General features: G+C 65.5%; 107 protein-coding genes, 2 tRNA genes and 1 other RNA gene (1 of these 110 only partly in view). 53 read left to right on the top strand and 57 right to left on the bottom strand.

Annotated elements, in window-relative coordinates; genetic code table 11:
• A protein-coding gene (locus A6F65_RS10445; protein ID WP_067788484.1) for an aldehyde dehydrogenase family protein crosses the window boundary here: on the top strand, positions 1–1,140 show its 3' portion. It extends 264 nt beyond the left edge of the window; 1,140 of the gene's 1,404 nt are visible here — the last part of the coding sequence; the start codon falls outside the window, past its left edge; it ends in the stop codon at positions 1,138–1,140.
• Between the two features lie 21 nt (positions 1,141–1,161).
• Here A6F65_RS10445 and A6F65_RS10440 read toward each other — a convergent pair whose 3' ends face one another.
• Entirely contained in the window at positions 1,162–2,385 is a 1,224-nt protein-coding gene (locus tag A6F65_RS10440) for a spinster family MFS transporter (RefSeq protein ID WP_067788480.1), read from the bottom strand.
• 79 nt (positions 2,386–2,464) lie between these two features.
• Positions 2,465–3,136: a queuosine precursor transporter gene (locus A6F65_RS10435; protein WP_067790527.1), complete on the bottom strand. Its 672-nt coding sequence runs from the start codon at positions 3,134–3,136 to the stop codon at positions 2,465–2,467.
• A gap of 147 nt (positions 3,137–3,283) precedes the next feature.
• Here A6F65_RS10435 and A6F65_RS10430 point away from each other — a divergent pair, with 147 nt between their 5' ends.
• The 4 genes from A6F65_RS10430 to A6F65_RS10415 all read left to right on the top strand — a co-directional run bounded on the left by A6F65_RS10430 (position 3,284) and on the right by A6F65_RS10415 (position 9,538).
• The gene (locus A6F65_RS10430) at positions 3,284–4,612 is read left to right on the top strand and encodes a NupC/NupG family nucleoside CNT transporter (RefSeq protein ID WP_067788477.1); all 1,329 of its coding nucleotides are present in this window, start codon (positions 3,284–3,286) and stop codon (positions 4,610–4,612) included.
• A gap of 9 nt (positions 4,613–4,621) precedes the next feature.
• Positions 4,622–5,551, top strand: coding sequence for an isopenicillin N synthase family dioxygenase (locus A6F65_RS10425; protein ID WP_067788475.1), 930 nt, complete (start codon positions 4,622–4,624; stop codon positions 5,549–5,551).
• Positions 5,552–5,811: 260 nt separating this feature from the next.
• Entirely contained in the window at positions 5,812–8,349 is a 2,538-nt protein-coding gene (locus A6F65_RS10420) for a TonB-dependent receptor (protein WP_067788473.1), read from the top strand.
• A 4-nt stretch (positions 8,350–8,353) separates the two neighbouring features.
• Positions 8,354–9,538, top strand: a complete 1,185-nt coding sequence (locus A6F65_RS10415; protein ID WP_067788471.1) for an alkaline phosphatase D family protein — start codon at positions 8,354–8,356, stop codon at positions 9,536–9,538.
• Between the two features lie 4 nt (positions 9,539–9,542).
• On the opposite strand, the gene A6F65_RS10410 is transcribed toward A6F65_RS10415, so the two are convergent.
• The 5 genes from A6F65_RS10410 to A6F65_RS10390 are packed head-to-tail and all read right to left on the bottom strand — an operon-like array spanning position 9,543 to position 12,841.
• Entirely contained in the window at positions 9,543–10,103 is a 561-nt protein-coding gene (locus A6F65_RS10410) for an NUDIX hydrolase (protein ID WP_067788468.1), read from the bottom strand.
• Positions 10,100–10,774, bottom strand: a complete 675-nt coding sequence (locus A6F65_RS10405; RefSeq protein ID WP_067788466.1) for a TPM domain-containing protein — start codon at positions 10,772–10,774, stop codon at positions 10,100–10,102. Before A6F65_RS10405 ends, A6F65_RS10410 begins: the two co-directional genes overlap by 4 nt.
• Positions 10,774–11,598 (bottom strand): TPM domain-containing protein, encoded by an 825-nt coding sequence (locus A6F65_RS10400; protein WP_067788464.1) that lies wholly within the window; start codon positions 11,596–11,598, stop codon positions 10,774–10,776. The genes A6F65_RS10405 and A6F65_RS10400 overlap by 1 nt, the downstream gene beginning before the upstream one ends.
• A complete protein-coding gene (locus tag A6F65_RS10395; protein ID WP_067788462.1) occupies positions 11,595–12,152 on the bottom strand; it encodes a TPM domain-containing protein in 558 nt (185 codons plus the stop codon). The genes A6F65_RS10400 and A6F65_RS10395 overlap by 4 nt, the downstream gene beginning before the upstream one ends.
• A gap of 11 nt (positions 12,153–12,163) precedes the next feature.
• A complete protein-coding gene (locus A6F65_RS10390; protein WP_067788460.1) occupies positions 12,164–12,841 on the bottom strand; it encodes a LemA family protein in 678 nt (225 codons plus the stop codon).
• A gap of 140 nt (positions 12,842–12,981) precedes the next feature.
• Between A6F65_RS10390 and mscL the strand changes: the two genes are divergently transcribed.
• Both mscL and ssrA read left to right on the top strand, forming a co-directional pair.
• Positions 12,982–13,419: a large conductance mechanosensitive channel protein MscL gene (gene mscL, locus A6F65_RS10385; RefSeq protein ID WP_067788458.1), complete on the top strand. Its 438-nt coding sequence runs from the start codon at positions 12,982–12,984 to the stop codon at positions 13,417–13,419.
• An 8-nt stretch (positions 13,420–13,427) separates the two neighbouring features.
• Positions 13,428–13,773, top strand: a transfer-messenger RNA (tmRNA) gene (ssrA, locus tag A6F65_RS10380).
• A 45-nt stretch (positions 13,774–13,818) separates the two neighbouring features.
• On the opposite strand, the gene A6F65_RS12940 is transcribed toward ssrA, so the two are convergent.
• The 9 genes from A6F65_RS12940 to A6F65_RS10340 all read right to left on the bottom strand — a co-directional run bounded on the left by A6F65_RS12940 (position 13,819) and on the right by A6F65_RS10340 (position 23,667).
• Complete coding sequence (locus A6F65_RS12940) at positions 13,819–14,052, bottom strand: hypothetical protein (RefSeq protein ID WP_157093117.1); 234 nt, start codon at positions 14,050–14,052, stop codon at positions 13,819–13,821.
• Entirely contained in the window at positions 14,049–14,297 is a 249-nt protein-coding gene (locus tag A6F65_RS10375) for a hypothetical protein (RefSeq protein WP_067788456.1), read from the bottom strand. Before A6F65_RS10375 ends, A6F65_RS12940 begins: the two co-directional genes overlap by 4 nt.
• A 123-nt stretch (positions 14,298–14,420) precedes the next feature.
• Positions 14,421–15,671, bottom strand: coding sequence for an N-succinylarginine dihydrolase (locus A6F65_RS10370; RefSeq protein WP_067790524.1), 1,251 nt, complete (start codon positions 15,669–15,671; stop codon positions 14,421–14,423).
• The gene (locus tag A6F65_RS10365; protein WP_067788454.1) at positions 15,668–16,684 is read right to left on the bottom strand and encodes an arginine N-succinyltransferase; all 1,017 of its coding nucleotides are present in this window, start codon (positions 16,682–16,684) and stop codon (positions 15,668–15,670) included. Before A6F65_RS10365 ends, A6F65_RS10370 begins: the two co-directional genes overlap by 4 nt.
• Positions 16,681–17,889: a hydrolase gene (locus A6F65_RS10360; protein ID WP_067788452.1), complete on the bottom strand. Its 1,209-nt coding sequence runs from the start codon at positions 17,887–17,889 to the stop codon at positions 16,681–16,683. The genes A6F65_RS10365 and A6F65_RS10360 overlap by 4 nt, the downstream gene beginning before the upstream one ends.
• Before the next feature lie 33 nt (positions 17,890–17,922).
• Positions 17,923–18,756 carry a 16S rRNA (adenine(1518)-N(6)/adenine(1519)-N(6))-dimethyltransferase RsmA gene (gene rsmA / locus A6F65_RS10355; protein WP_067788449.1) on the bottom strand — a complete coding sequence of 278 codons (834 nt, stop codon included), beginning with the start codon at positions 18,754–18,756 and terminating at the stop codon, positions 17,923–17,925.
• Positions 18,749–19,747 (bottom strand): 4-hydroxythreonine-4-phosphate dehydrogenase PdxA, encoded by a 999-nt coding sequence (gene pdxA, locus A6F65_RS10350; RefSeq protein WP_237164816.1) that lies wholly within the window; start codon positions 19,745–19,747, stop codon positions 18,749–18,751. The genes rsmA and pdxA overlap by 8 nt, the downstream gene beginning before the upstream one ends.
• Positions 19,748–19,755: 8 nt before the next feature.
• Positions 19,756–21,072 (bottom strand): peptidylprolyl isomerase, encoded by a 1,317-nt coding sequence (locus tag A6F65_RS10345; RefSeq protein ID WP_237164815.1) that lies wholly within the window; start codon positions 21,070–21,072, stop codon positions 19,756–19,758.
• A 207-nt stretch (positions 21,073–21,279) separates the two neighbouring features.
• Positions 21,280–23,667 carry an LPS-assembly protein LptD gene (locus A6F65_RS10340; protein WP_237164814.1) on the bottom strand — a complete coding sequence of 796 codons (2,388 nt, stop codon included), beginning with the start codon at positions 23,665–23,667 and terminating at the stop codon, positions 21,280–21,282.
• Positions 23,668–23,762: 95 nt separating this feature from the next.
• Between A6F65_RS10340 and A6F65_RS10335 the strand changes: the two genes are divergently transcribed.
• The 5 genes from A6F65_RS10335 (at position 23,763) to A6F65_RS10315 (ending at position 26,918) form a co-directional block, all read left to right on the top strand.
• Complete coding sequence (locus A6F65_RS10335) at positions 23,763–25,223, top strand: leucyl aminopeptidase (protein ID WP_067788445.1); 1,461 nt, start codon at positions 23,763–23,765, stop codon at positions 25,221–25,223.
• Positions 25,224–25,247: 24 nt separating this feature from the next.
• Positions 25,248–25,418: a DUF2256 domain-containing protein gene (locus A6F65_RS10330; protein ID WP_067788443.1), complete on the top strand. Its 171-nt coding sequence runs from the start codon at positions 25,248–25,250 to the stop codon at positions 25,416–25,418.
• Positions 25,415–25,858, top strand: coding sequence for a DNA polymerase III subunit chi (locus A6F65_RS10325; protein ID WP_067788441.1), 444 nt, complete (start codon positions 25,415–25,417; stop codon positions 25,856–25,858). The genes A6F65_RS10330 and A6F65_RS10325 overlap by 4 nt, the downstream gene beginning before the upstream one ends.
• A 91-nt stretch (positions 25,859–25,949) precedes the next feature.
• Positions 25,950–26,372, top strand: coding sequence for a nucleoside-diphosphate kinase (gene ndk, locus A6F65_RS10320; RefSeq protein WP_067788438.1), 423 nt, complete (start codon positions 25,950–25,952; stop codon positions 26,370–26,372).
• Positions 26,373–26,498: 126 nt separating this feature from the next.
• A complete protein-coding gene (locus A6F65_RS10315; RefSeq protein WP_067788436.1) occupies positions 26,499–26,918 on the top strand; it encodes a nuclear transport factor 2 family protein in 420 nt (139 codons plus the stop codon).
• Here A6F65_RS10315 and purN read toward each other — a convergent pair.
• Positions 26,915–27,883, bottom strand: coding sequence for a phosphoribosylglycinamide formyltransferase (purN, locus tag A6F65_RS10310; RefSeq protein ID WP_067790515.1), 969 nt, complete (start codon positions 27,881–27,883; stop codon positions 26,915–26,917). The genes A6F65_RS10315 and purN overlap by 4 nt on opposite strands.
• A complete protein-coding gene (gene purM / locus A6F65_RS10305) occupies positions 27,876–28,973 on the bottom strand; it encodes a phosphoribosylformylglycinamidine cyclo-ligase (protein WP_067788432.1) in 1,098 nt (365 codons plus the stop codon). The genes purN and purM overlap by 8 nt, the downstream gene beginning before the upstream one ends.
• Positions 28,974–29,043: 70 nt before the next feature.
• On the opposite strand from purM, the gene A6F65_RS10300 reads away from it, so the two are divergent.
• The 4 genes from A6F65_RS10300 to A6F65_RS10285 are packed head-to-tail and all read left to right on the top strand — an operon-like array spanning position 29,044 to position 32,052.
• Positions 29,044–30,315 (top strand): hypothetical protein, encoded by a 1,272-nt coding sequence (locus tag A6F65_RS10300; RefSeq protein WP_067788430.1) that lies wholly within the window; start codon positions 29,044–29,046, stop codon positions 30,313–30,315.
• A gap of 8 nt (positions 30,316–30,323) precedes the next feature.
• A complete protein-coding gene (locus A6F65_RS10295; protein ID WP_067788428.1) occupies positions 30,324–30,935 on the top strand; it encodes an HdaA/DnaA family protein in 612 nt (203 codons plus the stop codon).
• Between the two features lie 27 nt (positions 30,936–30,962).
• Positions 30,963–31,679 carry a serine O-acetyltransferase EpsC gene (gene epsC, locus A6F65_RS10290; RefSeq protein ID WP_067788426.1) on the top strand — a complete coding sequence of 239 codons (717 nt, stop codon included), beginning with the start codon at positions 30,963–30,965 and terminating at the stop codon, positions 31,677–31,679.
• Between the two features lie 13 nt (positions 31,680–31,692).
• Positions 31,693–32,052 carry a DUF2794 domain-containing protein gene (locus tag A6F65_RS10285; protein ID WP_067788424.1) on the top strand — a complete coding sequence of 120 codons (360 nt, stop codon included), beginning with the start codon at positions 31,693–31,695 and terminating at the stop codon, positions 32,050–32,052.
• Positions 32,053–32,072: 20 nt separating this feature from the next.
• Here the strand turns inward: A6F65_RS10285 and A6F65_RS10280 are convergent, their stop codons facing one another.
• Positions 32,073–32,732, bottom strand: a complete 660-nt coding sequence (locus A6F65_RS10280) for a DUF4328 domain-containing protein (RefSeq protein ID WP_067788422.1) — start codon at positions 32,730–32,732, stop codon at positions 32,073–32,075.
• Positions 32,733–32,862: 130 nt separating this feature from the next.
• On the opposite strand from A6F65_RS10280, the gene glmU reads away from it, so the two are divergent.
• The 4 genes from glmU (at position 32,863) to A6F65_RS10260 (ending at position 38,824) form a co-directional block, all read left to right on the top strand.
• Positions 32,863–34,224 (top strand): bifunctional UDP-N-acetylglucosamine diphosphorylase/glucosamine-1-phosphate N-acetyltransferase GlmU, encoded by a 1,362-nt coding sequence (gene glmU / locus A6F65_RS10275; RefSeq protein WP_067788420.1) that lies wholly within the window; start codon positions 32,863–32,865, stop codon positions 34,222–34,224.
• A complete protein-coding gene (locus tag A6F65_RS10270; protein WP_067788417.1) occupies positions 34,221–34,532 on the top strand; it encodes a hypothetical protein in 312 nt (103 codons plus the stop codon). Before glmU ends, A6F65_RS10270 begins: the two co-directional genes overlap by 4 nt.
• 24 nt (positions 34,533–34,556) lie before the next feature.
• Entirely contained in the window at positions 34,557–36,380 is a 1,824-nt protein-coding gene (gene glmS, locus A6F65_RS10265) for a glutamine--fructose-6-phosphate transaminase (isomerizing) (protein WP_067788415.1), read from the top strand.
• Between the two features lie 80 nt (positions 36,381–36,460).
• Positions 36,461–38,824, top strand: coding sequence for a putative bifunctional diguanylate cyclase/phosphodiesterase (locus A6F65_RS10260; protein WP_067788413.1), 2,364 nt, complete (start codon positions 36,461–36,463; stop codon positions 38,822–38,824).
• A 328-nt stretch (positions 38,825–39,152) separates the two neighbouring features.
• On the opposite strand, the gene purQ is transcribed toward A6F65_RS10260, so the two are convergent.
• Both purQ and purS read right to left on the bottom strand, forming a co-directional pair.
• Positions 39,153–39,833, bottom strand: a complete 681-nt coding sequence (gene purQ, locus A6F65_RS10255) for a phosphoribosylformylglycinamidine synthase subunit PurQ (protein WP_067788411.1) — start codon at positions 39,831–39,833, stop codon at positions 39,153–39,155.
• Positions 39,834–39,836: 3 nt separating this feature from the next.
• Positions 39,837–40,073: a phosphoribosylformylglycinamidine synthase subunit PurS gene (gene purS, locus A6F65_RS10250; RefSeq protein WP_067788409.1), complete on the bottom strand. Its 237-nt coding sequence runs from the start codon at positions 40,071–40,073 to the stop codon at positions 39,837–39,839.
• Positions 40,074–40,239: 166 nt separating this feature from the next.
• On the opposite strand from purS, the gene A6F65_RS10245 reads away from it, so the two are divergent.
• Positions 40,240–41,406 carry a bifunctional alpha/beta hydrolase/OsmC family protein gene (locus A6F65_RS10245; RefSeq protein ID WP_237164813.1) on the top strand — a complete coding sequence of 389 codons (1,167 nt, stop codon included), beginning with the start codon at positions 40,240–40,242 and terminating at the stop codon, positions 41,404–41,406.
• Positions 41,407–41,409: 3 nt separating this feature from the next.
• Here the strand turns inward: A6F65_RS10245 and A6F65_RS10240 are convergent, their stop codons facing one another.
• The 3 genes from A6F65_RS10240 to A6F65_RS10230 all read right to left on the bottom strand — a co-directional run bounded on the left by A6F65_RS10240 (position 41,410) and on the right by A6F65_RS10230 (position 45,610).
• Positions 41,410–44,328, bottom strand: coding sequence for a M16 family metallopeptidase (locus A6F65_RS10240; protein WP_083989443.1), 2,919 nt, complete (start codon positions 44,326–44,328; stop codon positions 41,410–41,412).
• A gap of 62 nt (positions 44,329–44,390) precedes the next feature.
• Complete coding sequence (purC, locus tag A6F65_RS10235; RefSeq protein ID WP_067790509.1) at positions 44,391–45,194, bottom strand: phosphoribosylaminoimidazolesuccinocarboxamide synthase; 804 nt, start codon at positions 45,192–45,194, stop codon at positions 44,391–44,393.
• Positions 45,195–45,322: 128 nt separating this feature from the next.
• A complete protein-coding gene (locus tag A6F65_RS10230) occupies positions 45,323–45,610 on the bottom strand; it encodes a hypothetical protein (RefSeq protein WP_067788407.1) in 288 nt (95 codons plus the stop codon).
• Between the two features lie 121 nt (positions 45,611–45,731).
• On the opposite strand from A6F65_RS10230, the gene A6F65_RS10225 reads away from it, so the two are divergent.
• Positions 45,732–48,041: a TonB-dependent receptor gene (locus A6F65_RS10225; protein ID WP_067788405.1), complete on the top strand. Its 2,310-nt coding sequence runs from the start codon at positions 45,732–45,734 to the stop codon at positions 48,039–48,041.
• A gap of 149 nt (positions 48,042–48,190) precedes the next feature.
• On the opposite strand, the gene A6F65_RS10220 is transcribed toward A6F65_RS10225, so the two are convergent.
• On the bottom strand, positions 48,191–49,075 hold the full coding sequence (locus tag A6F65_RS10220) for a metal-dependent hydrolase (RefSeq protein WP_067788403.1): 885 nt from the start codon (positions 49,073–49,075) through the stop codon (positions 48,191–48,193).
• Between the two features lie 50 nt (positions 49,076–49,125).
• On the opposite strand from A6F65_RS10220, the gene A6F65_RS10215 reads away from it, so the two are divergent.
• A complete protein-coding gene (locus A6F65_RS10215; protein WP_067788401.1) occupies positions 49,126–49,728 on the top strand; it encodes a TetR/AcrR family transcriptional regulator in 603 nt (200 codons plus the stop codon).
• Positions 49,729–49,731: 3 nt separating this feature from the next.
• On the opposite strand, the gene ygfZ is transcribed toward A6F65_RS10215, so the two are convergent.
• Positions 49,732–50,466, bottom strand: a complete 735-nt coding sequence (gene ygfZ, locus A6F65_RS10210; RefSeq protein ID WP_067788399.1) for a CAF17-like 4Fe-4S cluster assembly/insertion protein YgfZ — start codon at positions 50,464–50,466, stop codon at positions 49,732–49,734.
• A gap of 37 nt (positions 50,467–50,503) precedes the next feature.
• Between ygfZ and A6F65_RS10205 the strand changes: the two genes are divergently transcribed.
• Both A6F65_RS10205 and pyrC read left to right on the top strand, forming a co-directional pair.
• Positions 50,504–51,337, top strand: coding sequence for a patatin-like phospholipase family protein (locus A6F65_RS10205; RefSeq protein ID WP_067788397.1), 834 nt, complete (start codon positions 50,504–50,506; stop codon positions 51,335–51,337).
• A gap of 11 nt (positions 51,338–51,348) precedes the next feature.
• Positions 51,349–52,386: a dihydroorotase gene (pyrC, locus tag A6F65_RS10200; protein WP_067788395.1), complete on the top strand. Its 1,038-nt coding sequence runs from the start codon at positions 51,349–51,351 to the stop codon at positions 52,384–52,386.
• On the opposite strand, the gene rarD is transcribed toward pyrC, so the two are convergent.
• Positions 52,383–53,303 carry an EamA family transporter RarD gene (rarD, locus tag A6F65_RS10195; RefSeq protein ID WP_083989441.1) on the bottom strand — a complete coding sequence of 307 codons (921 nt, stop codon included), beginning with the start codon at positions 53,301–53,303 and terminating at the stop codon, positions 52,383–52,385. The two genes, pyrC and rarD, sit on opposite strands and share 4 nt — an antisense overlap.
• A gap of 166 nt (positions 53,304–53,469) precedes the next feature.
• On the opposite strand from rarD, the gene A6F65_RS10190 reads away from it, so the two are divergent.
• Together A6F65_RS10190 and A6F65_RS10185 are read left to right on the top strand one after the other, a co-directional pair.
• Positions 53,470–53,952 (top strand): glycine zipper 2TM domain-containing protein, encoded by a 483-nt coding sequence (locus A6F65_RS10190; RefSeq protein ID WP_157093116.1) that lies wholly within the window; start codon positions 53,470–53,472, stop codon positions 53,950–53,952.
• Between the two features lie 275 nt (positions 53,953–54,227).
• On the top strand, positions 54,228–54,905 hold the full coding sequence (locus A6F65_RS10185) for a hypothetical protein (RefSeq protein WP_237164812.1): 678 nt from the start codon (positions 54,228–54,230) through the stop codon (positions 54,903–54,905).
• Here the strand turns inward: A6F65_RS10185 and astD are convergent, their stop codons facing one another.
• Together astD and A6F65_RS10175 are read right to left on the bottom strand one after the other, a co-directional pair.
• Positions 54,906–56,366: a succinylglutamate-semialdehyde dehydrogenase gene (gene astD, locus A6F65_RS10180; RefSeq protein ID WP_083989668.1), complete on the bottom strand. Its 1,461-nt coding sequence runs from the start codon at positions 56,364–56,366 to the stop codon at positions 54,906–54,908.
• Positions 56,367–56,423: 57 nt separating this feature from the next.
• Complete coding sequence (locus tag A6F65_RS10175; protein WP_067788387.1) at positions 56,424–57,836, bottom strand: protein adenylyltransferase SelO family protein; 1,413 nt, start codon at positions 57,834–57,836, stop codon at positions 56,424–56,426.
• Between the two features lie 9 nt (positions 57,837–57,845).
• Here A6F65_RS10175 and A6F65_RS10170 point away from each other — a divergent pair, with 9 nt between their 5' ends.
• From A6F65_RS10170 to A6F65_RS10150, 5 genes are all read left to right on the top strand, one after another.
• A complete protein-coding gene (locus tag A6F65_RS10170) occupies positions 57,846–58,775 on the top strand; it encodes an alpha/beta fold hydrolase (RefSeq protein WP_237164811.1) in 930 nt (309 codons plus the stop codon).
• A gap of 13 nt (positions 58,776–58,788) precedes the next feature.
• A complete protein-coding gene (locus A6F65_RS10165; RefSeq protein ID WP_067788384.1) occupies positions 58,789–59,925 on the top strand; it encodes a glycosyltransferase in 1,137 nt (378 codons plus the stop codon).
• A gap of 163 nt (positions 59,926–60,088) precedes the next feature.
• Entirely contained in the window at positions 60,089–60,862 is a 774-nt protein-coding gene (locus A6F65_RS10160) for a tetratricopeptide repeat protein (RefSeq protein WP_067790500.1), read from the top strand.
• Positions 60,863–60,888: 26 nt separating this feature from the next.
• Entirely contained in the window at positions 60,889–62,265 is a 1,377-nt protein-coding gene (locus A6F65_RS10155; protein WP_067788382.1) for an outer membrane protein assembly factor BamB family protein, read from the top strand.
• Between the two features lie 114 nt (positions 62,266–62,379).
• Positions 62,380–63,759: a methyltransferase family protein gene (locus A6F65_RS10150; protein WP_067790496.1), complete on the top strand. Its 1,380-nt coding sequence runs from the start codon at positions 62,380–62,382 to the stop codon at positions 63,757–63,759.
• A gap of 3 nt (positions 63,760–63,762) precedes the next feature.
• Here the strand turns inward: A6F65_RS10150 and A6F65_RS10145 are convergent, their stop codons facing one another.
• Positions 63,763–65,133, bottom strand: a complete 1,371-nt coding sequence (locus A6F65_RS10145; RefSeq protein WP_067788380.1) for a glutamate--cysteine ligase — start codon at positions 65,131–65,133, stop codon at positions 63,763–63,765.
• 49 nt (positions 65,134–65,182) lie between these two features.
• A complete protein-coding gene (locus tag A6F65_RS10140) occupies positions 65,183–65,932 on the bottom strand; it encodes a 16S rRNA (uracil(1498)-N(3))-methyltransferase (RefSeq protein ID WP_067788378.1) in 750 nt (249 codons plus the stop codon).
• 35 nt (positions 65,933–65,967) lie between these two features.
• Between A6F65_RS10140 and ubiA the strand changes: the two genes are divergently transcribed.
• Positions 65,968–66,876, top strand: coding sequence for a 4-hydroxybenzoate octaprenyltransferase (gene ubiA / locus A6F65_RS10135; RefSeq protein ID WP_067788375.1), 909 nt, complete (start codon positions 65,968–65,970; stop codon positions 66,874–66,876).
• 3 nt (positions 66,877–66,879) lie between these two features.
• On the opposite strand, the gene A6F65_RS10130 is transcribed toward ubiA, so the two are convergent.
• Entirely contained in the window at positions 66,880–68,451 is a 1,572-nt protein-coding gene (locus A6F65_RS10130) for a cryptochrome/photolyase family protein (protein ID WP_067788373.1), read from the bottom strand.
• Positions 68,452–68,513: 62 nt separating this feature from the next.
• Complete coding sequence (locus A6F65_RS10125; RefSeq protein ID WP_067788371.1) at positions 68,514–69,110, bottom strand: FMN-dependent NADH-azoreductase; 597 nt, start codon at positions 69,108–69,110, stop codon at positions 68,514–68,516.
• 107 nt (positions 69,111–69,217) lie between these two features.
• Between A6F65_RS10125 and A6F65_RS10120 the strand changes: the two genes are divergently transcribed.
• A complete protein-coding gene (locus tag A6F65_RS10120) occupies positions 69,218–69,583 on the top strand; it encodes a winged helix-turn-helix transcriptional regulator (RefSeq protein ID WP_067790491.1) in 366 nt (121 codons plus the stop codon).
• 11 nt (positions 69,584–69,594) lie between these two features.
• Here the strand turns inward: A6F65_RS10120 and metH are convergent, their stop codons facing one another.
• From metH to A6F65_RS10095, 5 genes are read right to left on the bottom strand one after another with little or no spacing between them, the layout of a single operon-like run.
• Positions 69,595–72,222, bottom strand: a complete 2,628-nt coding sequence (gene metH / locus A6F65_RS10115; protein WP_067788369.1) for a methionine synthase — start codon at positions 72,220–72,222, stop codon at positions 69,595–69,597.
• Positions 72,223–72,246: 24 nt separating this feature from the next.
• Positions 72,247–73,293 carry a homocysteine S-methyltransferase family protein gene (locus tag A6F65_RS10110; protein WP_067788366.1) on the bottom strand — a complete coding sequence of 349 codons (1,047 nt, stop codon included), beginning with the start codon at positions 73,291–73,293 and terminating at the stop codon, positions 72,247–72,249.
• Positions 73,290–74,240 (bottom strand): methylenetetrahydrofolate reductase [NAD(P)H], encoded by a 951-nt coding sequence (metF, locus tag A6F65_RS10105; RefSeq protein ID WP_067788363.1) that lies wholly within the window; start codon positions 74,238–74,240, stop codon positions 73,290–73,292. The genes A6F65_RS10110 and metF overlap by 4 nt, the downstream gene beginning before the upstream one ends.
• On the bottom strand, positions 74,240–75,232 hold the full coding sequence (locus A6F65_RS10100; RefSeq protein WP_067790488.1) for an ArsR/SmtB family transcription factor: 993 nt from the start codon (positions 75,230–75,232) through the stop codon (positions 74,240–74,242). Before A6F65_RS10100 ends, metF begins: the two co-directional genes overlap by 1 nt.
• Positions 75,233–75,276: 44 nt before the next feature.
• Positions 75,277–77,442, bottom strand: coding sequence for a primosomal protein N' (locus A6F65_RS10095; RefSeq protein WP_067788361.1), 2,166 nt, complete (start codon positions 77,440–77,442; stop codon positions 75,277–75,279).
• Positions 77,443–77,510: 68 nt separating this feature from the next.
• On the opposite strand from A6F65_RS10095, the gene A6F65_RS10090 reads away from it, so the two are divergent.
• The 8 genes from A6F65_RS10090 (at position 77,511) to A6F65_RS10060 (ending at position 84,158) form a co-directional block, all read left to right on the top strand.
• The gene (locus A6F65_RS10090; RefSeq protein WP_067788359.1) at positions 77,511–78,221 is read left to right on the top strand and encodes a DUF4197 family protein; all 711 of its coding nucleotides are present in this window, start codon (positions 77,511–77,513) and stop codon (positions 78,219–78,221) included.
• 4 nt (positions 78,222–78,225) lie between these two features.
• On the top strand, positions 78,226–78,726 hold the full coding sequence (locus A6F65_RS10085) for a hypothetical protein (RefSeq protein WP_067788356.1): 501 nt from the start codon (positions 78,226–78,228) through the stop codon (positions 78,724–78,726).
• A gap of 93 nt (positions 78,727–78,819) precedes the next feature.
• A complete protein-coding gene (locus A6F65_RS10080; RefSeq protein ID WP_067788354.1) occupies positions 78,820–79,482 on the top strand; it encodes a hypothetical protein in 663 nt (220 codons plus the stop codon).
• A 51-nt stretch (positions 79,483–79,533) separates the two neighbouring features.
• The gene (cobT, locus tag A6F65_RS10075; protein ID WP_067788351.1) at positions 79,534–81,354 is read left to right on the top strand and encodes a cobaltochelatase subunit CobT; all 1,821 of its coding nucleotides are present in this window, start codon (positions 79,534–79,536) and stop codon (positions 81,352–81,354) included.
• Positions 81,354–81,665 carry a hypothetical protein gene (locus A6F65_RS12935; RefSeq protein ID WP_157093114.1) on the top strand — a complete coding sequence of 104 codons (312 nt, stop codon included), beginning with the start codon at positions 81,354–81,356 and terminating at the stop codon, positions 81,663–81,665. Before cobT ends, A6F65_RS12935 begins: the two co-directional genes overlap by 1 nt.
• A gap of 118 nt (positions 81,666–81,783) precedes the next feature.
• Complete coding sequence (locus tag A6F65_RS10070) at positions 81,784–82,179, top strand: VOC family protein (protein WP_067788349.1); 396 nt, start codon at positions 81,784–81,786, stop codon at positions 82,177–82,179.
• A 151-nt stretch (positions 82,180–82,330) separates the two neighbouring features.
• Positions 82,331–83,773, top strand: coding sequence for a cysteine--tRNA ligase (cysS, locus tag A6F65_RS10065; protein ID WP_067788347.1), 1,443 nt, complete (start codon positions 82,331–82,333; stop codon positions 83,771–83,773).
• Between the two features lie 28 nt (positions 83,774–83,801).
• Complete coding sequence (locus A6F65_RS10060; RefSeq protein WP_067788346.1) at positions 83,802–84,158, top strand: hypothetical protein; 357 nt, start codon at positions 83,802–83,804, stop codon at positions 84,156–84,158.
• Positions 84,159–84,313: 155 nt separating this feature from the next.
• Here A6F65_RS10060 and A6F65_RS10055 read toward each other — a convergent pair whose 3' ends face one another.
• Both A6F65_RS10055 and A6F65_RS10050 read right to left on the bottom strand, forming a co-directional pair.
• Positions 84,314–84,676 carry a hypothetical protein gene (locus A6F65_RS10055; RefSeq protein ID WP_067788344.1) on the bottom strand — a complete coding sequence of 121 codons (363 nt, stop codon included), beginning with the start codon at positions 84,674–84,676 and terminating at the stop codon, positions 84,314–84,316.
• Positions 84,666–84,854, bottom strand: a complete 189-nt coding sequence (locus tag A6F65_RS10050) for a hypothetical protein (RefSeq protein WP_067788342.1) — start codon at positions 84,852–84,854, stop codon at positions 84,666–84,668. The genes A6F65_RS10055 and A6F65_RS10050 overlap by 11 nt, the downstream gene beginning before the upstream one ends.
• Before the next feature lie 133 nt (positions 84,855–84,987).
• Between A6F65_RS10050 and A6F65_RS10045 the strand changes: the two genes are divergently transcribed.
• Complete coding sequence (locus tag A6F65_RS10045; RefSeq protein ID WP_067788340.1) at positions 84,988–85,656, top strand: S24 family peptidase; 669 nt, start codon at positions 84,988–84,990, stop codon at positions 85,654–85,656.
• On the opposite strand, the gene A6F65_RS10040 is transcribed toward A6F65_RS10045, so the two are convergent.
• The gene (locus tag A6F65_RS10040; protein WP_335645320.1) at positions 85,653–86,270 is read right to left on the bottom strand and encodes an O-acetyl-ADP-ribose deacetylase; all 618 of its coding nucleotides are present in this window, start codon (positions 86,268–86,270) and stop codon (positions 85,653–85,655) included. The genes A6F65_RS10045 and A6F65_RS10040 overlap by 4 nt on opposite strands.
• Here A6F65_RS10040 and A6F65_RS10035 point away from each other — a divergent pair.
• Positions 86,269–86,934: an MBL fold metallo-hydrolase gene (locus tag A6F65_RS10035; protein ID WP_269465809.1), complete on the top strand. Its 666-nt coding sequence runs from the start codon at positions 86,269–86,271 to the stop codon at positions 86,932–86,934. The genes A6F65_RS10040 and A6F65_RS10035 overlap by 2 nt on opposite strands.
• A gap of 3 nt (positions 86,935–86,937) precedes the next feature.
• Here A6F65_RS10035 and A6F65_RS10030 read toward each other — a convergent pair whose 3' ends face one another.
• Complete coding sequence (locus A6F65_RS10030) at positions 86,938–87,393, bottom strand: MAPEG family protein (protein ID WP_067788338.1); 456 nt, start codon at positions 87,391–87,393, stop codon at positions 86,938–86,940.
• Positions 87,394–87,582: 189 nt separating this feature from the next.
• Here A6F65_RS10030 and rpmF point away from each other — a divergent pair, with 189 nt between their 5' ends.
• From rpmF to A6F65_RS10010, 5 genes are read left to right on the top strand one after another with little or no spacing between them, the layout of a single operon-like run.
• Positions 87,583–87,765: a 50S ribosomal protein L32 gene (gene rpmF / locus A6F65_RS12730; protein WP_083989435.1), complete on the top strand. Its 183-nt coding sequence runs from the start codon at positions 87,583–87,585 to the stop codon at positions 87,763–87,765.
• 28 nt (positions 87,766–87,793) lie between these two features.
• Positions 87,794–88,858, top strand: a complete 1,065-nt coding sequence (plsX, locus tag A6F65_RS10025) for a phosphate acyltransferase PlsX (protein WP_067788336.1) — start codon at positions 87,794–87,796, stop codon at positions 88,856–88,858.
• Positions 88,855–89,820, top strand: a complete 966-nt coding sequence (locus A6F65_RS10020) for a beta-ketoacyl-ACP synthase III (protein WP_067788334.1) — start codon at positions 88,855–88,857, stop codon at positions 89,818–89,820. Before plsX ends, A6F65_RS10020 begins: the two co-directional genes overlap by 4 nt.
• A gap of 42 nt (positions 89,821–89,862) precedes the next feature.
• Positions 89,863–90,225 (top strand): integration host factor subunit alpha, encoded by a 363-nt coding sequence (locus A6F65_RS10015; protein WP_257784271.1) that lies wholly within the window; start codon positions 89,863–89,865, stop codon positions 90,223–90,225.
• Positions 90,222–90,623: a MerR family transcriptional regulator gene (locus tag A6F65_RS10010; protein ID WP_067788330.1), complete on the top strand. Its 402-nt coding sequence runs from the start codon at positions 90,222–90,224 to the stop codon at positions 90,621–90,623. Before A6F65_RS10015 ends, A6F65_RS10010 begins: the two co-directional genes overlap by 4 nt.
• A 7-nt stretch (positions 90,624–90,630) precedes the next feature.
• Here A6F65_RS10010 and A6F65_RS10005 read toward each other — a convergent pair whose 3' ends face one another.
• The 3 genes from A6F65_RS10005 to A6F65_RS09995 form a co-directional block, all read right to left on the bottom strand.
• Complete coding sequence (locus A6F65_RS10005) at positions 90,631–91,164, bottom strand: SixA phosphatase family protein (protein ID WP_067788328.1); 534 nt, start codon at positions 91,162–91,164, stop codon at positions 90,631–90,633.
• Entirely contained in the window at positions 91,161–93,887 is a 2,727-nt protein-coding gene (locus A6F65_RS10000) for an ATP-dependent DNA helicase (protein WP_067788326.1), read from the bottom strand. Before A6F65_RS10000 ends, A6F65_RS10005 begins: the two co-directional genes overlap by 4 nt.
• Positions 93,888–93,976: 89 nt before the next feature.
• Positions 93,977–94,864 carry a mechanosensitive ion channel family protein gene (locus A6F65_RS09995; protein WP_067788324.1) on the bottom strand — a complete coding sequence of 296 codons (888 nt, stop codon included), beginning with the start codon at positions 94,862–94,864 and terminating at the stop codon, positions 93,977–93,979.
• A gap of 107 nt (positions 94,865–94,971) precedes the next feature.
• On the opposite strand from A6F65_RS09995, the gene A6F65_RS09990 reads away from it, so the two are divergent.
• A complete protein-coding gene (locus tag A6F65_RS09990) occupies positions 94,972–96,645 on the top strand; it encodes a lysine--tRNA ligase (protein ID WP_067788322.1) in 1,674 nt (557 codons plus the stop codon).
• 21 nt (positions 96,646–96,666) lie between these two features.
• Here the strand turns inward: A6F65_RS09990 and A6F65_RS09985 are convergent, their stop codons facing one another.
• Both A6F65_RS09985 and A6F65_RS09980 read right to left on the bottom strand, forming a co-directional pair.
• Positions 96,667–97,350 carry a prolyl hydroxylase family protein gene (locus A6F65_RS09985; RefSeq protein WP_067788319.1) on the bottom strand — a complete coding sequence of 228 codons (684 nt, stop codon included), beginning with the start codon at positions 97,348–97,350 and terminating at the stop codon, positions 96,667–96,669.
• 135 nt (positions 97,351–97,485) lie between these two features.
• Complete coding sequence (locus A6F65_RS09980; protein ID WP_067788317.1) at positions 97,486–98,352, bottom strand: RcnB family protein; 867 nt, start codon at positions 98,350–98,352, stop codon at positions 97,486–97,488.
• Positions 98,353–98,522: 170 nt separating this feature from the next.
• On the opposite strand from A6F65_RS09980, the gene A6F65_RS09975 reads away from it, so the two are divergent.
• The gene (locus tag A6F65_RS09975; RefSeq protein WP_237164810.1) at positions 98,523–99,125 is read left to right on the top strand and encodes a pyridoxamine 5'-phosphate oxidase family protein; all 603 of its coding nucleotides are present in this window, start codon (positions 98,523–98,525) and stop codon (positions 99,123–99,125) included.
• Positions 99,126–99,161: 36 nt separating this feature from the next.
• Here the strand turns inward: A6F65_RS09975 and A6F65_RS09970 are convergent, their stop codons facing one another.
• The 3 genes from A6F65_RS09970 to ettA all read right to left on the bottom strand — a co-directional run bounded on the left by A6F65_RS09970 (position 99,162) and on the right by ettA (position 102,273).
• Entirely contained in the window at positions 99,162–99,881 is a 720-nt protein-coding gene (locus A6F65_RS09970) for a DUF3108 domain-containing protein (protein ID WP_067788314.1), read from the bottom strand.
• A gap of 109 nt (positions 99,882–99,990) precedes the next feature.
• Positions 99,991–100,419 carry a ribose-phosphate pyrophosphokinase gene (locus tag A6F65_RS09965; RefSeq protein ID WP_067788312.1) on the bottom strand — a complete coding sequence of 143 codons (429 nt, stop codon included), beginning with the start codon at positions 100,417–100,419 and terminating at the stop codon, positions 99,991–99,993.
• A gap of 174 nt (positions 100,420–100,593) precedes the next feature.
• Positions 100,594–102,273 (bottom strand): energy-dependent translational throttle protein EttA, encoded by a 1,680-nt coding sequence (ettA, locus tag A6F65_RS09960; RefSeq protein WP_067788310.1) that lies wholly within the window; start codon positions 102,271–102,273, stop codon positions 100,594–100,596.
• A 157-nt stretch (positions 102,274–102,430) separates the two neighbouring features.
• On the opposite strand from ettA, the gene A6F65_RS09955 reads away from it, so the two are divergent.
• Together A6F65_RS09955 and A6F65_RS09950 are read left to right on the top strand one after the other, a co-directional pair.
• Positions 102,431–104,119, top strand: coding sequence for a sulfatase-like hydrolase/transferase (locus tag A6F65_RS09955; protein WP_067790476.1), 1,689 nt, complete (start codon positions 102,431–102,433; stop codon positions 104,117–104,119).
• 58 nt (positions 104,120–104,177) lie between these two features.
• The gene (locus A6F65_RS09950) at positions 104,178–105,569 is read left to right on the top strand and encodes a M28 family peptidase (protein WP_067788308.1); all 1,392 of its coding nucleotides are present in this window, start codon (positions 104,178–104,180) and stop codon (positions 105,567–105,569) included.
• A 2-nt stretch (positions 105,570–105,571) separates the two neighbouring features.
• Here the strand turns inward: A6F65_RS09950 and A6F65_RS09945 are convergent, their stop codons facing one another.
• The 7 genes from A6F65_RS09945 to A6F65_RS09915 form a co-directional block, all read right to left on the bottom strand.
• Positions 105,572–106,723, bottom strand: a complete 1,152-nt coding sequence (locus A6F65_RS09945) for a DUF1501 domain-containing protein (RefSeq protein WP_067788306.1) — start codon at positions 106,721–106,723, stop codon at positions 105,572–105,574.
• A gap of 2 nt (positions 106,724–106,725) precedes the next feature.
• Positions 106,726–108,105, bottom strand: coding sequence for a DUF1800 domain-containing protein (locus A6F65_RS09940; protein WP_067790473.1), 1,380 nt, complete (start codon positions 108,103–108,105; stop codon positions 106,726–106,728).
• A 64-nt stretch (positions 108,106–108,169) separates the two neighbouring features.
• Positions 108,170–109,504 carry an MATE family efflux transporter gene (locus A6F65_RS09935; RefSeq protein ID WP_083989431.1) on the bottom strand — a complete coding sequence of 445 codons (1,335 nt, stop codon included), beginning with the start codon at positions 109,502–109,504 and terminating at the stop codon, positions 108,170–108,172.
• 40 nt (positions 109,505–109,544) lie between these two features.
• Positions 109,545–109,621 (bottom strand) — tRNA-Pro (locus A6F65_RS09930).
• Positions 109,622–109,669: 48 nt separating this feature from the next.
• A tRNA-Ile gene (locus A6F65_RS09925) sits at positions 109,670–109,746 on the bottom strand.
• Positions 109,747–109,811: 65 nt separating this feature from the next.
• Complete coding sequence (locus A6F65_RS09920) at positions 109,812–110,807, bottom strand: polysaccharide deacetylase family protein (RefSeq protein ID WP_067788304.1); 996 nt, start codon at positions 110,805–110,807, stop codon at positions 109,812–109,814.
• A 34-nt stretch (positions 110,808–110,841) separates the two neighbouring features.
• On the bottom strand, positions 110,842–112,533 hold the full coding sequence (locus A6F65_RS09915; RefSeq protein ID WP_067788301.1) for a sensor histidine kinase: 1,692 nt from the start codon (positions 112,531–112,533) through the stop codon (positions 110,842–110,844).
• Positions 112,534–112,540 lie beyond the last annotated feature (7 nt).

Raw genomic sequence — 112,540 nt, 5'->3', positions numbered from 1 at the left:
GGCAAGCCGCTGAACCAGGCGAAGGGCGAAATTGCCGCCGGCATCCAGGAAATGCGCCATGTTGCCGGCCAGCGGATCGAACCGGTCGTGCTGCGCGAGGACGCCCGCACCCGCATCATCGAACATCGCACGCCGCTGGGCGTGGTCGCGGCAATCACGCCGTGGAACTTCCCGTTCCTGATGGTGACGCAGAAGATCGGCCCGGCGCTGATGGCGGGCAACACGGTGGTCGCAAAGCCGGCGCCCACCACGCCGATGATCGCACTGGCAATCGCTGCCGTTGCAGCGGATGTGCTGCCTGCTGGCGTGCTGAACGTGATCGTCGATGACAATGATCTTGGCGCGAAGCTTTCAGGTCACCGCGACGTGGCGAAGGTGACTTTCACCGGTTCCACCGTGACGGGACGAAAGGTCGGTGCGGCTGGTGCCGACACGCTGAAGCGCATCACGCTGGAGCTGGGCGGCAATGATGCGGCCATCGTGCTGGACGATGTGCGCGTGGCAGATGTCGCGCCGTCCATCTTCCGCGCTGCGACCATGAACGCCGGGCAGGTCTGCCTCGCCACGAAGCGCGTCTATGCGCCCGCGCCGCTGTATGATGAATTGTGCGATGCACTCGCGAAGCTGGCCAGCGAGGCGGTGGTCGATGATGGCGACAAGCAGGGCACGCAGATCGGCCCGATCCAGAACCGCATGCAGTACGAGAAGTTGCTGGGTTACCTGGATGACGCGAAGGCGAACGGCACTGTGATCGCAGGCGGCCATCCGCTTGAGCGGGAAGGCTATTTCATCGCACCCACGATCGTGCGCGACATTCCCGATGATGCGGCCCTGGTGCGCGAAGAGCAATTCGGGCCGGTACTGCCGGTGCTGAAATACGATGATATCGACGATGCCATCGCCCGCGCGAATGACAGCGAATATGGCCTTGGTGGCATCGTCTGGGCCGGGGATACGCAGCGCGGCGTGGAGGTGGCGATGAAGATCAACACCGGCACCGTGTGGGTCAACAAGGGCGTGGAGATCCCATCCGATATCCCGTTCGGGGGTGCGAAGCAGTCCGGCATTGGCCGCAAGGGCGGTGACGAAGGGCTGGAGGCATTCACCCAGCCGCATATCGTCAACGTCGCGCTCGGCTGAGAAGGCAGCCGGCCCGGCGGCTCAGCCTGCCTCGTCGACCCATCCCTTGCGCAGGGCCGGGCCTGCCGCAGCCAGCAGCGCGGCGGCGAGCAGGTACAGGGCGAGCCCGAACAGCATCGAATACCGCAGCGCCTCGTCGCCATAGGCGGGCTTCAGCGCGTCGGAGAATGCGCCCAGCGCGTAGATACCGCCGGCAAGGCCAATGAGGTTGTTGATCAGCAGGAACAGCGCCGATGCCGTGGCGCGCAGGCGCGGTTCCACCAAATGCTGCACAGCGGACAGGATCGGGCCCAGCCAGAAATAGACCAGCGCCTGCGGGATGATAAAGATGAAAAAGGCGAGCGTTGGGTTTTCGCTCAGGATTCCGGCGGCGAAGAGCGGCACGGCGAGCACGAAGGCGACGGCGGGAAGCCTCGTGTAAAAAGCACGATCTTTTTTCCCAATTTTGTCAGCGAGTATACCGCTGGCTAGGATGCCTGCCACACCCCCACTTAAAAGCAATCCAGCTACAAATCTCGAAGCTTCTTGCAGGTCAAATTCGAAGCTACGCATTAAGAATGCTGGGAACCAGAAGGCGAGTCCGTACCCAATCATGGATGCCGACGCTGCACCTAGTGCCATCAGCCAAAACGCTTTTTTGCGGCGCACAATGGCCCAAGTCTCCCCGATCGTATCCCAGAATGCCGAGGGCGTGTTGGCGGGTGCGACGGGTTCCGGTACGTCCTTCACAATCCATAGGAACAGCGGGGCGATCAATATGCCCGCAAGACCAACGGTTATAAAGGCCGCTCGCCAATCCACATTGGCAGCGATATAGCCGCCAGCGAGCAAACCAAACGCGCTGCCCAGCGGGATCCCGAGTGAATAGACGGATATGGCGCGGGCGCGATGAGTGCTGGGGAAATAATCGGCGATAAGCGCGTAGGATGGCGCCACGCCCCCCGCCTCTCCGACACCCACGCCCATGCGCGCCAGGAACATCTGCCAATAGGCGTGTGTAAGGCCGAACAGGGCGGTGAATCCACTCCATACGACCAAGGCGGCGGCGATCACTTTACTTCGGCTCGTCCGGTCGGCCAGCGCGCTAAATGGTATGGCCATCGTGGAATAGAGGATAGCAAAGGGCAAGCCGCCGAGCAGGCCCATTTGTGTGTCGCTGAATCCTGTTTCGTCTTTAATCGGTTCAACGAGGATGGACAGGATCTGCCGGTCGAGGAAGTTGAAGATATAGACCAGCAGCAGCATGCCGAGCACGACATTGGGCTGCGACGTGCGCGCGGGTTGGGTGGCCGGCTGGCTCAACGGACTGGGGCTGCGTAGCTGATCAGGCCGCGTCCGAGCGGCGCGCCAGCTTCACCGCAAGCGCGATCAGCGGCGGCACAAAGACGAAGCTCAGCACCACCTTGGCGATCACTTGCCCGATCAGCAGGTTCGTGATGTCGAACTCACCATAGAAGGCCAGCGTGATGAAGATGACGCTGTCCACCGCTTGCGACAGGGCGGAAGCGATCCCGCCGCGCAGCATCAGGCCGAATGTGTTGGCGTCGCCGCTCCCGTCCCCGCGCAGCCGGTCGAAGATCCACACGTTCAGCAGCAGGGAAACGATATAGGCCGCAGGGCCGGCCAGCATCACGCGCCACAGCTGGTTATGCACCCGCTCGAAAGCAGCGAGGTCCTCGCCTCGGAAGTCCACCATCTCGGTCGATGCGGGCAATTGCAGGACCAGCGTCATCAGCGCGGCGGAGAGCAGGAGCGGCAGGAACCCCCACCAGACCAGCCTGTTGGCCATCGCGCGGCCGTAAAGCTGCGCAACCGTGCTGGAGATCACCACCAGCAGCAGGAAGGCGAAGATGCCCGCCTCCACCGCCAGATCTGTGGGCCACAGCTGCACCTGCTTGTAAGCCAGCACGCCGGCAATCACGGTCATGCCGCCGTAGATAAGGGCCATGATGAACATGGGGCGGGCGATGGGTGCGTCGTTCTTGGTCGTGTCCATGCGCGGCATCCTTATTGCGGTGCCAGCGCATTGCAAAGCGCCCCCGCCATTCCATCCGCAACTTATGGACAAGCTGTCTTTGGCCTTTGACGGGCAGGGCGCTTTAGGCGAAAGGGCGAGTCCCCACACAGGTTACTCGGGAAACCAATGGCCGCGCAGCTTCTGCCTCTCGCCGGGATCGCAGCGATCCTCTTCATCGCCTTCCTGCTTTCGACAGGAAAAAGGCGAATCCGGCTTCGTGTCGTCGGCGCGGCCTTTGCGCTGCAGGCCGTGATGGCGCTGCTGGTCCTGCGCACGCCATGGGGCGTGTCGGCGATCCAGTTCCTGTCCGACGGCGTGATTGCGCTGCTCGATTATTCAAAGGTCGGGATCGAGGCGATCTTCGGATCGATGGATGCCAATCCCTTCACCAACACCTTCGTGATTGCCGCGCTGCCGGTGATCATCTTCTTCGCGGCGATCGTCTCCATTCTCTATCACTGGGGCATCATGCAGCGGCTGGTTCGCTGGGTGGGCGGCGCGATCGGCTGGATCACCGGCATCAGCAAGGTCGAGGCGCTGGGCAGCGCGGCCAATATCTTCGTCGGCCAGTCGGAAAGCCCGCTGGTCGTGCGCCCCTATCTCGCCAGCCTTTCGCCCAGCCGCCTGTTCACGCTGATGAGCGTGGGCATGGCCGGTGTGGCAGGCACGATCCTGGCGGCTTACGCCAGCTTCATCGGCAGCGAAGCCGTACCCTTCCTGCTGGCGGCCGCCTTCATGTCCGCACCGGGCGGCATCCTGATGGCCAAGATCATTATGCCGGACGACGAGAGCGATCTTGCACGCGATGCGGCGGAACTGGCCGAGATCGAGCTTCCCGAAGCGCGCATCAGCGCGGAAGGCCCTGCGGCCCTGACCGAAGGCGGCAAGCCGCACGAAGTCCAGATGGCCGAGACCTTCGAGGAAGGGCACAAGCCCGCCAACGTGATCGAGGCCGCCGCACAAGGCACGCAGACCGGCGTGAAGCTGGCCGTGGCCGTGGGCGCCATGGTCATGGTGTTCGTGGCGCTGGTGGCGCTGGCCAACGGCATCCTCGGCGGCGTGGGCGGCTGGTTCGGCTATCCCGACATCAGCTTCCAGCAATTGCTCGGCTTCGTCTTCGCGCCCGTCATGGTCCTGCTGGGTATCCCCTGGCAGGAAGCGCAGGTTGCAGGCGGCCTGTTCGGCACCAAGATCGTGCTCAACGAATTCGTCGCCTTCATCGAGCTGGGCGCCATGGAGGCCGGCGTGCTGAGCGAGCGGACCACCGCCATCGTGACATTCGCGCTGTGCGGCTTTGCCAATTTCAGCTCCATCGCCATCCAGATGGCGGTCACCGGCGGGCTCGCGCCCAACCAGCGGCCCGTCATCGCGAAGCTGGGCCTGCGCGCCCTGGCCGCTGGCTCGCTCGCCAATTTGATGTCCGCTGCTCTGGCGGGCCTGTTCCTGTCAGTCTAAGATAGCCAGATGTCCGATATCGCATCCGTTTCGATCGCCCGCCCGCTGGAAGAAGTCTCCGCGGAACTGGGCCGTAGCTTCGAGGAATACGGTTTCGCCGTCATCCGCGACCATGGCATCCCGCAGGAGTTGATCGACCGCGCCGAGGAACTCTCCAAGCAGTTCTTTGCGCTGCCGGACGATGTGAAGCGGGCCTACAAGATCGAAGGCGGCGGCGGCGCGCGCGGCTACACGCCCTTCGGCACGGAGAAGGCCAAGGACGCCAAGGTCCACGACCTGAAGGAATTCTGGCACGTCGGGCGCGACCTGCCGGCCGACCATCCGCTGGCCGAATACATGGCCCCCAATGTCTGGCCATCCGAAGTCGACGGCTTCCGCGAGACTTTCGAGGCGCTTTATGCAGCCTTCGAGGAAGCGGGCCTGCGCGTATTGGAAGCCATCGCCCTGCACCTGGGGCTGGACCGGCACTGGTTCGCACCCACCGTGAAGGACGGCAATTCCGTCATGCGCCTGCTGCGCTACCCCCCGCTTGAGGGCAAGGAAGCCGAAGGCGCAATCCGGGCGGCGGCGCATGGCGATATCAACACCATTACCCTGCTGCTGGGTGCGGAAGAAGCGGGCCTGGAGCTGCTGACCGCAGACGGCGAGTGGAAGGCCGTGGACGTGCCGGAGGGCGCGCTGGTCATCAACATCGGCGACATGCTGGACCGGCTGACCAATTCGAAGCTGGTTTCCACCAAGCACCGCGTTGTGAACCCGCATGGCGAGGCCGCGTACCGGGCACGCTATTCCATGCCGTTCTTCCTGCACTTCCGGCCGGACTTCACGATCGAGACGCTGCCCGGCTGCATCGACCCGGATAATCCGGACGATCACCCCGATTCGATTTCCAGCCACGAATTCCTGCTGCAGCGCCTGCGCGAGATCAATCTGGCCTGAGGCGCAGCCTCGGTCCGTCGCATCCACGCAATATGTCACACCATGTTGCATTGCAGCAACAGGGGGCGGAATCTGCAAGAAATGCAGGGGTTTGCGGACCACCCCAAGTGGTTACTGCGGGCAACCTTTCCACAGTCACAAAACTGTCATGGATTCAACGCACTTGTGTCACGCACCGTGGGTAGCGAAAGCGCCGAGCCAGTGGGTCCCGGCCTGCGCCTCTCCTCTCTGATCATTCATCACAAGGGATCGTACCTCAGATGAAACTTAAGCAAATTCTCGTCACCAGCGCTTCCGGCATTGCCGCCGTCGCGCTCATGCCCAGCACGGCTGCCGCGCAGTCCACGGGTTCCATCGAATTCGAAACCGAGAACGAGATCATCGTTACCGGCACGATCAACCGCGCAGTCGGCGGCGTCGAAATTCCCGACACGCCCAAGGCCAAGCAGGTCCTGAACGAAGAGATCATCCGTCGCCAGCGCCCTGGCCAGACGGTGAACGACATCGTGAACCTGGTTCCCGGCGTCAGCTTCCAGAACAACGACCCCTGGGGTTCGTCGGGCGGCAGCTTCACCATCCGCGGCTTCAGCTCCGACCGTATCTCGCAGACGCTGGACGGCCTGCCGCTGAACGACTCGGGCAACTATGCGCTTTACACCAACCAGCAGGTCGACCCCGAAGTGCTAGAGCAGGTCAACGTCAACCTCGGCGTGACCGACATCGACAGCCCGACCGCATCGGCAGTCGGCGGCACGATCAACATCCGTACCCGTGAGCCGGGCGATGAAATCGGCGTGGTCGCCACCGCGACTTACGGCGACATCCTCGCTCGCGATAAGCCGAACTCGCGCGCCTATACGCGTGGCTTCGTGATGTTCGACACGGGCGACCTGACCGGCAACGGCCTGAAGGCCTTCGTCAGCGCCAGCCTGCTTCGTTATGACAACCCGTTCAACAACTACGGCAAGGTCACGAAGCAGCAGTACAACGCGCGTGTCTGGCAGGACCTTGGCGACAATGGCGACTTCATCGCCATCTCCGGCCACTACAACCAGAACCGCAACAACTTCTTCGGTTCGGATCGCATATCCAGCCTCCCGACCGACAGTGCCGGCCGCTTCTACAACATCAACTTCCCCTGCACGGTGGACAGCCGCGTTCTTGGCGGTCCGGACCAGGCTGGCGGTTCGCCGGGCGCATCGGTGGATTATGACGACCGCAATGGTTGCGGCGCAGAATTCGACCGTCGGTACAATCCGTCCAATACGGGCAACATTCGTATCGCCAGCCGTTTCACGCTGTCCGACCAGCTGACGCTGACGGTCGATCCGAGCTATCAGTACGTGAAGGCCAATGGCGGCGGCGTGGACGATCTGCGCGAGACGTTCTTCACGGCTAACGGCAATCAGATCACCGGTTTCATCAACGGTGGCTACTACTACGGCCGCGACCTGAACGGTGACGGCGATCTCGACGATGAAATCGCAGGTATCGATCCGAGCCAGACGCGTACGCACCGTTTCGGTGTCATCGCAAACCTGATCTTCGAACTGAACCCGGACAACATCTTCCGTCTTGCTTACACGCATGACAATGCAGATCACCGCCAGACGGGTACGACGGGTTACCTCCTGTCCAACGGTGAACCGGCTGACGTGTTCGCGATCAACGACCCGATCCTGTCTTCCACCGGCTATGCCGTTGGCAAGCGCGATCGTCAGTCCTACGCGATCCTGAACCAGATCTCGGGCGAATATCGTGGTCGTTTCGGTGGCCTGACCGTTTTCGTCGGTGGCCGTGTGCCGTTCTTCGAGCGTGAACTTGACCAGCGTTGCTTCACCACGGAATTCCGCGGTGAAACCAGCGTCAGCTGTGTCGCACCCGCTGGCCAGGCAGACTTCGCAGCTGCCAACCCGTACACCTTCAACCCGGCGAACAACGATGTGACCGGTGCGGCCCCGCCGCAGCAGCGTACGTACAAGTACAGCAAGTTCCTGCCTAACGTCGGTCTGACCTATGAGTTTGGCGACTTCTCCGTGTTCGGCAACTACGCCCAGGGCCTCTCGGTCCCGGGTACGGAATCGCTGTATGACTCGCTGTACTTCCCCGTGGAAGCAAATGCGCAGCCGGACTCTGAAACAACCGACAGCTTCGACGCTGGTGTTCGTTTCCAGACCGGTGCCATCCAGGCGCAGGTCGCACTGTGGTACACGAAGTACGAAAACCGCCGTGCTTTTGCTTACGATCCGGTCCTCGACCTGACCGTTGAGCGCAACCTTGGCCCGGTCGACAAGTACGGCATCGATGCCTCCATCGCATGGCGTCCGACACCTGATGCGCTGATCTATGTTTTCGGTTCGCTCAATGAATCCGAAATCAAGAACGACCTTCAGGCAGATGGCACGGTGTTCCAGACGGCTGGCAAGCGCGAAGCCGGTGCACCCACCAACAGCTTCGGTGGTCGCCTGCAGTATCGCTTCGGTCCGGTGGAAGCCGGCATCCAGGCGAAGCACACGGGCAAGCGTTACGTGAACGACCAGAACCTCCCGGTCCTGTTCCGCGGTAACCAGGTCTATGGCGCGACTGCTCCGTCCTACACGCTGGTCGACATCGACGTTCGCGTGAACCTGGGTGAAAGCCCGCTGGGCGGCGACTTCGCGGTGCAGCTGAACATGACCAACGTCTTCGACGAGGTTTATGTCGGCGGCTTCGGCGGCAACCTGGACAACGAGCAGACGCCGTTCGCACAGCGCGGCGCTCCGCGTGCCGGCAGCATCTCGCTGATCATGGGCTTCTAAGCGCATGAGCATCCGGATCGCGAAAGTGATCACAATGGCGGCGGCCCTCTCCATGGGGGCCGCCGCTTGCGTTTCGGTCACGGACAATTCGACCACGGTGCAGCAGGCGGCAGGGCTGCCGACCACGTCGGAAGCGGCGCTGCGCCCGTATTACCAATATCTCCGCGCGGAGCTGGACCTGCCGCAGGCCGGGCCGAGCCGCGCGCTGCCGATGGAGCAGGCCATCACCCGCTTCGGCTTTGGCAGCTGCAACACGCAGGATGGCCCGCAGGACATCTGGTCCGTCGTGGGCGCGGCCAACCCGCAATTCTTCATGCCCATCGGCGACAATGTCTATGGCGACCGTGGCTGGGACGGCCGGCCGGACCTCGCCAGCTTCATTGCCGCTTATCGCAAGCAGGCGGGGCACCAGCAGTTCGCCGCCTTCCGTGCGACCACGCCGATGATGGCGACGTGGGACGATCACGATTACGGCCCGAACGACAGCGGCGGCGAATTCTACGCCCGCGAGTTTTCGGAAACCCTGTTCGAGACGTTCTGGAACGCCCCGGCAGAGGTTCGCGGGCGCCCCGGTGTCTATCAGTCGGTGACGATGGGGCCAGCGGGCCAGCGGGTGCAGGTCATCATGCTGGACACGCGTTTCTTCCGCACGAATCTGGTGCGGCTGCCCCGCAGCGAGGAGCGCCGACCGCTCGGCAATTATGCGCCCAACACAGATCCTGCGGCGAACATGCTGGGCGATGTCCAATGGGCATGGCTGGCGGACGAGCTGGCAGAGCCTGCGGACCTGCGTATCGTGGTCTCCAGCATCCAGGTTCTGACCGAGGCGCACCAGTTCGAAAGCTGGGCCAACATGCCGCTGCAGCGCGCACGTTTGCTGCAGATGCTGGGCGCGCGGGCCGGTGGCGGCCTGCTGATGCTGTCGGGCGACCGGCACTCGGCCGGCATGTACAGCGCGGTGCTGCCCGGCAGCGACGAGACGGCGTGGGAGTTCACCTCTTCCTCCATGAACCTGCCCTTCGCGGAAGGGGACATCGGCGAACGCGAGCCGGACCCGCTGCGCCGCACGCCCATGATTGCGGACGCCAATTTCGGGCTGGTCGATATCGACTGGGCCGGGCGGACCTACACCATGCGTCTGATGGGCGAGGACGGGGCGGAGATCCTGTCCCAGCCGGTCAGTTTCTGATTGCTCAGGCGGGTCCGGCGTCCGCGTCGGTCCCGCCCAGCATCCCGCTGCCCAGCAGCAGGAGCAGCTTTACATCGATGGCCAGCCCCGCCTCGCGGAAGCGCGCGATCTCCGCATGGATGTCGGCCAGCTTCACGCGGTGGACGGTAATGTCCTCACCCTCCACGCCGCCGCCGGGGCCGACTTGTTCGAGTTCGGTCGCGCGCAAAAGCGTGAAGCTTTCGCTGACCATGCCGGGGCTGGAATAGAACTCGCCCAGATCCTGCCACTGCGCCGCGCGGTAGCCGGTTTCCTCCTCGAGCTCGCGCTTCGCTGCCGCCATCGGATCGTCGGTCTCGCCGCCGTCATGGTCGCCGATCAGGCCGGCGGGCAGCTCCAGGCAGCGGCGGCCCAGCGGCACGCGGTATTGCTCCACCAACACCACTTCGCCCGCATCCACCGGCAGGATGACTGCGGCGCGAATGCCGTTCGCGCGGCTGACATATTCCCAGCGCCCGCGAGTCTTGGCGGTGATGAATTTGCCCTGCCATTCCACGCACTCGGGCGCGTCGCGGTCCGCCGTCACAATTCGATCAGCCGGTCGGGAAGCTCGTTCTGGTCGTCCTCCTCGCGCGGGAAATGCTCGGCCAGCACGGCGCCTACATGCTCCACGGCGGCGACCATGCCTTCCGCGATGCGCCCGGCCTTCAGCTCAGCCAGCATGGCGGCCATCGCCTCGCCCCAGACTTCGGGCGCGACCTTGCTGGTGATGGCTTCGTCCGCGACGATTTCCGCGCGGTGCTCCTGCATGGAGAGGTAGATCAGGATGCCGGTCCGGCCATGCGTGCGCCGTTCGGCAGCCGTCTTGAACAAGTCTATCGACCGGTCCAGCGCGCGCTCCGTCTTCACCCGTCCGGGCACTAGGGCAAAGCGCACCGCATCGGGCAGCTGGATCGCCCATGCGAGCAGGAAGACGGTGATGCCCACGCCCGCCGCAATGGCGAAATGTGCGGCTGGCGTGATGGACGTACCCCAGCCGCCGCTCAGCCTGTCATAAGCCGCCAGTGCCTGGTCAGGGAACAGCGCCAGCAGCGTGATGGAGGCAAAGGAGGCGAGCGCGGCCCACGCCAGCGCGATGTCGCTATACCCGTCGGAACGGTCGGCGATGACGGTGACGATCTCGCCCGCGGTCTGCATTTCGGCGGTCGCGACCGCTTCGGTGACCGTGCGATGACCTGCTTCACCCAGATAGCCCATTACCAGCCCCCGCTCGCACCGCCGCCGCCGGACATGCCGCCGCCGAAGCCGCCGAAACCGCCGCCTCCACCGCCGCCACCGGACCAGCCGCCGCCTCCACCGCCGCCGCCACTGTTCGCGGCTGCGTTAATCGCGCTCCAAAGGATAACCTCGCCCACAGCGCTAGCCACACCGCCGCGGCGATAACGCCGCCCACGGCCGCCACCGCCAAAGATGGCGATGAAGAAGATGATCAGGACGATCCAGAAGATGACCCCGCCGATGGATCCGCCATCATTGCGCGTCCGCTCGGCGAGTTCGGCTGCCTGGGCCTGCGCCACGGCGTCTTCCGGGGCGAGGCTGACCTGCTGCGCCAGCGCGTCCACGCCGGCCACGATGCCGCCCTGCAAATCGCCCTGCTTGAAGCGTGGGGTGATGACATCGCGGATCGTGCGGGCCGACCAGATATCCGTCACCACCGGGTGCAGGCCATAGCCTACCTCGATCCGCACCTTGCGCTCATTCGGCGCGACCAGCAGCAGCACGCCGGTATCGCGCTCGTCATTCCCGATGCCCCAGGTCTCGAACAGCTTGGTGGCGTAGCGTTCCACACTGTCGCCGCCCAGGCTCTCCACCGTGGCGACCACGATCGTGTTGCCCGTCTGGACCGGCAGGTCGTTCAGCTGCGCCGTGAGCTGCGCCTCAGTCTGCTCGTCCAGCAGATCCGCCCCGTCATAGACCGGCCCCTCCGGCCGCGGCGGCAGGTCCGCCTGCGCCGCAGCGGGCGCAGACAACGCCAGCAGGGCAAGCGCAGCGATAGCGAGAAGGCGGGAAACGATAGTCATGCCGCTTTGGCCTCCTTGCAGATCGGGGACGAAGGTATCCCCGCCAGCGAAATGCGCGCGTCGGTCGTCGCTGTGAGGGCTTTCACGCCGCCAAGCGTACCCGCCGCAAGGTCACCCTTGCGCATATGGGGCAGGATGTCGTCCGCGATGATGGCGGCGGCGATGTCATTGGTGATGACTTTCTCGAAACCACAGCCGACTTCGATCCTGACCATCCGCTCATTCGGCGCGATTAGTAGGAGTAATCCGCGATCGGTTTCCGAATCTCCGATCCCCCACGTGTTGAACGTGTCGAATGCAAACTTTTCGATGCTTCGGTTCTCCAGAGAGGTCACACTGACGACGACCAGGGCATTGTCGGTCTCATCGAACCAAGCGCGGAGCCGATCATCAAGCTGCGCCTCGACCTCGGGCGGCAGGATGTCCGCCGCATCCAGCACCGGCCCGTCCGGACGCGCCGGCACGTATTCGGTGGACGTACCTCTGGCCCCCTCCGCCTGCGGCTGACCGCAGGCAAGGGCGAGGGGGATCGCAAGCAGAACCGACCAGCGCAATGCAGCGCGCCTCAATTGGTGGCGGCGGCGGGCTGGTTGGAAGCGCTGTTGTCGTTGCTGGCAGGCGCGCTGGCGGAGCCTTGTGCGCCGCCGGTGATGGCGTCGAAATTGGCTTCCACCGGCTGGTCCGCGCCTTCGGCCGCTTCGAAATACTGCATCGGGTCGCTGCCGTAGATCACATTGGCGGCGATGGTGCTGGGGAAGGTGCGGATCTCGGTGTTATAGTCCTGCGCCTTCTCGTTATAGCGCATGCGCTCCGTGCTGATCTGGTTTTCGACGCCTTCCATGGCGGACATCAGGTCGCGGAACTGCGGGATGCTCTGCAGCTGCGGGTAATTCTCCACCACGGTGCGGAACTGGCCCAGCGCCTGCGTCAGCTCGTTCTGGCTTTCGTTGAAGGCCTGGAAGGTTTCAGGGTTGGAAAGATCGTCCGTCGTGACATTGATGCTCATCGCGCGGGAGCGGGCATCAGTCACGCGCTGCAGGATGTCGCGTTCCGCAATGGCTGCGGCTTCCACCGTGCGGATCAGGTTGGGGATCAGGTCGGCCCGCTTCTGCAGCGCGCTTTCCACATTGCCCCACTGCGCCTTGGCGGCTTCTTCCTTGGTGGGAACGGAATTGATGCCGCATGCGGTCAGGCCGATGGCGGCAAGGGCGACGATGGCGATACGGGTCACGCGCTCGAACATGAAAATCCTCCGGGTCAGGTGTATTGTGAATGTAGCACGCAGCCCGGCCTGCGCAAGCGTGCAGCCCGGCGAAGCGCGCTCTTGCACCGACAAGCGTCGCATGGCAGCATTAACCAAGATCAATACCGAGGGGACGGGTTATGCTATCGGAATTCAAGGAATTCATTGCCAAGGGCAATGTCATGGAACTGGCCGTCGCGGTCATCATCGCCGGGGCGTTTGCCACGATCGTGGGATCGCTGACCGATGACCTGATCATGCCGCTGGTCGGATATTTGTTCGGCGGTGCGGATTTCTCCAACTATTTCATCCTGCTGAGCACGCCCGAAGGCTATACGGGCGATCCGACGGATTACGCCGCGCTCAAGGAAGCGGGCGCCGCGATGATTGGGTATGGCGCGTTCATCACCGCCATCGTCAACTTCGTGATCCTGGCCTTCATCATCTTCCTGCTGGTGCGTTATGCCAAGAAGGTGACGGCGCAGTTCGAAGAGGAGAAGAAGGAAGAGGAAGCAGCTGGCCCGAGCGAGATCGACCTTCTCAAGGAAATCCGGGACGAGCTGAAAAAGCGCCCGTAAAAACCAATACACTTCACATTAAGCGGGCGGGGCCTATATAGGTCCTGCCCGTTTTTTGCGGGCTATGGCGATAAAGTGTGGTGTGCAATAGGCACAGCGGACCCGGGGGCAGTACCCGGCGGCTCCACCACCAAGGGCGATTTTCGCGCCGTTGATGATGGGGTCGAACTAGGATCGACGTGTGTTGAAAAGCACCATTTTCGCCCGGGATGAGATCCCCCGTAAAACGCTCACAACACACAAGTGCCAACGATAACGAAGCACTCGCTCTCGCTGCGTAATTTGATGGGCTAACGCCCTGACTTTACAAAGCCAAAGCGCGGTTGGACCCACCGGGCAACAGAAGCGGATTCCGGGGGCTCGGGGGAGCCTAGCAACAGAATCCCCCACTTTTTCATTTCAGCTGTGACGCTTGGCAAACAAGACAAAGCGGATGATGACCAGCACGAATAAGACCCACGACGCTACAGACGGCCAGGGACTTTGCAGCCATCTTGACAGTAGCTCACCGATAAAGACGATGAGCATTGCGACCGCGATAAAAGCCAGCATTACAAAGCAGCCGTCTCGGCCAGCGGGCATGTAATTGCCCGGCATGGTTTGGTGAAACAGTTTTCGCTGCGGCTTCGTCACAATTTGTCAGCAAGTGCCTGCGCCTCGCGCTCTGCGCGTTCGTATTTCAGGCAGTCCAGGATCTTTGCACCCGCCAGGAACACCGCGCCGGTGCAGGCCAGGAACAGCAGGTTTCCGCCCCAGCCGGGGTATTCCTGGAGGTAGGACGCGCCGCGGGCCGTGGCGCCCAGCGCCAACGCGTAGATGATCAGGAAGGCTTCAAACCGCGTCTTGATGACGAACAGCCGGCCGATCTTCTTCAGCATTCGCAAGGACCCTTTCGTTAACGCCTATCTACGCAAGCAATGTGCCAGTGCCGGTTTCGTGCCGGGAATGGTAGTTAACGGGCCGCGCGATTGTAAGCTGTCCCGACACGGGTCAGGATCGGCTCAGGCGAGTTGGGAGAGATCCAGCGCATCCAGCAGCGCAGCGCGCGCGTTTACGACCTTCTCCGCAAGTGCGGCATCGCCGACCTGATCGGGCGCGATATCTTCCGGCCAGTATTCGGCAATGACCTGTTCCAGCAGGTCCGCTTTTGCATCGTCCAGCATGAAGCGCGGGTCGACCGTGGCCGGGTCCGCCGCGACGCGCAGGCGCAGGCAGGCGGGGCCGCCGCCATTGGCCATGGACTGGCGCACATCGACCGGGATGACGCGTCGGATGGGGCCATTGCTGGCGAGCATCTTTTCGCACCAGCTCCACACTGCGCTGCTTTCGCGGCATTCTTCCGGCACGACCAGCGCCATCTCCCCGGTAGGGAGCGAGAGCAGCTGCGCGTTGAAGAGGTATGTGCGGATCGCCTCCTCCAGGCTGACCTCCGCGGCGGGCACTTCCACCACTTCCAGCGCGGGGAAGGCGGCGCGGATCGCATCGTAAGCCGCGTCCTTGTCGGCAAAGGCCTGCTCATGCGCGAACAGCACGCGCTGGTTGGCGACGCTGACCACATCGTTGTGGAAGGCGCCGGCCTCGATGGCGGCGGGGTTCTGCTCGATGAAGACGCAGGCGTCCGGGTCCAGCCCATGCAGCCGGGCCACCGCGCGGCTGGCCTGTTCGTGCTGTCGCGCGGGGAAGCGGCCACCCGGGCGGCCATAGACGAACACCTCAACGCCCGGCGCATCATGCGCCTCGCAGAAGCGCATGTGGTTGGCGGCGCCCTCGTCACCGAAGCTGGCGGGCACGGCATCGTGCAGCGCGAAATGTGTTTGGTCCGCAAAGGCCACGGCGAGCTGTGCCTTTGTGTCCTGCCATTCCTGCCCGCGGTGTAGCATGGTGACCAAATTGGCCGGCGTCAGGTGGCATCGCCCGTCGGCCGTATCGGGCGCAGGGCTGACCGTGGCAGCATTGGCAGTCCACATGCTGCTTGCCGACCATGCTGCGGCGAGCAGTGCGCGGTCCGTGCCTTCTCCATAACCGACCCGTTCCAGCAGTGAAGCATTGGGGCGGGGGAGCGGCAGCAGGAAGCCCTGCGGCAGTCCGAGCGCCATGTTGCTGCGCATTTTGGCTACGCCCTGCAGCGCCGCAGCGCGCGGATGTGACGTGTCGCCCTTATGGGCGGTCGCGGCGAGATTGCCGAGGCTGAGCCCGGCATAATTGTGCGAGGGGCCGACGATGCCGTCGAAATTGATTTCAGCGAGGGTCAACGCGCCACGCTCCACACCGTATCGCCTTCGCCAACGCCGAGTAGCTCTGCGGCCTGTGCGTCCAGCGCCATGCTGCCATCCTCGTGCAGCTCACGCTTGCCGTAACTGGCGCGGAAGCCGGCGAGCTTGCCCGTCGCGAGCAGTGCCTTTTCCCCGCCTTCCAGCGATGTGCTGGCCACGCGGCATTCGCGGGCTTCGGCAATGCTTTTCACATTGTCCGTGCGTGCGGTCATGGTCGGCCCGCCGTCGAAGATGTCGACATAGCCTTCCGCCTCGAAATTCTCGTTCTCCAGCATCCGCATGGCCGCGCGGCCGCTGGGGTGCGGCACGCCGATGGCCTCGCGCGCGCTCTTGCCCAGCATCGCCACATAGACCGGGTGCTTGGGCATCAGGTCCGCGATGAACTGGTTGCCATTGATGGCGTTGAAATAGTCGGCTTCCTGGAAGGTCATGCCGAAAAAGCGTCCTGCGACCCCGTCCCAGAAGGGCGAACCGCCGCGTTCGTCGATGATGCCGCGCAGTTCGGCCAGGATCCGGTCCGCAAAGCGCGCGCGGTGCATGGCCACGAAGAGGTAGCGGCTGCGCGCCAGTAGCAGGCCGAGCCCGCCCGCGCGCTCATTGGGATGCAGGAACAGGCCGCCCACTTCGCTGCTGCCTTCCAGGTCTGTCACCAGGCTGAGCAGTTCCGCGCGCACCGTGCGGTCCAGTTCCTTGCTGTGCTGCGTCAGCGTGTTCAGGCGATAGGAATAAAAGGGCCACTGCTCGCCCACCTTGCTCATCAGCTGGCAGGTGCCGCGCACGGCGCCAGTCTCGGCATTTTCCAGCACCAGGACGAACTGTTCGTCCTCCACACTGTCTTCCTGGCGCGCGAAGGCGCTTTCGGCGCGGCCAAGCTTGGCAGTCAGGGCCTTGCGATCGGCCGGCAGGTTGGTGAACCCGCCGCCGGTCAGCTTTGCCATTTCGTAGAGGTGTTCAAGGTCGTCGGCGCGTGCGGCGCGAAGGCGGAAACTCAAAGATGCTCTCCCGAAGCAAGACGGTGGAGGACCACGGCAGACAGCGCGGCGCGCTCGCTCAGGCTTTCCACGATGAGGTATTCGTCGGCCGAATGGATGGCCCCGCCGCGCACGCCCATCGTGTCGACGACGGGCACCATCTTGGCAGCGATATTGTTGCCATCGCACACGCCGCCAGTGGGGCGCGTGCCGATGGGGCGGCCCATGTCGGCGCTGGTACTGCAGACAAGGTCGAACAGCTTCTGCGCGCGGGCGTCCACCGGCTTGGGCGGGCGCGTGACGCCGCCATGCAGGTGGATCGCGACTTCATGCTGCACTTCCATGCTGCGCAGCAAAGTTTTGAGATTGCTTTCGAATGTCTCGGCAGCCTGCGTCGTCTTCGGGCGGATATTGAAGCGCAGCACGGCGTGGTCCGGCACGACATTGTTGGCAGCGCCGCCTTCGATCTTGGCCGGGTTCACAGACATGTCCGCATGGCCCATGGCCTTAAGCCGCACCGCTATATCGGCCGCCGCGACGATGGCGTTGCGGCCTTCGTCCGGGTTGCGCCCTGCATGGGCGGACCGGCCTGTGATGACGACCGAATAATTACCGCTGCCTCCGCGGGCATGGGCCAGCGTGCCGTCGGGCAGGGTGGAGGGTTCGTAAGTCAGCGCAGCATATTTGCCTTCCGCCAGGCTGGCGATCAGCGCGGCGGAGGAGAGGGATCCCGTCTCCTCATCCGCATTGATCATTACGTCATAGCCGATGCGGCTGGCGTGCTCGCTGCGTTCGAAGGCGGTCAGCGCATGGGCGATGACACCGACACCGCCCTTCATGTCCGTCACGCCGGGGCCGTTGACCGTCTCATCGTCAAGCCACTCGGGCGTCTGGAAGCTGCTGTCTTCCGGGAACACGGTGTCCATGTGACCGGTCAGCAGCAGGCGCCGCTCCGCATCGGGGCGTACGGACAGGACGAGGTGCTTGCCATGCGGCAATTCCACTTCGACCCCGTCTGCGCCCATCGCGGTGACGGGGGTGGGATCGCATAGGGTCACCTCGCCCGGCAAGCCAGCGAACAGGTCCGCAAAGGCCTGCCCCTGCCGCGCCACCCCATCGAGGTTCCGCGTGCCCGAATTGATCGCGCTCCAGGCGAGCGTCTGGTCCAGCATGCGCTGCTGGTCGATCCCTTCGATCAGGGCCTGTTCTTCGCGGGAAAGTTGCATCGGAAACCGGCCTAGCGCCGACCGCGCCTTACCTCAACAAGAGAGCGCGCGGGCTAGCGAGACAAACTCGTCCACCGACAGCGTTTCGGCTCGTCGCTGCGGATCGATGCCGAGAGTATCCAGCGCGTCCACCGCGCCGGGCATACCCTTCAAAGACTGGCGCAGCATCTTGCGGCGCTGGCCGAAGGCGGCCTCCGTCACCCGCTCCAGAACGCGCGCTGACACGCCGCCAGGCATATCGGCTGGCGTGACGTGGACGATGGCGCTCATCACCTTGGGCGGCGGGGTAAAGGCGCTGCGATGCACCTTCATCGCCAGCTTGGCCGCACCGCGCCACTGGGCCAGCACGGCCAGGCGGCCGTATGCGGAGCTGCCCGGAGAGGCCACGATACGCTGCGCCACCTCCTGCTGGAACATCAGCGTCAGGCTGGTCCATTCAGGCGGCCATGCCTCTCCGCCCAGCCAGCGCACGAACAGCGCCGTACCGACATTGTAGGGGAGGTTGGAGAGGACGGCGAAGGGCTCGCCCATCAGCTCCGCATGGTTCATTTTCAGCGCATCGCCCTGCATGACGCGCAATTGGCCGGGATAGGCCTCGCCCAGTTCGGCGAGCGCGGGCAGGCAGCGGCTGTCCATCTCGATGGCGGTAACGCGCGCACCGGCGCGCAGAAGGGCGCGGGTCAGGCCGCCGGGGCCGGGCCCGATCTCCAGCACAGCGCGGTCCTGCAGATCGCCCGGAATGGCGGCGATGCGGTCCAGCAATTGTTCGTCGAACAGGAAGTTCTGCCCCAGCGCCTTGCTGGCGGACAGGCCGTGGCGGGCGATGACTTCGCGCAAAGGCGGCAGGTCCGGCGCGGGATCAGCCATGGAAGCGCCGCGCCGCCATCTCGCCAGCCATGCGGATTGCGGCGATGGTCGCGCCGGGGCGTGCCGTGCCGGTCCCGGCAATCGGGAAGGCCGTGCCGTGGTCCGCACTGGTGCGGATGAAGGGCAGGCCCAGCGTGACATTGACCCCGCTGTCGAAGTCGAGCGCCTTCAGGGGGACCAGCGCCTGATCGTGATACATTGCGATGGCCGCGTCGTAGCTGCCGCGCTGGTGCGGCGCGAACATGGCGTCCGCCGGGTGCGGGCCGGTGACATCCAGCCCTTCGCGGCGGAGGCGTTCAATGACCGGGATGATTGTGTCGCGCTCTTCCGTGCCCATGCGCCCATCCTCCCCCGCATGCGGGTTGAGTGCGGCGATGGCGATGCGCGGGCGGGCAATGCCGAAATCGCGCCCAAGCGCCGCGTGGACCACATGGGCCCGCTTGCGGATCAGCTCTGCTGTGACGAGGCGCGGCACATCGGCCAGCGCGCAGTGAACCGTCAATGGCACGGCGCGAAGACTCGGCCCGGCGAGCATCATCACGGCATCTTCGGCTGCCACGCCGCCAGCTGCCGCGCAGAATTCCGTCTGGCCGGGATAGTCGAAGCCCACCTCTGCCAGCCGCGACTTGGCGACAGGGCCAGTGGTGACCGCCCCGGCATCGCCCGATGCGGCAAGCGCAACGGCTCGCTCCAGCGAGGCGAGGGCGAAGCGGGCGCCGTCCTGCGTTGGCTCGGCAGGTGTGTAACTGGTGTCCTCTTCGCCAAGGACGGGCAGAGCGCGCGTGAAGACGTCCGCGGCTTCGGCAACCGAGCCAACGGGCTGGACCGCAATGTCGAGGCCGCGCGCGCGCGCCGCCGTAGCCAGCAGGCCGGCGCCGCCTATCGCGACGAAAGGCGGCAGGCCTTCGCTGTCACGCCGCGCCCATGCCTCTGCGACCAGTTCCGGGCCGATTCCGGCCGGATCGCCGATCGACAGGGCAATGGGCAGCACGCGCTGCGTCAGTTGTATTCGATCACGGCGTCGCGGCGCAGGTCGCGCATGTAACGTTGCGCGCGCTTGCCGATACGGTCATCCATGAGCTGGCCCATCAGCTGGTCGCGCGTAGGCCCGCCCTGCTGTTCCGGATCGGTCCGGCCGCACAGCATGAGGACGCGCACGCCTTCATCCAGCGAGCCGAACACCGGGGTGACCTGGCCAACCTGCATCTGCAGGACGGCGCCCTGCAGCGCTTCGGGCAGGGCGCGGGCGGTAATGGCATCGTTGCCGACAACCGTGGCGCCCAGCTGCGTGGCCTGTTCCTGGGCCGCGCCGCATCCGGGGATGGCCTGCACCTGCTGGCCGAACTGCTGCGCGCGGGCGGCGCGCTGATCTTCCGGCATGCCAGCCGGGAAATCGAGCGAGATCTGCAGCAGGCTGAGCTGCGCATCGCGCGGATCAGCCATGCCGACCTGGCGGCGGTCGATCATGTAAAGGATGGAGAAGCCGCCCGGAATTTCGATCGGGCCGACGAGCTGGCCGGGCTGCATGTCGCGGGCCACGGTCTCCAGCGTCGGGTTCTGCAGCTGTTCGATGCGGATCCAGCCCAGGTCGCCGCCAACGGCTGCGGTGGAGGCTTCCGAGAACTGGCGCGCATAAGCGACGAAGCTGCCGCCCTGGCGCATCTGGTCCACGATGCGCTGGCCATTCTGGAACACGGCGTTGCGCGTTTCGGGCGTAGCCGACAGGTAAATCTCGCCAACCCGGTATTCCACCGTGCCGCGCGATTCTTCCATGCGAGTGTAAAGCTCGTCCACCTCGTCCTGCGAGACAGTGACATAGGGTTCCACATTGCGCTGCAGAAGGCGCGACCAGGCGAGTTCGCCCTGGATCTGGCGCTTGAGCGAAGCGGGGCTGGAACCGACCGAGTAAAGATAGGCGTCCAGCTCTTCCGGCGAGCGGCCGAAACGCTGCGTGGCGAGGCGGTTGTACGTGTTGTCCACGTCCGCTTCGGTGACGGCCATTTCCTGCGCTTCGGCTTCCTTGATCTGGATCGTCTCGTCGATGAGGTTGCGCAGCACCTGCATCCGCAGCGCGCGCATTTCCTCGTCCGCGATCGGCGTGCCGTCGTTTGCGGCGAGGATCAAAGCCACGCGGTGGTCCACGTCCGTGCCGGTGATGATGTCGCCGTTCACCTTCACGGTGGCGCTGCGCTGTGCGGTCTGGGCCGGGCCCAGGATCTCGATGTCGGCAGGGATGGCGATGACATCCATGGCGCCCGGCGCGGTCTGCGCGTGCAGGCTGCCGGACATGGCCCCGAGGCCGAGCGCGGCAAGCAAGCCAGCGCGACGCAGGAAGCGAAGGGAATTAGACAATTTTCTCACCTGTTTCTGCCGGGCCGCATTGTAATCGCGTGCCCCGATATGGATCCCGGATGCCGCCATCCTGCTGAACACAGGCTTAGCAAGACATGTTGCCCCGCGCTGATAGCGCCAATCGCGCCCGCTGCCAATTGCCCGCCCCGCAATTTCCGCTGGCGCTGCGCCCTAGCGGAAGCCGAGGTTGCTGATGCTGAAATACACGCGGAAGGAATTGCCTTCCTCCGCATCGGCGACGGAGATGTAATCGCGCCGCCAGCTGATGCCGAATTCGAGGCAATCGTCCGCATATCCGATGCCAAGCCGCGTACGCAGCGGCTCGAAGCCGTCGGCCGTAAAGCTGGGATCCTCATCCCGGTCGGTCAGGTTGATGACGGCCGACCCGAAGACCGACCAGTAATTGGCAAAGGCAACACGCCCGCCGAAGCGCACTTCCTCGCGGTCCTGAAGGTCCTCGAAACTGCGATCGATATTGCGGTTAAGCCGCAGATAGCCAACCGTCAGATAAGTGCTGTCGCTGCCGATGGTGGCATTGAATTCGTTGCGGCGGACCTGCAGCGAATCCTTGTCCAGGCGGAAGGAGTGGGTGACGGACAGGAAATCGCGGTAACGCACGTTCGTGCGGCCCACGAAGTCGCTGAACTGGTCGGTCAGGCCGGTGCCGTCCGGGAACAACGTCGGTTCCTCTGTCAGGCGGTATGACTGGCCAAGCGTGGTCTCGATCCGCAGGCCGGGCAGGTTGATCTGCCAGTCGAAGCCGTAAGTGAGGCGTACGCCGTCCTCCACCCGGTCATATCCGGGGAAGCGGTTCAGCGCGAAGAGGTTGGAATCCTCCAGGTCGATGGCGCGCGCATCTTCGTTGGGGATGGCAAGGTTGCGGATCGGCGGGCTGGCGACCAGCTGCACGCGCGGGGTGATGACCTGCGTGCCGCCAAATGCCTCGCCCAAAAAGGGCCAGCGCACATCCACGGCTGCGATGGCCACGGCGCGTGTTTGCCAGCCCGGCTCCCCGCGATAGGCCGCCGTCTGCGTGCTGAAGACATCGTCCGTATGATAGACATCGCCGCGGGCCAGCGCGGTGAAGGTGACTTCCTGTCCAAGCGGCGTGATGCGGCTGATGTCGAACTTTGCGCGGGCGAAGGCGCGCTGCGTATCCTGCCCGTCGGCCCGCCAGATGCCCAGCGTATTGGCCTGCAGTTCCAGCCGTGAACCCGGAAGCGGCCCGGGCATGCGGCGGCGGTAATCGATCACCGGCAGCGCCAGCGGCACCTGCCCCTGCGCGCTGGGAACCAGCAGCAGCTGCGTGGCCCAGCCTTCCATCACGAAGTAGCTGCTGTCGTCGATCCGCTCCACCGCGACATGCGAGCGCAGGCGGTCGTCGCGGCTGATGTCGTAACGGCGCAGGAAGGTGCGGTCACTGGCCAGGCGGACGGAGGCGGTCACGCTCCATTGAGGGTCCAGCTGCCATTTGCCATTGGCGAAGATGTAGCCGCGAAAATTGCTCTCTTCCTGCGCGGTGGCGGAACCGAGCGGGATGCGCGAGCCGTAAGTGGCATAGGCTGTGACCTGATAGGCCCCGCGCTCCGTCAGCTCGCGGTATTGCGCGCTCACCATGGGCGCGGCCTGGGTGAAGACATAGGCTGACAGCAGCAGGTCGCGGTTTTCGGCCAGCCGCTTGTAATAGGATCCCGACAGTTCGAAGCCGTTGGACGCGCTGTATCCGATGTCCGGGATCAGGAAGCCGGATTCCGCCTGCCCGTCTGCGCGCAGGCTAAGCCCGGCGAGCGGCAGGATGCGCCGGCCGAAAAGCTCGAACCATGCGCCCGAGAAGGTGATGCGCTTGGTTTCCGGGTCGTAAGTCACCCGCTCAGCCGTGATCCGCCAACTGGGGCGCTTGGGGCAGCCCTCGGAATCCTCCACTGCGCAGCCGGAATAGACCGCGCGGTCCAGTTCTATCGCGCCATCGTCCAGCCGGCGCGCCTCGACCGCCGCCAGCCGGCCGCCTTCGCGGAAGGCCAGCAGCAGGTTTTCCATCGCCCCGGCGCGCAGTTCGTCGGTCAGCTCCAGCCGCTCGGTGAAGATCTGGTTGCCGTCCTGGTCCACGAAGCGGACATTCCCGGTGGCGACGATCACGCCGCTGGCACGCTCCCAGGTCACCGCATCCGCACGCACCGACTGGTCGCCGCTCTGCAGCAGAACGTCACCGGTGGCCGACACGGTGTCGGAGTTGTCATCATAGGCAAGCTCGTTCGCCTCAAAGGCGATCAGCCGTTCGCCCGCGGCGTTGAATTCCGGCGGGGGAGGGTCCTGCACGGGCGCATCTTGTGCGCTGTCCTGCCCGGCGATTTCGGCCGCTTCAGGAGACAGGGGATCGTCCTGCACCTGTTCCTGCGCGGTCTCTATGCCCGGCGCTTCGCCGCCATCCTGCGCAGCTGCCAGCGTGGGCAGGGCAAGGGAGGCTGCGGCCATCGCCCATGCGCTGACCACCGCGCGATCGCGCAGCGACAGGAAGCGGCTGGCCGGGGTAGGCAATACGGACTGCGGCGCAGGGAGCATGGCTTGCCTATCGCACCGCCCGCGCCTAACTGCAACGCAGCAAATACGCGCCGTGCCGACGCGCTGCGGCCCGCACCATATCATCCGGAGAACCCATGCAGATTACCTTCGCCGATACGCTCGACCAGTCCATTCGCCTGCACGCCGCGCCGGTTGCCAAGGACGCGATGCCGGGCGATGCGCCCGCCGCAGTGCGCGAAGGCGCCAAGGCTGCGCGCTTCAGCGGCAAGACCGGCCAGGTGTTCGAAAGCTTTGCAGAGGCTGGTGATCAGGTGAAGCGTCATGCGCTGGTGGGCATCGGCGATGCGGACAAGGACAATCGCGAGAGCGCGCTTGAAAAAGCGGGCGCGGCGCTGGTCGGCAAATACCTGCGCAGCGGCGAGGAAGCTGTCGGTGTGGACCTTTCCGGCAGCGGCCTGTCCGCAGACGAGGCAGCCGCCTTCCTGCTGGGCATGCAGCTGCGGTCTTGGGGGCATGATGCCTACCGCACGAAACTGAAGGACGAGCAGAAGATATCCCTTGAGCGGGCGGTCGTGACCGGCGCGCCCGAAGGCACGCAGGCTGCATGGGAAAAGGAAGAGGGCCTCGCCACCGGCATCGCTTTCACGAAGGAGCTGGTCACCGAACCGGCCAACATCATCTATCCGGAAAGCTTCGTGGAGCGCTGCCAGCAGCGTTTCGAGGGGACGGGCGCGGAAATCAGCTTCCTGACCGAAGACGAGATGCGCGAAATGGGCATGGGCGCACTGTGCGGTGTGTCGCAGGGCTCCGTGCGCGATGCGCGCCTGCTGGTCATCAAATGGATGGGCGGCAAGGAGGGCGAGAAGCCCACCATCTTCGTCGGAAAGGGTGTCACCTTCGACACCGGCGGTATCTCGCTGAAGCCGCCGCAGGGCATGGAAGACATGAAGTGGGACATGGGCGGCGCAGGCGCCGTGGCAGGTGCCATGCTCGGCCTCGCCACGCGCAAGGCCGGTGCCAATGTCATCGGCATCTGCGGGCTGGTCGAAAACATGCCCGATGCCAATGCGCAGCGTCCCGGTGACGTGGTCACCACGCTGTCCGGCCAGACGGTGGAAGTCATCAACACCGATGCCGAAGGCCGCCTGGTGCTGTGCGACGCGCTGACCTGGGCGCAGCGCGAATTCAAGCCCGCTGCCATCGTCGATTTCGCCACGCTGACGGGCGCGATCATCATCTCGCTCGGCAATGAGTATGGCGGGCTGTTCTCGAACGACGATGGGCTGGCCGGAAAGCTGCTGGAAGCGGGCAAGTCGACCGGCGACAAGATGTGGCGCTTCCCGTTGTCGCCCGCTTACGATAAGCTGATCGACAGCCCGATCGCCGACATGAAGAATGTCGGCCCGCGCGGCGCAGGCTCCATCACGGCGGCGCAGTACCTCCAGCGTTTCATCGAGGATGACACGCCGTGGGCGCATTGTGACATTGCCGGCATGGTTTTTGCCGACAAGGCCGGGGCGACCTGGGACAAGGGCGCAACCGGTTTCGGCGTGCGCCTGATGGACCGTTACGTCCGCGACAATCTGGAAGCCTGAGGCAACGGGCGCGGGAGGACTGGCATGGCCCGCATGCGGCGCAAGGGCGACCTGCCCGAAAAGACCTGCATGACATGCGGCCTGCCGTTCGCCTGGCGCAAGAAATGGGCGAAGGACTGGGACGAGGTGAAATACTGTTCCGAAAAATGCCGCCGCAACAAGGGTGCGGCCAAGGCTGACGGAGCAGCCTCGTGAAGCGCGTCGATTTCTACCAGCTCAGCCGCGATCCGGCGGAGCGCGTCGTCCCGCTGATCGCGCGTGCCACGAAGAATGCGGGCGAGCGGGCGCTGGTGGTGTCCGGCGATGCCGAGCAGATCGATCGCATCGACAAGGCGCTGTGGGAAATGCTGCCCGATGCCTTCCTGGCCCATGGCCGCGCCGGCGAGCCGCATGCCGCGCGCCAGCCGCTGCTGCTGTCCATGTCCTGCGAGGCGGAAAACGAGGCACGCTTCATCCTGCTGGCCGATGGAGCCTGGCGCGACGAGGCCTTTGCTTTCGAGCGCGCCTTCCTGATCTTTGGCGAAAGTGCACTGGACGGGGCGCGGGCCTGCTGGCGCATGCTGGGGGAGCGGGAAGACACGCCGGACCGCCATTTCTGGCTGCAGGACGGCAGCAAATGGCGCGAGGGGCCCTGAGTCCGGTAACCGTCACCGCACTTGCCCATCTCGCGGCGCGGCGCTAGGGGCGCGCGCAATCTGTTTACCCCTACATCCGAAGGAATTCCCCATGGCGGTTACCCGCACTTTCTCGATCATCAAGCCCGATGCCACGCGCCGCAACCTGACCGGCGCCGTCACCAAGATGCTGGAAGACGCCGGCCTGCGCGTCGTCGCTTCCAAGCGCATCCACATGACGGAAGACCAGGCTGGCGGCTTCTACGAAGTCCACAAGGAACGCCCGTTCTACGGCGAACTGGTCGAATTCATGACCAGCGGCCCGGTGGTGGTGCAGGTGCTGGAAGGCGAAGACGCCGTGAAGCGCAACCGCGACGTGATGGGTGCGACCAACCCGGCCGACGCCGAAGAAGGCACGATCCGCAAGACCTACGCCGAATCGATTGAGGCCAACACGGTCCACGGTTCCGATTCGGACGAGAACGCGAAGATCGAAATCGACTTCTTCTTCAACGAAGATGAAATCGTCGGCTGACCGATTCTTTCATCTTTGAATCACGAAAGGGCTGCCCTGCTTTCTGCACGGCAGCCCTTTTGATGTTTGTTGTGTAGCAAAGCGCCAAGTTTTTGAAGTGTCATCATTTCATGCGATAAGCGGCGCATGGATCTGTTGGGGGGAATCTTCGGCTTTAATCGCCTTTCGCCGCTGGAGCTGGCGCATGAAGTCATTCGTGCGACCAACGCCCGCGATTACGAGGCGCTGGGCACGCTGTGCGGCAAGCGCTTCGTATTCGTCGATGGCGAGGGCAGCCGGGTCGAAGGCTGCGATGAATTTGTCACCGCAGTGAAAGCGCTGGTCGCCGCCGCGCCGGACTTCACGCTGGACATCGACCGGTACGACGTGACCGGCGAAAATGTCGTGATGCACGGGCAGACAAGCTCCTCTAACCCCGATTTCACGTCCGAGGCGCTGTGGCGCATGGTCGTGCGGCGCGGGCGCGTGCAGTTCCTTGAGAATTACGTCGCCAGCGCGAAGCAGCGGCTGGTCAATTTCGTGCCCCAGCAGGCAGCTGCCGGCTAGAACTGCTCCGCTGCGCGCTGCAGGCCCGCCAGCCGTTTCGGCGCGACGCCTGCCCAGCTGCGGTGCATCCACTCCGCCACATGCTCCCAGTCCGTATCTGCGCGGTTGAGGATCAATCCGGCCCAGCCGCTCGCCCCGTAATAGGCTGGCTTGAACCACGTCTTCGGGAACTGCTCCACCAGCGTTGCCAGCTCGTCCTGGCCGGACACTTTCACCAATACGGCGATGTGCTCGCTGCCATGATGCGTTTCGCTGAAATGGGCGAAGAACTTGCCGCTCTTGCCGCCGGTGTGGAAAGCGGGCGCGCCGTGGCTCTCGCGCTCTTCGGCCTCGGGCAGGGCGAGCGCGATTGCGCGCACCCGCTCCAGCAGCCAGTCCGCCCGGTAAGGGCGCGAAACGAGTTCTTCCAGGCAATGCGGGTATAGCTGGTATTCCGCCATCTGCACGCGGCGGCGCAGGCTGGCCTCGTCCTCGCCCGGCAGGATGGGCACGGCCAGCTGGCCCAGTACCGGCCCATCATCCAGCTCCCCGGTCACGATATGCACGCTGCACCCGCCGTGGCTGTCGCCCGCGTCGATGGCGCGCTGGTGCGTGTCGAGGCCCTTGTATTTGGGCAGCAGGCTGGGGTGGGTGTTGACCATGCGTCCGGCCCATTGGTCGACGAAGCCGGGCGTCAGGATGCGCATGTAACCGCACAGCGCCACGTAATCGGGCGCGTGCTCGTGCAGGGAGGCCTGCATCAGCGCCTCATGGTCCTCGCGCGCCATGCCGGAATGGGGGTGGGCAAAGGTTGCGATCCCCTCGGCCGCGGCGACCTTCAGGCCGAATGCGGTTGGATCGTTGCTGCCGACCGCCACGATTTCATAGGGGCATTGCGGCAGGCGGGACTGGAACAGCAGCGCGGACATCGTGGTGCCGGTGCCGGACAGCAGCACGGCGATCCGGGCCCGCGGGGTCTCAGCCATCGTGCTGCGCGCTCCAGGCGGCATCGGCGCCCCAGGTGCCTGCCGAGCCGGAGACGCTGCAACCCTTCTCGCCTGCCTCGATATGGCCGATCCGGACCACCTCTTCGCGAGCTTCGGTCAGCCGCTCCGTCACCGCGGCGACGTTCGCCTCATCAACTGCCAGCACCATGCCGACGCCGCAATTGAAGGTGCGGGCCATTTCCGCCGGGTCGATATTGCCCTGCTGCTGCAGGAACCGCATCAGGCCGGGCTGCTGCCATGCATCGGCATCCACCATCGCACGGGCCCCATCGGGCAGCACGCGGGGGAGGTTTTCCAGCAGGCCGCCGCCGGTGATGTGTGCCAATGCTGCCACCAATCCGTCGCGGATTACAGGCAGCAGGCTCTTCACGTAAATGCGTGTCGGCTCGGCCAGCGTATCGAGCAGCGAGCGCTCGCCATCGAAGGGGGCAGGGGCAGTCATGTCCCACGCCTTGTCCTCCGCCAGCCGCCGCACCAGCGAGAAGCCATTGGAATGCACGCCGGAGGATGCGAGGCCCAGCAGGACCTGGCCTGCCTTCACGCCGTCGCCGGTCAGTTGCTCGCCGCGCTCCACCGCGCCGACGCAGAAGCCTGCAAGGTCGTAATCGCCCGGCGCATACATGCCCGGCATTTCCGCCGTCTCTCCGCCGATCAGCGCGCAGCCCGCTTCCTTGCAGCCATCCGCAATGCCCGCGATCACGCGCTCTGCAACGCCGTTCTCCAGCTTTCCGGTGGCGAAATAGTCCAGGAAGAACAGCGGCTCCGCACCCTGCACGATCAAATCGTTCACGCACATGGCGACGAGGTCGATACCGACGGTGTCGTGCCGGTCATGGTCGATGGCCAGCTTGAGCTTCGTGCCGACGCCGTCATTCCCGGCAACCAGCAGCGGATCCTTGTATCCTGCAGCCTTGGGATCGAAGAAGCCGCCGAAGCCGCCGATATCGCCATCCGCACCGCTGCGGCGCGTGGCCTTCACCAGCGGCCCGATGGCACGCACCAGCGCATTGCCGGCATCGATCGACACGCCCGCCTTGGCGTAGGTGTATTTTTCACTGTCCCCTGACATGTCCGCAGCCTTGGCGCATTCGCACTTGGATTTCCATGGGGGTTTGGGCAAAAGGCTGGCGATTTCCCCGATGACAAGAACCGCTCGCCTCCTTCGCCACAGCAACCCTGCCCGCATTGCCGGGCTGGCGGTGCTGTTTGCGCTGGCGCTGGCGGCTACCGCCTTGTGGGCGCAGGTGTCCGGAGACCGTGGTATTCCCCCCGTTGCCAGCAGCACCGATATTGATGTCCAGGGCATCGAGGTGGATGTGACCGGCGACAGTCCGGAAGACGCGCGCAACAAGGGCTGGCAGGAAGCGCAGCGGCTGGCGTGGAAGCAGCTGGGCGGTCCTGCCATTCCCGATTCGCGACTGAACGGTATGGTTTCTGCCATCGTGATCGAGCGCGAACAGCTCGGCCCGCGCCGCTATGTTGCGACGCTCGGCGTCATTTTCGACCGGCAGCGTGCGGGCGGCCTATTGGGCTCCGCCACGGGTCGCCGTTCGCGCAGCGCGCCGATGTTGACGCTGCCCGTGCTGATCGAAGGCGGTACGGCGACCATGTTCGAACGGCGTAACGGTTGGCAGCGCGCCTGGGCGCAGTTCCAGACCGGAAGCAGCTCGATCGACTATGTCCGCCCCTCCGGGATGGGGGGTGAGAGCCTGCTGCTGACTTACGGCCAGACCGGCCGCCGCAGTCGCACCTGGTGGAATACGATCCTGGACCAGTTCAGCGCCGCCGATGTGCTGATCCCGGTGGTGCAGCTGCGCCGGTCCTGGCCCGGTGGCCCGGTCACCGGCACCTTCACCGCGCGCTATGGCCCGGACAATACCTTCCTCGACGAATTCGAGCTTACGGCCAAGAACGAAGCGGCGATCCCGGCCATGTATGCGCAGGCGCTGAAGCGGTTCGACACCATATTCACCCGCGCGCTGCAGGACGGCACGCTGCGGCCCGATCCCTCACTGCTCAGCCAGAAGGTCTCCATCAGCCCCGAAGTGCAGGCTCTGCTCGAAGCATCGCGGCGCGAGGAAGCCGCGCGGCGCGAGGCCGAACGGCCCAAGCCTGCTGCAACGCCCGATGCGCCGGTCGCCTCCGAAGCGCCCGATCCGGATCAGCCGGTGGAAGTCGTCTCTTACGTCGTGCAATTCGCATCGCCGGATTCCGACACTTTTGCCGCGACGCTGGCGGCTGTGCGCAGCACGCCCAATGTCCGCGCGGCTGCAGTCAGCTCCATGGCCGTGGGCGGCACCTCGATCATGCGCGTATCCTACCAGGGCAGCCTGTCCGGCCTTGCCGCCGCCCTCCGCGGGCGCGGCTTTACGGTGGAGCAGGGCAGCAACGCGCTGCGCATCAGCCGCTGACGCGCGGCATGGGCCAGATTGCGCTTCCCCTTCGCAGCGGGGCCCGGGGAGGCCCGCCGCGCATCGTCATCGGCAATGCCAATGCCCATGTCGCCGATGCGCTGACTCAGCCTGAAAGCTGGCCCTTTCGCACCGCCGTGCTTACCGGACCGCCGCGATCGGGCAAGTCGCTGCTGGCGCGCTGGTTTGCGGCCAGCGGAAACGGCGCGGCCGTGGACGATGCGCAGGCGCTGGACGAGACTGAGCTGTTCCACCGCTGGAACCGCGCGCAGGCGGACGGCACGCCGCTGCTGGTGATCGGCGGCGAACCGCCTTGGGACATCACCCTGCCGGACCTGCGCAGCCGCATGGGCGGATCGTTGCAGCTGGAAATCGGCCAGCCGGATGACGCGATGGCGGGCGACCTGCTGCTGTCGCTGGCGGAGGAGCGCGGCCTGCCGCTGGAGCCGGATGCCGTACATTATCTGCTGCCGCGGGCGGAAAGGTCTGCCGCCGCGCTGGAGCGGCTGGTGGCCGAAATTGACCGGCTGAGCCTGGAACGCAAGAGCGCGCCGCGGCTTGCCATCTGGCGTGCGGCGCTGGAATGCCTACATGGCCCGGACGAGCCGCGCTTGCTTTAGCGCGCAGTTGGTGGGAGAATCGGCCACATGTTCGGCAGACTGGCAGCTTATCTCGACAGTATCCGTGCGCGCGACCCTGCGCCGCGTTCGCGGGCGGAGATCATGCTCTACCCCGGAGTCTGGGCGCTGGGCATGCACCGGCTGGCCCACTGGCTGTTCAACGGCGGCATGTTCTTCTTCGCCCGTTTCGTGAACCACACGGCGCGCTTCCTGACCGGGATAGACATTCATCCCGGCGCGAAGATCGGCCGCAATTTCTTCATCGACCACGGCTTCACCGTCATCGGGGAAACGGCGGAAATCGGCGACAATGTGACCATCTACCAATGCGTCACGCTGGGCGGCACCAACCCCACCAACGGCGAGGGCGGCAAGCGCCACCCGACGCTGCGGGATAATGTCATCATCGGCTCCGGCGCGCAGATCATCGGGCCCATCGTGGTGGGCGCGCGTGCGCGCGTGGGCGCCAATGCCGTGGTGACGGACGATGTGCCGGAAGGCGCCACAATGATCGGCCTGAAAGCCCGCTCCACGCTGGTCCCGGCCGAAACCTGGCTGCGCGAATTCATCCCCTATGGCACGCCGTGCGACGATCCGTGCGAGCCCGACATGACCCGCATCGACGAGCTGGAAGGCCGCATGCGCGCGCTGCAGGACGAGATCGAGATGCTGCGCGCTGAGCGTGAACGCGCCGAAGCTGCCAGCGATGATAAGCCCGCCCGCAAGAGCGGTTCCGCCACCTGATGGCCAGGTCCCGATGAGCGGCCCCAACGGCAGCGCCGCCGATATCCTGCAATTCCCCCATGCGCGCCCCAACCAGGTCGGTTTCGACCGGGACGAGCTGACGCGTATCCTGGGCCTCTATGGCCGCATGGTCGCCGCTGGGGAATGGCGCGATTACGCGATGGATTTCACGAAGGACTGCGCCACCTTCGCCGCCTTCCGCCGCACGGCCGACCAGCCGCAGATGCGCCTTGAGAAGCGCCCCGCGCTTCGGAACAGGCAGGGCATGTGGGCCCTGTTCGGCGAACACGGCCAGGTCCTGAAACGCGGCCACGACCTCTCCGGCGTCCTCGCCCCGGTAGAACGCCGCTTCTTCAAGCTGGTGGAAGACTGAGGCGGAGCGGGCTGCGCCGCTCAGGCAAACACATCCGCATGGCCCAGGTGCCGGCGCGCGATCTGTGCGCGCGTGATCTTGCGTATGGCGAGTGCCAGGCAAAGGGCCGAGGCCCCGAGGAACCCCGTCGCCAGCACCATCAGCAGCACCAGGGCCTCATCCGGCATCGTTACGAAGAATGGCGTGAGAAACTCCAGCAGGGCTATCACGGCAATTACCCCTGCGACGATCAGCCCGGCTATATGCGCGGCCCACCATCCCGACAGGATCGGTACCTCCATGTCGGATTGGTATTGGTCTTCCCCTTCGCTGCGAATGGCCAGCTCGCGCGCCACGCGCAGCGGTACGATCAGGTTCAGGAACGGGATGAAGAATCCGCCGGCCGCCCAGCCGGGCGTATAGCGCAGGCCGGAAACGCCCGCTTCTTTCAGATTGCGATGGGCCTGCCAGAACCACCAGGCCACCAGCGGAATGCAAAGCAGGCTGGCACCGATGAAGATAATCAGAGCAATGGCCACCGTTCCATAAAAGTAAACGGCACTTTCGTTCATCGGCACGAAGTAGCTTCCCAGCAAGCCAAGCGTCGCCAGCGCGCCGGAAACTCCCGCCAGTGCGAGTAGGATGCCCGTGACGATGCCAAGCGTCCTGATATGGCCGATCCCGGCCGGATGCGCGTCCATACGATTTGCCCCCTCTTTATTCCCCGCTCTTGCCTAACCCCGCCGAATTTCGCGCGCAATGCCCCGGGCGGCGAGTCTGCAGCCAGCAAGCGTATGGAAACCGCAACCATTTGCTGGCAAGGGGCAGGGCATGAGCAACAGACCCGTCGCCGCCATCGTCCTTGCCGCGGGCAAGGGGACACGGATGAAGAGCAGCCTGCACAAGGTGCTGCATCCGGTCGCCGGCCGCCCGATGATCGAACACCTGCTGGCCTCGCTGGACGGCCTTTCGCCGAGCCGCGTGGTGGCCGTGGTGGGCGACAGCCGCGAGCAGCTGCAGGACCGTCTTGGCGAGCGTGTGGCCTATGCCGTGCAGGATCCGCAGCTGGGCACCGGCCACGCCGTGCAGCAGGCGCAGGACGCGCTGGCGGGCTTTGAGGGCGATGTGCTGGTGCTGTATGGCGATGTGCCCTTCGTGCGCGCGGTCACCATGCAGGCCATGCTGGACCGGCTGGACGAGGATGACGGCCCGGCCGCCGTGGTGCTGGGTTTCGAGCCGGAGGATCCGCTGTCCTATGGCCGCGTGGTTGCGGACGGGGCAGGCCGCATCGCCAAGATGGTCGAATACAAGGATGCGAGTGAGGAAGAGCGCGCCTGCCGCCTGTGCAATTCCGGCCTGCTCGCTGCAAAATCTTCCGACCTGTTTGCCCTGCTGGACCGTGTGAAGAACGAGAATGCGCAGGGCGAATATTATCTGCCCGATATCGTCAACATCGCCATCGCGGACGGCCGCACCTGCGCTGCCGTGACCACGGACGATCCGGCCGAAGTGGGCGGCATCAACAGCCGCGCGGAACTCGCCGCGGCAGAGGCGCAGTGGCAGGAATACCGCCGCGAGGAAGCCATGGCGGACGGCGTGACCTTGCGCGCCCCAGACACGGTGTTCTTCAGCTACGACACGCAGATCGGCCGCGATGTGACGGTGGAGCCGCATGTTGTCTTCGGCCCCGGCGTCAGCGTGGCGGACGGGGCGACGATCCGCGCCTTCAGCCACCTTGAAGGTGCCAGCGTGGGCGAGGGCTGCGAAGTCGGCCCCTATGCCCGCCTGCGCCCCGGCGCGGAGATGCGCGCGGGCAGCAAGGTCGGCAATTTCGTGGAAATGAAGAAGGCCGTGCTGGGTGAAGGCGCGAAGGCGAACCACCTCACCTATATCGGCGATGCCACGGTGGGCGCGGGCGCCAATATCGGCGCCGGGACCATCACTTGCAATTACGATGGCTATTTCAAGCACCAGACGGTGATCGGCGAACGTGCCTTCATCGGGTCGAACAGCGCGCTGGTCGCGCCCGTCTCCATCGGCGCGGACGCCATTGTGGCGGCGGGCAGCACGGTCAGCCGCGATGTGGCCGACGGTGAACTGCGCATGGTGCGGGCAGAGCAGCTGGTCAAACCCGGCTGGGCCGACCGCTTCCATGACGCGATGAAGAAAAAGAAGAAGGCGGACAGCAAGTGAGCGAGCGATACCAAGGCAAGCCGTTCCTGGAGCTGGTCGACAGCTATGTCCTCGATTCCATCGGGCATCTGAACCCGGAGCAGGACAAGGCACTGACCGCGCGCGAGGCCGAGTTCCGCGACCTCTTCGGCGAGGAAGGCAACTGGCGCCAGATTACCGAGCGCCGCATGCGCTTTCCCGACGGGATGAGCCAGGCGATCTGCGAGGTCTGGACCAGCGGACGTGCGCGCTTTGTCGAGGCGAACGGGACGGAGCCTGACCCGCTGGAATTTACCCGCCACTTCGTGGACACGAAATTTCCGCACTGATGCGTGCGATGAAGGACTGAATCTATGTGCGGAATTATCGGTATCGTCGGCAACCAGCCGGTCGCCCAGCGCCTGCTGGATGGGCTGAGGCGGATGGAATATCGCGGCTATGACAGCGCAGGCATCTGCACGCTGCACGGCGGCGAACTGGTCCGGCGCCGCGCTGAGGGCAAGCTGGCGAACCTGGCAGAGGTGCTGGATGGGATAGAGACGCCGGGCGAAACGGGCATCGCACACACCCGCTGGGCCACCCACGGCGCGCCCACCACCTCCAATGCGCACCCCCACGCCACCGAAGAGCTGGCGCTGGTGCACAACGGCATCATCGAGAATTTCCGCCCGCTGCGCGAGGAAATGCAGGCCCGTGGCCGCACGTTCGAAAGCGAGACCGACACCGAAGTCGTCGCGCATTTGGTGTCCGAACAGGTCGAGGCCGGCATGTCCCCACGCGATGCGGTGAAGGACGTGCTGCCGCGCCTTCGCGGGGCATTCGCGCTGGCCATCGCCTTCCGCGAGCATCCGGACATGCTGATTGGCGCGCGGCTCGGCTCTCCGCTGGTCGTGGGCTATGGCGACGGGGAGACGTATCTGGGGTCGGACGCGCTGGCGCTGGCTCCGCTCACGCAGCGCATCTCCTACCTCGAAGAAGGTGACTGGGTTGTCGTGACACGCGACGGCGCGGAGATTTTCGACAGCGAAAACAATCCGGTGGAACGCGAAGTCACGACGTCCGGCGCATCTGCCTCCGCCATCGAGAAGGGCAATTACCGCCACTTCATGCAGAAGGAGATCTTCGAGCAGCCGACCGTGGTGGCTCAGACGCTGCAGAGCTATCTCCGGCCCGTGGAGCAGCGCGTCGCCCTGCCGCAGATCGATTTCGATATCACGGCCATCGACCGCGTCACCATCGTGGCCTGCGGCACGTCCTACTATGCCGGGATGGTGGCGAAATACTGGTTCGAACAGTTCGCCCGCGTGCCCGTCGACATCGATTTCGCGTCCGAATTCCGTTACCGCGAGCCGGTGCTGCAGCCCGGCGGACTGGCGCTGTTCATCAGCCAGAGCGGGGAGACGGCAGACACGCTGGCCGCGCTTCGCCATTGCAAGCAGGAAGGCCAGACCATTGCCGTGGTGGTCAACGTGCCCACCAGTTCCATGGCGCGCGAGGCAGACCTGCTGCTGCCGACCCATGCCGGGCCGGAAATTGGCGTCGCTTCCACCAAGGCCTTCACCTGCCAGCTGGCCGTGCTGGCCGCGCTGGCGGCGCATTTTGCGGTCAAGAAGGGCAAGCTCAACCGCGAGGAAGAGGCGGACATCGTCGCCCACCTGCTGGAAGCGCCGGCCTGCCTGAACGCCGCGCTGGACCATGACGAGGACATCGCGGCCATGGCGCATCTGATCGCCCCGGCGCGCGATGTGCTGTATCTGGGCCGTGGCCCGGACTTTCCGCTGGCGCTGGAAGGCGCGCTGAAACTGAAGGAAATCAGCTACATCCACGCCGAAGGATACGCCTCTGGCGAGATGAAGCATGGTCCCATCGCGCTGATCGACGAGGACGTGCCCGTCATTTGCCTGGCGCCCAGCGGCCCGCTGTTCGAGAAGACCGTCTCCAACATGGAAGAGGTCCGCGCGCGCGGCGGCAAGGTGGTGCTGATTTCGGACGCGGAGGGACTGGCCGAGGCGGGCGAGGGCTGCATGGCGACCATCGAAATGCCCAAGGTCCACCCGCTGATTGCGCCGCTGGTCTATGCCGTTCCGGTGCAGCTGCTGGCCTATCATGTCGCGGTGGCCAAGGGCACGGATGTGGACCAGCCGCGCAACCTGGCGAAATCGGTGACCGTGGAATAGGCGAACCGCCTGAAAACTTATCCGTATTTCCACGGCGGCCTTTACCCCGTTTTCACTATTCCCCGCTTAGGGCTGCTGGCGTGTCACAGGCGCCCGAAAACACCTATCCGCCACTGCCGCTGCAGTTGAATGCGCTGGAGCTTGCCGGTCTGCGCAAGCCGAAGGATGGCGAGTGGCCGGGCCTGCGCGCGCTGCAATATTCCAACCTGGCACCCACCGCACGGATGCGCGCCTTCGGGCACATTGTGGCCATGTGCCTGGCACTGTCCACTTATGCGCAGCAGGCGCCCATCCTGCACCTCGTGGCCTGGACAGTGGCGATTGTCGCGACCGTCTGGAACCGCCACCGTGTCGAGCGCAGCCTGGCCTTTGCCAGCGCCCGCACCATCGTGCGCAAGGGGGCGAAGCGGCATATCTGGTCCGTGGTGGCGCTGTCGCTGGCCTGGATCTGCGCGCCGCTGTTCATCGCGCCCTTCGGCACCGAAACGGAGCTGCTGGTGCTGGCCATCCTTGCAGCCATGCTGATCGCGGGATCGGCCCTGACATCGGTTGCGCCGCTCAACACCATCATCCTGTCCGTAATCGTCGGCATCACCATGACCGGCACGCTGCTGTTCTACGGCATGTGGCAGGTGGCCTTCGCCATGGCCTGTTTCTATTCGCTGCTGCAGTTCGGCGCACTGACGAGTGTGAAAACCTTCCTGACCGCGCGCATCGCGGAAGCGGGCGTGGCTGAGAAGTCCGAGACCGTGTCCCTGCTGCTGCGTGAATATGAAGAGAACGAGGCGGACTGGCTGTGGCAGGTCGATACGCATCGCCGCGTGCGCGCACCAAGCCCCCGTTTCGCCTTTGCGCTGGGCCAGGACCCGGCGAAGATCGAGGACGAGAGCTTCATCAAGCTCATCTCCGGCCCTTCGTGGGACAATGGCCAGTTTGCATCCTCCCTGCGAGACCTGGCGGAGCGGCTGAAGCGGCGGGAGAATTTCTCCAACCTGATCGTGCAGGTCGAAGTCGGCTCCGGCCGCCGCTGGTGGGAGCTTTCCGGCACGCCGATGCACGATGAGGAAGGTAACTACACCGGTTTCCGCGGCGTCGGCTCCGACGTGACCGAACAGCGCGAGAGCGACGAGAAGATCGCTTATCTCGCGCGTTACGACACGCTGACCGGCCTGCCGAACCGCCTGATGCTGACCGAGGCGCTGGGCGAGGCCATGCGCTATGCCAAGCAGTGGAGCACGCGCTGCGCCTTCCTGATGATCGACCTCGACCGCTTCAAGCAGGTGAACGATTCGCTGGGCCACCAGACCGGCGACAAGATGCTGGCGCAGGTGTCAGAGCGGCTGGGCGAAGTGATCTCGGAAAATGAGCTGGTCGGCCGCCTGGGCGGCGACGAGTTTGCCATCGTCATTCGAGACGCCTCCGACCGCGGCGCCGTGGCGCGGGTGGCAAAGAAGGTCATCACCGCGCTCTCGCAGCCATATGAGGTGGACAAGAACAAGCTGTTCATCGGCGCCAGCGTCGGCTCTGCCATCGGCCCGCGCGACGGGGACAGCGTGGAAGCGCTGATGCGCAGCGCCGACCTGGCGCTTTACCGCGCCAAGGACGAGGGCGGCGGCGAGCACTGCGTCTTCGAGCCCGAACTCCACGCCATGGCGGAAGAGCGCCGCCAGCTGGAAACCTCGCTGCGCCACGCGCTGGAGCGCGAAGAATTCAAGATCAACCTCCAGCCGGTGGTTGATGCCAACAGCGAAGCCGTCGTCAGCTTCGAGGCGCTGCTGCGCTGGCACAGCCCGGAACACGGCTTCGTCTCGCCAGCCAAGTTCATCCCGCTGGCCGAGGATACCGGGCTTGTCGTGCCGATCGGTGCGTGGGTGCTGGAAGAGGCCTGCCGCCAGGCCGCCACATGGCCGGTCGACGCGAAGGTCGCCGTCAATGTCTCGGCCGAGCAGCTGATGGAAAGCGACTTTGCTGAAACGGTCGTGCGCGCGCTCGATCTCAGCAAGCTGCCGCCGCGCAGGCTGGAAGTGGAAGTGACCGAAAGCGTCTTCGTGCGTGACGGGCATATCGCCAAGGCAACGCTGGAAGAGATCCTGGCGCTGGGCTGCTCCATCGCGCTCGATGATTTCGGCACGGGCTATTCCTCGCTCGGATACCTGCGCGAGCTGCCCTTCAGCACCATCAAGGTCGACCGCAGCTTCGTGCAGGGCGCCTCGCAGGGCAGCCGCGAGAGCCTGGCCATCATCAACGCCGTGGTCGCCATGGCCAGCAGCCTGGAAATGTCGACGACCGCAGAGGGTGTGGAGACACCAGCAGAAGCCAAGATGATCCGCGACCTCGGCTGCACCAAGATCCAGGGCTATTACTACGGGCGCCCCATGCCGGTGGACGAGGCCCGCGCGCTACTCGCCAATCCACGCTCCCTCGCGAAGCGCGACGCGGCCTGATTTTTCTCATGAAGCCGCCTCCGCGGCTTCGTCCTCCCGGCTGTTCCCTTCGCTGCGCTCCGGGGCCGGTCCGGGCGGGCGCTTGCCCTTGCGGTCCGCTGGGCGCGGACCGAACTCAAGCAATTCTACTGGCTTGGTCCGCTGATTCGGCAGGAGGGTAATGATTGCTACAGTCCGGTTCGCCGCAGGACGAACCGCAAGCGCGACTGCGCGCCAGCCGGTTAGGCCGTAGCCAAGGCGCACGGACGTGCGCCGCCCGGCGCTTGAGGGCCCAAACAAAAGGAAGCGGAGCCACAGCCTGCCAGAGCGACCGCGAGGTCGCGCCAGGTCAAACCTTTTCCAGCACGCTTTCGATGACGCCTTCGAACAACGCGCGGCCGTCGCTGCCGCCGTGGTCGGCCTCGATGGCGCGTTCGGGGTGCGGCATCATGCCCAGCACATTGCCGGCATCGTTCAGCACGCCCGCAATATCGCGCTGAGAGCCGTTGTAATTCTCGGCGTAGCGGAAGGCCACGCGGCCTTCGCCTTCCAGCCGGTCCAGCGTGGCTTCGTCGGCAAAATAATTGCCGTCGTGATGCGCCACGGGGATGGTGATGGCCTGCCCGGCCTCATACTTGCCGGTGAACAGGCTTTGCGCGTTTTCTACCTTCAACACCGCGTCGCGGCAGATGAAGTGTTGTTTAGCATTGCGCATCAGCGCGCCGGGCAGCAGGCCGGCCTCGGCCAGCACCTGGAAGCCGTTGCACACGCCCAGCACCGGAACGCCGCGACCGGCCGCATCCACCACGGCGCGCATGATGGGGCTGTTGGCCGCCATCGCGCCGGAGCGCAGGTAATCGCCATAGGAGAAGCCGCCGGGCAGGGCGATGAAATCAAGCCGGTCCGGCAGGTCCGCATCGCCGTGCCACACGCGGATCGCATCCGTGCCTGACACCTGCGAAACGGCAACCGCCATGTCGCGGTCGCAATTGGAGCCGGGGAATGTGATCACCGCGCCGCGAAAGGCCATGGCTCAGCCCTCCAACTTTTCGATGCGGTAATTCTCGATCACCGTGTTGGCGAGCAGCTTCTCGCACATCTCTTCCAGCGCGGCATCGCTGGTGTCGTCGGCGACTTCCAGCGTCACCGTGCGGCCGATGCGGACATCATCCACCCCGGCAAATCCCAGCCCTTCCAGCGCGTGATGGACGGCGCGGCCTTGCGGGTCGAGCACGCCGGGCTTCAGGCTGACGAGGATACGGACTTTCATGGGCCACCTTTTCACGTCTGGCGATATGCCGGATTCTGCCGCCGCCTATGCCTTGCGCCGCTGGCAGGTGCAAGCGCGCCCCATATCGTGCATTGGGGAGGAAATTGGATGGAGCGATACGATGATCCGTACGGAGCGGTTTGCCTTCGAGGGCGCGTAGGGACAGGTGCTGGACGGCCGGATCGATCGCCCGCGCATCGGCACGCCCGTTGCCGCGGTGCTTTTCGCCCATTGCTTCACCTGCACGAAGCAATCCATCGCCGCCACGCGCATATCGGAAGCGCTGGCCATGCGCGGGATTGCGGTGCTGCGCTTCGACTTCACAGGGCTGGGCGGCAGCGGGGGCGAGTTCGCCAATGCCGGCTTTGCCTCCAATGTGGAGGATCTGGTGGCCGCCGCGCGGGCGCTGGAGGCGCTGGGCATGCCGCCTGCCGTGCTGGTCGGCCACTCGCTGGGCGGGGCGGCGGTGATCGCTGCGGCAGAGCATATCGCCTCCGCGCAGGCCGTGGTGACTTTGGGTGCGCCATTCGAAGTCGACCATTCCTTCCAGCATTTCGGCGATGCCATCGCGACGATCGAGCAGGAAGGAGTAGCCGAGGTCGAGATTGCCTCGCGCACCTTCCGCATATCGAAGGATTTCCTGGAGCAGGGCCGCATGCAGCCGCAGGCGCAGCGGCTGGCGGCACTGGGCAAGGCGCTGCTGGTGCTGCACGCCCCGACGGATGAGCTGGTGGGGATCGAAAATGCGCGGCAGATTTACGAGGCGGCGCTGCATCCCAAGAGCTTCATCGCGCTGGACGGGGCGGACCACCTGCTGACGGGCGAGGGCGATGCGGCTTATGCCGCTGCGCTGATCGCGTCATGGGCTGCGGCGTACCTGCCGCCCGCGCCCACCGAAACGCGCGACTTGCCGGGCACGGTGCAGGTGGAGACGGCGGGCGGCAAGTTCACGCAGTTCGTGCGCACCCCGTCGCATGAATTCCTTGCGGATGAGCCCGCCAGCTACGGCGGCGACAACCTTGGGCCGACACCTTACGACATGCTGCTCGCTGCGCTGGGAACCTGCACCAGCATGACCATGCAGATGTATGCGGAGCGCAAGAAGTGGCCGCTGGAGCGGGTGATCGTGGATTTGGAACATACACGCGACCATCACAAGGACTGCACGGATTGTGAGGACGGCGAGGCAATCCAGGCCATCGACCGCGCGCTGACCATCATCGGAGAGCTGGACGACGAGCAGCGCGCCCGGCTGGTGGAGATTGCCGACAAATGTCCCGTCCACCGCACGCTGGAAGGCGAGCTGCGGATTTACACGACGCGCGTCGACTAGGCCCTATTCGGCAGCGCCTTCGGGCTCCACCACGCTGCGCGGCAGGACGGTGATTTCCAGCCGCTCACCCGGCTGGAGGTATTTCGCGGCGGCGGCCTGCAAGTCTGCCGGCGTCACGGCCATCACTACTTCGCGGGCGCGGGCGAAGCGGGCGATGCGCTCCGGTTCCGTCTGCGCGCGGTCGACCAGCGCCATCCAGCCGGCATTGCTGGACAGCAGGTTGCGATAGGTTTCCAGCAGCGGTGCGCGGGCGCGTTCCAGCAGGTCCATGGCGGGCGGACGGGCGATGAAGTCGCTCACGGTGGCCAGCATGGCCTCGCGCGCCGGGTCCACCTGGGCCACATCCACAGAAGCCGCGATGTTGAAGGTGCCGTAGCCGGTGTAAGTGCGGCTGAGGCTGACATTGACGCCGGGTGAGTAAGTCTGGCCCAGCTCCTCGCGCAGCACGTCTGTCAGGCGCAGGCGCATGACCCGCCCCAGCATTTCCAGCGTCAGGGCTTCCTCCAGGTCGCTGTCATCGGTGGCGGGCCAGCTCATGCGCAGGATCGCTTGGTCGGCCGGGCCCTCGTGCAGCACGGTGCGCGCGCTGCGGTCGGCAGTGAAGCCGCGGTCCCGCCGCCCGGCATATTCGCCGAAGCTGGCTTCGCGCTGCGGCAGTGCGCCGAAGGTGCGCGCGATGTAATCGATAGCCAGCGCCTCATCCACGTCGCCCACGATGGCGATCTCGATCGCGCCGTTCTGGAACCGCTCCGACATGTCGCTGCGCAATTTCGCGAAGTCGAGTGCGAGGTAATCGTCCATCGGCTGCACGGTGAAGCGCGGATCATCGTCCGAGATGATGCCGCCAAGGCTGTTGCCCAGCGCCGCGTTGGGCGTGGCATTGCGCGCCGCGAAGAAGTCGCGGATCTGCCGCTCGTAAACTATCTCGCCCTCGCGCCGGTAACCGGGGTCGGTCAGCGCGGCAGTCAGGACCTGCAATTGCAGCTGCAGGTCGCGCGGCGTGGTCGTGGCGGAAAAGCGGAACGTCTCCTCCTGCGCGCTGAAGTTCAGGCCCACGCTTCGCCCGGCAAGGACGGATTGCAGCTCGTCGATGGGATGCTGGCCGAGGCCGCCCAGCGGCAGCACGCGGACCATGGCCGTGGCCAGCGGGTTCTCACGCGTATTCAGCATCTGCCCGCCATCGATATTGACCTGCACCATGACGCGGTCTTCCTGCAGATCGGTGCGCTTGATATTCAGCATCACGCCGTTTTCGAAGCGGATCATGCGGATGCCGAGCGCCTCGTCCGTGCGATCTTCCACAACCGTGCCCGGGGTGCCGAAATCGGTGTAAGCAAACTCGGTCGCGCCGGTATTTTCCAGTGGGGCCAGTTCCACCTGCATGCCCGCATCCCAGCTTTCGCGCAGCGCGGCTTCGCCGCCTTTCGGGCCGGTGCGGCCTTCGAAACGGATCTGCGGATCGCCGAGCGCGATAGCATCGGCGCGCAGGGCCTCTAGCACGGCCTCAGGGGTGATCGTGTCCACCATCGCTTCGAAGCGGGCGAGGTTGCTTTCCGGCGTTGTCGGGATGGAGCCGCGCCGCACGAGGGCCAGCCCCTGCTGCACGTGATAGCCATTGCCGAAAGTCTGCGCGCCGGCAGCCGCGTTTTCCAACCCAGTGCGGATATTGGCGAGCTGTTCCGCAACCTCGGCCTCGGTAAAGCCGAATTGCAGGGCCCGCCGGTATTCAGCCTGCGCCGCCGCCAGCCCGCGCTGCCAGCCGCCCACGGCAGTATCGACGATGAGGTTGGTGGTGCGCGCTTCCTCGAAAACGTCAGAGGTTCCGAAGCCGGCATCGGCGAAAGGCGGGTCCTCACTGCGCGACAGGCTTTGCAGGCGGCGATTGACGATGCCGTATCCGATACGCTGGAGCAGGCCGATGCGCCGGTTCTCGGCAGTGTCGGGCCGATCAATCCACGGGCCGGTGCGCGCGATGGTCACACGCTCCGACAGCGCCGGATCGACATAGACCTGCGTCTCTCCGGGACGGTCGAAATCGAACGGTCCGGGGGAGGGCGGCGTGACGTCGCCCGCCGCCTGCCAGTCATCGAACTGGTCCGCGATCTTCGATTCCACCATGTCCGGGTCGAAGTCGCCGACCACCACCAGCACGGTGTTGGTGGGGCGATAGAGCCGCTGCCACATGGCGCGCAGCCCGTCCGCCGTGGCACCCTCGATTGTCGCAATCGTGCCGATGGGCAGGCGCTGCGCGAAGTGCGATGCGGGGTAGAAAAATTGCAGCCGGTTCTCGATATTACGCAGCTGGTACGTGTTGCGGGCGCGGCGTTCGGACAGCAGGACGCCCTTTTCGCGCTCCACCGCTTCCGGATCGAACAGCAGCTCGCTCGCCGTCTCGCGCATCAGGAACAGGGCGGTGTCCAGCAGTTCCTCCTCCGCGCGCGGCAGGTCCAGCTTGTAGATGGTGGCGTCGAAGCCGGTGCTGGCATTGGTGTCCGCCCCGAAGGCCAGGCCTTCGCGCTCCAGCAGCTTGATCATCTCGCCTTCGGGAACATTGGAGCTGCCGTTGAAGGCCATGTGCTCGATGAAATGCGCAAGGCCGCGCTCCTGCTCACTCTCCGCCAGCGATCCGGAGCCGATGTACATCTGCACCATCGCCTGGCCGGGAGGGGTCGCATTGCGGCGGATGAGGTAGCGCATGCCATTGGGCAGCGTGCCGTATCGCCATGCCGCGTCCAGTTTCAGGTCGCTGCCCTCGAAAGCCCATCGCGCGGCCTCTGCTGCCGTTTCCGGCCCTGCTGCATGGCCAGATTCAGGCGCGGAGGCCTCCGCCGGGACAGGCGGCGCGTCGGCGGCAGGCGGTATCGTGGCGCAGGCCGCCAGCGAGAAGAAACCCAGGGCGGCAGTCAGGACCTTTGCAATCATGCGCCCGCCCTTAAGGGCAGGTCACCGCCCATGCCAAGGGCGCGTCCCCAGCCTTGCGGGGATTACTTCTTCTTTGGCGGGGGGCTGGCGCGCAGCTTGCGATGGGCGGACAGGTCCAGCACTTCGCCCGGGCCACCATCGTCGTTCTGCAGCACGCCGAGCCGACGAGCGACTTCCTGGTACGCCTCCTCCTCGCCGCCCAGGTCACGGCGGAAGCGGTCCTTGTCCAGCTTCTCGTTCGTGTCCATGTCCCACAGGCGGCAGCCATCGGGGCTGATCTCGTCGGCCAGGATCACGCGGCTGAAATCGCCATCGTAGATGCGGCCGAATTCCAGCTTGAAATCGATCAGGCGGATGTTGGCATTGGCAAACATGCCGCACAGGAAATCGTTCACGCGGATCGCCATGGCGGCGATGTCCTGCATCTCCTCGTTACTGGCCCAGCCGAAACAGGCGATGTGTTCTTCCGCGATCAGCGGATCGCCCAGCGCATCGTCCTTGTAGTAATATTCCAGCAGCGTGTGGGGCAGCGGCTCGCCTTCTTCCAGGCCCAGCCGCTTGCAGATGGAGCCAGCGGCGACATTGCGCACCACGACTTCGATCGGGATGATCTCCGCCTGCCGGACCAGCTGTTCGCGCATATTCAGGCGGCGGATGAAATGCGTGGGGATGCCGATATGGGCGAGGCGGGTGAAGACATACTCGCTCACGCGGTTGTTGATCACGCCCTTGCCGTTGATCGTGCCCTTCTTCTCCGCATTGAAGGCGGTGGCATCGTCCTTGAAATACTGGATAAGCGTGCCCGGTTCGGGGCCCTCGTACAGGATCTTGGCCTTGCCTTCGTAGATCTGGCGGCGACGGGACATGGGCATGGCCTTTTCGAGAAGCTTGTAAACGCGAAGCGCCCCGGCTGGCACGGCGTGTGCCGCGTGCGGGCCGGGGCGATACGCGCGTTATACGAGCGCGCGCGGCGCAGCGCAATCCGCTGGCAGGCTTACTGCGCCTTCTGCTCGTCCATCCGCTTGATATAGCCGCCCTTGTACATGATGCAGTAGCGCAGCAGGTCGTTGTAATCGGCGGCATCGGTCCAGCCGCGCTTGGCCAGCTCCTTGCGATAGAACGCCAGCTCCGCATCCGTATCCCCGCCGGCGAGAATCAAATCCGTGCCCGCCGAGCAGATGGTCATGATGTCCTTTGTGGTTTCCACGTCTTCCGGGATGGCGGCCTGCGCGGGCGCCGTGGCCATGGCTGCAAGCGTGGCGACAAGGATCAGCTTCTTCATGATGGGTCCCCCTTGGTATCCGTGTCCCGATTAAACGCCCACGCCGGCCTAATTTCAAGCTGTTGCATACAGGCCAGTGCGCCGTTAGGCGGCGCGCAAAGTTTCCCGAGGGGTTGCAGTGATGAATATGCGTTTCCTGGCCGCTTGCGGCGTATCGCTGGCGGTGCTGGCCGCCATCCCGGCTTCGGCGAAGGATGAGGCAACGCATGCGAAGCCCCGTCCAGATTCGCCGGAACCAATCCTTACCTGGCACCCGACGAAGCAGGAAATCGTCGTAACGGCGTCGCGCGAAGGGCTGGAAACGCTGGAAAACTACACCGGCGGGATTTCGGTTTTCACCGATGAGGAACTGGAGGCGCGCGCCTTCACGGATCTCTCAAGCCTCAGCTATTCCGCGCCCAATGTCTCGCTCGATCCCATCGGCACCTTCCGCGGGGTGAGCAACTTCGCCATTCGCGGGCTCGGCGTGAACAGCTCCATCCCCACCGTGGAGCCGACCGTCGGCGTGTTCGTGGACGGGGTCTATATCGGCGTGAATGCCGGGACGGTGTTCGATGCGCTGGACGTTGAGCGGGTGGAAATCCTGCGCGGGCCGCAGGGCACGAGCTTTGGCCGCAACACCACGGGCGGCGCGGTATTGGTGCAGACTGCTGATCCGTCTACGAGCTGGGAAGGCCATGCCCGCGCCACGCTGGAAGGCCCCGTCGATGGCGGACGCGGACGCTGGGCAGCCACGGGCCGCGCTGTTCTGTCCGGACCCATCAGCGACACGGTAAGCTTCCGGCTTGGCGCGCTGCATTCCAGCGATCCGGGATACTTCCGCAACTCCGTGGACGGGCAGGCTTTTGGTGAGATGCGCACCACAGTGCTGCGCGGCGGGCTGGCTTTCAACACCACCGACGTATCGGTGGTCGGCAAGCTGGAATGGACCGGCAGCCACGGCGACGGTGCGGCGACGCATAACAATGGGCTGTTCGCGCGCGACACGTTCGAAATCGCCGTGAACCAGCGCGGCTTCTATCGCAGCGACAGCGTGCTGGGCACGGTGAAGGCCGAGGTAGAGCTGGGCGAGGGCACGCTCACCGATACGTTCGGCTATCGCGATTACAGCCTGGAAACGCGCAACGACATCGATTCCACGCCGGTCCCGATCTTCGAATCCGATACCGCCACCGCGCATCGCCAGTGGTCCAACGAGCTTACCTATCGGTTTAGCGGAGATGGCTGGACGGGCATCGCCGGCATCTACCTGCTGGACCAGGAGATCGGTTACGACGAATCGCGCGATCTCAGCTTCTTCGGCGCCGCGCCGCAATTCGGCGGGGGCGTGCAGGATCACACCTCCCTCGGCCTGTTCGCGCAGGGCACGTTATACCTGACGCAAGGGCTTGCCGTTCAGGCAGGCCTGCGCTGGTCGCGCGAGACGAAGCGCGGCGAGATAACCTATGTGCGCCCGCGTGCAGCCTGTTCCTCAATCGACGGGACCTGCCCCGTTACCGGTACGCGCGTCGCGGGTGAGAACAATGGCTTCAAGGACGAGCGGACGTGGGAGGCGCTGTCCCCCAGCATCACCCTGCAATACGAGCCGAACTCGAACGCGCTGCTCTACGCCAGTTGGGCGCGGGGCCACCGCAGCGGCGGATATAACCCGCGTATCACGCAGCCTGCGCAGTTCGAGGATGTCAGCGCCCGCCTCGGCTCCTTCGCTTTCGACCAGGAGCGGGTGGACACATTCGAGCTGGGCGGAAACTGGCAGCCATCGCGGGACTTCTCCGTGCGCGGCGCAATCTTCCGCACTTACGTTGACGATTTGCAGCGCGAACTCAGCGTGCCCAGCTTGAATGCGGGCGGGCTTGCGCAATCGATCTACAACACCGCCGATGCGCGGATCGACGGGCTGGAGCTGGAAGTGACGGCACGCCCGGCAATCGGCCTGCAACTGGGCGCGCATCTGGGCCTGCTGGATGCGGATTATACGGAAGTACGATTCGACCTGACGGGCGACGGCGTGATCGACGGTGCGGATTTGGCGCTGGAACTGCCGCGCGCGCCGAAGCTGAGCTTGGGCGGATCCGTAGGCTACGAAACCAGCGTCGGTGATAGCGACGTCCTGTCGTTCTACGCCAGCTTCCAGCACCGCGGCCGCTACGCCTATACGGACAACAATTGGGGCTGGAACGACGCGTCGAACCGGCTCGATGCCTCGATCAGCTATCTTCTCGGCGGCAGCGAAGCGGATGTGACGCTGCGCATCTTCGGGCGCAATTTGCTGGATGAGGTGCAATTCGGCGGGGACACGCAGCTGCCCTTCGGCGGCGGGCCGTTTTCCAACGGCGTGGCAGCGCCTTTCGACCCGCGCCCTGCAGCGGGGACATTCTCCCCGCTGCTGGATGGCCGCACGATCGGCGTGGAAGTGGGCGTGGCCTTCTAAAGCCAATAGTTTCCGTCATTGCGAGGAGCCGAAGGCGACGCGGCAATCCAGCTTCGACCGTCGACGCTATGAGCGAGCATGGGAGATGGATTGCTTCGCTTTGCTCGCAATGACGAAACAAAACGAAAGGATGGGCGGCAAGGCCCGCCTCAGAGGTTCGCCGCTTCGAATTCGCTGTCGTATTTCGCGATCAGGTCGCGGTCGTCATGCTGCCACGGGTGGAAGCCGGGCAGGAAATAGGACACCCAAGGCCCTGCCATGCGGCGCAGGATGCCGGGCTTTACCAGCAGGTATTTCCACAGCCGCCAGCGCGCCCGCAGGCCGGTGATGCCGTCCTGTTCCAGCAGGTCCAGCGCATCGACGGTGCGGTTGCGCACAAACATGAAGGTGACGATGGCCATGACCCGCGCCTTGACGGACCAGCGTTTGAACCGGCTCCAGTCACGCGTGGCGTGCAGCCATGTGTCGTATGCGACGCCCTTGTGCTCGATCTCTTCGGCGGCGTGCCATTTCCACAGCTCCGCCTGCTCGACATCGGCATTGGTGAAATGGCGCGGGTGGCGCAGGAATTCATGCGCGAACATGGCGGTAAAATGTTCCAGCGCGATGGTCGTGGCCAGCCAAGCGATGGGCGGGCGCGATTTTGACAAGCCGATCTGGTGCTCCACGCGCGCTTCGATGCGGCTGGTGTCGTAACCTGCATCCGTAGCGGCGCGGTTGAAGGCAACGTGTTCGCGCGTGTGGTTCACCTCCTGCTTGATGAAGGCGCGGATTTCAGCCTCCAGCTTGGGCGGCGTGCCTTCGCGGAAATGGCGCACGGCGTCGATGAACAGGCCCTCGCCGCGCGGGAAGCAAGCGGACAGGCTGTTGAACCAAGCGGTTGCGATGGGATCGCCGTTCAGCCACCAGCGCGCCTGTTCGCTGCCCCGCCCGAAACGGCGGTCGCGCACATTGAGCGTCAGGTCGGCTGGCGTGGGCGCAGCCTTGCCGCGCGATTCGCCGCGCTTTACAGGTTGGGGGAAGGGGGCGTTCATGTGACTTGGATGCATCCTGCAAAATAGATTGTCAATGGATACTTACATCTATGTCAGTAAAGAAACGCCTAACTCCCGAGGAAAGCCGCGCTCAGGCGCTGGCGGCCGCGCGGGAGCTGCTGCTGGAAGCCGGGCCGCAGGCTGTGACGCTGAAAGCGGTGTCGGGCCGGGTGGGGCGCACGCATGCGAACCTGCTCCATCACTTCGGCAGCGCGGCGGGGTTGCAGAAAGCGCTGGCAGGGCACCTGGCCAAGGCGGTGTGCGAGACGATCGGCGATGCCGTGCGGGCCGCACGCGCCGGGATAGGCTCCCCGCGCGAGGTGGTGGACCTGACCTTCGATGTCTTCGACAAGGAAGGCGGCGGCGCGCTCGCCAGCTGGATGCTGGCAAGCGGAAACGAGGACGCGCTCGATCCAATCGTGGAGACGATCCACCAGCTGGTCGATGACCTGAACCCGGAAGAGACGCTGCCCGGCACCCAGCCGGTGCTGCATGAAAACACGCTGACGCTGGTGCTGCTGGCACTAGGCGACGCGCTGATGGGCGAGCGGCTTGCCGGTTCGCTCGGCGTGCGGCGCGAAGTGGCGCGCGAACAGGCCGAAGCCATGCTAATCGCCGGCTTCATGAAGGCCGGTGTGGAGGGCGTGGACTAGCCGCTATTCCCCGGCGTGCAGCCGCATCCATTCGGGTGCATGTTCGGCAGGGACGTCTGCCACGCGCAGGTGGTCGACTGCCAGGCCGAGCTCGGGATAGGCCGCCTTGCGCCGCTTTTCCTCGCTCGCATCCAGTGGGACCACCACCAACCGCCGGTTGACCTTCTGCCGCCAGTTCATGCGCGCGGTGTTTTCCTGCCCGATATAACATCCCTTGTCGAAGGCGACGCCGTTCAGCTCTACCGCATTGGTTTCCAGCCACAGCGTGTCACCCATTTCGCCGCGCCCTTCCGGCACGCCGAGCGAAAGGCGGTGCGCGCGGTAGGCATCGTCGGCGGTGTCATCCGCCACATCTGCTGCCGCCAGCCAGCGCCGTCCCATGGCGGGCAGGCGCGGATCGGGCGTGCCTTCGCCGTTCTGGCCTGCCTGCCAGTGCACGGCCAGCGCCGGGTCCACCGCGATGTCCAGTTTGCGGCGCAGGCGGTAGAGAGAGAGCCGCTTGGCCAGATCCTCCGCCGCATCCGATTCGCAGTCCAGCAGCACACCGTTGTCGCCGTCCGCCCAGACCAGGAAATCGAACATCGTCTTGCCCTGCGGTGTCAGCAGCGCGGCATAGACCGGCAGCGCGCCTCTCACATCGTTCGTCACCAGCCCCTGCAGGAAAGCACGCGGATCCTCGCCTGCATCGGTGGCGGAAACGCGCACCACGGCGCGGGCGGTCAATCGGGTGGCGGTCATGGGTTACACATAGGGGGCGGGCCGCCTAAGGGAAGGGATGGCATTCGATCCCTCACAATTCGCCCAGGTCGTTTTCAGCGGCGGCGGCATCCGCTGCTTCTGGCATGGCGGCTTCCTGTCCGAGCTCGGCGATATCGAGGCCTTCGCGCCCCAGCGCATCTCGGGTGTATCCGGCGGCGCTCTGTCGGGCGCCGCGTGGATCGGCGGCGTGGAGACGGACCTGCGCGCCGTGATGGACGAGGCATTCCGCCACACGCAGAGCAACATCGCGGCAGGCAAGAGCAATTATACGCCGCACGAGGAAGTGTACCGCGCGGTGGTGGAAACCGCGCTGGATGCGCGCGCGATCGAGCGGATCTGCGACGGGCCTTCCTTCCAGATTTTCCTTTCCGCCCCGCCGCGCTGGATGCCGGCCAAGCTGATGGCGGCGCTGATGCTGGTGGCATACAAGGCGGACCAGAACGTGCGCTCCACCCCGCACCTGGAATGGCCGCGCGCGCTGGGCCTGCAGAACCTGTGCGTCGATGCGCGGGCCGCGGCGCGGCAGGGCACGCTGGTGGACCTGATCGTCGCCGCTGCCACCATCCCGCCCGTGTTCGACGTGCCCGTGTGGGAAGGGCGCCGCGTGCTGGATGGCGGCATGCATGACAAGGCGCCCATGCCCCAGCCCGATGAGGGGCGCACATTCGTCCTGATGACCAGCCGGTATGACAATTGCCCCGATGTGCCGGGCCGCACCTATGTGATGCCGAGCGAGGCGGTGGCGGCGGATAAGATCGACTTCACGCAGCCGGATAAGGTGCAGCAGACGTGGGACCAGGGCGTGCGTGACGCCAAAAGCTGGCTGGCAAGCGGGGACACGGCAGACTAGGGAAGGGCGCGATGACCGACACGCTGACAATCCGCCGCCCAGACGACTGGCACGTTCACCTTCGCGATGGCGATATCCTGCGCGGCGTCGCGCCTTATACCGCGCGCCAGTTCGCCCGTGCGATCGTGATGCCCAATCTCTCGCCCCCGGTCACCGACCGCCACCGCGCCGCCGATTACCGTGCGCGTATCATGGCAGCCGTGCCCGAAAGCATGGCCTTCACGCCGCTGATGACCTGTTACCTGACCGACGACACCGATCCGGCGGACGTGGCCGAAGGCTTCGCGAACGGCGTCTTCACCGCCGCCAAGCTGTACCCTGCCAATGCCACGACGAACTCCGCGCACGGCGTGACGGATGTGGCGAATATCATGCCGGTGCTGGAGCGGATGGCCGAGATCGGCATGGTCCTGTGCGTGCATGGCGAGGTGACCGATGCGCATGTCGACGTGTTCGACCGCGAGAAGGAATTCATCGACCGCACGCTCGCCCTGCTGGTGGAGCGCCTGCCGCAGCTGAAGGTGGTGTTCGAACACATCACCACTTCGGACGCGGTCGATTTCGTGGATGCGAGCGGCCCGCAGGTCGCCGCCACGGTCACGCCGCAGCATCTCTGGATCAATCGCAACGCCATGCTGGTGGGCGGCATCCGCCCGCATGCCTACTGCCTGCCGGTGGCCAAGCGCGAGGAGCACCGCCTTGCCCTGCGCCGCGCGGTCACGAGCGGTTCGGCCAAGTATTTCCTCGGCACGGACAGCGCCCCGCATGACCGCGCGGCCAAGGAAAGCGCCTGTGGCTGCGCGGGCATTTTCAACGCGCCGCATGCGCTGGAAAGCTATGCGACCGTCTTCGACCAGGAAGGCGCGCTCGAACATTTCGAGGCTTTTGCCAGCGAGAACGGCCCGCGCTTCTACGGCCTGCCGCTGAACGAAGGCACGGTGACGCTGGAGCGGGCCGAGGTGCAGGTGGTCGACACTATAGATGCGGCCGGTACGCCTGTCGTGCCGTTCCACGCAGGCGAGACGATTGGCTGGCGCTTCGTGGGCTAGGCCCTCTGCGGCGTTGCCTTGGCCGACCGCCTGCCGCGCAGGATCGAGACGATGAATAGCCCCACCGCGCACCAGATGGCGACGAAGGCCAGCAGCCGCGCCGGGTCCAGCTCTTCGCCGAAGACCGTCAGGCCCAGGATGAACACGATGGTGGGCGCGGTGAACTGCACGAAGCCGGTCAGCGTATAGGGCAGGCGCCGCGCGCCCGATGCGAAGAGGAACAGCGGGATCGCCGTCATCGCCCCGCCAAAGGCCACGGCCAGCGCGACGTCCCATCCCTGAAGCAGGGCGGAACCCGCAGGCTGGAAGGCGTAATATAGGACGGTGGCCAGCGCCGCCGGAACCAGCAGTAGCGTCTCCAGCGTCAGCCCGGCCAGCGCACCAGCCTTCACCGTCTTGCGGACGAAGCCGTAAGTAGCGAAGCTGAAGGCGAGCACGATGCTGACCCACAGCGTTGTCGGCGCGCCCACGGCCAGCACACCCACGCCCAGCGCCGCCAGCGCCACGGCCAGCCATTGCACCGTGCCCAGCCGCTCGCGCAGCAGGACCAGGCCCAGCAGCATCATGACAAAGGGCGTGATGTAATAGCCAAGGCTGGCAGCCAGGACGTGCCCTTCGTGGATTGCCCAGACATAGACGACCCAATTGACCGCAATCAGCACCGCGCTCGCCAGCAGGCGCAGCATCGTCGCGCCGTCGCGAATGGCCACGCGCACCTCGCCAACCCCGGATGTGAAGCGCAGCATCAGCAGGCACAGTGGAAGGCTGAAGAGGATACGCCAGGCGACGAACTCCACGTCCGGCACGCTCTGCACCAGGATCAGGTACAGCGGCATCGCACCCCAGAACATGTGCGCGCCGAGGGCCTGCAACAGGCCGCGCTTCAACTCGCGCTGCTGATCGGGGGAGGTGTCCACGCGCCGCCGCTAGGCCTGCGCGGTGCGGCACGCAACAGCAATTCGTCGCCGGAAGATTTCGCTTCGTCGCAAGAGCCCGAACCTGACAGCGGAGTTGCCCAGCGTTCAGGAAAGCAGGCGTAATTATGAACTCCTTCGAGACGCAGACTCGATGAGGAGACACCTGATGACGAAACTTCTTCCCGCCGCCGGCCTTGCGCTGGCCGCTTCCGCCCTGACGCTTCCCGCAGCCCCGGCCATGGCGGCCGAGCTGCCTGCCGCGCCTGCTGCCATCACCCATGTGCTGGACCAGCATGCGCCCGGCTTGGAAATTGCCGAGCATGGCCGCCACCGTAAGTGGAAGAGGGGCCATCGCCACGGCGGTTACGAGCGGTATGACGACCGCTACGACGATCGCTACGACCGCCGGGGCCAGCGCTATTATGACGAGCCGGTCTATCGCAACACGCGCGTCTGGCGCGGGAATGACGGGCGCGTCTATTGCCGCAAGAGCGACGGGACGACCGGGCTGATCATCGGTGCCGCAGCGGGCGCGCTGCTGGGCCGCGAGATCGACAAGAACGGTGACCGCACCATCGGGACCGTGCTGGGCGCAGCTGCCGGTGCCATCATCGGCAAGAACCTGGACGACGGCGTTCGTTGCCGCTGATCGGGCTGCCGATCGGACCCCGCCAAGGGTCTTGATTACAACAAGTTAGCGGGCCGGCCTTCCCCTGTTGGGCCGGTCCGTTTGCGCGGCTCCTACGGGTCGTATTGTGGGGGGTCGCGCCAAGGCGCTCGTCTTTCTTCGGAGGGGCGGGCGCCTTGATTTTTTGGGGCCACACGCGCCCTTAACCCCTGCCGCGCTATGGCATTGCCTCAACCGATGGAAGCAAAGCCGTGGCCCGATTTGCCAATCTTGTAATACCTGTCGCCCTGCTGGCCTTGTCTGCCTGCGGTGGCGGTGATGAGCCGGTGAAGCCGCAGCCTGACAGCGATCCGCTGCTGGACGGCGCGCTTGCCGAACAGATCATGGTCGATCCCGACCTCGTCGGACAGAACCAGGCGGCGAACGTCGCTTCGGTCTCCGCGCCCGATGGCTCAATCCCGGCGCTGGACATGGACGTCGATACCATCTCCGCCGCGCGGCAGGAGGCCATAGAGCTGGTCGGCGGCACGGGCGCTATGCGCAAGGCGCCGGAACCGAAAGAGGTGAGCGGGGCCCTGCCGGAATCCGCTGCCCTGACCGCCGCCGCACGCGCTGCGGCTGCTCCGGGAGGCAACAGGAATTGCGCCGAAGACGTGAATTACACCGCGAAATGGGCGGCGCGCCTTCCCGCTGCTTTCCCCGTCTATCCGCGCAGCGCCGTGCAGGAAGCCGCCGGGACGGACGGCAATGGCTGTGCCCTTCGCGTGGTAAACTTCCAGACGCCCGTCGACATCGATGACGTGACCAGCTTCTACTACACGCGCGCCACGGCCGCCGGTTACAGCGCGCAGCATGTGAGGGAAGGCGGCGACAATGTGCTGGGCGGCGTGAAGGGCCGCGCGTCCTACGTGATCTATGCCCGCACGCTGCCCACAGGCGCGACGGAAGTGGACATGGTGGTCAGCGGCGGCTGATCAGCTTTCCTTGAACCCCACGCCCACACTGGCTCGCGGCTGTTCCATTTCCGTGCTGGTGACCGGATAGGCGCAGTAATCCGCAGCATAGAAGGCCGCCGGGCGATGGTTGCCCGACAGGCCCACACCGCCGAACGGCGCGGCAGAAGATGCCCCGTTGGTCGGGCGGTTCCAGTTGACGATACCGGCGCGGATATTGGCCCAGAAGCGGCTGTATTCGGCCGGACTGCCGCCGATCAGGCTGGCGGACAGGCCGAAGCGCGTGTTGTTCGCCTCGGCAATCGCCTCGTCGAATTCGTCCACCTTGATGATCTGCAGCAGCGGGCCGAACAGTTCCACGTCGGGCCGGTCTGCCATGGCGGTGGTGTCGATGATGCCCGGGGTCACGAAGGGCAGGCCCTCGCGTGGGCGGCGCATGTGGCTGATCGCCTTGCCGCCGTGGGACATCAGGTAAAGGAAGCTCTCGGTCAGCTGGTCTGCCGCCTCGTTATCGATCACCGGGCCCATGAATGGGGCGGGATCGTCGAAGGGCGCGCCGATGATGATGCGCGAGGCAAGCGTCTTCACCGCGCCCACGACCTCGTCATAGATGCTGGCTTTGACGATCATGCGGCGTGCCGCCGTGCAGCGCTGCCCGGCAGAGGTGAAGGCGGACTGGATGACCAGCGCCGCCGCGTCGGAAACCTTGGGAGTGTCCCACATCACGATGGGGTTGTTGCCGCCCATTTCCAGCGCCAGGATCTTGCCAGGGTTGGTTGCCAGCTTCTTGTTGATGGCAATGCCCGCCGTGGCGCTGCCCGTGAAGAGGACGCCGTCCACACCGGGATGCGCGACCAGTTCCTTGCCCTCGTTCGGGCCGCCCACGATCATCTGCACTACGGCGGCGCTGATGCCCGCCTTGTGGAAGCACTTGATCAGCAGCTCGCCCACGGCCGGCGTCTTCTCGCTGGGCTTGAAGACGATGGTGTTGCCGGCGATCAATGCTGGCACGATGTGTCCGTTGGGCAGGTGAGCGGGAAAGTTGTACGGCCCCAGCACAGCCATCACGCCGTGCGGCTTGTGACGCAGGGCTGCCGTGCCCTGCAGCGCGCTGTCGAGTTTGCGCTGCCCCGTACGGTCGGCATAGGCGCGCACGGAAATCTCGACCTTGCCGATCACCGCTTCCACTTCGGTGCGGGCTTCCCACAGGGGCTTGCCCGTCTCGCGCGCGATCAGTTCGGCGAGCTCTTCCTGCACCTTGCGCACTTCATTGGCGAAGCGGCGCACGAGTTCGATGCGCTTTGCCAGCGGCTGCGCGGCCCATGCAGGCCAGGCGCGGCGCGCGCGGTCGACGCATTCCTCGACATTCCCCACACGGCTGCGCCAGATTTCCTCACCCGTTGCGGGTTCGGTCGAAACAATTTCCTGAAGGCTCACCCGGACATTCCCCCAACGCCAGCAGCCATTGCGCGGCGCGCTAATCTCTGAGGCCGGGCGAAGACCCGGCAAATTCGTGAGGCGCCATCTAGGGCCAAAAACCTATTTCCGCAATCGGTTGGCATGGCCGGACGGCTCCGGCGCAGGGCCAAGCGCGTTGCCCAGCGCGCGGATGGCGGAAACCTTGCGATCCAGCACGTCCCAGTCGTCGCGCAGGCAGCAGGCATCGAGGACGTCGTTCACCTCGCCGATCTCCAGTCCTTCCGGCTCGGCCGCCTGCCAATATTCGCTCTGCGGACCCACGGATTCGCGGCCTTCCAGCGCCTCTGCCAGCTCGCCCTCGGCATGCGCGCCGAAGCGGTGGCGGTGGAAAAGTTCATGCGGGGCAAGCGCGCCCGCCTTTATCGCCCGCTCGCAGGCGGAGACGAGGGCGGCATCCTGCGCCGCGCCGCGGCTTTCCACGCCCAGCCGCCAGCACCAGCGCCGGGCCAGCGCCGCGCCGTAGAGCGCTGGAAACCGCTCGATCGCGGCCACCAAAGGCGGGGCCTCCACCAGCGGGCGCAGTGCGATGGCCAATTGCGCGCAATTCCAGTGGATCGCTTCCGGTTGGCGGCCGAATGCATAAAGGCCCGAATGGTCGAAATAGGCGGCCGTAAAGCCGGGATCCCATTGCGGCAGGAAGCGCCACGGGCCGTAATCGAAGCTTTCGCCCGTGATGTTCATATTGTCGGTGTTGAGCACGCCGTGAACGAAGCCGGCGGCCATGTAGGATGCGGCAAGATCGGCCAGCCGTTCCACCACCTGGTGCAGCAACTTTACGGCAGGGACATCACCCTCCGGCGCATCGGCGGGCGCTTCGGGGCCGGGATAATGCTCCAGGCAATAATTAACCAGGGCGGCCAGGTTCTCCCGCTCGCCAAGGTCAGCGAGCCGCTGGAAACTGCCGATGCGGATGTGGCCGTGGCTCAGCCGTGTCATCACGGCGGAGCGGACCGGCGGCGGCTCGTCATGCCGCTCCAGCACCTCGCCCGTCTCGATCACGGCAAAGGTCTTGGAGGTATTTGCCCCCAGCGCCTCGAGCATCTCCGTCGCCAGGATTTCGCGAATCGCGCCGCGCAGCGTCAGGCGTCCGTCGGCCGTGCGGCTGTAGGGCGTGGTGCCGCTGCCCTTGGTCCCAAGGTCCAGCAGGCGGCCTCCCGCATCGCGCAACTGCGCAAACAGGAAGCCGCGCCCGTCGCCAATATCGGGATTGTACACGCGGAACTGGTGGCCGTGATAGCGCAGGGCCAGCGGGCGCGGCAGGTTGCCCTCCAGCGGTTCGAACCGCGCGAAGTGGGCAAGCCACGCCGCCTCGTCCAACCCGTCCAGCCCCACCGTCTTGTCATGCCGGGAATTGCGGAAGCGCGGGATGGCCTGCGGGAAATCCGCCGCCTCCACGGGATCGGCCAGCCAGTCGGCGATTGCCTGTATCGGCGTGTCAGGCCGGTAATCGGCAGCTTGCGGTTCGGGGCGCATCTGGCATTAGTGGCCCCGCATGCCCGCCGTAACAAGGCATGTGCGGATTCGAGCAGGGGACAGGCCATCGCCGGCAGCGACGAAATCTACACTATCGGTACGTGGGAAACGGCCGATGGTCTGACGCTGAGCTTTCGCGATTATGCCGGGCGCGCGGACCGCCCGGCACTGCTGTGCCTGCACGGCCTGACCCGCAATGCGCGCGATTTCGGCCCCCTGGCCGATGCCTTTGCGGGCGAGTGGCGGCTGATAGTGCCTGAGATGCGCGGGCGGGGGATGAGCGATTACGCGCGCGACCCGGAAACCTATCGCATTCCCAATTATCTTGCCGATGTCGATGCGCTGCTGGGGCACCTCTCGCTCGAAGAATATGTCGGTGTGGGCACGTCCATGGGCGGGCTGATGCTGGCGCTGATGGCGGCGCGCGACGGCAGCCGGATGAAGGGCGTGGTGCTGAACGATATCGGCCCGGTCGTGGAGAAGGCAGGGCTGGAGCGGATCGGCGAATATGTCGGCCTCGGCCGCAGCTTCCCCACATGGATGCACGCCGCGCGGGCGCTGCGCGAACAGGCGCGGGCGGACCACCCTGGCTTCGACATTGCTGCCTGGCTGCAGCACGCCAAGCGCATGATGGTGGTGGGCAACAATGGCCGCATCGCCTTCGATTACGACATGAAGATCGCAGAGCCCTTCGTGCGCGATGGCGAGAAGGAGACGGCCGATCTGTGGCCCGCTTTCAAGGCGCTGGGCGGCAGGCCCGGCCTGTTGCTACACGGCGAATTGTCCGACCTGCTGAGCGCCGAGACTGCCGCGCACATGGCCGCCGATATCGATGGCATGGACGTGGCGCTGATACCGCAGACCGGCCATGCTTCCACGCTGGAGGAGCCGGAGGCGCAGGCCGCCATCGCCAGCCTCCTGGCACGGGTCGCCACATGAAGACGAGCCGCAAATGAAACCCAACCAACGCCCGCGTATGCTGCATGTCCATTCCGGCTTCGATCCCGGCGGCAAGGAACTGCGCTGCGTCCAGTTGGTGCGCGCCTTCCCGAAGGCGGACCATGTCATCGTCAGCGGCGATCCGGAGCGGATGGGCGCGGCGCGCTTGTTGCAGGGGCTGGGCAATGTCACCTTCCCGAAGGACTTCCCGGCGCTGACGGGCAAGCCATGGCCGGGCCGCCTGAAGAAGATCGCCGCCGCCATGGCCGGTTTCGACCTGATCCTGACTTACAATTGGGGCGCGATGGATGCGGCGATGGCGCACACGCTATTCGCCGATGTCTACCGCCTGCCGCCGCTGGTCCATCACGAGGATGGCTTCAACGAGGATGAGGCCAAGCGCCTGAAGAAGCGCCGCAATTTCTTCCGCCGCATCGCGCTGGGGCGCTGCGCCGCGCTGGTCGTGCCGAGTGAGACGCTGGAACGCGTGGCGCTGGAGACCTGGGAATTGCCGCGCACCAAGGTCCGCCGCATCCCCAATGGCATCGACGTGGGTGCCTTCTCCCGCGCGCCGAAAGCGGACGCCCTGCCATCGCTGATCAAGCGCAAGGGCGAAAAGTGGGTAGGCACGCTGGCCGGGCTCCGTGCGGTGAAGAACCTGCCCGCCATGGTCCGCGCCTTTGCCGCCCTTCCGGAAGAATGGAATTTGGTTATCGCCGGTGAGGGGCCAGAACGCGCCGCGATCGAGGCGGAGGCGGACCGGCTGGGCGTGGAGCACCGCGTCCACCTGCCGGGCTTTGTCGATGATCCCGCGCGGATCGTGGGGCTATTCGATATTTTTGCGCTCTCCAGCGAATCCGAACAGCAGCCCATCTCCGTGATCGAGGCGATGGCTGCGGGCGTGCCCGTTGCGGCGCCCGATGTGGGCGATGTCGCGGGCATGGTGGCGGAGGAGCAGGCCGAATTCATCGTCGCCCCGCCGGTTGGCGAGAACCTCGCCCCGGCGCTGGCCGCGCTGGCAGGTGATGATGCCCTGCGCGAGCGGCTGGGCAAGGCCAACAAGCGCAAGGCCCGCGCCGAATATGACGCGAAGACGATGATCGAACGCTACCGCGCGCTGTATTGGGGGATAATGGGCCGCAACCCCTGAAATTGCGGGCAGGGCACGCGCCTTGGCGGTGACTGCAGCCATGACGCCGCTTTCATCCGCCATTCACGCTGCGGGGGAGACAGTGCCTCGCAAAGATTGAATTGCGTGGGCCATGCGCTAAACAGCGCGGCGAAACGCCATATTGCCGAGGATGAACGCCCCCGTGGCCCTGACCCCCAAGACACCCAAGACGACCGAGGAAAAGAAAGCCAAGGCCACCGATGCGGAGCAGGACATGCTGCTGCGCGAAGTGGACGATGCGGTTCGTCAGGACGATGCGGCGCAGTTCGCCCAGAAATACGGCAAGATCGTTATCGGTGTGCTGGTTGCGGGCCTGCTGGCCTTTGCCGGTTTCCTGTACTGGCAGGGTCAGAACGAAGGCGCGATGGAAGGTAATTCCGAAGCGCTGATCGGCGCGCTGGACGAGCTGGAGGCGGGCAATCTCGCCACTGCCAAGAGCGAACTGGCCGCCCTTGCCGACGGCGCGCCCGGCCCGGCCGCTGCGGCTGCCATGCTGCAGGCAGGCATTGCCGCACAGGACGGCCAGCCTGCGCAGGCCGCAGAGATGTTCGCCGCCGTGGCCGCCGATCCCGAAACACCCAAGCCGCTGGCCGACCTCGCGCTGATCCGCTCCGTCGCGGCGAATTACGATGCGATGGACAAGGCCGAAGTGGTGACCAAGCTGAAGCCGCTGGCCGTGCCGGGCAACGCCTATTTCGGATCCGCCGGGGAACTGGTGGCCATGGCTTACCTGGAACAGGGCAAGGAAGACCTTGCCGGACCGCTTTTCGCGCAGATTGCGCAGGATGAAACCGTGCCCGCCAGCCTGCGGGCCCGCGCGCGCCAGATGGCTGGCGTGCTGGGCTACGACGCTGTCGAGGATGTAGACAGCACGCTGGAAGAATTCGGCGGCGAGACGGCCGGCACCGCCGGCTGACGCCCGACCAAGGAAATGCCAAAGAGATGAATGTGAAAAACAGCAGCGGCCCGTTCGGCCTTTCCATCGCACCGCGCAGCCTGATGCGCGCTGTCCTTGCCACCGGGCTTGCCTTCGCGGCCAGCGCATGCGGCCTGTTCGGCGGTTCCGACGATGGCGACAAGACGCCGACCGTCGGCAACCGCACGCCGATCCTGTCGCGCATCGCATCGGCCGTGGAAGCGGACCCGTCGCTGGCGGGTACGGCAGTGGTGCTGCCGCCCGCGCGTGAGAACGCGGAGTGGTCGCAGGCCGGTGGCAATGCCGCGAAGAACCCGGGCCATGTCGCCCTGTCCAACGCGCCGGGCCGCGCCTGGACGGCCAGCATTGCCGGTTCGTCCAAGAAGGTGAAGCTGGCGGCAGCCCCCGTCATCGGAGGCGGGATGCTGTATGCCGTGGGCACCGATGGCCGCGTGCACGCCATGGATGCAGGGACCGGCGCTTCGGTCTGGACTTACCAGTTCGAAGTTTCCGATGACCTGCAGCGCAGCCGTTTCGGCGGCGGTGCGGCCTATTTCGACGGCCGTGTCTTTGCCACCAGCGGTGCGGGCGACGTTGCCGCACTGGATGCGCGCACCGGCCAGCAGCTGTGGCGCGTGAAGCCCGCCGGTCCGCTGCGCGGTTCGCCCACCATCGCCTACAATTCCGCTTACGTGATGAGCCAGAACAGCGAGATCTTTGCGCTTTCGCTGACCGATGGCAGCGTGGTGTGGCAGGATACGGCATCTGGCGGCCAGTCCGGCGTGTTCGGCGTCGCCGCGCCCGCTTCGGGCCAGAGCACGGTCATCGCAGGCTATTCCAGCGGCGAGCTTGTGGCCTATCGTTACGAGAACGGCCGCGTGCTGTGGTCCGACGCGCTTGCGCGCACCTCCATCAGCACCTCCGTCAGCACGCTGACCGACGTGGATGCCGACCCCATCATCGACCAGGGCCGCGTTTACGCGCTGGGCCAGGGTGGCCGCATGGCCGCTTACGAGCTCGTGACCGGCCAGCGCCTGTGGGAACTCAACCTCGCTGGGATCTCCACCCCCACTGTGGCTGGTGAATGGGTCTTCACCCTGACCGACGATGCCCGGCTGCTGGCCATCCAGCGCACTACGGGCCGCGTCCGCTGGATGACGCAGCTTGACCGCTGGCGCGATGCCGAAGACCGCGAAGGCCCGATCTTCTGGCAGGGCCCCGTGCTCGCCAGCAATCGCCTGTGGATCGCCAGCTCGCGCGGCAAGCTGCTGTCCGCCGACGTGACGACGGGTGAAGTCAGCGAAGCCTATGAGTTCAAGGCTCCGGTCAGCCTGCCTCCGGTCGTCGCCATGCAGACGCTGTATGTGCTGGACGATGACGGGACGATCACCGCTTTCCGCTAAGCGAAAGCCACGTTAATTTTCCTGCGGCCCGCCGTCCTTTTCCGGGACTGCGGGCCGCAGCCTTATCGGGCCATTAAGCCTTTTCGCTTATGGGCAGGCGCGATGACCGCGCACATGCCAATCGCCAGTTCGCCGCCTGCAAGGCGCAGGGGTGCGCCCGCGCGCCCGATCCCGGCCAGCGACGTGTCGACCAGTGTCGGCCTCGTCGGCCTGGCGACGCTGCTGGCGTGGATCGCCTTCTGCCGCGCCTGGCCGCAGATCGCGCCGGTGTTCGGGGCCGATCCGGCATCAGGCGTGCTGAGCGGTCCGCTGGCCGCGCTCGCAGCCATGGCGCTGACCGGCCTTGCCATGGGTATTTGGTCGGTGGTGGTGGACAAGGTGCACCTGCGCCCCTCCACCGGGATCGACTGGTCCAATCCGCGCCCGATCGACCAGGCGATGGAAACCGCCAGCACCAAGATTGCTGCCCTGTGGGTGACATACGGCGTGCTGGCCGGCCTCTTCTGCCTCGGCCGCTGGTACTGGGACGGGCAATACCTCTTTTCCATGCAGGTGCTGGGCTGGGCGGCAATCCCGCTTTTCGTGCTGTGCGTGCCCTATGTGATCTGGCTGGACCGCTACATGATCAGGCCGCGCGACCATGCCTGGCATTTCGGCGCCATGCTGCTGCGGCGCGAGGCGTGGGACCCGCATGAGGTGAAGAAGCACTGGCGGGCCTGGATCATCAAGGGCTTCTTCAGCGCCTTCATGATCTCCATCCTGCCCTTCGGTTTCCGCGCCGTGGTGGAGGCGGATTTCGGTGCCGTACTGGGCAATCCGGTGATGCTGGGTGTGCTGCTGTTCGAGCTCCTGTTCGTGATCGACGTGCAGATCGGCACGGTGGGCTATTTGCTGACGCTGCGCCCGCTGGACGCCCATATCCGCAGCGGCAATCCCTTCTTGGCCGGCTGGGTTGCGGCACTGCTGTGCTACCCGCCCTTCGTCTTCGCCTTCATGGGCAATGGCGGGGTGATCCAGTACGAAAACAACACCGCAGGCTGGGGCCACTGGTTTGCAGGTAACGAGCCATTGCTGTGGGCCTGGGCCGCCATACTGGTCGCGCTGACGGCCATCTATGCCTGGGCCACCGTGGCCTTTGGCATCCGCTTTTCCAACCTCACCTATCGCGGTGTGCTGACGCATGGGCCATATCGCTTCACGCGCCACCCGGCCTATCTGTCGAAGAACCTGTTCTGGTGGCTGAGCGTGATGCCATTCATCACCGTCAGCGGTTCCACGGTGGACGTGATCCGCAACACGATCTTCCTGGGCGTGGTGTCCGGCATCTATTACTGGCGCGCGAAGACCGAAGAGGCGCACCTGCTGGGCGAGGACGAGAAATACCGCGATTACTTCGAGTGGATGAACCGCCACGGCATCGTCACTGCCCCGCTGCATCGCCTGCTCGAAAAGCTGAAGCCGAAAGGCGCGATCGCGCCGCAGCCTGCGGAATAGCGCTTAGAAAGCGTATTTGTAGACGCGGCTGACGTCGCCGTTCCATTCGCCGTGATACATGTCCAGCAGGCGCTGGGCGGGCACCTTGCCGCTCTCGACGATCTCATCGAGCGTCTCGAGGAAGCCCGTCTCGTTATCGCCGCCGGTATTCAGCTGCGCGCGGGCGGCAAGGCCCTGCCGCGAGATGGCCATCACGTCTTTTGCAAGGTCGCGCAGGCTGCCGCCGCCGGGGATCGGCGCGTCCAGCGCCTGCTTGGGCACGGCATTGCGCAGCGCCTCGCGCTCTTCCATCGACCAGTCCTTCACCAGCGCCCATGCGGCATCCAGCGCGCCCTGGTCGTACAGCAGGCCCACCCAGAAGGCGGGCAGCGCACAGATCCGGCTCCACGGCCCGCCATCTGCGCCGCGCATCTCCAGGAAACTCTTCAGTCGTACTTCGGGGAAAGCGGTGGAAAGGTGGTCCCACCAGTCGCTTTCGGTCGGCAATTCGCCGGGCAGGGCGGGGAGCTCGCCTTTCAGGAAATCGCGGAAGCTCTGGCCTGCGGCGTCGATATACTTGCCGTCACGGAAGACGAAATACATCGGCACATCCAGCATGTATTCCGCCCAGCGGTCATATCCGAAGCCGTCCTCGAACACGAAGGGCAGCATGCCGGTGCGATGCGGATCGGTGTCCGACCAGATATGGCTGCGATAGCTAAGGTAACCGTTGGGCTTGCCCTCGGTGAAGGGGCTGTTGGCGAAGAGCGCAGTGGCGAGCGGCTGCAGCGCGAGGCTGGTGCGGAATTTGGCCGCCATGTCCGCCTCGCTCGAATAATCGAGGTTTACCTGAATGGTGCAGGTGCGCAGCATCATGTCGAGGCCCAAGCTGCCCACGGTGGGCATGTGCCGCTTCATGATGTCGTAGCGCCCCTTGGGCATCATCGGCAGCTCTTCGCGGGTCTTGTCCGGCCACATGCCCAGACCAAGGAAACCCACACCGCATTTCGCGCCGACTTCCTTTACCTGCGCCAGGTGGCGCCCGGTTTCGTTGCAGGTTTCGTGCAGCGTCTGCAGCGGCGCGCCGGACAGTTCCAGCTGGCCTGCCGGTTCGAGGCTGACCGTGCCATCGTCGCCGGCCATGGCGATGACCTTGCCCGCTTCTTCAACCGGCTCCCAGTTGAAGTCTTTCAGGCTTAGCAGGATGTCGCGGATGCCGCCGGGCTCGTCATAGCTGGGCGCGTGCTTCGTCTCGGTCTTGAAGACCAGCTTCTCGTGCTCCGTGCCGATGCGCCAGTCTGCCTTCGGCTTCTCGCCAGCGATCATGGGGGCGACCAGCTGGTCGCGGCTTTCGATGCGCGGTTCGTCCGCCGCCGATGCCTTGCGCGTGCTCATGGGCGCAGGCGATAGGGAAGCGGGCGGCGGCGCGCCAGACTATTTCGCGTCACGCTCCCCAATCGCCGCACACGCCCATCCACAGCGCGGTCGCGGCAATCGCGGCCGTTTCACCGCGCAGGATGCGGGGGCCAAGGGTGATGGCGCGGGCCTGCGGCAGGGCGCGGATGGCCTCGCGCTCCGCATCGTCGAACCCGCCTTCCGGGCCGGTGAGCAGCGCGCCGGGGCCCGATTGCGCGGTGAAAGCCTCTGCCGCGGGCGCGCCGCCCAGTTCGTCCGCGAAGAACAGCGCGCGGTCTTCCGGCCAATCGCGCAGCAGGGAATCCAGCTTCGTGACCTCGCCCAGCTGCGGCAGGGCGGTGCGCGCGCATTGCTCGGCGGCTTCAGTGATTTGCGCGCGAGCGCGGTCCCCATTCAGCTTGTCCGCCACGCAGCGCCGCGTCAGCACCGGCACGATACGCGCCGTGCCAAGCTCGGTGGCTTTTTCCAGCACCAGGTCGAACCGGTCCTTCTTGAGCAGCGCCGGGCAGAGCCAGAAATCGGGTACCTCCTCGCGCGGCTTCAGGTGAGTGACGGGCATGAGCACGAGGTCACGCTTGCCCACGCTTCCCACCTCGCACGCCCATTCCCCGGTGATGTCGTCGCACAGCGCCACCGCGCTGCCCACCTGCACACGCATGACGCGCAGCAGGTAATGCGCCTGCGGCCCGTCCAGCGGCACGGGCACGCCGGCTTCGATCTGCCGGTCGACAAACAGGCGCGGCGCGCTGCGCGGGGGCCATGCGGGTAGGGCGGGCATTGCGCAGGCCTAGCCGATATGGTGAAGCAGGCACAATGTCCGATCCCGCCACCATCACGCCCGACAGCGAGCATAAGGGCCTAGTCGCCCTGCTGCCGGCTCGACTGCGCGATTATGCGCTGCTGGCCCGCTTCGACCGGCCTATCGGCTGGTGGCTGCTGTTCTGGCCCTGCGCATGGGGCATGTGGCTGGCGGGGCGCGGCGTGCAATGGCAGCTGCTGGGCTGGTTCCTGCTGGGCGCCATCGCCATGCGCAGCGCGGGCTGCGTCTATAACGATATCGTGGACCGCAAGCTGGACGCCAGCGTAGCGCGCACGGCCAGCCGTCCGCTGGCGAGCGGGCGGGTGAGCGTGAAAGCGGCTTGGGTGTGGCTCGTGTCGCTGTGCATTGTCGGCCTCGTGGTGCTGCTGCAACTCAGGTGGCAGGCGCAGCTGGTGGCGCTGGGCAGCCTTGCGCTGGTGGCCGCCTATCCCTTCATGAAGCGCATCACATGGTGGCCGCAGGCCTGGCTCGGCCTCGTCTTCACATGGGGCGCGTTGGTCGGCTGGGTGGCGATCCGCGGAGACCATCTGGACGTGATGGCTGCGCTCTACGCCGGGGCATTTTTCTGGTGCATGGGCTACGACACGATCTACGCCGTGCAGGATATCGAGGATGACGCACTTGTCGGCATCAAGTCCAGCGCGCGGCGGCTGGGACAGAACGTGCGCGGAGGCGTCGCCGGGTTTTACGCCGCGGCGATTGCCTGCTGGGCGCTCAGCTTCTGGCTGCTGCGGGAAGACTGGCTGGCGCTGCTCGCCCTGCTGCCCGCAGCGCTGCACCTGCTCTGGCAAACGTCCACGCTGGACGGGACGGACGGCGCGAACGCGCTCCACCGCTTCCGCTCCAACCGCTGGACCGGCGCGCTGGTGGCGCTGGCATGCCTTGTGGTGGGCAACGCCTGACGGCTAATTGCGCGCCCAATCCTTGCTGGCAGGCTGCAGCGACCCGAGGAATTTCTCCGCCGTATCGAGGTATTCCTGCCGCTTGGCCTTATTCATCCGGTCCCATGTGGAATAGACGCGGCCCACGCGGGCGTTACTTTCCAGCCGGTCCCGATTCTGGTCCATGAAACGCCAGTAGAGCGAGTTGAAGGGGCATGAGCCTTCGCCCACTTTCTTGCTGACCGAATAGGCGCATTCACCGCAGTAATCGGACATCTTGTTGATGTAGTTCCCGCTGGCGGCATAGGGCTTGGACGCCAGCTTCCCGCCGTCGGCATAGAGGATCATGGCCGCCACGTTCGGCAGCTCCACCCACTCATAGGCGTCGGCATAGACGACGAGGTACCAGTCCTGCACCTCGCGCGGGTCCAGCCCGGCGATCAGCGCGAAGTTCCCGAGCACCATCAGGCGCTGGATGTGGTGGGCATGGGCATTCTCGCGGGTGGTGCGCACGCAATCGGCCATGCAGCGCATCTCCGTCTCGCCGGTCCAGTAGAATTCAGGCAGCCGCCGCTGCGCATTCAACATGTTCGCTTCGGCCAGATGCGGCATGTGCAGCCAGTAAAAGCCGCGGACATATTCGCGCCAGCCGATGATCTGGCGGATGAAGCCTTCCACCGAGTTTATCGGCGCCTCGCCATCGGCATAGGCCTTTGCGGCGCGCTGGCACAGCTCCAGCGGGTCCAGCAGGCCAAGGTTGATGCTGGTGGACAGCATGGAGTGATAGAGGTCGTCCTGCCCGTGGACCATCGCGTCCTGATAGGGCCCGAAACATTTGATGCGCTCGTTGAAGAAGGCGTCGGCCGCCTCTTCCGCTTCCTCGCGCGTGACGGGCCAGCCGAAGATCTCGAGCGAGCCGAAGTGGCTGCCGAACCTGTCCTCGACCAGTTCGATTACCTCCTGTGTGATGGCGTCGGGTTCGAAGATGGGCCGCTCGGGCGGGTCCATTTCCTCTTCGGGGCTCTCGCGGTTCTCACTGTCGTAATTCCACTCACCACCGGTCGGCCTGAGATTCCCTTGGCCGTCCTCATTCATCAGCAGGCCGGTCTTCTTGCGCATCTCGCGGTAGAAATGTTCCATCCGCAGGGTCTTGCGGTCCTCGGCCCAGTCGCGGAATTCGGCCAGGCTGCACACGAAGCGATCATCGTCGAGGATCTCGACCTCGCAATCGAACTTGTCCGGCCACTGATCCATGTCCTGCTGCACGCGCCATTCGCCGGAATGGACGACATGGACGGCGCGCGGATCGTGGCGCTCGATGGCTCGGGCGACTTCGCCGGTGAAGCTGCCGGAATTGTCCTCGTCCGTCAGTTTCACGTAATCCACCGTCCAGCCGGCATCGCGCAGCTCTGCGGCGAAGTGGCGCATGGCGGAAAAGATCAGGACGATCTTCTGCTTGTGGTGTTTGACGTAAGTCGCCTCGTCCCAGACCTCCATCATCAGGATGACGGTATCGTCCTTGGTCCGCCCCCGGATGCTGGCGAGGTTGCGGGTCAGCTGGTCGCCGAGAATGGGAACGAGGACGGGATTTGCCATGCTGGGCCAACGCACATTGCCTGCGATGGTGCCGGTCGCATCCCGTCCGCCGTTTCCGGGAGTTACAGCTTGGCGATCTGTTCGCGCGCGGCCGCAACGCCTTCCTCGATGGCTTCGGGGCCGTAGCCGATCTTTTCGACGCGGATGATTTCGACATTATCGATGCCGAGGAAACCCATGAAGGTCTTCAGCAGGCTTTCCTGGTGATCCATCGGATTGTCCTCGCCATATTCGCCCCCGCGCGTGGAGGCGACGATGATCCGGCGATTGCCGGCCAGCCCTTCAGGCCCGCTTTCGCTGAAGCGGAAGGTGGTGCCGGGTACGGCCAATCGGTCCATCCAGGCCTTGAGGTTGGAAGGGACGGAGAAATTGTACATGGGCGCCCCGATCACGACGGTGTCCGCTGCCAGGAACTCGTCGAGCACGGCTTTCTCTTCGGGATAGGCGCGCTCCACCGCCTCTTCATGCGTGTCGGGCGCGGTGCGATTGGCGGTGGTGGTCACCGGGTCGAGATGCGGCACGGGATTGCTGGAAAGATCGCGGCTGGTCACGTCCGCGCCGGGGTTCTTGGCCGTCAGGTGATCGAGAATAAGGCCGGTCAGCCGGCGGGAAACCGACTGCTCGCCGGTGGTGGCGCTGTCGATCCTGAGAATTTGCATCGGGAAGTCTCCGTGGTTACTATTGGTTACTAGGAGGCCATATGGAGACCACCATGCCAGGGGCGCAAGACGGCACATCCGCGCGCGATAGGAACAGCGCTGTGACCATGCCGGTTCCTGACCAGCCTTCGTGCGAGGCGGTGAACGACCTGCTTTCGCGGGTGGGCGACAAGTGGACGGTGCGCGTGGTGATGTCGCTGACCGGCGGCGCGCTGCGGTTCAGCGAGCTGAAGCGCGGCATCGGTTCCATTTCGCAGCGCATGCTGACGCGCACATTGCGCGCGCTGGAACGGGACGGGATTGTCAGCCGCACGGTGACGCCGAGCGTGCCGGTACGGGTCGATTACGCGCTCACCCCGCTGGGCGAGAGTGTAGCCAAGCCGATTGCGCATCTCGGAAACTGGGCCATTGCCAACCAGGCGGAGACCCTCCGCGCCCGCGCCGCCTATGACAGGGCACAGGACGTGGGTTAGTTAGGCAGGCCTCAGTCGAGGTTGGGCCGCAGCCACCGCTCCACCTCGGCCAGTTCCATGCCGCGCCGCGCTGCGTAATCTTCCAGCTGGTCGCGCCCGATACGCGCCACGCCGAAATAGCTCGATTCCGGATGGCCGAAATAGAAGCCGCTGACTGCACTGGTGGGCAGCATGGCCTGGCTTTCGGTCAGCACCAGCCCGGCGTTTGCCTCCGCGTCGAGCAGGTCGAACAGGATTGGCTTCAGCGAATGGTCCGGGCAGGCCGGATAGCCGGGAGCAGGGCGGATACCGCGATACTGCTCCTTGATCAGCGCCTCATTGGTCAGCTGCTCTCCCGGCGCATAGCCCCACAGGTCGGTGCGGACATGCTGGTGCAGGCGTTCGGCAAACGCCTCCGCGAAACGGTCCGCCAGGGCTTTCAAAAGGATGTCGGAGTAATCGTCCTTGTCTTCCAGGAAGCGCTTGGAATGCTGCTCGATACCGTGGATGCCGACGCCGAAGCCGCCGATCCAGTCGCCATTGGGATCGATGAAATCGGCGAGGCAGTAATTCGCTCGTTCGCGCGATTTCTTCACTTGCTGGCGCAAGAAGGGGAGCAGGACATGCTCCTCGCTATCGGGCAGGTGGACGGTCACATCGTCGCCGTCGCGTGCGCAGGGCCACAGGCCTGCAACGCCGCGTGCGGTGAGCCATTTTTCGCCTACGATGAGGTCCAGCATGGCATCGGCATCGGCCTTCAGCTGGGTGGCGGTTTCACCCACCACCTTGTCGGTCAGGATGCCGGGATAGGTGCCGTGCAATTCCCACGCGCGGAAAAAGGGGGTCCAGTCGATGACCTCGCGCAGGTCCGCCAGGTCCCAGTCCTCGAACACATGCAGGCCGGGCTTGGCCGGAGGGGCGGGCTTGTCGCTGTAATAGCAGTCGTAGAAGTTCGCCCGCGCTTCCTCGATGGTCAGCAGGACGGACTTTGACTTGCCTTCGCGCGCGGCGCGCACCTTCTCGTATTCGCCCGCCGTGGTTTCGACGAATTCGGTCTTCTGCGTGTCGGACAGCAACCGGCTGGCAACACCCACCGCGCGGCTGGCGTCGAGCACGTGGATCACGGGCCCGTCATAGGCCGGATCGATCTTCAGCGCGGTGTGCACCTTGCTGGTGGTGGCTCCGCCGATCAGCAGCGGCAGGTCCATTTCGGCGCGCTGCATTTCCTCGGCCACGGTCACCATCTCGTCCAGCGAGGGGGTGATGAGGCCGGACAAGCCGATGATGTCTGCTTTCTCGTCGCGCGCGACTTCCAGAATCTTCGACCACGGGACCATCACGCCAAGGTCCACCACGTCATAGCCATTGCACTGCAGGACCACGCCGACGATGTTCTTGCCGATATCGTGCACGTCGCCCTTTACGGTCGCCATCACGATCTTGCCCTTCGCCTTGCGCTCGGCTTCTGGCAGCAGGTCCTTTTCCGCCTCGATGAAGGGGATGAGGTGGGCGACGGCTTTCTTCATGACGCGGGCGGATTTCACCACCTGCGGCAGGAACATCTTGCCGCTGCCGAACAGGTCGCCGACCACGTTCATGCCGTCCATCAGCGGGCCTTCGATCACCTCGATGGGGCGGCCGCCGCGATCGCTCGCCTCCTGCCGCGCCTCTTCGGTATCGGCCACGATATGCGCGTCGATGCCCTTGACCAGCGCATGCTCCAGCCGCTTGGTCACGGGCAGGCTGCGCCATTCGGCCTCGGCCTTCTCGTCCACCGCAGACTTGCCGCGATAGCTTTCGGCCAGGTCCACCAGCCGCTCCGTCGCGTCCGGGCGGCGCATCAGGATCACGTCCTCGCATGCCTCGCGAAGTTGCGGATCGATGGAATCGTACAGGTCCAGCTGGCCCGCATTGACGATGGCCATGTCCAGCCCTGCGGGGATGGCGTGGTAAAGGAAGATGGAGTGCATCGCGCGGCGCACAGGCTCATTGCCGCGGAAGCTGAAGCTGAGGTTGGAGAGGCCGCCGCTGGTGTGCACGTGGGGGCAGGCCGCCTTGATCTCGCGCACTGCCTCGATGAAGTCGAGGCCGTAGCGGTCATGCTCCTCGATCCCGGTCGCCACGGCGAAGATGTTGGGATCGAAGATGATGTCCTCAGGCGGAAAGCCGTTTTCCGTCAGCAGCTTGTAGGCGCGCGTACAAATTTCGACCTTGCGCTCCTTCGTGTCGGCCTGGCCTTCCTCGTCGAAAGCCATGACCACCACTGCGGCACCGTAATCGCGGCATTTCGCGGCGTGTTCCAGGAACTGCGCCTCGCCTTCCTTCATGCTGATGGAATTGACGATTGGCTTGCCGGATACGCACTTCAGGCCCGCCTCGATCACGTCCCACTTGGAGCTGTCGATCATCACCGGGACGCGCGCGATATCTGGTTCCGCAGCGATCAGCTTCAGGAAGGTGGTCATGGCGTTTTCGGCGTCGAGCAGGCCTTCGTCCATGTTGACGTCGATGATCTGCGCGCCGTTTTCCACCTGCTGGCGGGCGACCTCAACGGCCGCTTCGTAATTGTCAGCCATGATCAGCTTCTTGAAGGCCGCCGAGCCGGTGACATTGGTCCGCTCACCGATATTGATGAAGCGCGCTGTGGTATTGTCGGTCACTGGAATAACTTTCGGAATCTTTGGTCAGGCTGCGACGGAGAAGGCTTCGAGCCCTGCCAGCCGCATCTTGGTGTCGCGCGCAGGCACTTCGCGCGGGGGCAGGCCGTCAACGGCCTTTGCAATCGCTGCAATGTGATCCGGCGTGGAGCCGCAGCATCCGCCAAGGATGTTGGCGCGGCCATTCTCGGCCCACAGCCTGACAAGCCCGGCGGTGGTTTCGGGTGCCTCGTCATACTCGCCCAGTTCATTGGGCAGGCCGGCGTTGGGATAGGCCATCAGCAGCGTATCGGCGATGCCGGACAGCAGCTGCACATGCGGGCGAAGCTGGTCCGCGCCGAAGCTGCAATTGAGGCCGATGGTCGCCGGGTTGGCATGGCGCACGGCGTACCAGAAGGCTTCCACCGTGTGGCCCGACAGATTGCGGCCCGAGAGGTCCGTCAGCGTCATGGACAGCATGATCGGCACGTCGCGGCCAAGGTCTGTTTCCAGCTGCTTCACGGCCATGATACCGGCCTTGGCGTTCAGCGTGTCGAAGATCGTCTCGATCAGGATGAAGTCCGCGCCGCCTTCGACAAGCGCAGCGGCCTGTTCCTTGTAGACGGCAACAAGGCTGTCGAAATCGATCTCGCGGAAACCGGGGTCTTCCACGTCGGGGCTGAGCGAGAGCGTCTTGTTGGTCGGCCCGATGGCGCCGGCCACGAAGCGCGGGCGGCCGTCCTTCGCTTCGTATTCGTCTGCCAGTTCGCGCGCGATACGGCCCGATGCGACGTTGATATCGCGCACAAGGTCTTCCGCCGCATAATCGGCCTGGCTGATGGAATTGGCGGAGAAGGTGTTGGTGGATACCACGTCCGACCCGGCATCGAGGTAAGCGCGGGTGATGTCCGCGATCACATCGGGCCGGGTGAGGGCGAGGATGTCGTTATTGCCCTTCTGGTCCGCATTCAGCTTCAGGTCGCCGGCATAGTCCGCCTCGCCCAGCTTGCGTTCCTGGATCTGCGTGCCGAAGGCCCCGTCGAATACCAGGATACGCTCCGCAGCCGCGGTTTTCAGTTTCTCGCGCGCGCTCATGCGGCTTTCTCCTGCTTGTTCGGCTTCACCGGGCGCAGGCCAAGCATGTGGCATGTCGCATAGGCGAGCTTCGACTTGTTCAAGGTGTAGAAGTGATAATCCCGCACGCCTTCGGCATAGAGGCGGCGGCAGAATTCGGCGTTGACGGTGGAGGACACCAGTTCGCGCGCCTGCGGCTGGTCGTCCAGCCCTTCGAACAGATCGGCGATCCAGTCCGGCACTTCGGCCCCGCATTCGCTGGCCATCTTGCGGGTGCGGGCCAGGTCGGTCACCGGCAGGATGCCGGGCACGATCGGCTTGTCGATACCGGCCGCCGCCGCGCAGTCGCGAAAGCGCAGGAAGGCATCGGTGCTGAAGAAGAACTGCGTGATGGCGCGGCTGGCACCGGCATCCAGCTTGCGCTTCAGGTAATCGAGCGCCTCGTCCGCGCAGCGGGCTTCCGGATGCACTTCCGGATAGGCCGAGACGGAGATTTCGAAGGGGTGCAGACCTGCCAGCCCCTCTACCAGTTCGGCGGCGCAGCCATAGCCATCGGGATGCGCCTGGAACGGCACGTCCAGCGCGCCGTCGCTGTTGGGCATGTCGCCGCGCAGCGCCACGATGTGGCGGATACCGGCGTTCCACAGCCCGTCGGCGACCTCCAGTGTCTCTTCCTTGCTGGCGTTGACGCAAGTCAGGTGCGCGGCAACCGGCACGTCCGCCTCAGCTGCGATACGCTCGCAAATCGCCTTGCTGCGTTCGCGCGTGGAGCCGCCCGCGCCATAAGTGACGGAGACGAAATCCGGCCCCAGCGTGGCGAGCGTCTTGACCGCATCCAGCATCTTGTCCTCGCCCGCGTCCGTCTTGGGCGGGAAGACTTCGAAGGACACGCGGATATCGCCCGGCAGGCCGGCAAAGATCGGCTGGGTGGCGAAATCGCTCAGGTCGGGGGCATTGTCGGATGGCATCAGAGTGCGGCCTTCTGCTGGCTGTCTTCGGGCAGGGCGCGGCGGCGCGCTGTCCAGATCGTTACGTCGAGTTCCCGCCCGGGCACATGGACCGGGTCGGCGGGTTCGAAACCGGTTTCGGCCAGGAGTGCGGCCATGGCAGCATCGTCAAAACCCAGCCGCGCATGGGCGTGGCGGGTGCGCAGTTCCTCGCGCTGGTGCGCTGCCAGGTCGATCACGGCGATGCGGCCATGCGGGCGTACCACCCGTGCAGCCTCTCGCAGCGGACCGGCAGGATCGGCGGCGAAATGCAGCACCTGGTGGAACAGCACGGTATCGAAGCTGGCGGCGGGGAAGGGCAGGTCGGTGAAATCGCCCTGCACAAGGTCCACCTGCCCGGGGCCCAGCGCCTGCAGCCGCGCGCGGGCGACGCGCAGCATGTCCAGGCTCTTGTCCAGCGCAGTCACCTTCGTGGCGCGGGGGGACAGCAGTTCGGCAATCCGGCCCGTGCCCGTGCCGATATCCAGCAAATGGCCGAGCGCGGCGGGGCCGAGGGCACCCAGCAGCGCGACTTCTACCGGGCGTTCCGGACCGAAGCTTTCGCGCAAATCGTCCCAATCGTCGGCATGACGGGCGAAATACTGTTCGGCCTCACGCTCGCGCGCGTCGCGGATCGCGGTCAGGCGGGCGCGGTCGGCCTCTATCTGCGCCGCAAAGTCCGTGTCTTCCCGCTCTGCCAGCGCCAGCAGGCGGGCAAGCGTTTCCGCCACGGGAGAGGGGGCTCGCTGGCCGCCATCGCGGGCCGAGGGGCGCAGGAAAACCGAATTGCCTTCGCGCTGGCGCGACAGCAGCCCGGCATCGACCAGCTTGGCAACATGCTGCGATACGCGCGGCTGGCTTTGCCCAAGTACCTGCGCAAGCTCACCGACCGAGAGTTCCATGCGCGCAACCAGCCGCATGATCCGCAGGCGCGAAGCATCGGCAAGGGCACGCAAGGCGGGTTCCAGCAGCATCTCCATAAGAATATAACAAATCCGTTATATTGCAAGCAGCGATGTCACACGAAGCTGTAGGGATCCACGTCCACATGCACACGCACGCCGCGCGGGAAATCCAACGCGCCGAGCCATTTGCGGATTACGTCCTGCAATTCCGCGCTGCGCCGGGCGTTCAGCAGCAGGCGATAGCGGTACCGGCCGCGCAGCAGCGCCATGGGGGCGGGCGCCGGGCCGAGCACCGCGATATCGGCAAGGTCAGGCCGCGTGCCGCCAATGGCACGAGCAGCATCGCGCGCTTCCGCCTCGTCCTCGCTCGACACGATGATGGCGGCCCAGCGGCCGAAGGGCGGCGCACCGGCATCGCGCCGTGCCTCTGTCTCGGCCTCGTAAAAGGCATCGCGGTCGCCATTCGCCAGCGCGGCGATGACCGGCGCATCGGGATGGCGGGTCTGGATCAGAACCTCGCCTGGCTTAGAACCGCGACCTGCGCGCCCGGCCACCTGCGCCACCTGCTGGTACGTGCGCTCTGCTGCGCGCAAGTCCCCGCCTTCCAGCCCCAGGTCCGCATCGACCACGCCCACCAGCGTCAGTTCGGGGAAGTGAAACCCCTTGGTGACCAGCTGCGTGCCCACGATGACGTCGATCGCGCCGCCTTCCGCCTGCGCCACGAATTGCGCCGCGCGTTCGGGAGAATTGAGCGTGTCGCTGGTGACCACGGCCACGCGCGCCTCGGGCAAAATCTCGGCCACCTCATCCGCGATGCGCTCCACGCCGGGGCCGCACGCGACCATGCAATCCGGCTCCCCGCAATCGGGGCAGGTCGCGGGCGGCGCTTCCTCGTGCCCGCAATGGTGGCAGGCGAGTTTCTGCGTGAAGCGGTGCTCCACCAGCCAGGCGCTGCAATTGCTGCACTGGAAGCGGAAGCCGCAATTCCGGCATAGCGTCAGCGGGGCGTAACCGCGGCGGTTGAGGAACAGCAGCGACTGTTCGCCGCGCTCCAGCCTTGCCTCCATTTCCTTGGCCAGCCGCGGAGCGAGCCAGCGCCCGCGCTCCGGCTTCTCTTCCGTCAGGTCCACCAGCGAGATATCCGGCAGCGTCGCCCCGCCGTACCGGCTGGCGAGCTCCACGCGGGTGTAGATGCCGCTTTCGGCCATCTGCAGGCTCTCCAGCGCGGGCGTGGCACTGGCCAGGATGACGGGGATCTTCTCGAACCGGGCGCGCATCACGGCCACGTCGCGGGCGTTGTAGCGCACGCCGTCATCCTGCTTGAAGCTGACCTCATGCGCTTCGTCCACCACCACCAGGCCGAGGTTCGCATAGGGCAGGAATAGGGCAGAGCGGGCGCCGACCACCACCTGCGCATGTCCGGTGGCGATGGCTCGCCATGCGCGGCGCCGCTCGGTCGATTTCAGGCTTGAATGCCATGTGACGGGCGGCGCGCCGAAGCGCTCCTCGAACCGGCGCAGGAAGTTTTCAGTCAGCGCGATTTCGGGCAGCAGGACCAGCACCTGCCGCCCCAGCCGCAGCGCCTCTGCCACGGCCTCGAAATAGACTTCGGTCTTGCCGGACCCGGTGACGCCGTCGAGCAGGAAGGGCGCGAACTGCCTTGCAGTCACGGCCTCCACGAAGGTTCCGGCTGCCTCCACCTGGCTTTCCTCCAGCACCGGCTCGTCATGGTCGGCGCGCGCCTGGGGGTAGGGGCGGTCGCAATCGACCTCCACCGGCTCCAGCACGCCCTGGTTGACCAGACCGCGCAGCACGGCGTCGGACACGCCGGCCGTCTCGGCCAGCTCGCGGATGGTTGCCTGCTCGCCTTCCAGCGCCGCCATGGCCAGTTCGCGCTTGGGCGTCATGCGTTCGGGCAGGCCGCCGGACAGGCGGTATTCGGTCATGGTGGCGGGGCCCTTCAGTGCCCCGCCGCTGGCCAGCACCATGCGCGCGACATGGGCGATGGGCGCGCAATAGTAATCCGCCGTCCATTCGATCAGGCGGCGCAGTTCCCCCCGCAGGGGCGGCACGGGCAGCACGTCCAGGATCGGGCGCAGCTTGGCATCCGGAACAGCCTCACCCGGCAGGCGTTCAGCCTCCCAGACAATGCCGATGATTTGCCGGGGGCCCAGCGGGGCGCTGACCACGCTGCCGGGCACCACCTGCATGCCATCGGGCACGCGGTAATCCAGCGGGCCGAGCGCGGCATTGAAGATGAGGAGTCGGACGCGGTTCATGTGAAGCTGTGTCTATATGGTCGGGCCTGTGCCGGTGTCCAAGCGCCGCATGGAAATGGAGAGTGAATATGTCGCAAGAAATCCTGATCGGTCGCCGCAATTTCCTGCGCAACACCGCCGGTGGCGCGCTGCTGGGAGCGAGTGCGATCGCCCTGCCGGGCTGCGCAGGCCTTGGCGGGCCACTGAGCTTTACCGATGCGATCCGCCGCCTGCTGTACCTCTCCAGCGAACGCGCCTTTGCGCGGCTGGTGGAGCCGGGCGGTTACTGGGACGGTGTCGTGGCCGATGTCGGCCTTGGCAACATGCTGGGACTGCGCGGCGATATCCTGGGCAGCATCCTGACCAGCGCCATCTTCCGCGACCGGCTGGCAGACGCCTTCAGCGGCTTTGCGGCCGAAGCAGCCTATAACGTAGCGCCCGTGGTGGCGGATACGATCCGCGTCATCGGCCTGCAGAACGCCATTGCCCTTGTGCGCGGCGGCCCGACAGCGGCCACCGGCTTCCTGCGTGAGAACATGGGCGTATCGCTGGTGGAGGCCATGGTGCCAGAGCTGGCCGATGCCATGCGCCTGAGCCGTGAACCGCTGGTGGGCCAGGCACTGTCGCTGATTTCCGGGCTCGATGTGGCGGGTGTGGCAGACCGCTTCGCTGGCAATATCGACACGGCGATCTGGACCGAAATGGGCGTGGAGGAAGCCGCCATTCGCGCCAATCCGCAAGCCACTGGCGATCCCACAATTATCGGTGTATTCGGTGGTGCAGGTCTGCTCGGGGGATAATTCCATGCGCCCATACCTGCTGGGTCTTGCGCTTGTTTCGGTGGTTGCCGCGCCCGTTTCCGCACAGGAAGCGGCCGACGATGCACCCGCCGCGCAGATGCCCGCAGGCAGCATGAACGCGGGCGTTGAGGAGGCGGTGACGCTGCCCCTGCGCGTCAAGCCGGAGACTGCCGGCGTCGACCTGCCCGCCGCCTGCCGCGACGGTGTCGTGAACGAGGCTCCCCGGCGGACCGGGCCAAGCTACGGCCCCTCCGTCCCCGACGATGTGAAGCCCGCAGCCCAGACCAACCCCTGCCTCGCCCCGGAATTCCGCCCCCGCGCGGAGAGCGAGGTGCTGTACGAGCAGCAGCGCGTGTTCGAGGGCTATTCGGACGAAAAGGCCCGCACCGGCACGCCCAATCCCTGCGTCTGGAAGCAGGACGGCACATCGTGCACCTTCACCGTGCGCGCCACGGGCAGCAACCGCACCCAGAACCGTTCCGACGATCCCTTCCGCCGCGATTAGGGCACTCGCCTGACAGTATTTGTCATTTGTGATGACAGGCCTCCGGGCGCAGACTCCTGCGGGCGCGATGGCGCGCGATTGGGGAGTTCCGGCATGCGGACTGTATCGTTTCTTTTGGCCAACTTGGCTGTCTTGGCGCCGACCCAGGCCCAGGCCCAGGCCCAGGCCCAGACCCAGACCCAGGCCCAGACCCAGACCCACGACCAGCCTGTAGTGGTCATGGATGAAAGCTGGACGATCGGCGGGCAGGATGGCGATAAGCCTGTCGACCCGGACTTGGATTTCGGCGTCGATTACGACTTCTCCCGGTCCGCGGTCGACTGCAGCAAGCTGCCGGCGGCCCCGGCAGATCAGGCGGACGCCGCCTTTTGCGAACGCGAGCGCCAGATGGCGCAGACATGTGCAAAGCCCCCGATCGAGCTGAGTTTCGATGACGCAGTCGCCTGTCGCAGGTGGCAGGACCGGCAGCGGAGCGCTGGCTTGACGGACGGGGACAGCCGGCCGCAGCGGTCCATCAGCTTCGGGCCATCCTCGAAACCACGCGTCACGAACCGCGAAAGCGTCGATCCGGACGAGCGCTACCGCGTCCGGCAAACTACCACGCAGAATGCCGACGGCACGGTCTCGCGCACGCGCAGTGGCTGCGTAAAGAACGCAAGTGGAGGAACCACTTGCTCCTACCGCCGGGGAACGGGCTCGGACGAACGCAGCCTTGAGCGGGCGGAACAGGCGCTGGACAACGTGCTGGGTGACTGATTGGCGAACAGCCACTGGCCCTGCGCCAATGCCCTGCTATAGCGCGCAGCAATGGCCGATGAATCCCCGCAGGACCGTTTCAAGACCGCGCTGACCGCGGCGGCGCGCGCCGTTTCGCGAGAGGCGGAGGCGGAGGTGAACTTCACCGCCGATACGCCGTCCGCCAGTGGCAAGCTGCTGCGCGTACCCGCGCCGGGCCGCAACCTGCCGCCCGAGGCTGCCAGGCAGGCCCGCGGATTTGCCGACAGCTTCAGCCTTCGCCTGCGCCACCATGACGCCTCGCTGCACCGCAAGGGCATGCCCGGCGAGCCGCTAGCGCGCGCGGTGTACGAGACGATCGAGCGTGTCCGCTACGAGGCGCTGGGCGAGAAGAATTTCACCGGCATGCGCGAGAACCTCGCCAGTGCCATCGACCTGCGCACCCGCGCCGACCCGATCTCCCGCGCCACCGGCAGCGAGGATGTGCCGCTGGAGACCGCGCTCGGCCTGATGCTGCGCGAGGCGCTGACCGGCCAACCGATCCCCGATGCGGGCAAGGCCGGCGTGGAGATGGTGCGCGAATTCGTGGAAAGCCGCACGGGTGACGATTTCGAGCGGCTGGCGGGCATGGTGGACGACCAGGAGGCGTTCCAGTCGCTGAGCGTGGACATGCTGCGCCACCTGGAACTCATCGCCCCGGAAGCCCCGCCGGAAGAGCCCGAGGACGGCCTCGATCTCGACGAGGATTCGCCGGACGAGCAGGACACCGACCAGGACACCGGCGAGCAGGATGCGGGCGAGACGTCCGAGCAGGAAATGCGCGCCGAGATGGGCGAATCCGACGGGGGCGACGAGGACGAGGACAGCCTGTCCGAGCAGGACATGAATGACGGCGATCCGGGCGAGGACGGGGACGAGGGCATGATGCCCGTGCGCCCGAACCGCCAGTGGACCGACGTGCCTGACAGCTTCGATTACCAGCCTTTCACACAGGCGTTCGACGAAGTGGTCGAAGCCAGCGAGCTGTGCGACGCGGAGGAGCTGGACCGGCTGCGCGCCTATCTCGACAGCCAGCTGACCGGCCTGCAGGGCATCGTAACCCGCCTTGCCAACCGCCTCCAGCGCCGCCTGATGGCGCAGCAGAACCGCAGCTGGGATTTCGACCAGGAAGAAGGCCTGCTGGACGCCGCCCGCCTCGCCCGCGTGGTCATCAGCCCCGGGCACTCGCTGAGCTACAAGGTGGAGCAGGAACAGGACTTCAAGGACACGGTCGTCACCCTGCTGATCGACAATTCCGGGTCCATGCGCGGGCGGCCCATCAGCATTGCGGCGATCAGCGCGGACATCATGGCCCGCACGCTGGAACGCTGCGGCGTGAAGGTGGAAATCCTCGGCTTTACCACCCGCGCGTGGAAGGGCGGGCAAAGCCGCGAGAAATGGCTCTCCGACGGCAAGCCCCAGGGCCCCGGCCGCTTGAACGACCTGCGCCACATCATCTACAAGAAGGCGGACGAGCCCATGCGCCGCGCGCGCCGGAGCCTTGGCCTGATGATGCGCGAAGGGCTGCTGAAGGAGAATATCGACGGGGAGGCGCTGCTATGGGCGCACACCCGCCTGCTCGCCCGCCCGGAGGATCGCCGCATCCTGATGGTTATCTCAGATGGCGCCCCGGTGGACGACAGCACGCTGAGCGTGAACAGCGCCGGTTACCTCGAAATGCACCTGCGCAAGGTGATCGAGTGGATCGAGAAGCAGAGCCCCGTCCAGCTCGTCGCCATCGGCATCGGCCACGACGTGACCCGCTATTACAAGCGCGCGGTGACGATCATGGACGTGGAGCAGCTAGGCGGCACGATCATCGAGCAGCTGGCGGATCTGTTCGAGGTGGAGTGATGGTAGGAGACCTGCTCGCTTTTATCGACACGCTAGCCAGAATTATTGGATGGGTGGTGATAGTCGGCGCTCTTTTTTGGGCAATTTCGCGTCATTTTGCCGATCGAGCAGCCTATGAACATTCTGTACGTGACCGTGAGGCAGAATACGCATTCGCCCAGTATCTAAAGCAAGAAGATCCAGAACGCTATTCTAGATACGTCGATCATAAAAGGATCTACGCTCTCGAAGACCCAGAGCTGCACTGGCACCAAGTGGCTCAGCGAGTCGGAGTGCCGACTGCAGAGATCATAAAAGACCGACAATCATGACCAACCTCCGCCTCTTCAATTCCCTCACCCGGCAGGTCGAGGATTTCCGGTCCGTCCATGATGGCGAGGCTCAGGCGAATTTGTTCGAGGTGGAGTGAAAACAAGAAAGGGAGAAATCATGCAATTGGGAGCATTTTCGATCAGCCTTGCAGTCAAGGACCTGGCAAAATCGCAGTCCTTTTACGAGAAGCTGGGCTTCCAGCGGACCGGGGGCGATGATCATTACGCCATACTGGTCAACGGTGGGACCATGATCGGCCTCTTCCAGGGCATGTTCGAAAACAATATCCTGACGTTCAATCCCGGCCTTGAGAATACGGCAGAATCCTTCGCTGCAGGAAAGCCGCTCGGCAGCTTCACCGACGTCCGCGAGCTGCAGTCGCAGTTGGAAGCAGAAGGCATGGAATTCGCCGACAAGACCGATCCCGCAGGCACTGGCATCGGCAGCTTCGTGATCACCGATCCGGATGGCAACGCAATCCTCGTGGACCAGCACTTCCCGCGCCCTGAGTGACGTTGCGCCGCGCTTTGCTCTGGTGGGAGGGTGTGGTTACGCACGGCCCAGGGTGCGGGCGAAGTCCACTTGGCAGGGCGATAGCGAATAGCGGCCTCACGCTAACTCACGGTTGACCGGCAGGGCCTCCTGCGGCCAATGCGCCTGCAGCATGACCAACCTCCGCCTCTTCAATTCCCTCACCCGGCAGGTCGAGGATTTCCGGCCCGTCCATGATGGCGAGGCGCGGGTCTATACGTGCGGGCCGACGGTCTACAATTACCCGCATATCGGCAATATGCGCGCCTATGTCTTCGCGGATATCCTTGGGCGGACGTTGAGCTGGAAGGGCTACAAGCTCACCCATGTCATCAACATCACCGATGTCGGCCACCTGACCGACGATGCCGATAGCGGCGAGGACAAGATGGAGAAGATGGCGGCGGAGAAAGCCCAGTCCATTTGGGACATCGCGCGCCATTATACCGAGGCGTATTGGGCGGACGTGAAGGCGCTGAACATCCGGCAGCCCGCCGAATGGTCCGTCGCCACCGATTACATCGCGGAGATGATCGACTTCGCGAAGAGCATTGCCGGGCGGCATTGTTACGAGCTTGAGAGCGGCCTCTATTTCGATGTCTCAACCGTGGAGGATTACGGGCGGCTGGCCCGCGCGGTGACGGAGGACGGGGAAGGCCGCATCGGTGCCGTGAACGGCAAGCGCAATCCGCAGGACTTCGCCATCTGGCGCAAGACCCCTGCGGGCGAGACGCGGCAGATGGAATGGGACAGCCCCTGGGGCAAGGGCGCGCCCGGCTGGCACCTGGAATGCAGCGTGATGAGCGGCAAGCTGCTCGGCTTCCCCTTCGACATCCATACCGGCGGTATCGACCACCGCGAGATCCACCACCCCAACGAGATCGCGCAGAACCAGGCCTTCTGCGGGTGCGGTGGTTTAGGCGAAGTTGCCAATTCCGGCGCGCGTGTGTGGATGCACAACAATTTCCTGGTCGAACGATCGGGCAAGATGAGCAAGTCGTCGGGCGAGTTCCTCCGCCTCCAGCTGCTGATCGACAAGGGCTACCACCCGCTCGCTTACCGCATGATGTGCCTGCAGGCGCATTACCGCAGCGAGCTGGAGTTCAGCTGGGACGGGCTGGAGGCCGCGCTGGTGCGGCTGAAGCGGATGGTGATGCAGGCGGAGCGGCTGCGCGATGTCGAAACCGGCACGCCGGACCATCCGAAATTTACCGCGCTACTCGAAAAATTCGACGCGGCGATCGGCGACGATCTTGGCACGCCCATCGCCCTGACCGCGCTGGAAGAGGCGCTGGCAGTGAAGAAAGTCGATGCCGGCATCAAGCGCTCCGTGGTGGAGCGCATGGACAGCGTACTTGGCCTTGGCCTGCTGGAGCTGAAACGCGAGGACCTGCGCATCCGCCCCAAATCCGCGACCACAACCGAAGCCGAAATCGAAGACGCGCTCGCCCGTCGCAAGGCCGCGCGGGCGGAGAAGGACTTCGCCACCTCCGATGCCTTGCGCGACGAACTGGCCGCGATGGGCGTGGAGGTCATGGACGGCGACCCGCTCGGCTGGGAATGGAAACTGGGCTGAGGTCGGGTCCGTCAATGGGAGACGAGGGATGATTGCGAAGCTGCTGTGGGCCGTATTGGCGCTGATCCATGCGATGCCCGCTGCGGCATTCTTCCGGCCGCAATTGCTCACTACGCTCTACGGCTTGCCTGCGGGCGACCCTCTGTTCCTGCTGATGCAACACCGCGCAGCACTGTTCGCCGTAATTGTGATCGCCTGCCTCTGGGCGCTTTGGGATCCGCAGGTGCGCCGCCTCGCCAGCGTCCTGACGGCCATCAGCATGCTGGCTTTCCTCGCGCTGTATTTCAGCAATGGCAGCCCGCCGACCCTCAGGACAATCGCGCTAGTGGACCTGGCGGGCTTGCCCGTTCTGGCGGCGGCGGCATGGATGGCCTGGCGCAGCTAAGGCGGTGCGCTCCACTTCGCCCACCCCGCTGCGACTAGGCGCCGCTGCGCGCCGCCAAGTCTCGCAAACCCCTCCCGCTTGCGGGAGGGGAAGCAGAGCTTGGCGAACGAAGAGAGCCTAGCGGCGCGAAGTGGACGAAGCCAGGCGCGTACGCCTCAATCCTCCTCCAGCATCAGCAGTTCGCACGTCACCCGCATCGCAGGATCGGGCGCGATCGTGTGATCGACTTCAACCACGGCGGCATCGGCCACCAGCTGGCCGGGGATGGCGAATTCGTGATCGGGCAGGAAGGCGATGAAGCTCTCGCCCGCTTCGCAGGCTTCCGCGCCTTCGAATACCAACACCAGGCGGTGGCGCGTGCCGGCAAAGGTGATGCTGGCCCAGCTGCGCTCGGTATGGCTCTCCACTCGGGCGCGGTTGCCCGCGAGGAAGATCAGTGCCTCGCGCAGACGTTCGCCCGCGCTGCGGCGGGGCCTCCGGCGGACGGGCGGAGGGACGACGGCTGGATCAATATGCATGGGTTTCTTCCCGGTATCTGTTCATGAAATGTTCCACCCGTTCTTCCGTTGCGCGGCGGGGCAGGCGGCCATTGCGCAGGTCCAGCACGAAGCGCGGATCGCGCGTGGCCAGGCGGCCAAATTTCGTGGCGGGCATGCCGGTTCGGCGCAGGAAGACTTCGATCTTCCGGATGAGCATTGGGCGACCTCCTTTGCGGGTGGGCAGGGCGATGACGGTTCGGTTCGAGCGGGGGCGAGTCGCCCCGATGACCCGACTCGTTGCGCTTGAAATCCTACTTGTCTAGGAAAAATCCTATGCTATAGGAAATTTAATGGTAAACGCTTCCGAACCCGACAATGGCCGTGCCCGGCTGGTCGAACTGGCCGAGGCGCAGCGCGTCTCGCTTGCCGCCCTGTCCCGGCTGATTGGCCGTAACCCCACATATTTGCAGCAGTTTGTCCGCAAGGGCAGCCCGCGTAAGCTGGAGGAGCAGGATCGCCGAAAGCTGGCGGAATTCTTCGGCGTGGCGGAGGCGGAGCTGGGCGCGACGGGGGAAAAATCCTCCATTTCGGATCGGATTGCTCCTCGCCTCAGCACGGGCTGGGTCGACGTGCCGCGCCTTGCCGTCGATGCCAGCGCCGGTCCAGGGACGGTCGCCGCAGGCGAGGCCGCTTACGACACCTTCCGCTTCTCCGAACGCTGGCTTGCCGAGCAGGGCCTGAAGGGCGCGCAGCTATCCGCCATCACGGTGATGGGCGATTCGATGGAGCCGACCTTACGCGCGGGAGACGAGATCCTTGTCGACACCCGCAAGGGGCCGTTGCGCGATGGCATCTACGTCCTGCGCCTGGGCGACGTGCTCCACGTCAAGCGCCTGCAATCCGGCCCGCCCGGCCGCCTGCACCTGCTCAGCCAGAACATGGCCTACCCCCCGATGGAAGTCGCGGCGGAGGATGTCGAGGTGATCGGGCGTGTGGTGTGGAAGGGCGGGCGGGTTTAGCCTTGCCCGGCTGACCAGACTGCCTCGCGGAAGTGTTGGCTGGTCGCTTCGTCGAACCCTATGAACAGCACCCGGTCCAGCGCGACCGGATTGTCGCGGATGAACTGCCTCACCGTCTCGACCGCGACCCGTGCCGCTTCCGAGAGTGGAAACTTGAACCGGCCCGTCGATATGGCCGGAAATGCAATGCTGCGCAGCCCGTGTTGCTGCGCGAGTTGCAGGGATTTCTCGTGACAGGCGGCAAGCAATTCTCGCTCGCCTTTGTCCCCGCCTTGCCAGACGGGCCCGACTGTATGGATGATATGGCGCGCCTTGAGCCTGTAGCCGGACGTGATCTTCGCTTGTCCGGTCTTGCAACCACCCAGCAGGCGGCATTCATGCACGAGGTCTGGCCCGGCAGCCTTGTGGATCGCCCCATCGACGCCTCCGCCGCCAAGCAGGGATGAGTTTGCCGCATTAACGATGGCATCGACGTCGCATTCGACGATGTTGCCTGTAACAACTTCGATGATCTGCTGGCTCGGTTTTGTCATGCCGAGTGCGTAGCGCAGCGGAAATGACGCGTTAAGCGCTAGCTTGATTCTTGGGAGGCGACGCGCCACCTCCCGCGCCATGACACAAGCCCCCTCCATCCGCGCAGCTATAATTCCCGTCACGCCGTTCCAGCAGAACTGTTCGCTGGTGTGGTGCACGAAGACGATGCGCGGGGCGCTGGTCGATCCGGGCGGGGAGCTGGAGAAGCTGAAGGCCGCAGTGGAGAAGGCGGGCGTCACGCTGGAGAAGATCCTGCTGACCCATGGCCACGCGGACCATTGCGGGCAGGCGGGAATGTTGGCTGCGGAGCTGGACATCCCGATCGAGGGCCCGCACGAGGACGACCGCTTCTGGATTTCACGGCTGGAGGACGATGGCCTGCGCTTCCAGATGGAATGCAAGACCTTCGAGCCCACGCGCTGGCTGGTCGATGGCGACACGGTGACCGTGGGCGAGCAAACTCTCGAAGTGCTGCATTGCCCCGGCCACACGCCCGGCCACGTCGTGTTCTTCCACCGCGACGCGCAGTTTGCCTTCGTTGGTGACGTGCTGTTCCAGGGCAGCATCGGGCGAACCGATTTCCCGATGGGCAATCACCAGGACCTGCTGGATGCGATCACGCAGAAGCTGTGGCCGCTGGGCGACGGGGTAACCTTCGTACCCGGGCACGGCTCCACCAGCACCTTCGGCCAGGAGCGTGCCAGCAACCCCTTCGTGGGCGACGCCGTGATGGCGCGCGGCTGAGGCTTACTCCGCGTCCGCGTGCGGTTCGGCCCCGGCTGCTTCCTCGATCACTTCCAGCGGAGAGCTGGGTTCATGGCTGACCGTCAGCCACAGGCCCGCGCCCGCAAGGATCAGCAGCGTCGCCATGGTGATCATCGTACCGGCCTGCCGGCCCCTGTGCGGATAATCGCCGTCCATGCCGATGGCGTGCGCCACGCGGCCCATCAGGTACACGATACCGATGATCAGCAGCCACAGCCCGCCCTTGCCGGCAATTTCGAGGACAGCGAGCAACGCCAGCACGAAGGGGGCGCTTTCCACGAAGTTCAGCTGAGCGCGCATGCGGCGTTGCAGCAGTTCATTCCCGCCATCGCCGTGCAGGGTCTTCGTATCCAGCCGCATCCGCCCGATCCGCGCCATGTGCCAGATGGTGATAAGCGCTGCGCCGGAGGCGACTGTCAGTGTGGCGGGTAGAATCATCTTCGGTAGTCCCCTCGAATTTGCGCCCTTGGCGTAACAGCCCTCGCATCGCTTGCAAGCCCGCTGAAATTCTGTATAGCGCGCGCCTTCACCGCATCCTGCCGGTCCCGGCCCCTTTGCTTGCGCAAGGGCAAGGGCGCGTCTAGGGCGGCAGTCGAACAATTTGAAATTCAAGGAACAGGTGCCGCAATGGCTGTCCCTAAGAGAAAAGTATCGCCGCATCGCCGGGGCAATCGCCGGGCACACGATTCGCTGAAGGTCGAAGCATTCCACGAATGCTCGAACTGCGGCGAACTCAAGCGTCCGCACAATCTGTGCCCTGCTTGCGGTTTCTACAACGGCCGCGAAGTTCTCGCCCCCAAGGGCATCTGAACTTCCACCCGATAACGGGAGATAGCGCATGAGCCTGCCGCGTATCGCCATCGATGCGATGGGCGGTGATGAGGGCGTGCGCGTGATGGTTTCGGGCGCAGCTTTGGCCCGTCATCGCCACGAGAACTTCCGTTTCCTGCTGGTCGGCGACCAGGATCGCATCAAGCGTGCACTGGATGATCATCCCGGCCTCGCCAGCGCGTCCGAAATCCTGCACTGCGAGGATGTGGTGGGCGGTGACGAGAAGCCGACCCAGGCGCTTCGCCGTGCCAAGACCACCAGCATGGGGCTGGCCATCAACGCCGTGAAGGCGGGCGATGCCGGGGCCGCCGTCTCTGCTGGCAATACTGGCGCGCTGATGGCGATGAGCAAGCTGGCCCTGCGCACCATGCCGGGGATCGACCGGCCCGCGCTGGCCGCGCTCCTCCCCACACTGGAAGAGCATGACGTGATCATGCTGGACCTTGGCGCCAACACCGAATGCGATGCCCGCAATTTGGTGCAGTTCGCCATCATGGGCGCGGCCTATTCGCGCATCGTGGAAGGCAGCGGCGCCCCGCGCGTGCGGCTGTTGAACATCGGCACGGAAGAGATCAAGGGCACGGACCAGGTGCAGGAAGCAGCCGTGATGCTGCGCGCCGCACGCGGCCTTGCCATGGCGTTCGACGGCTTCGTGGAAGCGGACCAGATCAACCGCGGCAATGTGGACGTGGTCGTGTCCGACGGTTTCTCCGGCAATATCGCGCTGAAGGCCATCGAAGGTTCCGCGCGCTTCGTGACGGACCTGCTCAAGAACGCCTTCCGCTCCAGCCTGCGCAGCAAGTTCGGCTTCCTTGTCAGCCGCCCGGCGACGGAGCTGCTGCGACACCATCTCGATCCCAACAACCACAATGGCGCGGTCTTCCTGGGCCTGAACGGTGTGGTCGTGAAATCCCACGGCAGCGCAAATGAGAAGGGCGTGGCCAATGCCGTCGCCGTCGCCGCGCGCCTCGTGGAAGCCAAGCTGACGGAGCGCATTGCATCCGACCTGGCCGAACTGGGCGAGGCGAACTTGCGCCAGGCCGCCAAGGCCGCGCACAAGGACGCTACGTGATCCGTTCGGTCCTGAAAGGCACCGGCTCCGCCCTGCCGGCGCGCTGCGTCACCAATGCCATGCTGGCCGAAACCGTCGACACCAGCGACGAATGGATTCGCGAGCGCACGGGCATCACCCAGCGATATATTGCGGGGGAGGGCGAAACGACCTCCTCACTGGCGACCGAAGCGGCGCGTGCTGCGCTGGCCGATGCCGGGATCGATGCGGGCGAGGTGGACCTGATCGTGCTGGCCACGGCCACGCCGGACCAGACATTCCCCGCCACCGCCACGCGCGTGCAGGCCGCACTGGGCTGCAATGGGGGCATCGCCTTCGATGTGCAGGCCGTGTGCTCCGGCTTTCTCTATGCGCTGGCGACGGCGGACAGCATGATGCGCAGCGGCATGGCAAAATGCGCGCTGGTGATCGGCGCGGAAACCTTCAGCCGCATCCTGGACTGGGAAGACCGCGCGACCTGCGTGCTGTTCGGCGACGGGGCCGGCGCATTCGTGCTGCGCTCCGAAGAGGTGGCGGAGGATGGCCCGGGCATACTGGCCAACAAGCTGCACGCCGATGGCGACCATATCGACCTGCTTTATGTGGATGGCGGGCCGTCCACCACGGGCGATGTAGGCATGCTGCGCATGAAGGGCCGCGAGGTCTTTCGCCATGCTGTGGGCAATCTGGCAGGCGTGATGAACGAGGTGCTGGAGAATGTCGGCCTGACGCCGGGCGATGTCGACTGGGTCGTGCCGCACCAGGCCAATATGCGCATCCTCGATGCCACGGCGAAGAAGCTGAAACTGCCGCCCGAAAAGGTGGTGGTCACGGTGGACCAGCATGCCAACACATCCGCCGCGTCCGTACCCCTGGCTTACGACGTTGCGCGCAAGGACGGACGGATCAAGCCGGGCCAGCTGGTGGTGCTGGAAGCGATGGGCGGGGGCTTCACCTGGGGCGCCAGCCTGCTTCGCACCTGATAATTTCCACCGGAAACGCGCGGAAAACCTTGGAACCTTGAGATTTTCCGTCCATTCGTTACAACGTACCCAAAGGGTCGCACCGAAACGGAGTACCGCTCGACCATGATGCGTTCTGTAGGAACCCTTACCCGCGCCGATCTGGCGGACAGCGTGAACCGCAAGCTCGGTTTCTCCCGCGCCGAAAGCCTCGCGCTCGTGGAATCGATCCTCGACAAGATGTGCGACGCTATGGTTGATGGTGAAAACGTCAAGATTTCCGGCTTCGGCACCTTTGTCCTGCGGGACAAGAAGGAACGGATCGGCCGCAATCCCAAGACCGGCGTCGAAGTGCCCATCACATCGCGCCGCGTGCTGACTTTCCGCGCCAGCAAGAAACTGAAAGACAGGGTCGCCGCCGCGTGAGCAGGGCCGGCGTATCCGCGCCCGTCTTCAATGACGGCAAGGCGGACGATGCGCTGCGTACGATTGGCGAAGTTGCCGCCGCACTCGGCCTGAAGCCGCATGTGTTGCGGTATTGGGAACAGCAATTCCCCATGCTCGATCCGCTGAAGCGCAGCGGCGGGCGGCGCTATTACCGCAAGGACGATGTCGCCCTGATCCAGCGGATAGACCGGCTGGTGAATGCCGAGGGTTATACGCTGAAAGGTGCGAAGCAGGCGCTGCATACGGATGACGGGCTGGCCGACGCGCCGCTGAGTGCTGCGCCGGCGAAGGAGCCTGCCGAAGCGGGCGGATCATCTGAAATGCTGGTGCAGCTGAAGGCCATCCGCGCCCGGCTGGCCGCCGCGCTGGAGGCCTGAGCGCCGCTTACCGGCCGCCGATTGGGCCCAGTTCCGGATCGAGATCGCGCGGGCGGGCGAAATGGATCAGCCTGCCGCATCCCGGCCCGATGTCTTCCCACTTTTCGATCGAAAGCTCGAACACGGCGTAAGTCGCGGTGGGGAACTTGTCTGCCAGCGCATCGAACTTGGCATCTTCCGATTCGCTGTCGACCAGGCGGAAGACCATCTCGTGCAGCCCAGGATTGTGCGCCGCGACCAGCAGATTGGTGACCGCGTCGTCTTCCGCTGCGGCGATGGCGAAGATGGTGGGGCTGTCGGCAAGGTAAAGCTCGTCGGAGAAGTGCGGCTCTGGCGCCAGCGCGGCACCTTCCAGCGTCTGGCGCACGCGCGCGGCGGTGCTGGCGCGGATGCTGTCCCACTTGAGGCCGTAATCGCGAATATGCTCCCCGATCAGCTTCGCCCCGCGGCGCCCGCGATCGTTCAGCCCGCGGTCGAAATCACGCTTGGCGATATCGTCCCAGTCCGACTTGGCATGGCGCAGGAGGCCGAGGCGTTTCATCCGGTCTGCTCTCCTTCGAGACTCGCGGCGCGTTCGGGATCGGGCGCGCCGATCCCCAATGCCACGCGGTCTAGGGCCTCCGCAAGCGGAAGGCGCAGCACCGGCGTGCCGGGCGGGAATGCGGTGAGAAGTCGGCTGGGGAAAGCGGGCGACATTACGATGAAATGGCCCTTGTCCTCCTTGCTGCGGATCAGCCGCCCGAAGGCCTGCGCCAGCCGGGCACGGATGATCCGGTCGTCATAAGCGCCGCCGCCATTGGCCGCGCGCCGCGCGCGGTGAAGGATGCTGGGCTTGGGCCAGGGCACCTGCTCCATGACCACGCAGCGAAGGCTCTCGCCCGGCACGTCCACGCCATCGCGCAGGGCGTCGGTGCCCAGAAGGCTGGCGCGCGGATCGTCGCGGAAGATGTCCACCAGCGTGCCCGTGTCGATCGGGTCCACATGCTGGGCGTAAAGCGGCAGGCCTTCGCGCGCCAAGCGGTCCGCGATGCGTCCGTGCACCGCGCGCAGTCGGCGGATTGCGGTGAACAGCCCCAGCACGCCGCCGCCGCAGGCCTCGATCACGCGGGCATAGGCGCCTGCCAGGCCCGCAAGATCGCCTTTCTTCACATCGGTGACAATCAGGACTTCGGCGCGGTTGGCGTAATCGAATGGGCTTTCCGCCGCCGCCAGCAGCGGCTCGTTATCGAGATGGTTTGCGCCGGAGCGGGCCACGGCCTCGGTCCAGTCGTCCGCATCGCGCAGTGTGGCGCTGGTCAGCATCACTCCGTGCGAGGGTTCCAGCACCACCTTGGCGAACGGTTTCATCGGGTCGAGGAAATGGCGGTGGATGCCGATGTCGAATTCGCGCGCGTCGCTGCGGTCGACCGCCAGCCAGTCCACGAAGTCCGGGTCCGCCGGGCCACCCAGCCGGTCCAGCAGCGCTTCCCACGCAGCAATGGTGTCGATCCGCCAGCCGAGCGCGTAGCGTGCCCCTTCGATCCGCGCGCGGCCCTGCGCGTCGAGCCAGTCCGGCCCGTCCTCGAACAGCTTTTCCAGCCGCACGGAGAGCTTCATCAGTGGCTGGCGGATTGCGGCCAGCGCGTCCGCCGCCTGCTGCGCCAGTTCCACGAAATTGCCTTCGAGCTGCGCGGCCTCGGTCTCGATACCGTAGCCCGCCTCCTGCCCGCTCTCATCGCGCGCATAGGTCAGCGAGCGGACCGCGCCGAGCAGTTCCTCGATCGGGCCCGACGGGATGCCTTCGATCAGGCGTTGCATCCAGCCTTCGCCGGGCAGGGCCTCTGCCGCCTCGATGGCTGCGGCGACTGCATCGCCGCCTTCCTCGTCATAGCCGGAAACATCGGCCAGCCGCGCTGCCAGCCCGCGCCTGCGGCCCTTGCTGCCTCGTTCCGGCCCCATGATCCAGCGCTTCAGCTCGATCGCCTCCGCCCCCGTTAGAGCGGCGGAAAATGTGCTGTCGGCGGCGTCGAAGACATGGTGTCCCTCGTCGAACACGATGCGCGTCGGGCGCTGCGCATGATCCCTTCCGCGCGCCGCGTTGACCATCACCAGCGCATGGTTGGCGATAACCAGGTCCGCTTGCGCGCTCGCCCGCTGGGCGCGTTCGATGAAGCATTTGCGGTAATGCGGGCACCCGGCATAGACGCATTCGCCGCGCTGGTCTGTCAGGCTGCGGATCGCGCGGCTGCGGAACAGCGTGCCCAGCCAGCCGGGCAGGTCCCCGCCGATCATGTCGCCATCCTGCGTATAGGCCGCCCAGCGCGCCACCAGCTGCGCCAGGATCGCCGCACGGCCGCCGAAGCCGCCCTGCAGCGCATCCTCCAGATTCAGCAGGCAGAGGTAATTCTCCCGCCCCTTGCGCACGACAACGGGGCGCGATCCGTCCGCGCGCCGTTCCGGCCACGCCCGCGCGCTTTCACCGCGCAGCTGGCGCTGGAGGTTCTTGGTGTAAGTGCTGACCCAGACCGTGCCCTGTGATAGCTCGCTCCACAAATTTGCCGGGGCAAGGTAGCCCAATGTCTTGCCGATCCCGGTCCCGGCCTGTGCCAGCAGGAGATGCGGGCGGCCCTTTTCGCCGCGCGGCGCGAAGACGCGGCCCGCCTCGCGCGCATAGAACTGCTGCCCCTCGCGCCGTTCTGCCCCTTTGCCCGTCAGCTGCTCCAGCCGGCCCTCGATGGCCTTTTCGTCCATCGCAACCTGCGCGGGCTGAGGGCGGTCTGGCGCTTCTTCCCATTCGGGCAGGGTGGAAAAAAGCCACTTCTCCGCCCGGTCCGGCTTGCGGACATGCGGCGCGATGACCTGCGCCCAGGGCCAGCGCATGCGGCCTAGCGACTGGAGCGAGGACCATGCGCCCTCCCGCTCCTCCCAGTCTTCCGCCTCGCAATGTTCCAGCAGGCGCGAGGCCGCGCGTTGCAGCAGCAGCGGCACATCCGCGTCGCCTTCCGCTTCCGGCAGGTCTAGCGCCTGCGCCAGCCCCTTGGGCGTGGGCACGACGAACTTGGCGGGATGGACGAAGGCGTACAGCTCCAGCAGGTCCAGCCCGCTGAGGTCCGGATAGCCGAGCCGGGTGGCCACCAGCGGCGCGTTCAGCACAAGCAGCGGCGTATCGGCCGCGGCATTGACCGCCGCGCCCTTGCCGCAGCTGCGCGTCTCGCCATTCGCCTCGCGCAGCCAGGTGCCGGCATGGCTGGCATGGATGGCGGGAAGGGGGAGTGCGGCGAGCATGTCTGCCCACTATGGGAAGGGAGAACGAAAAGTAAACGGCGCGCCCCATGGGAGCGCGCCGTTTGCACATATATTCGGCTTGGCCAGGCTTAGTCGCCGCCCGTACCCGTGCTGCCAAGATCGCCCTTTTCGCCTACCGGCACCACTTCCTTGAAAGTGTGCGTGACGTAGGGGAAGGGGATCTCGATACCGGCATTGTCGAGGGCCTTCTTGATCGCCTTGATGGCCTCGCTCTTGGTCTGGCGCAGGTCGCGCGCGGCGGACTGGGCGTACCACTGGACGAGGAAGTCGACGCTGCTGGCGCCGAATTCCTGCGCGTAAACGATCACGGGCTTGTCCTTCACCACCGCATCCACGGTTTCCATCGCTTCGTAGATCACCTTCTGCGCATGCTCGAGGTCGGTATCGTAGGACACGCCCACGACCACCTCGTTCCGGCGAACGCTCTCATCAGTCAGGATCTGAACCGCATTCTTGAACAGCATGGCGTTGGGCATGATGGTCAGCTCGTTCGAAAGCTGGCGGATATGCGTTTCGCGCAGGGTGATGTGTTCCACCTTGCCGCGCACGCCTTCCACTTCGATCAGGTCGCCGATGCGCATCTTTTCGCGCAGCATGATCAGCACGCCAGCCATGAAGTTCTCGAAAATGTCCTGGAAGGCGAAGCCGATGGCCAGGGCGCCGATGCCAAGGCCTGCGATGAGGCCAGCGGGCGTGAAGCCGGGGATGGCCACGATTAGCGCGAGCATGATGCCCAGCAGCCAGATGAACAGCTTCACCATGGTTTCTATCAGATTGCGCAATGACGGGCGCAGGCTGGTCTTGCCTATCAGCATGTCTGCGATCTTCACGGCGAACCTGGCCACCAGCCAGGTCAGGATCAGCACGACAATGGCGATGGCGATATTCGGCAGTGCGGCTACGAAGCCTGCGGCCATGCCCTGCAGCTCGTCGCGCAGGAGGGCGATGTAATTCATGTGTTGGGTCCCCTGTGTCTTTGCAGTTCAACAAGAGCGAAGCGCGAGGGTTCCGAAACGGAGTTCGCACTTGCAACACGGCCTTGGCTGGGCGACAGGCTGCGGACATGAGCATGACCGAACTGATGGAAGCCGCACGCGTATCCAAGGCCTGGCCGTTCCAGGAGGCGCAGCGGCTGCTCAAACGTTATCCCGAAGGCGCGAAGCCCGACGGATCGCCCATCCTGTTCGAGACCGGTTATGGCCCCAGCGGCCTGCCGCATATCGGCACCTTCCAGGAAGTGCTGCGCACAACGCTGGTCCGCCGCGCATTCGAGGCACTGATCGGCGCGAAGCCGGAAGACGGCAAGACGCGGCTGGTGGCCTTCAGCGACGACATGGACGGCCTGCGCAAGGTGCCGGACAACGTGCCGCAGCAGGACCTGCTGACCGCCAACCTGCACAAGCCCCTCAGCCGCGTGCCCAACCCTTTTGAGACAGAGTACGACAGCTTCGCTGCGCACAATAACGCGATGCTGCGCGCCTTCCTCGACCGCTTCGGCTTCGATTACGAATTCGTCGCGGCGAGCGAGAAGTACAATTCCGGCGCCTTCGACGAGGCATTGCGCGGCGTGCTGGCGAACAACCAGGCGATCCTGGACATCATGCTGCCCACGCTGCGGGCCGAGCGCGCTGCGACCTATTCCCCCATCATGCCGATCAGCGAGCAGACGGGCCACGTGCTGCAGGTTCCGGTGGAGGTGGTGGACGCCGCGGCCGGTACGATCCGATTCACGGATGAGGACGGCACGGTGACCGAGCAGTCCGCGCTGGGCGGCAAGGCGAAGCTGCAGTGGAAGGTGGACTTCGCCATGCGCTGGGTCGCGCTGGGCGTCGATTACGAGATGTATGGCAAGGACCTGACCGACACCGGCCTCCAGTCCGGCAAGATCGCGAAGGTGCTGGGCGGCCGCAAGCCGGAAGGCCTGATTTACGAGCTGTTCCTGGACGAGAATGGCGAGAAGATCTCCAAGTCCAAGGGCAACGGCCTGACGATCGAGCAATGGCTGGAATACGGCAGCGAGGAGAGCCTCGGCTTCTACATCTTCCCCAATCCCAAGAGCGCGAAGAGCCTGCATGGCGGCGTGATCCCGCGCGCGGTAGATGACTACTGGCAGTTCCGCGAACGGCTGGCGGAGCAGGAGCTGGACAAGCAGCTGGGCAACCCGGTCTGGCACCTGGCGCGCGCCAATGGCGGGTTCGAGGGATCGGAAGCGCCAGGGGCGGGCGATACGCTGCCGGTCACCTATTCGCTGCTGCTGAACCTTGTCGGCGTGTTGGGTGCGGAAGCAACGGAAGAGCAAGTTTGGAATTACCTGCTCTCATACGATGAAAAGGCTTATGGGGTTGGTTTCAATGAAGGTGCTTCGCAAGAAGCACAGTTCGATGTCGAGCAAACCATCAGGAAGCTGATCCGGACCGCGCTCGCCTACAACCGCGACTTCGTCGCCCCGCACCTCGTGAAGCGCGCGCCCAATGCCAGCGAGGCGGAAGCGCTGCGGGCGCTGGATGCGTATCTGGCGGATGCGGCAGAGGACACTTCGGCCGAAGACCTGCAGACGCAGGTGTATGAGATCGGCAAGCGCGAGGAATTCGGCTTCGAGAACCTGCGCGACTGGTTCAAGGCGCTGTACGAGACCTTGCTGGGCAGTGAGCAGGGCCCGCGCATGGGCAGCTTTATCGCGCTCTACGGCATCGCCAACAGCCGCAAGCTGATCGCCGAGGCGCTGGCCAAGGCCTGAGCGAAGGCCTGAGCGTGGGCCTCAGTTCCAGTCACGCGTGCGATACCAGCGGGTGAAGATGTACTTCACCCCGCGGATCACGGGCGTTCCGGCATGCATGGTGTCGAGATTGGGCACGCCGTCGGCATCGGCATTGTTCCACACCAGCAATGCGCCGGTCTGCGGCGTGACGGACAGGCCGACTTCGGTAAAATCGGTTGTACCGCCTTCCTCCACATCGTTGAGGAACGCCATCGCCGTGATGCATCGCTGCCCGCCACGCGCCATTTCCCTGTCCCAATAGGAGCTGTCCTGGTGGAACCAGTCGTGGTGCGGTTTGAACTGCTGCCCCGGCAGGTATCGCTGGCCCTGGATCGCTTCGCCCCAGCCACTGTCCAAGCCTAGGAAGTCGTCGATCCGGCGAGAGATCTTGCGCACGAAGGGATCGTCGCGGTCCACATCGCCAGAAGAAGACGTGCGGTAATCATCGTCTTCCGCGCCTTCATAGACACTGCTGGGGCGTGCCACGCCGTCGATCATGTCGCGCAGCCGCTCGCATTCGGCGGGGCTGTAGAACGCGCCCACGGCCCAGATTTCCGCGCGGTCCGTTGGCAGCTTGTAAGCCGCCGGATTGTCCGCCAGCCGCTCCCGCACCCGCTTGCCCACCGCGCGCAACGCGCCCTGGTCCGGTATCTTGCCGCTGTGCCGTGTGTTCGTGTCAGCCATCGCAACCCGCTTATGCAAAAGCGGCCGCGCTGCACAAGGGTATTGAACAGGGGGATTGGCCGGCCGCGCAAATGCAAACCCCCGGACTCCTTGCAGAGACCGGGGGTTCACCTCCCGCCTTGGCGGCGATGGATCTTACCAGAAGAAGTCGTGGATCACGTCCACCACTTCGCCGGTGTAGGTGTCGACCAGCAGGACGTCGTCGTAATAACGCACCCAGCGATAGTCACCGTATACGGCCGGCAGGCGATAGCGCCACGGATCGGAGATCCAGTAATTCCGGCCGAAGAACAGGCTGTCGAGATAGAACCCGATGCTGATCCGGCTGTAACGGTAATCGCGGTACGGCGCGTAATAGCGCGGCGCGCGGTAGATGGTCCGGTTGGCGCTGCGATAGCGGTGCCAGTTGTACCGGTGGTTATTGCGCCAGCGGCGATCCCAGCGGCGCTCGTACCGGCTCTGCGCGCGGCGCCCGTCGCGGTAGCCGTTGCGATAGGTGGAGCGGCGATCGCTGCGATAATCGCGCGTGCCATCACGATACCCTTCTCGGCGACCTTCGCGATAGGCGTTCCGGGTGTCGCGCCTTTGTTCATGGCGGCGGTCAACACGCCGTTCGTATCGGCGATCTGACCTGCGTTGATCTTCGCGGCGGTTAACGCGTCTATCTACGCGCTGCTCAACCCTACGCTCGGTACGTCGCTCGCCCCGGCGATCCTGACGGCTCACACCCCGGCGCTGCTCGACGCGCGGGTTGCTGCGGCGTTCTGACCGGCTTTCGCCCCGGCGATTGTCGCGTCGCTGCGCGCGGCGTTCACCGCGACGATTGTCACGGCGTTCGGCCCGACGTTCGCTGCGATTGCTGCGCGGGTCCTGGGCTCGCTGCGTTTCCGCGCCAGCATTGCCTGATGCATTCGCGAGCGCGGTTGCGGGCATGACCGTCAGGCCCATCGCCGCCGCCAGCGCGCCTAACGCCGTGGACTTGAAGTACTTGGATAATTGCATGGCGACCTCTCCGAAAAGGTTTGTGAGGCCGCACTCCCACGACCCGTGATACGTCCTGATACGCATGACGTCATGACACGAAACTGAACCGGGCGTTTAGGCTGGCGTTCATGTTCGCCGCGCCTGCCGTGAACGGGGAGCCGAAGTGCGGTTGGCGCGTTGGGCCTTCGATGGGAGACGAGAAAGACACGCGCCTGGCCATGCTCGCCGCCGTCCGGGAGGACCTCGATGCGAAGCTGGCCGAGGCTGCCCGCAGCAGCAAGTCGCCGATGCACACGCCGGTGGTTTCCACCGCCGATGGCGATGCGCGCATCATGGTGCTGCGCGAATACGATGCGGCGAGCGGCACGCTGCGCTTCCACACCGATATCCGCGCGCCAAAGGTTGAGGTCATCCAGGCCGCCCCGCGCCTAGGCGTGCTGGCTTACGATCGGGAGGCGCGGCTGCAGATTCGCCTGACCGGCACGGGCCGCATCGAAAGCGAAGGCCCGGTCGCCGATGCCGCATGGGCCGCCTCCGATGCCTTTGCCCGGCGCTGCTACCTGGGCGCCGCGCCGGGTGAGGCTTCCGAAGAGCCTGACACCGGCCTGCCATCATGGGTGGAAGGCAAGCGCCCGACTGAAGAAGAGCTTGCGCCTGCACGCGCCAATTTCGCCGTGCTACTGGTGCAGGTGGACCGGTGGGACTGGTACCACCTGCACCACATGGGCCACCGCCGCGCGATCTTTACCGGCCATGGCGACAGCCGCGAAGGCAGCTGGGTCACGCCCTGACGAATTGCTCTGCGTCGCAATGGGTAAGCTGCGCGCTCAGCTTCCGAGATCCTCCACGCCGTCGCAGCTCGCCAGCAGTTGTGTGCCGAAGGGGCCGGAGCGGCTGCCCAGCACCGTCCCATCATCCCTGGCGACCATGTAGGTGGTGGCATTGCCGCCTTTGTAGCCCATCTCCACCAGCCATGCCTTGCGCGGGCCTGCGGGCGTTTCGATAGTGTCCTCGCCAGCCACGTGGATGCGGAAGCGTTCACCGCTGCCGCTGTAACTGAAGATCGGCGGCTGGGCCGAATAATCGCGCTCAAGCGGCGCTGCGTGGAGGAGGGGGGACCACAGATTGCCTTCGAGCGTGCCGGGTTCCACTGCCTTGTCGACCGTGACGACGCCTCCGGTTGTCCGGTCCATGGCGCGCCCGACCACGCGCCCGTCCACATAGCTCAGGCGCGCGATCTCGCGGCCACCCAGCACCGAATGGAAGGCCACCGGCTGCAGGCTGGAGCGGTCGAGCAGGAAGTGATCGACGAAGGTGAACTTGCGCGCAGGCATCACCTGCTCGCTGACGATATGCCAGGCGGGGCCTTCCACACTCGTGCTTGCGGTGATCGTCTCGCGCTGGAAGCCGACGGCCGTCCCGTCCTGCGTGATGGCGTAGCAGGCCTGCCCCTCGTGCAGCCGCGTGCCGTCGAAAGCCGATGCAGGCGTCGCGGTAGCGGCGTCGGCCTGGGTGGGGAGGAGGGCGAGTAGCAGGGCAGAAAGCATGGCGATAAGCTCCTTTGCTCACCGGCATATGCCCTCCGCCGCCAGGCCGAAGCGCCAATCGACCGCCAGCCATTACAAGGCGACCAGCACCGTCCGATGCCTCGTAGACTTAGGCCGGACGCCCCGCCCAGTAATCGAAGGCGCGCTGCTGTACGCCGCGCACGAATTCCATCGCCTGCGCGCCTTCCCATGCGCCGGTGTAGCTCAGTCGCTCCGCGACGCCGGTCCACCAGCCTTGCCCGGGCAGCCGATCGCTCTCGCGCACGACCAGCACGGCCAGCTCCGGCTCGGCTGCCGCCTTCGCATCCTCGTCGATCCGGTCGAGCGTCTTGCACAGGTTGCGCATCTTGGGCCGTGTGAAGCGATGCCCCAGCGCGTCCAGCATCTCGGAATAGCTGACACTGCGCCCCTCTCGCGCCGCCGCAAGCAGGACAGCGCGCACCTTCGCCACATCGGCAATGTCACCGGGACTGGCGGGCGCGGTGATGCCCTCAGCTTCGAGCCATTGGGCGAGGGTGGAGGGGATGCGGGTGGGCATGGGTGCAGTTGTAGTCCCATGCTCTATCTTCGTCACCCCGGCCACCGAGCCGGGGTCCCGCTCCCAATTGCGCGAAACGCTGCCGAAGCGGGACCCCGGATCAAGTCCGGGGTGACGATAGTTTCCGCTAGCGATGTTTCGGCCGTCTGACGCATCCGCGCCGACGATGCTGAATTACCTCGTCAGCTTCTTATACGCCAAGCGCGTAGGCCGATCCGCAGCATCGCCCAGACGGCGGCGCTTGTCTTCCTCATACGCCTCGAAATTCCCCTCGAACCACTCAACATGGCTGTTGCCTTCGAAGGCCAGGATATGCGTCGCCAACCGGTCCAGGAAGAAGCGGTCGTGCGAGATCACCACGGCGCAGCCGGCGAAGTTCTCGATCGCCTCTTCCAGCGCGCCCAGCGTTTCCACGTCGAGGTCGTTGGTCGGTTCGTCCAGCAGCAGAACGTTGCCGCCTTCTTTCAGCATCTTGGCCATGTGCACGCGGTTGCGTTCACCGCCGGACAGCTTGCCGACGTTTTTCTGCTGGTCCTGCCCCTTGAAGTTGAAGGCGCCGACGTAAGCGCGGGTGGACATGTCGTGGCCGTTGACCTTCATGTAATCGAGCCCGTCGGAGATTTCCTCCCAGACGTTGTTGCTCGCCGTCAGGTCGTCGCGGCTCTGGTCCACGTAGCCCAGGCGCACGGTGTCACCCACGTCCAGCTTGCCGCTGTCGGGCTCTTCCTGGCCGGTGATGATGCGGAACAGCGTGGACTTACCCGCGCCGTTGGGGCCGATCACGCCGACGATGCCGCCCGGGGGCAGCATGAAGTCGAGGTTTTCGAAGAGCAGCTTGTCGCCATACGCCTTGGTCAGGCCTTTGGCCTCGATCACCTTGCCGCCCAGGCGCTCGGGCACCTGGATGACGATCTGCGCCTTGCCGGGCTTGCGGTCCGCCTGCGCGTCCTGCAGCTGTTCGAACTTGCGGATACGGGCCTTGGACTTGGTCTGGCGCGCGGCGGGCGTCTGCCGGATCCACTCCAGTTCGCGGCTAAGCGACTTCTGGCGGCCGGATTCCTCGCGGCTTTCCTGCTCCAGCCGCTTGGCCTTCTTCTCGAGGTAGGTCGAATAATTGCCTTCGTAGGGGAAGTAGCTGGAGCGATCGAGTTCCAGGATCCACTCCACGACATTGTCGAGGAAGTAGCGATCGTGGGTGATCATCAGCACCGCGCCGGCATATTCCTTCAGGTGGTTTTCCAGCCATTCGACGCTTTCGGCATCGAGGTGGTTGGTGGGTTCGTCCAGCAGCAGGATGGAAGGCTTCTGGATCAGCAGGCGGGTGAGGGCCACGCGGCGCTTCTCACCGCCGGACAGGTTGTCCACCGGCCAGTCGCCCGGCGGGCAGCGCAGTGCCTCCATGGCGATCTCCAGCTGGTTGTCGAGCGTCCAGCCATCGACCGCGTCGATCTTCTCCTGCAGCACGCCCATCTCTTCCATCAGGGCGTCGAAATCGGTGTCGTCCTGCGGGTCACCCATTTCGGCGCTGATGGCGTTGAAGCGCTCGACCATCTCGGCCGTCTCGCCCGCGCCCATCTTGACGTTTTCCAGCACCGTCTTGCTCTCGTCGAGCTGCGGTTCCTGCGGCAGGTAGCCGACGGTGATGTTCTCGCCCGGCCATGCCTCGCCGGAGAAATCCGTGTCGATGCCCGCCATGATCTTCATCAGCGTGGATTTACCCGCGCCGTTGGGGCCCACGATGCCGATCTTGGCGCCCTGGTAGAATTGCAGGTTGATGTTCGCCAGAACGGGCTTGGGGGCACCGGGGAAGGTCTTGGTCATGTCCTTCATGACAAAGGCGTATTGGGCGGCCATTTCGGGTCCTTCGGGATAAATGCGTTACGATGTTCGGATTTGACCGCGCAGATAGGCTTTGCGCGCGCGGGGGGCAAGACCGCTCTGGCGGCCCGGCGCAGAGCTGCGCGGCGTTTTCAGCCGGATTTAACCGGTCTGGGTTATGTGCGAGCGCGTGATGAGGATCGTGTTCAAACTGCTGCTGCTGTGCGCCTCGCTGGCGATAGGATACGCGCAGGTCGCGGACCGTCTGGCGTCCTTTGCGGGCGAGGGCACGGACTGGGTGGGGCTGGGCCTGTATGGCGCGGTCGCCGGCCTCTGCGTCGCCAGCCTGCTGATTGCGGCCTTCCTGCAACGCGCGTGGGTTCGCTGGAGCTACGCCGTGCTGTTCGCCTTCGGGTCGCTGCTCGTGGGCGGATACCAGCTCGTGGTGGCAGAGCACATGTCCTACGAGGCGTTCCTGAACATGAGCCAGGCGGGCGGGTCCTTCCACGAGGCATGGGCGCAGCACGGATCGGTGATGCTGCTGGGCTTTGCGGAGGCGGCGCTGCTGCTGCTGGGCGTGGGGCTTGGGCATGGCCTGCAAAGCCGCTGGCTGGGCTGGCGCGCCGCGTGGCTGCCGCTTGTCATCACGGCGCTGGTCATCGCCATGATGTTCCAGCGCGGCGGAGAGGGCGGACGCGGCCTTCCGCCGAGCCATATCGGCCTGGCCTATGCGGCTTTTCATGCGGGCGAGACGCTGCTGTCCCCTGTGGCCGAGCGGCAGGACGTAGCCATCCAGTCGGGCAAGCCGCTGGCCGCGCAGGACATCGTGCTGGTGGTGGATGAGAGCATTGCGGGCAATTACCTCGACATTAATCACTCAGGCGGCGCGCGTTCGGGCCTGTTGGGCGTGGAGGGCGCGCACAATTTCGGGCTAGCGGCGGCGATCTCCCACTGCAGCGCCTCTGCCAACCAGACGCTGCGCTATGGCGGCACGCGCGATGATTACCGGCGGATCAATGCGGAGATGCCCAGCATCTGGAGCTACGCCAGAGCCGCGGGTTTCGAGACCGTCTATATCGATGCGCAGCGCGAAGGCGGCGCTTACCAGAACCTGATGGACGAGGCGGAAATGGCCGCCGTCGATCGCTGGATCCAGTATGACGGCGTGCCGGTGCTGGAGCGCGACCACCGCGCCGCACGCGACATTGCGGCATATTCGCGCGACGGGAAGCGCCAGTTCATCTTCGTGAACAAGGTCGGCGCGCATTTCCCGATCCACGACAAGTTCCCCGACGAATTCGCCCGCCACCAGCCGATGCTGCCGCGCGGGTCCTACCGCGATATCGTCGACACGGGCGAGCGAACGGGCTTTGGCGGGCAGGCGCAGGACTGGGTGCGTTACCGCAATTCCTATCGCAACACGCTGGACTGGAATGTGGGCGGCTTCTTCGACCTGCTGCTGGCGCAGGCGGACCGGCAGGCAATGACACTGATCTATACCGCAGACCACGGGCAGGATCTGCACGAGGATGGCGGGCCCAGCCGCGACACGCATTGCTCGCCGGAGCCGGAACAGGCCGAGGGCGTGGTGCCGTTGGTGGTCCTCGATGCGCCGGAGGGCGGGGCGTTCGACTGGGCAGCCGCTGCCGCGCGCAAGGCGCCGACCAGCCATTACCGCATTTTCCCGACCCTCCTGCAGCTGATGGGCTATCCGGAAACGGCGGTCACGGGGGCATACGGCGCGGACCTGCTTTCCTCCGAGCGCGATCCCTTCACCTTCAACACCCGCTTCAACGCGCGGCTGGGGCGCGAGCCGCGATGGCTGCAGGTCGATCCCGATACGCTGCCGACGCCGCCTGCCAGCGATACCCGGCAGGACTGAACGGTCTGTTTGGTTACGCCCTCGACAGGCGGGCGCGGGCGCATTAGCCATGCGTCCCATGATCAAAACCAAACTCGCGCTCGCCGCGCTCTCGCTCTCCCTCGCCGCATCCCCCATCGCCCTTTCGGCGCACGAACCACCCGCCAATGCGACGGTGGAGCAGATGGCCGACCATGCGCTGGAATACGACAAGCTGGCTTGGGACTTCGTGGAAGGCATCACCACCGAAGTCGGCCCGCGCCAGGCGGGTACGGAAGCGGAAAAGCGCGGCCGCGAATGGGCGATGGCCTGGATGCGCAAGCACGGCTTCCAGAACGTGGCGGACGAGCCGTTCGAGATGGAAACCTGGGTGCCGGGCACCATGCACCATGCGGAAATCACCAGCCCGTTCCCGCAGCCGCTGGTCATCCAGCCGCTGGGCGGCAGCGCTTCCACCGGCCCAGAAGGCATCACGGCGGAAGTGGTCTATTTCGAGACTATCGGCGATCTGAACGCCGCGCCGGAAGGTAGCCTCAACGGCAAGATCGCTTACATCAGTCACTCCATGACGCCGACGCAGGATGGCTCGCAATACGGCTTTGCCGGCCCCGCGCGCTGGGTGGGTGCAAGCATCGCCAAGCAGAAGGGCGCGGTCGCCACTGTCATCAAGTCCGTCGGCACGGATTATCACCGCAACCCGCACACCGGCGGCACGCGCGTGGTCGAAAACATGATCCCCGCAGGCGCGCTGACGCTGCCTGATGCGGCGAATCTTGAGCGGATGTTTGCGCGCGCCGATGGCAAGCCCATCGTGATGAAGCTGGTGCTGACGCCGGAGAACATCGGCACGCAGGTGAGCGGCAATGTCCTGGGCGAGATCGTGGGCCGTGATCCCTCCCTGCCGCCGATCCTGGTGGCCTGCCATATCGACAGCTGGTGGAACGCCCCGGGCGCCTTCGATGACGGCGCGGGCTGCGGCATCGTGGCCGCTGCTGCGCTGAATGTGGCCAAGTCCGGCCAGCCGCTGCGCACGATCCGCGTACTGATGGCGGGCGCGGAAGAAGTGGGGCTGTACGGCTCCGTCGCCTATTCCAAGGCGCATATCGACGAGCCGATCGGTGTGGGTATCGAAAGCGATTTCGGCGCGGACCGCATCTGGCAATTCCAGAGCAATTTCCGCGAAACCAACCCGCAGCTGCATGCCATGCTGGCAAGCTCCGTCGCGCGTTTCGGTGTTGCAGGTTCCAGCACGGTCGCGACGGGCGGGGCGGACATCAATATATCGCGCGACCAGAAGGGCCCGATCATCGACCTGCAGCAGGATGGCACGCGCTATTTCGACCTGCACCACACGCCGGACGATACGCTGGACAAGATTGATCCCGTGCAACTGCGCCAGAATGTCGCGGTCTGGACCCAAGTGGTCGGCATCCTTGCCAATTACCCCGGCGATATCGCCACGGGCGAGTAGCCTCAGCCGCGGACCAGGCCTGCCATCGGCGCAGCCTGCCGACCGGGGAACAGTGTGGCCATGGCGCGCTGCGGGTCCAGCGCGAAATGCTCCGCCGCGCTGCCGGCGATCACTGCCTCCAGCGAGGCCGTAGGCATGAGGTCGCGCCCTTCCAGCAAGGAGGATGAGGCCAGCCCCGGCCAGTCCGCCACCACGCGCCCGCCGCGCACCGCGCCGCCCAGCAGCATGGCCGCGCTGGCTGTGCCGTGGTCCGTGCCATTGGTGCCGTTGATGCGCGCCGTGCGGCCGAATTCCGTGGCGACGATTACCAGCGTGTCGGTCCAGCTATCCGCCATGCCGGCTCGGTAGCCGGAGAGGAAGGAATCGAGCCGGCCCACCGCGCCGCCGATCTGGTTCGGCTGGCCCTGGTGGCTGTCCCACCCGTCGGACTCCACCATCATGATGCGCGCGCCGTCCGCGCCCGACATCAGCGATGCGGCCAGCGCGCCGGCCTTTTCCGCATCGCGAAGGTTTCGCATCTGCGTGTCGCCCGCCATCGCGCGGGTCTGCAATGCCTGGTCCCACAGCCGCGAGAGTAGCGGATCGGCGGCATACATCGCGCCCACACGTTCGCTGTAGTTTTCCGAGGCCGCGCGCAGGCGCGTGGGGGCATAGCTGCTGGTGGGCTGCGGCCCCTGCAGGGCCAGCGGGATCGATGGCGCGAGCGCCAGCGCGCGCACGCTGCCTGGTGTCATTAGGCCGACCAGACGGTTCATCCAGCCATCGCGCTGCACATAGGGCTTCGCGCCGCCGCTCTCGATCAGGTTCTGCGCATCGAAATGCGACCGCTCGCGGTAGCTGGAGGCTGCGGCATGGACGAAGGCTGCCTCGCCGGCCGCATACATTGCGCCGATCGTCCCGAGCATGGGATGCAGTGCGAAAAATCCATCGAGCGCCTGGCGCTGTTCCAGATCACCCATCCATGGCCCGCGCAGGCCGGACAGTTCCGGATCGCCCAGCGGGGCAAGCAGGTCCAGCCCGTCCGCCGCGCCGCGCTGCAGCACGAAGAGGAACCGCTTCTCCGTATGCTCAGCCGCCAGCGCGACGCGCGGTGCGAAGGCCGCTGCGCTGCCGAGCCAGAGGCCGGAATGGAGCAGGGTGCGCCGGTCAATCATGGTTATCTCCGCATCATTTCGGGCGAGGCGAGGAGCAGCGCCGCCGCTTGCTGGCGATTATCCGCGCCGCGTATCGCCGTTGCCGTGCTGTCATTCAGTGCCCGCGGAAACAGCGCCTGCGCCAGTGCCAGCGCATCAATGTCACCGGCTTGCTTCGCCAGCGTCTCTGCCGCTTCCACCCGGCGGATCAGCGCATCGGGCGCTGCCCAGCTGGCGGCGATGTCGTCATATCCCTTGGGCGAAGTGGCAGCCCAGCATGGCTGGCCCAGTTCCCGCAGCGTGCCATGCAGCAGGCGCGGCTCGAAATCGTCCAGCCCCAGTGCGCGGAAGCTGGCGATGGTCCAGTCCCACGGCGTACGGAATTTCGGCCGCGAGCCGTCCCACGCTTCGGGCGAGTCCACCATGGCGCGGTAAATGGTGGGCAGGTCGCCATCGCTATCCAAGAAGGCGCGCTCCAGCCGAGCGACCATTTCAGGCGGAGGATCGTCGGCGGCAAAATGCCGGGCCAGCTTCGTGGCGACATGCCGCGCCGTGGACGGATGGGCGGCAAATGCGTCCAGCATGGCGAGCGACTGTTCCGGACCGGCTTGCGCATAGCTGCGACCCAGCACGGTGCGCGTGCCCGGCTCGTGCTGGAATTCCGACCATGCAAGCCCGTCGCCGATAGGCTCGGCCCGCCGCGCGCGGGGCAATCCCTGCATGGTCCAGCCGGTCATGGCGCGGGCGAATTCGGTCACATCCTCCTGCGAATAGCCGCCATTCACGCCCAGCGTGTGCAGCTCCATGATCTCGCGGGCGAGGTTTTCGTTCAGGCCAAGTTCGCGGTTCCGCCGCCCGGCGCGCTGCGCCAGCTGGCTGCTGGGACCGGTGGAATTGGACTGGTCGAGATAGGCGAGCATGGCCGGATGCAGCACGGCCGCGCGCAACAGGTGACGAAAATTGCCCATGATATTGGGCCTTATCGCCTCGAATTCATGCGGACCGACCAGCGCGGTCGTCTGCCGCTTGGCGATGGAGACGGTGAAGTGATTGGCCCAGAAATGCACCAGCCTTTCCGGGAAGGGGGCGTCCGTGCGAACCGCGACCAGACCGCGCGCCGTTACGCTGCCGAGCAGCATGCCGCGCAGGTCCTGGCGCTGAACATCATTGGGTTTGTCCGCCGGGTCCTCGTCCCCCATCTGCCGCGCGCGGCGACGATTGGAGAGGAATTCCGTCAGGCCCGCGACGCTCTCTGCCGTGCCGGGCAGGGCAGCGATGGGGGCAGGGCGCGGATCGAACCGGTCCAGCTGGTCAAGCAGCCAGCCGCGAAGGTCTGGCGGCGGGCGTTCCCCGGCGCGGGCTCCGAGGCCGAAACGGTTCCAGGCGATGGTTATATCCGACATGGCCGCCATCCTGCCGCGCGAAGCCTGAATGACAAGTAACCGGCTGTAACGAAATGTCGCGGTGTCAGGTGAATTCCCGGGCGATCAGCCGCGGTATGAGGGCGGCCTGAGCCAATGCGCGCGCGACCAGGAAGACCGTGAAAGACAGCCACAGCCCGGCATTGCCCATTGGCCATGTCAGCCAAAGTGCGGCCACATAGACCAGCGCCGCGACGGCCATGGTTGCAAGCAGTTGCCGCGTCCAGCTCGCGCCCACGAACACGCCATCAAATACGAAGCCGGCGACTCCCGCAAAGGGAATGATGAACAGCCAATACGCCTGCGCCTGCGCCGCCTCGCGCACGGCGTCTGTCGCAGCGAAGCTCGCCAGCACCGGATCTGCCAGCAGCACGAAGGCGAGCGACACTAGCGCGGCCGCCATCAGGCCGCGCAGCAATATCGCGCGGATATGGGCGGTGAAGCCATCGCGGTCGCGCGCGCCCAGCCGTTCGCCGTTCAGCACTTGCGCCGCATTCTCAAACCCGTCGAGCAGCAGCGCGGTGAAAACGAACATCTGGTAAAGGATGCCATTGGCCGCCAGCACGGCCGCGCCGCGTTCCGCACTGAGGCGGGTGAGGGCGGCCAGCGCTACCACCAGGATCAGGGTGCGCAGGAACAGGTTGCGGTTGACGGCGAGGAAGGGGCTGAGCCTGCGCCAGCCGAAATTCGCCCGCTCCGCCGCCGCTGCCAGCAGGCCGCGCAATGTCTCGCCGCGCAGCACGATCGCGCCCACCACCAGCAGTTTTGCATATTCGGCGATGAAGCTGGACCAGCCGACCCCGGCGATCCCGAAATCCAGGCCCAGCACGAACCACAGGCCGAGGCCCACATTGGCGATGTTGTAAGCGATCTCGAACCACAGCACGGCCATCATCCGCCGCTGGCCGACAAGGTATCCCACCAGCGCCAGGTTCGCCATCACGGCGGGCGCGGTCCAGTAGCGGATATCGGCATAGATACGCGCTGCCTCCAGCACCTCGCCCCGTGCGCCCAGCGCATCCAGCGCGGCAGGCAGCAGCAGCGGCTTGGCCAGCAGCAGCAGGCCCGCGATAACCGATCCTACGACCAGCCCGCGAAACAGCACGTCCGCCTGAGCCTGCGCGCCTTCGCGCGTGCCGGCCTGCGCGACCAGCCCGGTGGTCCCGGTCTTCAGGAAATTCATGACGGTGAAGAGAACCGCGAACAGCCGCGCGCCCACGTCGACCGCGCCCTGCGCCGCGGCATCGCCCAGCCGCCCCACAATCCACATATCACCAAGACCAATCAGCGCGGTGGCGACATTGGTGACCATGGCGGGCAGGGCAATTGTCCAGATGATGCGCGGATCGACCCGGCCGGGTTGGGCGGCGGCAGCGGTCATCGGCGGATCACCTGCAAGGCGTTGCTAAGTTCAAGAAAAGTGGTCGGGGAGACAGGATTCGAACCTGCGACCCTCTGTTCCCAAAACAGATGCGCTACCAGGCTGCGCCACTCCCCGACACTCTTCGATTTGCCGACCACGCCGACCCCCATATGCTTGGGGCGGTGGTGGGCCCGGCAGGACTCGAACCCGCGACCTAGCCGTTATGAGCGGCCAGCTCTAACCAACTGAGCTACAGGCCCCGCCAACCGGGATTTGCGCCTAGACGCAAGGGCGGGCGCTGGCAACCTGCGAAACGCGCGGATGATCACCGGACCACTGCGTCCATCACCTGGGACACGCTGGCGGGCTTCACATCGCGCGCGGCGAGATGCGCAAAAATGCGTCGCCACCAGTCGTACAGCGCGTCCAGATCGGCCTCGTCGCGCACATACGGCGTGTGTCCGGGCGCGAGGGAGGGGCTGTGGAAGCTGAAGTTCAGGATCGGCAGGCCCATGTCGATGGCGATGTCCGTGCCCTTCAGCGCGTCCTCTATCGGAATGCCCTCAGGCGTGAGCGCGATGCGTTCCAGCAGGCCGAGCTTGGAGGCGACACCGCGCAGCCGCGGCGCGCGCCAGAACACCGGGAACAGCGCATCGCCCATCTGTCGCAGCAAGCCCCAGAACACCGTGGTCAGCGGCAGCTCCAGCAATTCCTTGGCATCGTCCAGCCAGTACGGCTCCAGCGGATGCGCGGTGTAATCCGGCCCACCGGCAGCCGCGTAATCGAACTTGGTGCGCACGGATGTATCGATGGCAATGCCGGCCTCGCGCAGGATCTGCGGGGTCGAGCCACCCGCGCCATACCGGCCTGCGCGGTAGATCAGCGGGGCATGGCCGAAATTCGCCTCGATCGCGTCGCGCAGATTCAGCAGCTTGGCGCGCTCCAGTTCGGGCGGCAGGTTGCGGGCGTAGGAGTGGCGCTCGGTCACCTCTTCTTCGAAAGGCGGATTGACCCAGGGGTGCAGCTGCACGCCGATCTCCGCCTCGCCGGCATCGAGCGCGGGCTTGAGGATTTCCGCCGCCAGCCGCGATTGCGCAATGGGCCAGTCGATGAGGTAGATCGGCACCACGCCCTGTCCGGCGCAGAATTGCTGGAATCGGCCGAGCTGGGAGACGTGCTCAAGTCCGTGCTCCTCGCGGGAGAGCGGGCGCGACCAGTCGAATTCTTCCTCGGTGTCGACCGTCAGGATGAAACGCTGCCCGAACCCTTGCGCAAAGCGGGCAGGGCGATGCCGTGTCGGTGGGCGGTCGATGGCATCCATGATGTTGGCTGGGCGTCCCTTGCGCTGCGTCGCGTCAGCCGCTTTCGCTATGGCGCGCGGGGGATTGGGTCAAGGCGGGCAGCGACAGGCGCAGCCGGTCATCCACCAGTGATAGGTCTCCGCCCGCGGCCATGGTCTCCGCGCGCACCAGCCGCAGCGTGAAACCGCTGCCGAACATGCCCGCAGTGACGGCACGCGCTTGCGGGGCGACCGATGCGGCGAAGGGATCATCATCATCGCTCATCGCGGCGGGAAGGTCGCATTCCAGCGCAATGGTTTCGCCGTCACCGCTCAGCGTGAGGTCCAGCCGCTCGCCCGGGGCCATGCCGCCGGCCAGCGTCGCCAGCAGGCGCCAGGCCAGCACTTGCGCTTCGTCCCCGTCCAGACCGGCCGTGAAGGGCCCGCCACTGGCTTTCAGGGTCATCTCGGCAGAGCGCGGGCGCAGCACGCCGCCCAGACGCTGCAAGGTATCGGCGACGACCTGCCGGATGTCGGCCTCGCCTTCTTCCATGTCCACCGCGCCGGTTTCCAGCTTGGCCAGCCGGTCCACCTCGTCGAAGCCGGCCAGCAGGCGTGCGGCATCCACACCGATGGCAGCCGCCAGCGCGCGGTAGCTGTTGGGGGCGGGGCCGAAGATCTGCTGCTGGATGATTTCCGCAAAGCCCTGGATCGCGTTTACCGGAGTGCGCAATTCATGCAGCACCTGACGCATGCGCTCGCCTGCCGGGTCCGGGGCGGGCCGGGCTGCAGATGCAGGCTGGGGGCGCCGCAGGCGGCCGCGGTAACCCATGAAGGCGCCATCCGCCTCGCGGAAGAAGGGCGCGGCATCGAAGCGCCAGTCGCCCTCCAGCCCCTCCAGTCCCACAAGCTGCACCGGCACGCCGGATAGCGGCTGGCGCAGTCCCATGGCGCGAAGGGCGGTGGCGGGAAATTGCAGCAGGCTGGCGCTGCCCGCTTCCCCGGCGAGGAGGTTGGGCAGCAGGTCCGCAAATTCGCCATGCGCCCATGCGACCGTGCCCGCTGCATCGAGCTCCAGGTCGAGATGTTCGGCGTGCGCTTCGCCCTCTTGCGTGTCGTCGAGCGGCAGGCGCTTCTGGTCGCGCCGCAGGGCCTGCCGTTCGCGGAAGCTTTCGATCCGCTGTAACAGCGCGCCGACACCGTCCGTCCGTTCGCGCGCGGTGGCGGGCTCGGCAGGCTCCGTGGCGTCGGGCGTGGGGGTGGCGGCAGTAACTGGCGCGGGCGTTTCAGTCACTTCGCGCGCCTCAGTAGAGACCTCGGGGCTCACCTCGTCGCGCAACACGAGGTCCTGCACCCCCAGCCGCTTCAGCAGGTCCCGCACGCGCGGCGAGAGGTCGCGGCGATGGCGCAGGAAACCGCGCGCATTGACCGGCAGGCGCGGGATGAGGTCGAGCCACTCCGCCTCGCCCAGCCGCGCGGTGGCAACGGCGGCGGCGGCGGCCTGCGGATCGCCGCCCGCCAGCCATTCCACCAGCGCCGGATTGCGCAGCCGCTGGCCGGGCTCGCGCAGGATTTTGGAGCGTTCGGTCGCCGGGATGCGGTCTTCCAGCTCCGTCAGCCGCTCTACTGCCGCCTCGGCCATTTCCTGGCTCGCGATCGCGCCGCGGGTGCCCAGCAGGTCCAGCAGCTGCCTGTACTGCGTGCGCACGCCCTGCTCCGAGGCAGCGCGCTGGCGCAGCACAGTGGCAAGGCGGTCGTCGAACAGCATTTTCTCT

Origin of the sequence: Paraurantiacibacter namhicola, assembly GCF_001687545.1 — a bacterium.
In the GTDB taxonomy this organism is placed as follows: Bacteria; Pseudomonadota; Alphaproteobacteria; order Sphingomonadales; family Sphingomonadaceae; genus Paraurantiacibacter; species Paraurantiacibacter namhicola.
This window is presented reverse-complemented; position numbering and strand designations above follow the sequence as displayed.

Bases quoted from the DNA above. Each gene is read 5' to 3' on its own strand.
- A6F65_RS10440 (WP_067788480.1), bottom strand. From the start codon at position 2,385: ATGCTGCTGCTGGTCTATATCTTCAACTTCCTCGACCGGCAGATCCTG.
- A6F65_RS10435 (WP_067790527.1), bottom strand. From the start codon at position 3,136: ATGGACACGACCAAGAACGACGCACCCATCGCCCGCCCCATGTTCATC.
- A6F65_RS10430 (WP_067788477.1), top strand. From the start codon at position 3,284: ATGGCCGCGCAGCTTCTGCCTCTCGCCGGGATCGCAGCGATCCTCTTC.
- A6F65_RS10425 (WP_067788475.1), top strand. From the start codon at position 4,622: ATGTCCGATATCGCATCCGTTTCGATCGCCCGCCCGCTGGAAGAAGTC.
- A6F65_RS10420 (WP_067788473.1), top strand. From the start codon at position 5,812: ATGAAACTTAAGCAAATTCTCGTCACCAGCGCTTCCGGCATTGCCGCC.
- A6F65_RS10415 (WP_067788471.1), top strand. From the start codon at position 8,354: ATGAGCATCCGGATCGCGAAAGTGATCACAATGGCGGCGGCCCTCTCC.
- A6F65_RS10405 (WP_067788466.1), bottom strand. From the start codon at position 10,774: ATGGGCTATCTGGGTGAAGCAGGTCATCGCACGGTCACCGAAGCGGTC.
- A6F65_RS10400 (WP_067788464.1), bottom strand. From the start codon at position 11,598: ATGACTATCGTTTCCCGCCTTCTCGCTATCGCTGCGCTTGCCCTGCTG.
- A6F65_RS10390 (WP_067788460.1), bottom strand. From the start codon at position 12,841: ATGTTCGAGCGCGTGACCCGTATCGCCATCGTCGCCCTTGCCGCCATC.
- mscL (WP_067788458.1), top strand. From the start codon at position 12,982: ATGCTATCGGAATTCAAGGAATTCATTGCCAAGGGCAATGTCATGGAA.
- A6F65_RS10375 (WP_067788456.1), bottom strand. From the start codon at position 14,297: ATGCTGAAGAAGATCGGCCGGCTGTTCGTCATCAAGACGCGGTTTGAA.
- A6F65_RS10360 (WP_067788452.1), bottom strand. From the start codon at position 17,889: ATGCAACTTTCCCGCGAAGAACAGGCCCTGATCGAAGGGATCGACCAG.
- rsmA (WP_067788449.1), bottom strand. From the start codon at position 18,756: ATGGCTGATCCCGCGCCGGACCTGCCGCCTTTGCGCGAAGTCATCGCC.
- A6F65_RS10340 (WP_237164814.1), bottom strand. From the start codon at position 23,667: ATGCTCCCTGCGCCGCAGTCCGTATTGCCTACCCCGGCCAGCCGCTTC.
- A6F65_RS10335 (WP_067788445.1), top strand. From the start codon at position 23,763: ATGCAGATTACCTTCGCCGATACGCTCGACCAGTCCATTCGCCTGCAC.
- A6F65_RS10330 (WP_067788443.1), top strand. From the start codon at position 25,248: ATGGCCCGCATGCGGCGCAAGGGCGACCTGCCCGAAAAGACCTGCATG.
- ndk (WP_067788438.1), top strand. From the start codon at position 25,950: ATGGCGGTTACCCGCACTTTCTCGATCATCAAGCCCGATGCCACGCGC.
- A6F65_RS10315 (WP_067788436.1), top strand. From the start codon at position 26,499: ATGGATCTGTTGGGGGGAATCTTCGGCTTTAATCGCCTTTCGCCGCTG.
- purN (WP_067790515.1), bottom strand. From the start codon at position 27,883: ATGGCTGAGACCCCGCGGGCCCGGATCGCCGTGCTGCTGTCCGGCACC.
- purM (WP_067788432.1), bottom strand. From the start codon at position 28,973: ATGTCAGGGGACAGTGAAAAATACACCTACGCCAAGGCGGGCGTGTCG.
- A6F65_RS10300 (WP_067788430.1), top strand. From the start codon at position 29,044: ATGACAAGAACCGCTCGCCTCCTTCGCCACAGCAACCCTGCCCGCATT.
- A6F65_RS10295 (WP_067788428.1), top strand. From the start codon at position 30,324: ATGGGCCAGATTGCGCTTCCCCTTCGCAGCGGGGCCCGGGGAGGCCCG.
- epsC (WP_067788426.1), top strand. From the start codon at position 30,963: ATGTTCGGCAGACTGGCAGCTTATCTCGACAGTATCCGTGCGCGCGAC.
- A6F65_RS10285 (WP_067788424.1), top strand. From the start codon at position 31,693: ATGAGCGGCCCCAACGGCAGCGCCGCCGATATCCTGCAATTCCCCCAT.
- A6F65_RS10280 (WP_067788422.1), bottom strand. From the start codon at position 32,732: ATGGACGCGCATCCGGCCGGGATCGGCCATATCAGGACGCTTGGCATC.
- glmU (WP_067788420.1), top strand. From the start codon at position 32,863: ATGAGCAACAGACCCGTCGCCGCCATCGTCCTTGCCGCGGGCAAGGGG.
- glmS (WP_067788415.1), top strand. From the start codon at position 34,557: ATGTGCGGAATTATCGGTATCGTCGGCAACCAGCCGGTCGCCCAGCGC.
- purQ (WP_067788411.1), bottom strand. From the start codon at position 39,833: ATGGCCTTTCGCGGCGCGGTGATCACATTCCCCGGCTCCAATTGCGAC.
- purS (WP_067788409.1), bottom strand. From the start codon at position 40,073: ATGAAAGTCCGTATCCTCGTCAGCCTGAAGCCCGGCGTGCTCGACCCG.
- A6F65_RS10240 (WP_083989443.1), bottom strand. From the start codon at position 44,328: ATGATTGCAAAGGTCCTGACTGCCGCCCTGGGTTTCTTCTCGCTGGCG.
- purC (WP_067790509.1), bottom strand. From the start codon at position 45,194: ATGTCCCGTCGCCGCCAGATCTACGAAGGCAAGGCCAAGATCCTGTAC.
- A6F65_RS10230 (WP_067788407.1), bottom strand. From the start codon at position 45,610: ATGAAGAAGCTGATCCTTGTCGCCACGCTTGCAGCCATGGCCACGGCG.
- A6F65_RS10225 (WP_067788405.1), top strand. From the start codon at position 45,732: ATGAATATGCGTTTCCTGGCCGCTTGCGGCGTATCGCTGGCGGTGCTG.
- A6F65_RS10220 (WP_067788403.1), bottom strand. From the start codon at position 49,075: ATGAACGCCCCCTTCCCCCAACCTGTAAAGCGCGGCGAATCGCGCGGC.
- A6F65_RS10215 (WP_067788401.1), top strand. From the start codon at position 49,126: ATGTCAGTAAAGAAACGCCTAACTCCCGAGGAAAGCCGCGCTCAGGCG.
- ygfZ (WP_067788399.1), bottom strand. From the start codon at position 50,466: ATGACCGCCACCCGATTGACCGCCCGCGCCGTGGTGCGCGTTTCCGCC.
- A6F65_RS10205 (WP_067788397.1), top strand. From the start codon at position 50,504: ATGGCATTCGATCCCTCACAATTCGCCCAGGTCGTTTTCAGCGGCGGC.
- pyrC (WP_067788395.1), top strand. From the start codon at position 51,349: ATGACCGACACGCTGACAATCCGCCGCCCAGACGACTGGCACGTTCAC.
- A6F65_RS10190 (WP_157093116.1), top strand. From the start codon at position 53,470: ATGACGAAACTTCTTCCCGCCGCCGGCCTTGCGCTGGCCGCTTCCGCC.
- A6F65_RS10175 (WP_067788387.1), bottom strand. From the start codon at position 57,836: ATGCGCCCCGAACCGCAAGCTGCCGATTACCGGCCTGACACGCCGATA.
- A6F65_RS10165 (WP_067788384.1), top strand. From the start codon at position 58,789: ATGAAACCCAACCAACGCCCGCGTATGCTGCATGTCCATTCCGGCTTC.
- A6F65_RS10155 (WP_067788382.1), top strand. From the start codon at position 60,889: ATGAATGTGAAAAACAGCAGCGGCCCGTTCGGCCTTTCCATCGCACCG.
- A6F65_RS10150 (WP_067790496.1), top strand. From the start codon at position 62,380: ATGCCAATCGCCAGTTCGCCGCCTGCAAGGCGCAGGGGTGCGCCCGCG.
- A6F65_RS10145 (WP_067788380.1), bottom strand. From the start codon at position 65,133: ATGAGCACGCGCAAGGCATCGGCGGCGGACGAACCGCGCATCGAAAGC.
- A6F65_RS10140 (WP_067788378.1), bottom strand. From the start codon at position 65,932: ATGCCCGCCCTACCCGCATGGCCCCCGCGCAGCGCGCCGCGCCTGTTT.
- ubiA (WP_067788375.1), top strand. From the start codon at position 65,968: ATGTCCGATCCCGCCACCATCACGCCCGACAGCGAGCATAAGGGCCTA.
- A6F65_RS10130 (WP_067788373.1), bottom strand. From the start codon at position 68,451: ATGGCAAATCCCGTCCTCGTTCCCATTCTCGGCGACCAGCTGACCCGC.
- A6F65_RS10125 (WP_067788371.1), bottom strand. From the start codon at position 69,110: ATGCAAATTCTCAGGATCGACAGCGCCACCACCGGCGAGCAGTCGGTT.
- A6F65_RS10120 (WP_067790491.1), top strand. From the start codon at position 69,218: ATGCCGGTTCCTGACCAGCCTTCGTGCGAGGCGGTGAACGACCTGCTT.
- A6F65_RS10110 (WP_067788366.1), bottom strand. From the start codon at position 73,293: ATGAGCGCGCGCGAGAAACTGAAAACCGCGGCTGCGGAGCGTATCCTG.
- metF (WP_067788363.1), bottom strand. From the start codon at position 74,240: ATGCCATCCGACAATGCCCCCGACCTGAGCGATTTCGCCACCCAGCCG.
- A6F65_RS10100 (WP_067790488.1), bottom strand. From the start codon at position 75,232: ATGCTGCTGGAACCCGCCTTGCGTGCCCTTGCCGATGCTTCGCGCCTG.
- A6F65_RS10095 (WP_067788361.1), bottom strand. From the start codon at position 77,442: ATGAACCGCGTCCGACTCCTCATCTTCAATGCCGCGCTCGGCCCGCTG.
- A6F65_RS10090 (WP_067788359.1), top strand. From the start codon at position 77,511: ATGTCGCAAGAAATCCTGATCGGTCGCCGCAATTTCCTGCGCAACACC.
- A6F65_RS10085 (WP_067788356.1), top strand. From the start codon at position 78,226: ATGCGCCCATACCTGCTGGGTCTTGCGCTTGTTTCGGTGGTTGCCGCG.
- A6F65_RS10080 (WP_067788354.1), top strand. From the start codon at position 78,820: ATGCGGACTGTATCGTTTCTTTTGGCCAACTTGGCTGTCTTGGCGCCG.
- cobT (WP_067788351.1), top strand. From the start codon at position 79,534: ATGGCCGATGAATCCCCGCAGGACCGTTTCAAGACCGCGCTGACCGCG.
- A6F65_RS12935 (WP_157093114.1), top strand. From the start codon at position 81,354: ATGGTAGGAGACCTGCTCGCTTTTATCGACACGCTAGCCAGAATTATT.
- A6F65_RS10070 (WP_067788349.1), top strand. From the start codon at position 81,784: ATGCAATTGGGAGCATTTTCGATCAGCCTTGCAGTCAAGGACCTGGCA.
- cysS (WP_067788347.1), top strand. From the start codon at position 82,331: ATGACCAACCTCCGCCTCTTCAATTCCCTCACCCGGCAGGTCGAGGAT.
- A6F65_RS10060 (WP_067788346.1), top strand. From the start codon at position 83,802: ATGATTGCGAAGCTGCTGTGGGCCGTATTGGCGCTGATCCATGCGATG.
- A6F65_RS10055 (WP_067788344.1), bottom strand. From the start codon at position 84,676: ATGCATATTGATCCAGCCGTCGTCCCTCCGCCCGTCCGCCGGAGGCCC.
- A6F65_RS10050 (WP_067788342.1), bottom strand. From the start codon at position 84,854: ATGCTCATCCGGAAGATCGAAGTCTTCCTGCGCCGAACCGGCATGCCC.
- A6F65_RS10045 (WP_067788340.1), top strand. From the start codon at position 84,988: ATGGTAAACGCTTCCGAACCCGACAATGGCCGTGCCCGGCTGGTCGAA.
- A6F65_RS10035 (WP_269465809.1), top strand. From the start codon at position 86,269: ATGACACAAGCCCCCTCCATCCGCGCAGCTATAATTCCCGTCACGCCG.
- A6F65_RS10040 (WP_335645320.1), bottom strand. From the start codon at position 86,270: ATGGCGCGGGAGGTGGCGCGTCGCCTCCCAAGAATCAAGCTAGCGCTT.
- A6F65_RS10030 (WP_067788338.1), bottom strand. From the start codon at position 87,393: ATGATTCTACCCGCCACACTGACAGTCGCCTCCGGCGCAGCGCTTATC.
- rpmF (WP_083989435.1), top strand. From the start codon at position 87,583: ATGGCTGTCCCTAAGAGAAAAGTATCGCCGCATCGCCGGGGCAATCGC.
- plsX (WP_067788336.1), top strand. From the start codon at position 87,794: ATGAGCCTGCCGCGTATCGCCATCGATGCGATGGGCGGTGATGAGGGC.
- A6F65_RS10005 (WP_067788328.1), bottom strand. From the start codon at position 91,164: ATGAAACGCCTCGGCCTCCTGCGCCATGCCAAGTCGGACTGGGACGAT.
- A6F65_RS10000 (WP_067788326.1), bottom strand. From the start codon at position 93,887: ATGCTCGCCGCACTCCCCCTTCCCGCCATCCATGCCAGCCATGCCGGC.
- A6F65_RS09995 (WP_067788324.1), bottom strand. From the start codon at position 94,864: ATGAATTACATCGCCCTCCTGCGCGACGAGCTGCAGGGCATGGCCGCA.
- A6F65_RS09990 (WP_067788322.1), top strand. From the start codon at position 94,972: ATGAGCATGACCGAACTGATGGAAGCCGCACGCGTATCCAAGGCCTGG.
- A6F65_RS09985 (WP_067788319.1), bottom strand. From the start codon at position 97,350: ATGGCTGACACGAACACACGGCACAGCGGCAAGATACCGGACCAGGGC.
- A6F65_RS09980 (WP_067788317.1), bottom strand. From the start codon at position 98,352: ATGCAATTATCCAAGTACTTCAAGTCCACGGCGTTAGGCGCGCTGGCG.
- A6F65_RS09975 (WP_237164810.1), top strand. From the start codon at position 98,523: ATGGGAGACGAGAAAGACACGCGCCTGGCCATGCTCGCCGCCGTCCGG.
- A6F65_RS09970 (WP_067788314.1), bottom strand. From the start codon at position 99,881: ATGCTTTCTGCCCTGCTACTCGCCCTCCTCCCCACCCAGGCCGACGCC.
- A6F65_RS09965 (WP_067788312.1), bottom strand. From the start codon at position 100,419: ATGCCCACCCGCATCCCCTCCACCCTCGCCCAATGGCTCGAAGCTGAG.
- ettA (WP_067788310.1), bottom strand. From the start codon at position 102,273: ATGGCCGCCCAATACGCCTTTGTCATGAAGGACATGACCAAGACCTTC.
- A6F65_RS09955 (WP_067790476.1), top strand. From the start codon at position 102,431: ATGAGGATCGTGTTCAAACTGCTGCTGCTGTGCGCCTCGCTGGCGATA.
- A6F65_RS09950 (WP_067788308.1), top strand. From the start codon at position 104,178: ATGATCAAAACCAAACTCGCGCTCGCCGCGCTCTCGCTCTCCCTCGCC.
- A6F65_RS09945 (WP_067788306.1), bottom strand. From the start codon at position 106,723: ATGATTGACCGGCGCACCCTGCTCCATTCCGGCCTCTGGCTCGGCAGC.
- A6F65_RS09940 (WP_067790473.1), bottom strand. From the start codon at position 108,105: ATGTCGGATATAACCATCGCCTGGAACCGTTTCGGCCTCGGAGCCCGC.
- A6F65_RS09935 (WP_083989431.1), bottom strand. From the start codon at position 109,504: ATGACCGCTGCCGCCGCCCAACCCGGCCGGGTCGATCCGCGCATCATC.
- A6F65_RS09920 (WP_067788304.1), bottom strand. From the start codon at position 110,807: ATGGATGCCATCGACCGCCCACCGACACGGCATCGCCCTGCCCGCTTT.
- A6F65_RS09915 (WP_067788301.1), bottom strand. From the start codon at position 112,533: ATGCTGTTCGACGACCGCCTTGCCACTGTGCTGCGCCAGCGCGCTGCC.